Raw genomic sequence first — 115,343 nt, forward strand, 5'->3', positions numbered from 1 at the left:
ACGCAACAATGCTTGGCAGCGCGCCATCAGGCTGTAATGCGTGTAGGGCAGAGAAAATACCGGAAGAAACGTGAAGGTCATGCCGCAGCTTCTGCAGCGGCCCCGTCGAATCCTGATCCAGTCGTGATGCTCGTCGTGCGCCTGCTTGCGCCGCCGCCCATGACCAACAATCGAATCCTGTTCACAGACCGGGCATCGGCGTAAGATGAACTCGTCCGAGTCTTCGGCCCAGCAGGCAGCAAGCCGCTCCAGCGGGGCCGACACTGGGAAAAAGAGGATCGTAACCTCACACGGGTTCCGCTTCCTGCTCCGATCCGCCAAGATGCTGGCAGGAAGCGGGGCTCCGCCTCCTGAAGAAATCCAACTGAAAGAGAATATAGCTTCTTACTGCCAACTACGATTGCGTGGCTTGGTTCGGCTTATTGGCCGGTTATCTCCGCCAATGCGCTCATCTTTAAGGAAGTTGGTCAAGCTAAGAATATCAGTCTTGTGAAACGCCCTAGCGTCGAGGTAAGTGTCGCGGGTGTGCGAAGCATTGGCACAAAGACTTAGAGGTACTTACCATCGCTTTCTGTCTGCTTCAGCACTTTTGTGCAAATGGAAACGGATGCCTAGAACTTTGGTCGCTTCTCGTCAAGGAAACTGAGCAATTCCTTTACGTTCCCCGGCTTACTTACTTCTTTGGCGGGCCGGGAACCGGTAGAGCACGTCGTTGCTCTGTGACTGCGGCTCTGCAGGAACAAAGCAACTCACATTACTATCTCTTTATCTTTCTGCATGTTTCTTCGGGAGAGGATGAAAGCTTTCACTGAAATTTGACAGCGGTATCTCCTTAACCTTACTATCCGATGCCGTTGAGGAAAGTAACAATCGTATTGCTCAAGGTTTGACGGGCAAATCACTGCAAGAATTGAAAGAACCCATCATGGGCCAAATCGAATGCTGTGGAGTGTTTGTCAAATGTATATGCCTTGAAACGATTCAATATTGAGAACTGTTGTCGTCGCAGAAGAGTACCGGCAGGTTTATGAACTTCCCTTACTGCCTGTATCTCCATGAATGAGTCCTGAAGCGAATGCTTCGACATGGATGCGATGAGAGAGTCTCATCCTGCCAACCCGTTGATTCCCCAGTGATCTAGAGCAATGGTGCGCAAAACAACAAGTAAAAAAGCGTGGAGGCGAAGACATGAGCAAGGCCCTATCTATTTGGAAGGTCGTGACAGCGTCGTTTCTGCTTTTCGTTAGTTTGTCGTCCGGACTTGCACAGACCGGCGCCGGAAGAATTCAGGGGACTGTAACAGACGCGAACGGTGGGGTTATTCCCCAGGCGGACGTTCATATCGTTAAGACAAGCACGAACGAATCCTTTGATACCCTAACTAACTCCGTTGGTTTCTACAGTGTGCCGTCCTTATTTGTTGGAGACTACAGTATCGGTGTTACGGCGAATGGCATGAGTCGCTGGCAGACTACGCTTACACTGCAGGCTGGCCAGATTGCTGTGGTCGATGTGCATATGGCCGTAGGCAGCGTGACTAGCCAAGTAACCGTTGTTGGTGACCAGACTACTGCTATCAATACAGAGAACTCGACACAGGACACTACTGTTGGGCGTCAGCAGATTGAACAGATACCCCAGAATGGCAGAGCGATAACAGGAGTCCTCGGCAATACTGTGCCGGGATATATCGATTACGGTAATCAGCCTCGCGTGAATGGCTTGGTCTGGGGAGCATTCTCCTGGTCTCAGGATGGTGCCCCTATGGAAGCCCGCGATGGTGGAGGCCTGGATAATATTCCGCCCGGTCCGGATACGGTTCAGGAAGTTCGGGTAGAGACGGCTAACTCAACGGCTGAATCGGATCGTCCAGCCTATGCAGTCTGGTCCACTAAGTCAGGAACTAACTCGTTGCATGGAAGTGCTTTTGAAACCAATCGCGATAACTCTTATGGTATCGCCCACAATCGCCAGGATTCCACGAGCCAGGCCGCACCGAAGTACATTCGTAATGAGTATGGCGTGTCTATGGGGGGGCCGATTTATCTGCCGAAGCTTTACGACGGCAGGGATAAGTCCTTTTTCTTTGGGGCTTGGGAAGCGATGGCCTTCCGTCAAGCCAAGTATTCTTTTTACTATGTGCCTACGACTGCGATGAGGCAGGGTAACTTCTCTGGAGCCGTTGCTCCTAACGGTACTTTATATTCGATTTACGATCCTCAAACGACCACTCCGGGTACTGTTGTCGATCCGAAGACGGTGACAGGATGGCAGCGAACAGCGTTTGTCGGTAATCAGATTCCGTACAACCGCATCAGCCCTCTCGCCAAAGCTCTTTATGCCGTTACTCCGGCACCTACAAATGCCGATAATCCGTACACCTCGCCGACTGGAAACTGGCAAGGTCCTCAGGTTGTTTATCAGCAGCTATATACCTATACGATGCGTTTCGATCACCACTTTTCGGATAGAAACACGGTGTTCGTCCGCTATAGCCTGGGACATAAGAATCAATACTCTCTCGGCTCGCAAGAAGGTGCGCAGACAACGGATCTCACCTGGAATGGTCAATACGAGCCTGTAGATTCACAGAGCGGTGTATTGTCCTGGACTCATACTTCCAGCCCTACCTTCTATCAGACTATTGTTGCCTCGATGGATTACCAATCCTGGAAGCAGTCTGGTGAACCACCTGCCTTGATACGGCAGAATGTATCGGCGCAATTAGGATTGCAGAATACGTTCGGGAATTTAGGCATTCCCCAGATTCAAGGCACCAATTCCAACGGCAGGAGTTCGACCGAGCAAAACTCACTACTGCAGTCTTACGATAAGGGTTCCAATCCCTGGCGAGACAGCAACTATGCCAATATCTTTGCGGACAACCTTACCTGGATCCGTAATCAACATCAATTTCAATTTGGAGTGTCGTATCGTCATGATCAGTTGCGGATTCTGCCGGATCAGCCCCGGCCGGTGACGCTACGCTTTGGGGGATTGGGAACGGCAAATCTAGACCCAACCTCAGGAACATCATTTAGCGCCTTGCCCTATACCGGGTTGGCATCGGCAGATTTCTTTCTTGGGAATGCTCAGGTATATCAGGTCGCATTAGCTGCAAGATATTTATACATGCGCGATCAGGAGATCAGCGCCTATTTTCAAGACAACTATCACGTTACTCCGAATCTGACACTGAATCTTGGCTTGCGCTATGAAGCGCTTCCAGCTCTCCATGAAAAGTACAATCAGTTCACCAGCTTCGACTACGCGAATGCTGCAATTGTAACTGGCCAATCTGTAGATCGGCTACTCCAGGAAGGGCGTACCAACTCTCAATTGGTGAATGGATTAGCCGGTCTCGGTGTGAAGTTCGAAACTCCGAAACAGGCAGGTATGCCTGACGGCGTATTTAAGAACTACAACCTGAACTTTCTTCCTCGTGTCGGTGTGGCTTGGAGACCGATGGGGGATCGGTCGGGTCTCGTTCTTCGTGGCGGGTATGGAGTTTATGCGTATAAGACTCCAGCGCGTAACATTTACGGCGGATTCAATCAGGGCATTCCTTATGCCTATAACTTTGCGCAGGACTTTTCCAATGCAGCGCAGAACGATGGCTATTCCAACTACATTCTCCGTTCGCCGCAGACCGTTGTGGCTGGGCAGAACAGTACGAATGTGATCAATTTCAGTAATCTGAGTACGCTTTGCCCTGGATGCTTCGGCTTCAACACCTTGTCTCCAGACCAGAAGCCGGAAGGGTACCGGCAATGGAACGTTACTCTTCAGAAGGATTTGCGTAACCGCACCTCCTTTAGCATCGCGTATGTAGGGAATCATGGTTACAACCTGGAGCAGTACTGGTACACAAACACCGCTCCTAGTTCGTATGTTTGGTATAGGACCACAGGAACACCACTCCCCACCGGCTATTACTCCAGAACCGCTACCCGTATCTACAACAAGACGACCTACGGAGAGATTCAACAGCTTAGAAAGACCGGATGGTCGAATGCGAATATGTTACAGATCAGCGTCAGGCGTCTATATCACAAGGGGTTTGAATTCGCAGTCTCCTATGTCTATGGGATGTATTTCAGGACTGGCGGTAATGGCGGCAGGGATTCAGCTGTTTTTCTTCCTCAGGTTTTCTTACCTGGCTCTGTGCCGACCGATCTTGAGAAGTCGAACCACTTCCAGACCTATGTGCAGGATTCGGCTACGCCCAGGAACTGGATCAAATACGATTGGGTTCTCGATCTTCCGGTGGGAAGAGGGAAGTGGCTCCTGCCCAATTCCGGCCGTCTCCTGAATGCTCTTGCTGGTGGATGGCAACTATCTGGCACGGGAAGACTGACCCAGTTCCTTTATCAGCCAAGTGCAGGTGACTATGGTTCGTTCGCTCCATTACATAACTATGGAAGAAGGATCAAAATCACCGATTGCAGAGGCGGTACTTGCCACCCCGCGTATCTGGGATACAACGGATATATTCCGGCTACGCAGAGGAATGCTTCTAATGGTGTGCGAGGACTCCCGGCGGATTATGTTCCTCAGCATCAGCCTTTGAATATCGGTCAGAACAATCAGAACCTTCCTCCCATCACACTTTCTAATGGAGCGGTAGTCACGAATGTGGCATACGCTCCCGGACCGACGCAGCCGAATAATGGAAGAGGACCTCTCAATCCCAATTACCGGCTGTTCTTTCCCAATCCTCCTAATTTCACCACCGATGCCTCACTGTTTAAGGTCTTTCACATTACGGAGAGATTAGGCCTGAAGGTCAATGGTGACTTCTTTAATATCTTTAATCAGCAAGGAACAAATGCTGTTGACGGAGCCAGTGGAATCATTACGACAACCACCTCCGCAAATACGGCGAGGATCATTCAGTTGGGAGCGCGCCTTAGCTGGTAGGGTGTGTTGACCATAGAGTAAAGAACGTTTGTCTGCAAAGGCGGCATCTCCCGATTCGTTGCTGACTCGACGCCTCTGCGAAAGAAAATAGCCGAAGTGCGGAGGGAGGTGGCGGTTTCTGACCGCCACCTGCTTCGCAGGTTGTTCCTCTTTGCCATGCCCAAATGACAAATGAAGAGACTCGAGATGCAGGTTTTCCGTAAAGTAACCGAGAATGCTTCGATGTGATCCAGGTTCCAGAGCCAAGTTCATACGACTGGTATGCTGAAGTGTGCTTGCCAGTCCAGATACACATACTGAGACTCCGAGTGGGAAGAAGTCTCTCCGAGTCTATATTCGATGGTTTGCTATTGGAATAGCGGCAGCTTGGATGCTTGCCGCGCTGACACTTCTGATGGCCCGATGGATTGATCCGCCAACAACTGCGGTACACATCCAGCGCCGCTTGCAGGCCATGATTCATCAGACGCCATATCACGAGCGTTACAGATTTGTTCCGCTGAGTCAGATCTCACCCGATCTGCAGCATTCTGTGATTGCTTCGGAAGATGCCCGCTTTTATAAGCATCATGGATTCGACTGGCATCAGATCGAACTTGCCGCCGAAGACGATCTAGATGGCGGTCGCAGCCGTGGAGCCTCCACGATTACGCAGCAGCTTGTAAAAAATCTGCTCTTCGGTACAGGCCGCTCTGTCCTTCGGAAGGGCGTAGAGTTCACGCTCGTCCCAGTAGCTGAGTTGGTTCTCGGCAAGCAACGGATTCTGGAGATCTACCTCAACGTGGTGGAGTGGGGACCGGGTGTTTATGGCGCAGATGCCGCGTGTCAGTACTACTACAAGACATCGGCACGAAATATCGGCCGTCAGCAGTCAGCACGGCTGGCTGTGATTCTGCCTGCTCCCTTGAAGCGGAAACCCGAGCGGATGAACCGTTCCAGTGCGCGCATCGTTGAACGCGTGCGCCAGATGGGTTGGTAGTCGGCACGGACGCTCTTGCGGAAACTGTATAGGGGGGCACCACAGAGGGCGGATTTATGTACGCTAACGAGCTGTCTGTCACGTAGAATAAGGGGTTTATTTTAACGGAGGCACGTTGGCATGAAGAAAGCAGAACAGCTTTGTGAGCGTCTGGGTGCGATATCTGGTTATAGTTGCGAAACCCAGAAAAAATTCGATGAACAAGTATGGAGATTCTATTTCTATGAGAAAGAGTCTTCTCCAGGGCGGCAGTACTGTCTAGATGTGGATTGTGTCGCGATCAGCGAACAAAGCGTCGATAGACTTGTTCAAACGCTTGTTCAAGAGCAGTGGCAGAAGAAGGTATTGCAAGCTTATTCCGGCAATCAAGTACCCAGGTTTGATGGCCAAAAGATTTCTACCTAAAACGTAGTGGTTCCAGTGGCAAAGCACAATAACGGAGCTCGGCGAATGGTCGGATTCATGCTGTTTTGCTGAGAGGTGGAGCGACTAGAATGGCGCCCGATTGTTTTCATATGCTCTATTACAGATATTGAGAGAATCAAACGCTTTCAACATTCCTCTACAGCACTGAAGTCAGTCTCGGGTCTCTGCTTGGCTGGGAACACGTCTGCCTGACCGGTGGCGATTACATCTCGCATACAAAGAGGAGGGTGGTCAAGGGCAGTTCTGGCCTCTCCGAAAAGCCGGAAACGGCATCTCTACGCCTTGGCGTAAATAAAATTCCCTTACTGGAGGTAACCCGGTGTACCTCATTCAATCTCTGATTATCTGGAAGATAGAGCCTTTTGAAATCGGAGTTCTGTGCCAGAGTTATGACAAACTCTGGCACAGAACTTGCTCATTGAAGTAGCAATGTAGAATCCTGGCTACTTATATTTGGGAGATTCCTTCATAAAGCGTTTGACCGATTTATGAATGTTCTTCCAGCGTCGCTTTTCATCAAGATCCCCCATCGGATCCTCTCTTCGATCCAACCAGGCAAGTTCACGCTGCAACTTGTGCAGGCTGGACAAGCGTTCTGGACTGAGAGCTCCGGTATTCACCGCTTCAAGCACTGCACAGCCGGGTTCGCCTTGATGTCTACAATCGCGATAACGGCAATTACGAGCCAGAGTCTCGATTTCGTCAAAGGTTACTTGCAGCCCTTCGTCGTTGTCCCATAGCTGTAATTCCCTCATCCCTGGAGTATCGATCACCATGCCGCCCCTTGGGGAAAAGAGAAGTTCTCGACGGGTTGTGGTGTGCCGTCCCCGGCCATCTTCAAGAACAGGTTGTGTTCTTTGGTTGTGATTCTCCAGCAGGCAGTTGATCAGAGTCGATTTGCCAACACCGGAAGAGCCGAGTAAGGCTATAGTTTTGCCCGGCAGACAGTATTGAACAAGCTCCTCGAGTCCGTCTCCATATAGAGCGCTTACCGTATGGATTGCGGTGCCAAGAGCGACTTCTTCGACTGCATGAATTCGGGATGCGGGATCTGTGCAGAGATCGAGCTTGTTTAGGACTACCACCGGCATGGCTCCGCTGTTCCACGCCGCAGCCAGATAACGTTCAATCCGTCGAGGGCTGAAGTCGTTATCCAAGCCGGTTACCAGAAACGCAAAGTCCAGGTTGGCTGCTACGATCTGCTCGTATTCACCCTTCCCTGCAGCTCGACGGGAGAAGTAAGTAGTCCGTGGCAAAACCGCCATGATCTGTGCTGTTCCGTGGTCGGACGGGATGCGAAGAGCAATCCAATCTCCGGTTACAGGCAATTGCTGTGGTTGAGCCTCGTAGCGCAGACGGCCACTGATTTGGGCGCGTATTCGCCGTCTTCAGTGGCAACAGTGTAAAGGTGGTTGAATTGTTGAACGATACGCCCGGGAATCAGGCCGGTAGAAGCATAACTAGCAAAAGCGGCTGCGAACCTTTGGTTCCAGCCCAGCAGGGTAAGCTGCATCTCTAATCTCCGTAATGTTACAGACAGAGGTCATGCGCGCACTACACCCCTCTAGAAAGGGATGCTTTCGTAACGCGCAACGAAACGGGATTAGAGACGGACAATCATCAAGTGCTCAGTTTAGATCTGGCGCAATTGGGACGTCAAATTTGATGTCTATCTTCATGTGGATATCGAATCGCGTCCTCTGCTCTTCCTGCGAAGGGCTTTATGCGGATCACAGAGCCGTAATTGAATTGAGAACTTCCTCTGTAGCTACGATTGCGCTTGCATAGTTGGGCATATTGATATCGAGAGCAGCGTGCATCATCTCTTCCGAGTAGTCTGCGGTTGCATCTTTCACCACCGTGACCTCATAGCCCAACTCGGCAGCATATCGGACAGTGGCCTCTACACAAGTGTGAGCGATGAGCCCGATGACGATGAGCTTGTGCACGCCATGTTTTTTAAGCATCAGATCCAGATCTGTATTGGCGAAGCCACTGGAGCACCAATGCTCCTGAGCTACAAACTCTCCGGGATGAGGGATGAATTCAGTGCGAACCTCGCCACCCCACGTACCATTTTCGAAGGTCTTTCTCTCCCAGGCTGCTTTCTGGATGGGCGCGATATACTTCCATGTCTCATAGTCTCCTGGTCGATATCGATGATGTAGCGCATAGAAAACGCGCAGTTGTGCCTTCCGTGCAGCAGTCAAGACTTGAAGCATGTGGGAAACGCACTGATTTGCCTCTGCGACTGTCTTCAGGCGGTCCCATACCTTACCTCCCTCAGAGATGAAGTCGTTGTAAGGGTCGATTACCAGAAGTGCGGTAATCTCTCTTTCATAAGTCAGATTGGCCATATCCACTCCAATTTGTTCGATACCGGGCTGGACGCCGAGTCAGATGAGCGATGCTACTTATACGCAGCCTAGATGCCGACAAATCATCGTTCTCTTAGAGCATGTCGTTCAATACTTTGAGCGAATAGAGGCGTTTCCTGTCTGTTGTGAGCCTCTGAAATCGGCTTGCGTGCAATTTTAAAGACCTCCCAGGGAATACCTTGTTTGGCGAGGAGGTCCATGAGCTCCGGGGTTGCAGTACTATGAACCATATTGGTGAATTCACAGGAGCGATCGTCGATCTTTTTGACACTTAGGTCCCAGATCACGCCGACTTTGATCCGTCCCGTAGGCGTAAAAACATCTGAATTCGATACAAGTCTCAGGTGATCAGGTTCACTAATTTCCTCCAGATAATGTTGAACCATAGGGCTTCCACCGAGTATCTCAACATTGATTGACATACGTTTGCCGTCTGGAGCCGTGGTTACGCCTGCGGAACAGTGGGCTGGAGAGCAAGATTGGTATTCCGCTTCCGGCAAGCTGAAACACCATGCCGGGATATCAATCTTCTCTATGGGTGCGTTGATAACGGCTGAAAAGCTCGATTCAACTAGCGTGTTGTCCTCCATCTTCCCTCCTTGGCGTGGTGAAGCTCTGCCATGACATTGATGATTAGGCCAGAATAAAGATCTCATTCACACTAGACGAAAGTATCGGTTTATACCTTTGTATTGTCTGGAATTGGAGTTGTGCTCGAATGGATAGTGAGCGGTCCGCTAGCAGAAGAGCGTATATGCAGGGGAACGCGGGGTTATGCCTCGATTGTGCAGTTTTAGGTTCTGCGAGGGCTATGAATGTATAGGAGATGTTGCGGTATCGGTAACCGGACATAGCTGAATTTCAAAGTATCGCTCGGTTACCGATATGGAAGTCGCAGTTGGCCTTAGAGCAGAATCAGGGTAGATGTATCCGCAAGCCACAGAGAAAAGTTGCTCTTAGCCCCTTGCCGGATCGGACACAGTAACCCTGATTCCGCTCTAGTATGCTCTGTTTTACTTTGCGGCAAAGCCGGAGTAGGGATATGTCATCCGAAGTTTTTTTCTACTGCAGGGCTACACCGCTGTAGCCGTACGCACTTGTTGCATCTTTTGTATCAAGGCCAGGGGCATACGGGAGAGATGTAACACTGAATCTACTGCTCCCAATGCTATCGCTTCCTTGGGCATACCAAAGATGACACAACTAGCTTCGTCTTGTGCGAGGGTATAGGCCTTTGCACGTCTCATCTCCAACATACCTCTGGCACCGTCGGCTCCCATGCCAGTTAGGATGACTCCGATAGCGTCACTCTTGAGGTTGCGTGCACAGGAGGCGAAGAGAACATCGGCCGATGGGGCGTGGCGATTCACCCGCTCCCCCTCGTAAACCCGTACCAGATTGATTCCATCCCGGCGAGTAACTTCCATTTGCTTGCCTCCCGGAGCCAGCAGGACAAGACCGGGAACAACCTGATCTCCATCCCGAGCTTCTCTTACTCTCATTGCACACAGAGAGTCGAGGCGTTCGGCAAACTTGCTCGTGTAGGTTTCAGGCATGTGCTGCACGATCACAATACCGGGGAAGTTTGCAGGAAGAGGCGTTAGCAATTCGCGAAGAGCCTCTGTGCCTCCGGTTGAAGCACCGATAGCCACAACCTTACGAGGGAAAGGGAAGGGGCACTGTACTGCAGAGCTTGGACGGAAGGATCTTTCTTTCTCCTGATGGTTCGTTACAAGGTGGGCTTTTGCCGCAGCCTTTACCCTGGCGATGATTTCGTCTGAGCGCGCGATGGTTTTGTTTGCAATGTCGAGCGTCGGTTTCGAGATGTAATCAACGGCCCCAAGGCTGAGGGCTTTGAGTGTGGTCTCCGCACCTTTGTTGGTGAGTGATGAAATCATCACAACAGGCATGGGATGGGCGCGCATCAACTTCTCAAGAAAGGTGAGTCCGTCCATGCGTGGCATCTCAACATCGAGTGTCAGGACATCGGGATGCAGTGTCTTGATCTTTTCTCTTGCAACGTAGGGATCTCCTGCCATACCTACAATTTCAATATCCGGGTCAGAAGAGAAAATCTGGGCCAGGATCTGCCGCATGAGTGCTGAATCATCAACGATAAGAAGCTTGCACCGCTGTTGCATACCGGTCCCTCGTCCATGTCATATCAGGAATAATTTGTGCTGTACCCGTGTCTTGTCGCTCGTCTGCTTGCGCAGGTAGTTGATAGGTGGTCCGATCAACAGGAATCAGAATCTCCTGAAGCCATGGCATGTGTTCCGAATGTCCAAGGAAGAGATGTCCACCGGGGCGAAGATAACGGATCAACCGTCGGATGACATTTTCCTGCATCTGCTGGTCGAAGTAGATCAAGCAGTTTCTACAGAAGATGGCATCGAATTGTTCTTCGATAGCCCAGGTTGCATCTTTGAAATTCAGGCGCTTGAACTCTGCTCTCTGACGAAGTTCCGGCTTCACCCGCATCATGCCTTCCATCCTGCCGGTCCCACGTAGAAAATATTTTCTTTGCAGTAAGGCGGGGATGGAATCTGTGTTGTCCCCGTCATAGATACCGGCTTTGGCGCGGTCTAGAACGTCTGTATCGATATCTGTTGCTAGTACTCGCAGGTCCCACAGCGGCAAGTTATGCAATAGGGGACGATTATGACTTGCAGGATCAGGCATCGAAATCAGGCTCGGTCCGGTAGGCGAATTTGCGGCCAGAATAGCTTCCATCATTGTCATCAAAATCGAATAGGGCTCTTCCCCAGTTGAGCAGGCAGCACTCCAAACCTTGAATTGCCCTATGGTTCCGTGATTCCGGGAGTGCCGGAATCTTTCGTGGATAAGTTGCTCAAGGAATTTGAAGTGATGAGACTCGCGAAAGAAGGAGGTCTTGTTGGTAGTGATGCAGTTGATCAGTGCGAGCAGTTCTGTCTTTTTCGTGTCCTGGGTTTGGAGATATTCGTAGTATTGATGAAAGGTGGTAATTCCATGGTGCCGTAGTCGGCGTGCCAATCGTGAACACAGCATCAGCTGTTTGGAATCCCTCAACCAAATTCCTGTTTCCCGATGAATGAGCTGCTGGAAAAGCTGGAAGTCTTTCGGGTGAATCGTTTCATTAACGGTGCAGCAAGAAAACATATGGTTCCCCTAAGTAGTACTGTGTGGCAGTCCGGCTTGTAATCCCCGGACTGCTCTTAAAGCTTTCAATTAACAACCGGAGCGGAAGCCAGTTCCCCTTCGGAGAGTAATTGTTCGAGATTCAGAGCTACAGCCAAGTGGTCGTGCGTCTCGAAAACTCCACTGATAAAGCGCGTATCCACTGTGCTGCCGAAATCCGGAGCAGGCCGAATCTGTTGCGGAGAGACCATCAGCACATCCGATACGGCATCGACTAATAGTCCGACCATCTTCCCTGCAACGGTGATGATGACAATAACTGTGAACTTGGTGTACTCCACCTCCGGAAGATTGAACTTCATACGAAGATCAATCACCGGAAGAACCGTTCCACGCAGATTCATAACTCCACGAACATGAACCGGGACATTCGGAATAGGCGTTATCGGCGAAAATCCACGAATCTCCTGGATATTCAAGAGCTCGACACCGTATTCCTGCTTTTCGAGCAGAAATGTCAGGAATTGCTGCGGCTCTTGAGGCGGCACATCGGGTACTTGTGTTTGACTCACTTCAACATTCATCATGGCGATCATTCCTCAGGCGTTGCATTCCTAAAACTGCTCAAAATCATCGTCTGTTGCTTCCATAACTGCTGTGGAAGCGAGTGAGTGCTCGCCCTTCTTTAATCCGTTTCCATTCCGGAATCCGATTTTCATCGATGCAGAGGTCGAAGAGCGCCGCGGCGTCAGTGCGCTGGAGCTTGTGCTGCGCTTAGGTGTTCCGGCCTGTGTTGCGGGCAGATGATGTCCGAGTCTGGAACCTGAGTTCTCTCTGATCGTGAACTTCTGAACCAGAGTTAACAAACGCGTTGACTGTTCTGAGAGTGACTGCGCTGTGGAGGACAATTCTTCCGTCTGCGTAGAGTTGGACTGTGTGACCCTGTCCATCTGCGACATCGCTGTGTTGACCTGGTCGATACCGGCACTCTGTTCTGCGGAAGCTGCGGCGATCTCTCCGACGATATCGGTAACGTGTTTGACTGAGGTCACGATTCCTTGGAGAGTTTCTCCCGAACGGTTGACTAAGTCCGACCCGCGTTCGACCTTCCTTAATGAGTCCTGGATCAGGAGCTTGATCTCTTTGGCGGCACCTGCGCTACGTTGTGCCAGGTTACGAACCTCGGAGGCAACTACCGCAAATCCACGGCCTTGTTCGCCCGCGCGTGCTGCTTCTACAGCTGCATTCACGGCTAGAAGATTAGTCTGGAAGGCAATCTCATCAATAGTTGTAATAATGTCCGAGATCTTCGCTGAAGCAGAGTTGATTTCCGACATTGCCGAGATAGCGGTAGCAACTACAGCTCCGCCTTGTTCTGCTGCGTCGCGGGAGTTGGCGGCAAGAACATTGGCTTCCTTCGCGTTGTCGGCGTTCTGGCGAACGGCAGCAGTAATCTCCTCCAGACTGGCCGAGGTTTCTTCCAGACTGGCAGCTTGTTCCTGCGATCCGGCCGCGAAGTTTTCCGCAGTGGCTGCGAGTTCCTGTGCTGCTGAGCTTACGTGTGTTGAGCTTGTGTTGACCTCATCGAGCAGCTGGCGCAGGTGCTCCAATGCTTCGTTGAGTGCATCGGCCATCTGTCCGACTTCTTCCTTCGTCTCGATCTCGAGATGCGAGGTAAGATCTCCGGCAGCCATTTTCCGAAGTACCGTTACTGTCTGAGAGAGAGGACGAGAGAACTGACGGGCAATCCATATCGCCAAAATCACTCCTAGTAATACGCTGCCAGTCAACATCAAGAGCATATTGACGCGGGTGCGTTGATAGGACTGCAACGCTTCTTCCCAGCTCTTCTCCGTCACTTGCACTTTCAAATCGACAATGCGCTGCGCTGCTGTATCGATGCGCAGGGATGCTTCTTCATTTGCATCCAAGGCTGCTATGGCGCCCCTGGTATTGCCTTGTTTGAGGTTTGCAAGTACGTTGCGATTGCCCTGGGCCCACTGCGGGAGCAGACTGCGGATGAGCTCAAGCTGTGCTTGTCCCTCTTGCGTTACTAGCAGCTTGCTGGCCGCATCGAGATGTGTATTGAGTTCGGAGAAAAAGGATTCAACGCGTTGTTCGCTTTGTGCCACTTTGGCCTGATCTCCAGAGTTGATGATGGCATCGCGGATGTAACGTCCACAGGCAAGCTTGCATTTACGTAAGCTGGCTGTTTCGCTGAGACCTATAACGTGCTTCCGGTAGAGTTCGTCAATCCTTGCATTGGATTCGCTCAAACGCATCATAGCCTGAAATCCAATTACCCCAGAGATTGCCAAAAGTAGTCCAAAACTTAGAATTAGCTTTGGCATAGCATGTAAATTTTTAAACCATTGCATGATGCGTACTCCTAATTAGCTTCATTTCTAACGAATGAGGTTTTTTGTGTATTGATTGCTCCTGGCCTGAGCGCAAAGAGAGAGGAGGAGGCCAGTCCTCCGATATCCATGATTGGTGCAACACAGCCGTCTCCCAGGATGGTGGCGCCCATCAGCCCGTCAACCTTGCGGAAATGACGGTCCAGAGATTTGATAACGACCTGTTGCTGACCTAACAGTTCATCAATCGCCAAAGCGATTTTCCGTCTGCCGTGCTCTACGATGACAATCAGATTGCGTTGGTTCGCGGGTGTGTCTTCCGTGCGCTGCTGAGAAGAGACTTCGGTATCTGAAGTTTTCAGGGAGGCGTTGTCTAGAACCCCCATGTACCTTCTCATCCTTAGCAGCGGAATAGCTTCTTCGCGAAGGATAACCACCTCGCCTTGCCCTGCAACCGTAATGACCTGTTCCGGGCGAGGAGAGATGGATTCAAGAACGGAGAGCAACGGAAGTACAAGTGTCCTGTCGGCGACGCGAACAAGTAAGCCTTCCAGAATTGCCAACGTAAGAGGAAGGGCGAGACGTATCGTCGATCCTTTCCCTGTAGTGCTGTCGATGGCAATGGAGCCATTCAGCGCTTGCACGTTTTTCTTTACGACGTCCATTCCGACGCCTCTGCCGGAGAGGTCGCTAACCTTGTCGCAGGTAGAAAAGCCGGGTTCGAAGATCAGCATCCTCAACTGGTCTTCCGATAATTGCGCATCGGCGGAGATAAGCCCTGAGCAGATGGCTTTCTGGCGGATCTTCTCCGTGTTCATTCCTCTGCCATCGTCGCTGACTTCAAGGATCACCTTTCCACCTTGATGAAAGGCCTGCAAGGAAATCGTTCCATTGGCAGGTTTGCCTTGTTCCGTGCGTTCTTCCGGAGGCTCGATTCCGTGATCGGCTGCATTGCGAATCAGGTGGGTGAGCGGATCTCCCAGCTGTTCCAGAATGCTCTTGTCTACCTCGGTATCTTCTCCATGCGTCTGGAGTGTGATCTGCTTTCCGGTGTTCCGTCCGATGTCGTGTATGGTGCGCGAGTAGCGCTGGAAGAGAGTTCCCATCGGCAGCATGCGGATTGACATAGCCCGCTCGTGCAACTCGCGAGTGTGGCGTTCAAGCGACTTCACCAACTCCCTCAGATGCGGAAGGTTTTCGGGGGTAAAATGCTCCAGCATCTGCGATGTTATCGAATGCGAAATTGCCAGCTCGCCAACAAGGTCAATCAGGCGGTCTATCTTTTCCGTGGCTACACGAATAGATCCCGATTCCGCTGGAGATTTCGATTGCTTCTGGCCGCACGGGGTAGATGGCTTGTTTGCTTCCTTTGCCGTCTCCGCTTTCTGTGCCTCGGCTACAATTTCAGGTCCCGGCGTGGAATTGAGTTCTTCGATGCAAATCTCTGCCTGATCTTCAACAAATTCGAAGATCTCCCGAATATCTTGCTCTGTTCCGGTGGTTACGAGTTCGACAGTCCACGAGAGATAGCACTGTGCAGGATCTACTTCTGCCAGCCTGGGCAACTTTTGCGTATCTATTTCGCACTGGCGGACTTCTCCGATATCTCTCAAATTTCTCAAGAGCAGGATCGGATTGGTTCCAGAGTCGAAGATATTAGGAGCCGGGCGGAAGTGGATTCGGAAGGTGCGCAGACTGATGCCTGTATCTTTTGCTGACGGAACGGGAAGAGGCGCAGCTTTTGTGGCGGTGAAGGGAAGCAATCGGGAGAGAACATGTTCCGCTGTCTCCGGGAGGGGGCCTTCAGCTCCAGCGCTAAAGAATCCCTGCAGGACATCGACGGATTCCAGCAACAGATTGACCAGATCGTCTGTTACTGAAATCTCGAAGTCCCTCAATCGATCCAGAAGCTCTTCCAACGTGTGGGTGAAACGAACAACTTCCGTTAATCCAAAAGATCCTGCTCCTCCTTTGATGGAGTGAGCTGCACGAAAGATCGAATGGAGCAGATCTGCATTCTCTCTCTCAAGCCGAAGCTTGAGCAGGGAGGATTCCATTGATTCCAGGTGCTCTGCGCTTTCCTGCAGATAGAGCTGACGAAATTGTCCAAGATCAATTTGCATATAGAGCGTGCTTAGGGCAATACTCTGGCGACTGTCTGAAGGAGCTTTTGCGGGTCAAAAGGTTTAACGATCCACCCAGTAGCTCCTGCAGCCTTTCCTTGTTCTTTCTTTGAGTTCAGACCTTCTGTTGTCAACATCAGGATGGGCATATGCTTCCATTCCTGTTTTTGCCGAACCGACTGTATAAAAGTGATTCCGTCCATGATCGGCATATTGAGGTCGGTGATGATTAGCTGGACCTTTTGGGTGCCGAGTTTGCTAAGGGCATCCTGTCCATTTTCGGCTTCTACGACGCTAAATCCACCCTGCTTAAGGGTGAAGCTGACCATTTGGCGCATAGAAATAGAGTCATCGACGATCAGAATATTGTGTGGCATATCTTTTCCTGTTGCCTTACTTGCGTGAACGGGCTACTTAAAACAGTTCAATCTCCCCTGGTTGTGCGCTATCGTTTATTCCTGCCGCCTGTCTTTCTTCATGCATCGTGTAGCAATGAAGCATGTCATTGGCGATGTCAATGTGTGCGGCGGTTTCTCCCCGGCTAGCTTGCTCCAACCTCTGCTGCAACGTTTCGAGTCCGCTTCGGACATGTGCGATGCGTTGACTGGCTCTGTCCTGAAATTGCAGTCCGCGTATGGCCGAGGCGATGTCGTTTGCCAATAGCTCTCCTTCACTTCCCATCTCTGCAAGCATGGATTGCATACGCGAGTGCATCTCCTGGAATCCGTTGAGGGCGGTTGTAACCTGATGTCGGCTTTCAACTGCGCTCTTCTTGTCGCGTTGATCCATTTTCTCTAGGTCTTTTACCGCTGTTTTTGCAGCGGTACGAAGCTCACTCGATAGCTCGGAGACTTTCTGAATGACTTCACGCGACTTCTGCGCCTGGGTGTTGACTTCATTGGCGACGATACTGAATCCTGCTCCGGCCTCTCCCGCGTGTGCAGCTTCGATACGGGCGTTGATTGCCAGGATCTTGTTGCCTTCGGCAATGCCGTCCAGTTGCTTGAGCGAGGCGCTGATCTTTTGCGAGTAGCTGTCTATCATCCGCATCTGGTCGACAGCCTTACGGGATACTTCGCCCGCGTGCTCGATCGTATTCAGCAGCGTCTCCATGGTAGCCTGGCATTCCTGAATGAGCTCTTCTACGGACGCCTTCTCTTGAGAGCTGTTGCTGTTGCTAGCCAAAAATGCAGTGGTCTTGGCTACGCTCTCCCGCGCGCGGCTGGATATCCCTTCAAAGCTTGTACAAACATCGATCACAGCTTGTTCAATTTGACTGGCAGTCTCTTTCAGCTGTGTGTCCATGATGGCGATTGCGGGGATATAAGAAGTAAGTGCGCTGCTTATCTTTTCCGCATGCAAGAATTGCGGCGGTTCGACAGGGATAGCCGGGGCGCTTCTCTGTAGTGGGAACCAGCGATTCTCGAATTTGCGTACTCTCAATTCCATTGGGACGAAGTCCTTTCCATAGGGGTAGTGGTAAGGAAAAGGTCTTGCGCTCCTGAGTATTCAAACCAACGGAGGAGCGCTGACGAAGCGCCTGTTACGGTAAGGCGAAGGTTCTTTCTTTCCTGTTCCTGTTCGAGCGCAAGTAGGATCTGCAGTGTTCCGATATCGAGTGTTTCGAGCCCGGACAGATCCACTGTTAGATCGATATTGCTTTCCAATAGTTCCAAAGCATGCAATCGCAGATGCTCTGCCGGAACCAACTCTGTCTCGTTCGCTACTCTCAGTCTTGCAGTCTGCTCTTGAATCGCTTCAGCGGAGGGTAATGTGCTATCCATGCAGGTGCCCTTTACCGATTGGCCGACATACATTGCACTGCGAGCGGCTTGCCTGTTCGGATCGGTTAATTGTTTCCTTGTTTACATCTCCCTCTTCGGCAAGGCTTATTCGGAACATTAGAGATAAACGCACGAAAGTAACATAGGTTGTGGAAGAAAGTTTCGGGAGTGGAAACTGTAGTCGCCCTTATTGGGAATGGCAAAATTCCCCAATAAAATCGCGGTTATTCACGCAAGGTACTCATTCTTAGATAGATAGGAAGATATCGGTGAAACCGGTAAGATGAGCGTCTTCGATCTGTTTTACCAGCGCTTGTCAATAGGGGATCACATCTTAAGAATGTGCCGTATTGAAGTGCTGCTTTTGGTGACCACCGGGGGAGTTATTGGTGAGTTATATGTGGTGAGACTAAGTCTAATGATGGTTAATGCCGGTGCTGCTATTGGAAGATACGGAGTTCTTTGAAATCAATTACCTGAGTGGTAGAAGGTGTATTCCCGCACCGTTTCCCCTTGGTTGAAACGATCACACTTTGTTGGTTTCAACTGCGTTGCTCGTAACACAGTGCTGACGGCCAGCCAGGATTTTTGACGAATCTGAAAGTGCAGAGAGGGAAGATGTAGCGGGTTATGGAAGGTATGCCGAGATTGCGGTATCGCTAGCGAGAAATACTTTCCCTTACTGAGAACAGGGATGCCTTATCTTCACGAGCGAAGCGAATTAGAGCAAAACCAGCGTTACTGTGTCCTTCCCGAATACGGTGATGTGCAGGTTTTCGGAAAACCTGCGCAAGGATTTGTGGCTCGGGATACATCTACGCTGGTTTTGCTCTAAATGGGACGATTGTCGGGAGGGGCTATGTAAGTGATTTGTTTGCAGCACAAATAGCAAACCCCTCCGCAGGGGAGGGGTTTGCTCGAATTTCAAATGCTTTAATTGAAAGCTGAGGTGCGCAGAGGAGCCGATTTTGCCTCATCTGTAGCTGCGGAAATGCCAGACGAAGACTGGAAGCCCATAGAGGGAGCTGTTGCTTCTGCACCGCCGTGGTGATTTGGACCAAGGCCGAGCTTAATTAGGGCACGGGAATCAGGTATCAACTTGGTCTGCCATCCGTGGTCGGCCTGGTAGCGCTGCATTGCCGCCTCGGTTGCTGAATCCCACTGTCCAGTGGGTTCACCTGTGAGATATTTCTCGCGGATCAGGGCTGTTTGGATCTCTCTAGCCCGGTCAGGATCAATGCCGCGCTGCCCACGAATTACCTTTTTGGCTTTAGGGGCTGCTACTGCCTTTGATTTCCGGGAGCTAGATCTGGCGTGTCCGCTGGTGGGGGCGCGATGTGCACGTGCCGCAAGTATGGGGGAAGCCGAGAGTGTCGCAAGTAGAACCGCGACTAAGCCTGCTCGAACAAAAAGCATGCAAGAAACCTCAACAAATCAGATTGGAGTTCAATCTCCCTAGGAGACTAATCAAGACCGATTGTGCTTGGCAAGGGAAAGAAGAACGTCACCCCGGATTTTTCCCGGGGTGACGTTTCGCTTCTGGTTTATTCCCAAATTTAATATATCAGGAATTTATGGGAGGGTTCCGGCGAAGTAGTTGACGCCACTCTGGGGTGCCTTGGGGTCGACGACCTCGAAAACGACATCCTGACCCGATTTCACCTTGCTGATGACGGCATCGAATTCCTGCCGGTTGTGGACGGCTTGCTTGTTGACATGGGTAACAACGCCGCCTTCAGGTAGGCCTATTTCGAAGGCAAAGGAGCCTGCACGGACATTCTGGATCAGCACACCGCTGAGGCCAGTCTTGTCCGCTAGGGCACTCGGCAGGTCACGAGCAACAATGCCGATCTTTCCTTCGCCAGCTCCTGCGCCACCGCTTGGGTTATTGTCTTCTTCTGCAGCAGCTTGTGGGGCTGCAGAAAAGACCTTTGCGCGGTCGCCAACAGTAACGCTGGTCGTCATTTCCTTGCCATTCCGCAGGTAACCGAGGCGCATAGAAGAACCTGGTTTGCGGCTGGCCACTTCATTGACCAGATCGTCTCCATCCTTAATCTGGCGACCGTCGATCGAGACGATAATATCGTTCACCTTGATTCCGGCCTTATCGGCTGGACCACCTGCGGTGACGCTCTGGACCAATACCCCATTCTTGAAGCCGTAAACGCGACCTACAGCGGCCGGGAGATTCGGACGGAAGCTGATTCCGATCGAACCACGGGTGACCTTGTGTGTCGGGCTGATCAGGTCGTTGTAGACCTGGATCACGGTATTGGACGGCATGGCGAAGCCAATGCCCTGGTAGCCCATCGACTGGGTGAAGATGGCGGTGTTGACACCGACAACTTCGCCGTTCATATTCACGAGCGGACCACCGGAGTTGCCGGGGTTGATGGCGGCATCGGTCTGGATGAAGTGCTGGAATTGGCCCTTCGGTCCCGGCTCAATCGTGCGGTTCTTGGCCGAAACGATACCTGCGGTTACGGTCTGGGAGAGGCTAAAGGGGCTGCCAATAGCGATGACCCAATCACCAACCATGGCCGCATCGGAATTGCCCATCTTGACGGTAGGAAGGGGTTCTTTTGTTTCGATCTTGATGACCGCAATGTCTGTATCGGGGTCGGTACCAATGATCCTGGCAGGACGGCCCTGGTCAGAGGTATCCGGGTCGCTGGCCAGCTTTACATAGATTTTGTCAGCCTTTTCGACCACATGGTTGTTGGTAATGATGTATCCCTTGGCGTCGACGATGAATCCGGAGCCGAGAGATTGGCGTACCTGGCCATCAGGCCCGGCGCCGTCCTCATCGGGACCTTGTCCGAAGAAACGCTTGAAGAAGTCAGGGATACCCTGATCCTGATCCTGGTCCTGATCTTCGTCATCGGGGTTGGGCGATTGACGAAGCCGTGGACCCTTACGACGCCCTTGTTGCTGTTCCTTGGGCAAGGTTTCTGTGTTGATGTTCACAACCGCCGGCCCTACCTGTTTCGCTATCTGGCTGAAGGCGTTTGGAGCCACCGAGGATTTAGGAACCTTAAGGGGAGTGGCGTCCGAGCTGTCGGTCTGAGTCTCTTGTCCCTTTACGCCATGCGCAACGACTGAACCAACCAGAATTCCAGTGGATAACGTTGCGAGGAGGACGAAAATTGAAGCGAGACGGCGGGCACGCAGCCGTTCGACGAGAGATTTCATTCGGGTCTAACCTCGTTATTGGAGAACAGTTGGCGTCCATTCCAGGACGCTTGGTTTCCAGACTCACAGTATAGTCATTTGGCGATTTCCCGACTCTTGTCGGATTTCCTGATGACCGTATCTTCTATTAGACGCGATTTCCCGTAGTCATGTCACGAGCTGGCACTGTGAGCACCTCTTCATCAGATTCCGACAATTCGTGCGCGGTTACAGGATGTGCTGAAGGCAGCAATTCGGTAATGGCGATTCCAGACAGAATAAGGATCGCCCCGGCACCGGATCTGAGCCCGATGCGTTCCTTTAGGAAGAGAAATGAGGTAATCCAGGCGAAGACCGGTTCCAGGGTCAGCAAAAGGGCCGTGTGCGTGGCCGGCAGGATCGATTGCGCCCAGCTTTGGATACTGAAAGCTGCAGCGGTAGCCAAAAGGGCGGCAATAGCTAAAGCACTGAAAAGACGTAAGCTAGGGTGCAGAAACGAGTCTTCCAGAAATGGTGTGGTCGCCGCCATGAATAACGAACAGAAGCCAACTTGCAAGAGAGCCAGCTGCCTGAAGGAGACATGGGGGGCGGTGTGCGACAACGCCAGGCAGTGAAAGGCGAATCCGAGAGCACAGAATAAGGAGAGGATGTCGCCCAATCCCATTGCCGTAAGCTTCAGTCCGGAGCCAGAGGGGGTTGTCAGGAGCACGATGCCGAAAAAGGCGGCTACCGCGCCCACCCAGGCATTCCAACCGGAGGCATGAGCACCCTTTGCCCGCAACCAGGGAAATATCGACAAGAGCGGGACCAGCACTACAAGGAGCCCTGTCAGGAAGGCGGAGTTTGAGGGGCTTGTCCGTGCCAGTCCCGCAGTCTGGAACTGGTAACCCATTGCCAGGAAAAGCCCAACTACCGCGCCACTAACCCACGCTCTTCGTGTCAGATGCTTCCAATGCCTTCTGTAGGCCAATGCCATCGCCGCGAAGGCGAGGATCATACGCAACAGGTTGAAGAGCAGGGGAGAGATGTCCTGTAACGCATTCTTTATCAGGACAAACGTGCTTCCCCAGACCATTACCACAAAGAGCATCAACAGGTGGGCACGGAGTCGCAATCCTTTATGCGAATCAGGCAATCGGGTATTCCTCCTTTTCGTGTCCGAAGAAATCGCTATTGCGGGGTGGGCTCTTCGTCTGGCGACAGATCTGCTTCTTTCTTTAAAGATAGCTGAACCATATGGATAGGCAATTCATTTTTGCCCTTCTGCCTCCAGCCTGCGCGAATTCCTCAAAGTGCCTCTTCCCTTGACCGCTGGTTTCGGATGAAGCCGTGTGCCTGTTGCTTTGCACAGGTCAGATATGAAGCAGTTATTGAGGGCTTGTATCCGTATAAGTGACAGATAATTCTGAGGATAGTTCCAGAGTCAGATACGGCGCAGATCTGTTATATGCATTCACGCGACAGACGGAATGTAGTAGATAGATATTTTGTGTCAGAGATTACATCGATAAGAATAGAAAAAGTGATAAAAGGTTTTGGTCTAAACACGCTAAGGAAAGGTGACTGGAAAGACAACTCGGGTACAGATCGAATCGCCCCTGGTGTCAGGCCGTAACTTGTATCGAGCAGCCGCTGCTCATCCTGGTTTCGCTTCCTGTGTGCAGTTTGTTTAGTCATTGTCACGCAAGCAGAGTTGAGGTTTGCGTGAAAGAAATGGCGTGCTGTGCTGCGAGAGCGGGAAAATTCGCGTAACTATCGTCTCTGCCTGAAGCTCGGACTTATTCTTCGCAATATCTTGCGCTCGGGACAGTTTTTTGCCGATGAGGGAACAGGTGAAGTTGCAACTGCACATTCGTCTTACTTTGGGATAACGCCTCTTTCGAATTCTTTCAGGAACTATAAGATTTTTGACTGGTGCGCCGATCACCGGATCATGAAGCCCAGGATCTGCGCCTTACGGCAAGTCTGGATTGCCATCCTCAGTCTGTTATGTCTGCTAGCTATTTCGAAATCGGGTATAGCTCAGGAGACAGGCGTTCAAGATCTGACTTCCTTGTCCATCGAAGAACTGATGCAGGTAAAAATCGTAACTGCATCACGCCATCTGGAGGACCCCAGAAAGGCTCCGTCGCCAGTAACCATTATTACCAGGGATGAGATTGTGCGTTATGGCTGGCGTACCCTGGCAGAGGTTCTTCGCAGTGCGCGTGGATTCTATACCGCGAATGACCGTAACTACTCCTATCTGGGCGTACGTGGCTTTCTTCAGAGTGGTGATTTCAATGCCCGGTATCTTCTGCTGATCAATGGCCATCGAGTCAATGAAAATGTGTATGACAGCGCTCAGATCGGTACAGAATTCCCTCTAGATCTGGACCTGATCGAGCGCGTAGAGATTGTGTGCGGACCCAGTTCTTCCATGTTTGGAACGAATGCGGTTTTGGCCGTTATCAACGTCATTACCCGATCGCCCAGCAAACCATCGTCTATTGAGATTGCCGGTAGTACAGGATCTTTCTTGAGCAGGAACGGTCGTATCACCGCCATCTTCAAGAATGGGGGTTATTCGGGACTCGTGTCCGGCACTATGTACCGGAGTCAAGGCGTTTCCCGTCTTTACTATCCCGAATTCGATGCTCCGGATTCGAATAACGGAATTGCCCAGAATTTGGATGGAGACAGCTACACCCAGAGCTTTATCGATCTGCAACGAGGACAGCTACGAGTTCAAGGGGTATATTCCAGACGGCTGAAGGTTGTGCCGACGGCGCCTTATGGGACTATATTTAACGATCCCGCAAACCGCTCGCTCGATACGCGTGGGTTACTCGATGCCAGCTATCACTGGCACCTTTCTCCGAAGACCGATGTGGACGTCAGAGGGTATTACGATGCTTACCGCTTCTGGGCGAGCTATCCATATGGCACAGGCAATTTGTCGGATCGCACTGTAGAGATCGATGAGGCAACCGCAGATTGGAGTGGGGGTGAAGTAGCAGTAGGACACAAGTTTGGACGCCACCGGTTTGTGGTTGGCTTGAATGCGGAGTATAACTTCCGTGTCGATCAGAAGAACTACGATATCCCTGGGGCGACGATACTCAACGATCACAGGAAACCTTGGTTGATAGCCGAATTCGGTGAGCTAGAGCTGAATTTGCCTCATCATTTGACTGTGAACGCGGGCGGGCGTATAGATCATTACAATTTATTCGGTACGGCCATAAGTCCTCGAATCGCGTTCATCTATCTCCCTAATTCCAAGACTTCTCTGAAGTATATCTTTGGGCATTCCTTCAGGGCTCCGAATGCCTATGACTCTTATTATCTTGACAAAATCGACGTCGCTGCACCGAGTGCAGATCTTGATCCGGAAGATTTCGAATCCCATGTATTGGTTTTGGATCGCAGGCTAACGCCATGGCTGGCCTTAACTGTCGATGGATTTTTCAATGATCTGGACGATGCGATTGTAGACCAGATGGATCCCGACACCGGACAAAGGCATTTTGTAAACGGCAACGGCCTTCGGGGCAGAGGTGTAGATATCGAGCTCGATGCCGCGACGAAATCCGGATGGGCTGCACGGACTAGCTACACCTATGTAACGGGACATGAACGGATTACAGATCGGAATCTGATTAACTCTCCATCGCATTTAGCTAAATTCAACGGCACTTTGCCTATTTCAAGCTATGGAGCTTTAGGCCTGGAGATCCTGTACACCGGAGCACAGAAGAACTATCTTGGCTCGAACACATCTTCTTCTCTATTAACGAATGCCACACTATCGACACAGCCCCTATGGGGAGGATGGCAGTTTTCTTTCAGCTCATATAATCTCTTCGACCGGAAATGGTATACCCCTATTGGCCCTGAATTAGTCCAACCCGCGGTACAGCAGGATGGAAGAGCCTATCGTTTCAAGGTTTCCTATCGACTGCCACTGCACTCTGTATGGAGCAAGAAATGAACGATCGTGGAGCGGCAAGACGAGCAGCTTTCGTGAGATGGAGATCTATTCTATCGATTCTGTTCACGCTCCTCGTTGTCTTTTCGGCGTCATCCGCAAGGGCTCAGCACGAAGAGAATTCCGTCCGCGCTGCATTTGTCTTCAATCTCACGAAGTATGTGGAATGGCCTCATCTCCGCAAGGAACTCGTTGTCGGATACCTAGGAGATGGAGATATGGGAGATATCCTCCAAAAGGTTATTACTGGAAAGAATAGCGGTGCACGGACGATTCGTGTGGTAATTGCTCCTACCGACGATCAGCTGTCGCAATGCGACATCGTCTATATTGCCTACTCCTCTCCCAAGAAGACTCACTCGGTACTGGACAAAGTAAGAAATAAGAACATTCTCAGCGTGGGCGAGACCGACAGTTTTGCCCGCGATGGCGGAATGGTTGGGCTTGTCCTCGTCGGAGACCATATCCAAATTGAAGTCAACCTGGAGTCAGTGCAATCCGGGGGGCTCAAGATCAGTTCACGCCTGCTGAATCTGGCAGAGATCGTGCGCGCAGGGAAGCGAGGCTAGGGATGAGCATCTTCCACTCCAATAGCTTTGCCTCGAAGATCACAATGGTGGTCCTTGTTGCCAGCAGTGTGTCGCTGATAAGTCTGGTCATAGCTCTGGCCAGCTTCGACTGGGTAAGTTCGACATCGCTTCTCCAAAGCCGTCTCTCTACCCTGGCCGATGTGGTCGGTCAGAATTCAACCGCGGCTCTCTCCTTTAACGATCAGACCGCAGCGGTGGAGGTTCTCGAAGCATTACGAAAAGAGCCGCCCATTGTATCCGCATGTCTTTACGATATGACGGACAACTTATTTGCGGAGTACCGCAGAAACTCCGACACACCAAGTTGTCCGAAAAATCGGGCTCAGGTTTTGGCCCCTCGATGCAAATACTGCAATGTCATCCGTCCTGTGCGGCAGCAGGATGAATTTCTTGGAACTCTTTCTGTTACCTCCGACTCGCTGGATCTGGAGAAGAGAAGAAATAAGCTGTTGCTCGTTGCCAGCCTTCTGGCTGTTGGCGCACTCCTATTTGGAGGTGTTTCAGGACTGCTACTGCAGCGCAAAATTTCGAAGCCAATTCTGGATCTCTCTCAAGCGATGCGAGAGGTGACCGAGAGCCAGAATTTTGCGGCTCGTGTTGAAATCCCCGGAACAGACGAAATTGCACATCTGGGGACTGGTTTTAACAGCATGCTTTCCGAATTGGAGCGGCGTGCTCTCGAGAAGAAGAAAGCTGAGGAAGAGCTGCAGCGCGAAGCCTATACCGATGCCTTGACCGGATTACCGAATCGCAGATTCTTCGGAGAGCGGCTGACGCAGGCATTGATGGCGGCGCAACAGGATGGTCAGACGGTAGGGCTGCTCTATATCGATCTCGATGGCTTCAAGCTGGTGAACGACAGTCTCGGTCATTCGCTTGGCGATCTGCTGCTGATCGAAGTAGGTGTTCGTTTGCAGTCCAGGGTGAATCCACCGAATACAATGGCCCGGGTTGGCGGAGATGAGTTTACCGTGATTCTGCCCGCTTTGACGTCGAGGGACGAGGCTGCCAGTGTTGCACATCACTTACTCGATTGCTTCGCTCAGTCATTTCTGATTGAAGGCCATGAAATTACGATCGGAGCCAGCATCGGAATCAGTATGTTGTCCGACGACGATTTTGAGGGCTTCGACCTGCTGCGCCAGGCTGACAATGCCATGTACGCAGCGAAGCGAACTGGGAGAAATCAGGCCGTATTCTTCCGTCCCGAACTCGGCATGTTGGCGCGCGAGCGGTTGAATTTGGAGAATCAGCTACGCGGAGCCATTAGTCGTGGCGAGCTCACCAATCATTATCAGCCCGAGTTCGAGGTGCGGTCGGGGAGACTGATTCGCTTCGAAGCATTGGCGCGCTGGTTCCATCCCACCTTAGGTGCGATCGTTCCTTCTAAGTTCATTCCGATTGCGGAAGAGAGTGGACTTATCAACACTCTGGGTCCCTACCTTATGGAGATGGCCTGTGCGGAAGCCTGCAAGTGGCAGGCTTTGGCTCCATATCCCATACAGGTAGCAGTGAATATTTCAAGTGTGCAATTCAATCGCGACGATATTGTCGAAGAGATAGCCTCAATACTCGACAGAACTGGACTTCGTCCGGACCTGCTGCAATTGGAACTGACAGAAACTGTCATGGTGGGCTCCTTGCAGCGCACCGCCGAAAAGATGAGACGATTGCGTGAGCTAGGAGTCGATCTCGCCATCGACGATTTTGGCACCGGCTATTCCTGCTTGAGCTATCTCTCCTGCCTGCCTTTCCATGCTCTGAAGATAGACCGTTCTTTCGTGCGGGAGATGGATTCAAAGCAGGAAGTTATTGCTATGGTTCGCTCGCTGATAGGACTGGCGCATAACATGAATATGCGCGTAATCGTGGAGGGAATCGAGGAAGCCTCGCAGCTGGATCTGATTCGTCAACTTGCAGCCGACGAGGTACAGGGCTTCCTTTTAGGCCGCCCTTCCGCCCATCCGATGGCGCGTTTGAAGCAGCTCTTTCCTGAGAAAGAGGTGGCCTCGGAAGAGAGAGGCGACCTGGTGGCTTCCGATCAGTTGTCGGATACCTCGATCACATAACTGTTCGAGATCGGTGGAGGCATTGGGTGCTCCACTTACGCTCTTTTTTGCTATTTCTCCAGTTATTTCGCGCTTTCTGGGCCCTTGGCACAGAGGTTGAGCCCCTCAATTCTTGTGGCGCGATTTGCTGCCAATCTTCGACCCAATTCCTAAGAGAGCAATCGATGCTTTAAAATGTCAGCCCTACAGGAGAACTCATGCTCTCTCGCCGCGAATTTTCCAAGGGCCTTGCCGCGACTACGGCAGGTCTTGCCATTGCCAGCACCGCAAAAAGTTATTCTCAGATTGTCGGCTCAAACGAGCGTCTCAACTTTGCTGTGATTGGTCTGAACGGTCGCGCCTATGCTCATCTTTCGTCGATCAAGGCGAACCAGAACTCCGCGCGCATTACTCATGTTGTCGATGTCGATTCCACTATCCTCAGTAAATTTGCTGCTGCTACCGAGAGAGATATGGGGGCAGCGCCGAAGACAGACAAGGATTTTCGAAAAACGCTCGAATCGAAGGATATCGATGTCATTACGATTGCGACTCCGGAGCATTGGCATACGCCGATGACTATTGCGGCGTTGCAGGCCGGGAAACACGTTTATGTCGAGAAGCCCTGCAGCCATAACCCGCGTGAGTGCGAACTTATCGTTGCGGCGCAGAAGAAGTATGGAAAGCTGGTGCAGATGGGGAACCAGCAGCGGTCTTCTCCGCACACCATCGAGATCGTTCAGAAAATACACTCCGGCCTGATTGGACGCGCTTACTTCGGAAAAGCCTGGTACAGCAATATTCGCAAGTCGATTGGCGTGGGGAAGGTTGTACCTGTTCCAGCCAATCTCGATTGGGATCTGTGGCAGGGTCCTGCGCCCCGTCGTCCCTATAAGGACAACATCCATCCCTACAATTGGCACTGGCTCAAGATCTATGGCACGGGCGAGACGCTCAATAATGGCACTCACGAAGTGGACGTTTGCCGCTGGGCTCTGGATGTTAAGTGGCCCGAACGGATCACCTCTTCCGGTGGCCGATACCACTACAAAGACGATTGGGAGTTCTACGATACCCTGGTTACCAGCTTTGAATATCCCGACAAGCTCATCTCCTGGGAGGATATGAGCTGCAACGGAATGCCCCTCTATGATCGCGATCGTGGCGCCGCCATTCACGGCACCGAGGGCACAGTCATCGTAGATCGTGATGGCTATGAAGTCCGCGATCTCAAGGGCAAGATGATCGATCAGTATCGCGTTCCAAAGGAAGGCAAAACCTCAAGTGCCGATCTCGTTGGACGCGATTCCATGACCGACCTCCATTTCAAGAACCTCATCGACGGAATACGGAACGGAGCGAAGCTCGATTCACCTATCGATGAAGCCAGTATTTCAGTAGCGATCCTGTTAATGTCCAACATCGCTTGGGAGCTACATCGGGAGCTCAAGCTTGATACAAATACGGGATCATTCATCGGAGACGCGGAAGCAACCAAGATGAGAACCCGAGCCTATGAGAAAGGTTGGGAACCGAAAATATAGGCATATTGAGGTATCGTACCCGGAAGGCTTGTGTTCACAACGGACTTCCGGGTTCTAGAGCAAAACCAGCGTTACTATGTCTTATCCAAATTCGGCGATGTGCAGGTTTTCTCGACGGAAAACCTGCGTAGGGAGTTGTGGTTCGGGATACACCTACGCTGGTTTTGCTCTATAAAGGCGGACATCAAGAGAATGACTCTCTCTGCCCGCCTTATTCTTTCTCTTGACATTCCTTTCCTGCACCATCTTGTCACTAAACGATGTTTTTAACTTTCCTGTGGCCATACCACAGCAAACTGTGCGATATTTATGTGGCACGGCCACAGGAGAAGAAAATGGCTGAATCGAAACTGGATCTGTTACAGGGCACCCTGGATCTCATGGTTCTGCAAACGCTGGCCGCTATGGGCTCGCTGCATGGCTACGGGATCGCCCGGCGCATCGAGCAGGTAAGCGGAAACGAAGTTCTGCTGAATCAGGGCACAATCTATGCCTCCCTGGTTCGCTTGCAGCAGCGCGGCTGGATCTCCTCCAAGTGGGGAACCTCCGACAATAACCGCAAGGCCAAGTTCTACTCCATCACCAGGGTTGGGCAGAAACAGCTCGCCAAGGATACTGCTTATTGGCAGCGGCTGGCGGACGTAATGGGCCGTGTCCTTACCATGCAGGCTGAAGGCGGTGAGCAATGACTCATGCTCCCAGAGAATGGTTCAATCGTCTCCGCTCCTTTTTCCGTAAAGAGCCGCTCGATGGCGAACTGGCGGATGAGATCGCCTCTCATTTGGAAATGGCCATTGAGGAAAACATCCATCGTGGCCTGTCTCCGGAAGAAGCCAAGCGGCAGGCTTTGGTTCGCTTCGGAGGTGTCCAGCAGGCATGCGAACGTCAGCGAGAGGCGCGCGGGCTTCCCTGGCTCGATGTTCTCCTCCAGGACCTGCGTTTTACGTTTCGTACCTTGCGGCGCGACCGCAGCTTCACCCTTGTCGCGATACTGATTCTTGGCCTCGGCATCGGCGCCAACATCGCCGTCTTCAGCGTAGTGAATACGATTCTGCTGCGGCCGCTGCCCTTTCCCGAGCCGCAGCGGCTGGTCAGGATTGTGCAGAAAAACGCAAAGACCGGCGAGTCCAGCAAAACCTACTCAGCAGATGCCACCCAGGACTTCCAGCAGCAGAACCGCTCCTTTCAATCCGTAAGCGGCTACTTCGCCTTCACCGGACCCGATAACTTCAAGCTTGTGGGCCGTGACCAGCCAAAGCCGGTTACCGGCATTCTGGTGGCAGAAAGCTTCTTTGAGACGCTCGGCCTCCAGCCTGCCGCAGGACGCCTCTTCCGATCCGAAGAGTATCTGAAACATGCCGCACCAGTAACACTGCTAAGTTATGCCTTCTGGAAACGGCAGCTTGGAGGGAATCGCAATATCGTCGGCCAGACAATCAATCTCGACAACACGCTTGTAACCGTGGTCGGCGTCTTGCCGGAGAGCTTCGATTTCGGCTCGGTCTTTTCGCCGGGAGCCAAAATCGATCTCTTCGTTCCCTACATCATGGATAACTTCCGCGAAGACGGAAACGATCTGGCTCTGGTCGGCAGGCTGAAGCCCGGAGCCTCTCTGGCTCAGGCGCAGAATGAAGCGGATCTTCTCTTTCCGCAACTCTTGTTCTCACATAAACACCCGGAGTATGGAAAAGGCTATACCGGGCAGCTCTCAGGATTGAAAGAGTACATCAGTGGCAAGCTACGGCGGTCATTGATTGTATTGTGGTGTGCCGTAGGGATGATCCTGTTGATTGTCTGCGTGAATCTCTCCAATCTGCTGCTGGCCCGCGTGGCGTCGCGCAGCAAGGAATTCGCCATGCGTAGTGCCCTGGGAGCAAAACGCAGCCGGTTGATCGGCCAATTACTTACCGAAAGTCTGGCGCTCTCGGCAGCGGGTGCAGCTCTCGGTCTGGGAATTGCATTTGCAGTTACGTCTTATCTTGCCCATCAGCAATCCATTGCGCTACCGCTGCTCAACAGCGTCCGAATCGATAACAGCGTACTTAGCTGGACATTGTTGGTCACCCTGGCAGCTACACTGCTTTTCGGATTGGCTCCGGGACTAAGGATCTCTCGAAAGGATTTGCAGGAAGCACTCAAAGACAGCGGGCATGGAAGCAGTCAGGGCAAAAAACATGAACGTATGCGCTCAGTACTCGTAATTTCGGAATTGGCACTTGCCTGCGTTTTGCTAGTAGGCGCAGGCTTGCTGCTGCGCAGCTTTTTGCGGGTAATGGATGTGGATCTAGGTTTTGAACCAAGTCATGCGGCCGCCATCAGCGTGGACTCGAACGATGGAGGAGATTCTGCCAAGCGAACGGCCATCTGGCAGGAAGTCGTGCAAGGGGCCTCCATGATTCCTGGGGTTGAAGTGGCCGGCATCACCGACAATCTGCCGATGAGTCGTAACCGGAGCTGGGGAATCGCGGCTAAGGGAAAAGAATCCCCCAAAGACGGCGATTTCACCGGAGTATTCGTCTACCTCGTTTCGCCAGGTTATCTGAAAGCGATGGGTATGCACCTGGTGCGAGGTCGAGACGTCCGTTGGGAAGATCTCGCCAACAACGAGAAAGTAATAATCATCAACGAGACAGTTGCAAAAAAGCTATGGCCGGGGCAGGATCCGATCGATCGCATAGCATATGCCGGGGGCAGAGAATCTCGTGTAATCGGTGTCATCGCCGATGTGCATGAGACGAATGCCGAAGACAATGCCGGGGCACAGATGTATGTTCCGGCAAACAAGAATTTCGGACCGGAGGGCACATTATTAGTCGTACGCTCCAAGATGCCTCCTTCCGCACTGGCCTTGAGCGTGATGAGCATGCTGCGGCAGATCAATCCGGGACAACCTGCAACGGAGTTCAAACCGATTCAGAATCTGGTCGATCATGCAACCTCGCCGCGACGTTTCTTCGTGCTGCTGGTCTCGATTTTTGCAGGATTAGGCCTGCTCCTGGCTTCGCTTGGAATCTATGGAGTTATCTCCTACTCCGTTACGCGCAAGACGCAGGAGATCGGTATCCGCATGGCGCTCGGTGCAACACAAACGCGCGTACAACTCGGCGTGATAGGGGAAACGGTGCAGCTGGCATTACTCGGCATCGTCATTGGAGTGATTGCGTCTTTTGGAGTAGCGCACCTGATTGCTTCCTTGCTCTTTGGGACCGCTCCTACCGACGCACTAACCTTTACCGCAATGGTGCTCCTGTTGGGAACAATCGCACTGCTGGCGGGCTATCTCCCGGCACGAAAGGCTTCGAAGGTAGATCCCATGGTTGCGCTACGAACGAACTAGGCATCGCTATTACTGAAGTATTTTGAGGTACAAGGGATATCCGGGCAACCGAACAGAATGAAGCCTTAAAAGTATCGCTCGGTTACCGTATTGAGTCCTCAATACGTAACCGAACTTAGCTGGTGCTTCACTTTCACTTCTCCACCCCGGCAGGTCGGCATCGGATCTGCCGGGGACCTTGGATCGTGACTGCTTACTTCAATGCGTACAGATAGCCATCTGTGCTTCCGACGTAAACCACGTTGTCTGCGACTACAGGCGAAGAGAGAATTGTTCCAAGCGTAAATAGCTTGCTTATTCCCACCACCATATCGTCATAGAAGTTCTGCGTCATGGCAGCTTCAAACTTCAACGTCCCATCCGGGTTGATCAGAGTGGGTGCGTTCTGTTTGGCTGCATCAGTTTGAAAGACCCATGCCGGTTTCTGTGCTTTTAGATCGACGGCGGTAAGCTTGCCATCGAATGTCCCCAGATAGAGAACATCGCCGGCTACTGCCATAGAAGAGAAGACCGGAACTTTGGTCTCCAGTGAGAATACTGTCTTTCCGGTCTTTGCATCGACTGCATGCATGAGTCCCGGCAGGGATGTTCCGAAGAAGAGCTTGCCATCGTACACCACGGGAGAGTTGTTGACCCAGGAGCCGTTGGTTGAGAAGAACCATTGCTGCTTGCCCGTCTGCACATCGACTGCGTAGACATTACTATCGCGGCATCCGAAATAGACCAGCCCATCGGCTACGACAGGAGAAGATTGAATTCCGACATGGTTGTGGATGTTCGGATCTTCGCCGGTTTTGAACTTCCATATCTCTTTCCCCGTCGAAGCATCCAGCTTGTATAGGTAGCTGTCCCAACTACCTATATACAACGAGCCGTCGGCGATGGCAGGAGAGGAGTGGACTACATCTCCTGTTTGAAACTTCCATTTCAATTTGCCGGAGGTCGCTTCCAGAGCATAGACGTTTCCGTCTCCACTACCGAAGTAAACGGTGTTGTTCCATATCGACGGTGAAGATAGAAAGAAGTCCCAGGGGTCGGGCATAGCTTCTGCTTCCGGTTGCAGTCCGTGAAGGTGCTTACCCGTGAAACGCTTCTCACCTCCTGTCTGGAACTTCCAGCGAAGTTTACCTCCGTCAGTATCGAGAGCATAGAAGTAACCGTCATAGCTGCCGAAGTAGACTGTTCCATCCTTCACCGCAGGAGAAGAGGTAATAGCGCTTTCCGTGGCGAACTTCCATTTTTGCGTTCCCGATTGAACGTCGATGGCATAGAGATTTTTGTCCGTGCTCCCAAGATAGGCTGTGCCATTGACGATTGCCGGAGAGGAGATAACGCGGCCTCCGGTTTGAAACTTCCATTGAATGCCGTTGAAATGTGTTACGCCCGCAGCTTTATAGACTCCGGTATGTTGGAGATTTCCGCGGAACATTCCTGCATCTTGACCGAACATAGGCAGGGAAAAAGATAGAGCAACAACAAAAGGAAGAATCTTCATGCGCGGCATGCTAATCGGAGAATGTCGGTTTTGTCTGTGATAAGAGAAAGAAGGAATGATCTTAGTTAACCGAGCTGGCTGTGCTCCCTCAAACGTTTTACCTCTTAGTTAACTCAATGCTCTTCTTGCGAGCGCATCGCAGGAACAACCTATGGAATGCTAACCCTGACTGCTGGAGCCTCGTACGTGATCTTTCCACGGTGTCCGTACGGAATAACAGGGAATTGCGGTAACGCTCTCTTTTCTGCTTACCAGGAGTTTTCTTTGGAGTAACCATCCAACCGCAGCTTGCGCGGAACTTTTCGATATTCCTACTGCTTCGGCCAGTTCCTGATAGCTCACTTGCACCTCTGCCTTCCTGCGCATCTGTTCCGCTGAGAGCCACAGGTAAATGAGAAAGCTCACTGGGCGGCGGTCGTGTCCGACCAGGTCCCGCATCAGCACATCAATTACGTAGTCATCGAAATTGGGCATGCTATACCGATCATTAATATAGCAATAAATGGGTGATTGCAGGGGCAAGTGGATGCAGGTATGCTCCCGGTATTCTCTGGAGGCAAAGATGGTGAGAGGAATCAAGTTCGTCGGTATTCCCGTTCGCGACCAAGATATCTCTTTGAGGTTTTATACCGAAGCTATGGGCTTTAGAGTTGCTACGGATCAGCCACTTACGGAGACACAGAGATGGATTGAATTGCTCATTCCCGGAGCAGAATCTGGTTTAGCCCTCTTTACCCCGGAGGGGCATGAACGGCGCATCGGAGAGTTCCAGTCCATTTCCTTCTGGTGTGACGATGTCTTTGCGACGGCCAATCAGCTGAAGTCGAGAGGAGTTGTCTTTACGCAGGAACCGAGAAACGAGACCTGGGGATCTGTGGCAATCTTCCAAGATCCTGATGGCAATCAGTTTGTTCTTTCAAGTAAGGGAAGGCGGCGATGAACATCAGTCCTATTGCCAAGAAGCTGGGGATTAAGCCTGCCATGCATGCTCTCATCCTGGGGGCTCCTGCTGGCTATCAGAAATTACTATCGCCGCTGCCGGAGGGTGCAAGGGTCTCGACGGAGATGAAAGCTGAGAATTCATTCCTTCAAGCCTTCATTACGCGGCAGGCCGATATCAAGCGTACTATTTTGCCCTTGCTGGATCGGGCGATATCCGGTGCGCTGGTATGGATTACTTACCCAAAGAAGACCTCCGGAGTGGAAAGCGATTTGAATCGCGACATCATTTGCGAGGCGTTGAAAGGAACCGGGTGGAGAGCCGTTTCGATTGTTGCAATTGACGAGGTGTGGGCAGCCTTGCGCATCCGTCCTGAAAAAGATGTGCGCAGGTGAGTACCGCCGGACTCCAGGCCTGCTGTACCGAGGGCGTCTCGCCCTCGTTCCGGGAAGTATAGCGTAGTGGCTCTTCCTCTATAAGAGGAACAACAGAGCGAGTTTTTCTTTGCATCGCCTGTTGACGTTGCAAGCATCGCAGCGCGGGGGCCTGGAGTCCCCCGGGACAGCCGGCCTGGAGTCCGGCGGTACTCTTGAAGTCTCATCTGGACAGATTTTTCAGTATGTGGTCCGCTGATACTGGAGGTCCGATGAGCAGAACCCAAAATTTGACCCTTAAACCGGTCAATTCTCCCCGTCAAGTCCTGTTCGCGAGTCTGATTGGCACGACCATTGAATTCTTCGATTTCTATATCTATGCAACGGCGGCCGTGCTCGTCTTCCCCAAGCTGTTTTTCCCAGCATCCGATCCCGCTTCGGCCACCCTGGCATCGTTAGCGACCTTCGGTATCGCTTTTCTTGCAAGGCCGATTGGTTCGGCGCTCTTCGGTCATTTCGGCGACCGGGTCGGACGCAAAACTACTCTTGTGATTGCTCTTTCGACGATGGGGCTTTCCACCTTTGTCATTGGAGCTCTACCCACTTATCAGACGATAGGTTTTGCAGCTCCCTTGCTCCTGGCCCTCTGCCGCTTCGGGCAGGGAATTGGCCTGGGCGGAGAGTGGGGCGGCGCCGTGCTGCTGGCTATTGAAAATGCGCCTCCACGAAAGCGAGCCTGGTATGGAATGTTTCCGCAGTTGGGAGCTCCGGTAGGCTTCTTCCTCTCCGGAGGCGTTTTCCTGCTGCTCTCCCGCTGGCTTACCGATAAGCAGTTCTTTGCTTATGGTTGGCGTTTACCTTTTCTCTCCAGTGCCATCCTGGTATTCCTCGGATTGTATGTGCGACTGACGATTACAGAAACACCTGTTTTTCAAAAGTCCCACAGCCGGGGGGAACAGGTTCGTTTGCCGATGCTGGTAGTCGTGCGTAAGTACACCAGAGAACTGATTGCCGGTACAGCCTCATGCCTCGCAACTTTTGTTCTGTTCTATCTGATGACAGTCTTCGCTCTTTCGTGGGGAACGAATGCCCTCGGTTACGGGCGCGGACAGTTCCTTCGTATGCAGTTATTGGATATCTCGTTTTTTGCTCTGATGATACCTATCTCTGCAGTACTGGCCGAACGTGGACGCCGTCGTGTGATGCTTTGGATAACGGTGATGATTGGTGCCTTCGGGCTGATTCTCGCTCCGCTTTTTGCTGCGGGTACAACCGGAGCGATGATCATGATGGCTATCGGTCTGGCCTTGATGGGGCTTACCTACGGACCTCTTGGCACCGTTATCTCGGAGCTTTTCCCGACTTCGGTCCGCTATACGGGCAGCTCATTGGCTTTTAACTTTGCTGGAATTCTTGGAGCATCGTTGGCCCCGTATATCGCTACCTGGCTGGCGAAGACCTATGGACTTCAGTATGTCGGCCTTTATCTCACGGCTGCGGCCTTTTTAACCTTGCTCGGTTTGCTTTCAATTCGAGAAACAAAGGATGAAGATCTCGCGGCCCCTGAGCCGATCAGCATCTCCAGCTCGATACCAGGAGAGATGCTGGTGGATGAGGAAGGATCTGGAAGCTAGAGCAAAACCAGCGTAGGTGTATCCCGAAGCACAACTCCCTACGCAGGTTTTCCGTCGAGAAAACCTGCACATCGCCAAATTGGGATGGGACATAGTAACGCTGGTTTTGCTCTAAGGTATTTTCCGTTAAAGACGACGAGAAACAGAAGGGCACAGCCGAAGCTGTGCCCTTTCTTTGATCTTCATTACTTGCTTCCGCTCTATTGTGCGTTTGGCAATTTCTCCAGATCGACGTTCACATTGATAGTGCCGCCTGTGACCTTGATCTTGCGAACCCAGGGTTGATAGCCCTTCTTTGAAATGGTGATGGTTTCCTCGCCTGGAGCCATCTCTACCGAGGAAGGAGTATTGCCCACAAAGCTTCCGTTGATGTCGATGTCTGCTCCTGCCGGATTGGAAGAGATATTCAACTTTGCCGGAGCTGTCTGTGTTGAAATTGCGGCGGCCGTCGGTCCCGCTTCCTTCATTGCAGCTTCTGCCGGAGCCGAGCTCCTGAGCTCGGAAGAATGATCTATCCAATGTCTTGTGATGGAAACGCATGCTTCCTGAACAGAGCCTCCAAGCGAAAAGGTCGATTTGCTGAAAATGGAATCTCCGGTTGAGCGTACAAATACCGCGACCTTGTTCTTGTGGGACAGAGCACTCTTTCCGCCCTCATGGTCCAGCTGAACAATATAGTCACTGACATCGCGACGATTATTAATCGTGACCTGAGGACAGCGTTCTCCGAAGGTCTTGATGATCTCGGCAGTCTGTGGACGTGCTCCGCCACTACCGCTCGCTCCAAAGGCTGAATCTGATCCTCCCGCAGAGGAGTGCACCTCCCAGGAAGTACTGTCGGTTACATAGACTCTTGGTTTATCTTGTGAGGCCGCTCCTGTCTGTGCCCATGTAACGCCGGGGGAGGAGAGGAGCAACAAACCACAACTTAACATTGCAAAAGGAGCAGAAAATGGAACAGATGTTTTCATAGCGTGCCTCAAAAAGCTAACTTGAAATCATTCGAAGTCTAGCATGTCCTGCATTTGTGCGGATATCGAACATCTCCGCTCTGTGGGAATTTGATTATTGATTCGCGAAGCAGTGTTACTGTTTGGTTATCGCAGCTCTAACTTATAGGTAGGATAGTAACCGAATGAAATTTAAAAATTTAGCTCGGTTATCGATATCGAAAATTATGGGCATCTCACCTGACTCGCGTCGAGCGAAGATGGGATATCAGTATACGTTTGTATGGGAAATTCCTCTGGAGATCGTTACCACCATATCCGCTTTCGTGACTCTGAGATTCCGAAGGCCTGTTGTCTTTCTGCCTCATTCCAGCATTCTCTTTTGCCTCTCCGCTCAAATTGTTGTTGAAACCAGCGACCAACGTCCCCTGCGAACTTCTCCGTCATGCATCACCAGCGAGAACGAATTCCTTCCAAGTTGAATCTCCTTCTTTTATGTAACTCCTTTCTTGACATTCACAGATTGTGGACTATTATTCACCTAGAATGTCTACCCGAGAAAGCGATCGCATCGAACTGTTGCAGGGGACCCTGGACCTGCTGATTCTCAGAACCCTTGTCCTTGGTCCTGCGCATGGACACGCGATTGTGAAGGCAATTGAGCGCAATTCCGACGATGTTCTTCTTGTCGAGCAAGGATCGTTGTATCCAGCTCTTCATCGCCTCATCCAGCGCGACTGGATCTCCGTCGAGGATGGAATTTCGGAAAACAATCGCCGCGCCAAGTTCTATCGGCTCACGCCGAAGGGGCGCAAGCAGTTGGTTGTTGAGACTGGGAAATGGGACAAGCTGGCCCGAGCGATTGCCCAGATTCTTCGGCCTCAGAAAGAAGAAAACTAATGAAACGGCGCGAATACCTCGAGCAGTTGGAGCAGGAGATTCATGAGCACATCGAGCTAGAGGTGCAAGAGAATCTCGATCGAGGTATGACGCCGGAGCAGGCTAGAACAGAGGCTCTAAGGAAGTTTGGCAATATTGCCGCCGTTCGCGAAGAAACGTATGCCGTCTGGAATTGTCTGTGGCTGCAGAATGCCTGGCAGGATATCCGCTATTCACTGCGCCAGCTTCGCCTGGCTCCCGTCTTTACGTTGACTGTAATGCTCACGCTGGGGCTGGGCATTGGTGCAACTACGGCAATCTTCTCGCTCGTGCATGCCGTGATGTTGAAATCACTTCCGGTTGCCGATCCATCGAGGCTATACCTGATCGGTACAGACAAGACCTGCTGTTCTTCGAATGTTTTGCAAGGGAACTGGCAAAGTTTCTCCTATTCTCTCTACAAGCAAGTTGAGAAATCTGCTCCACAGTTCGATAACGTCGCTGCCTTTCAATCGGGAGGCGGAATTCTAAGTGTCAGGGAAAGCACTTCGACGGCACAGGCGCGTGCGCTTCTTGGCGAATACGTCAGTGGAAACTACTTTGAAACCTTTGGAATTCAGCCCTATGCCGGGCGCCTCATTACGCGCACCGACGATCAGCAAAACGCAGCACCTGTTGCCGTACTTAGTTATCGTGCCTGGAAGGAGCACTACAACTCCAATCCCGCGGTGATTGGTTCCACCTTCAACATCGAGACGTATCCCTTCACAATCATCGGCATTGCGCCGCCGGGGTTCTTCGGTGAGACGCTGACCAGCACTCCGATTGAAATATGGGTCCCATTGCAGAGCGAGTATCTGATCGATGGCAAGGCCTCATTTAACTTGATTCCTTCGCAATCGTGGCTTCGATTGATTGGCCATCTTAAGCCTGGGGCAAGCATCGACGGAGTTTCGGATGAACTTTCGGCGGTTCTTCAGCATTGGCTTATCTCCGATGCGGCGCTGCCGGAACAGAGCCGTCCTCGATCTCTTCAGGAGTTAGCACGGCAGCGGATCTTGCTTGCACCTGGAGGGGCAGGCATCGGAACAATGAGGGAGTCCTATTCCGATAGCCTGCGTTTACTCTTCGAATTGTGTTTCGCCGTCCTTCTAATTGCCTGCGCCAATACTGCAAATCTGCTTCTGGCGAGAGGCGTTGCTCGCCGCGCACAGATTGCCTTACAGCTTTCACTCGGAGCTTCGCGTAAGCGCATTCTTTGGCAGGCACTAACGGAGAGTTCGGTGCTTGCGCTGCTCGGTGGTGTTGCCGGTGTCTGCATTGCATGGCTCGGGGCGAGGCTTGTGATCTCCCTGGTATTCCCTGTAGCGGATGTACCGATTTCGGTACATCCATCGCTGCCTGTGCTGGGGTTCTGCCTGATGCTTTCGTTGCTTACCGGATTGATCTTCGGAATCGTTCCCGCCTGGCTCTCTTCGCGTATCGAACCGATTGAATCTCTCCGTGGCTCTAACCGCGCAACGCACAAGAGTACGGCTCTTCCGCAGAAGATGTTAATCGTGGCGCAGGCATCGCTCTCCGTCGTATTGATTTCTATAGCGGGAATGCTGACGCACAGCATCCTCAATCTCCAGAATCAGAATCTTGGATTTGCAACGGAGAAGCGTGCAAATATTCTGATCGAGCCTCCTCTGGCCAATTACACGCTTGAGCAGTTGACCCGCCTCTATCGGGATCTCGATATGAGACTTTCGCAGATCCCCGGAGTTCATAGCGTTGGTTTCGCTGTAGCTCCTCCCAGTTGGGGCGGATGGAATGAGACAATCGTGCTGCCTGGCGAGGGTGCTTTGCGCTCCGATGGTTCCCGCAACATCACCTGGAATCGTGTAAGTCCTAAATATTTCGAGACTCTTGGAATGCCAATTCTTCAAGGCCGGGGAATTCTCGATTCCGATCAGGACAACACGCGAGGTGTCGTAGTTGTGAACGAAGCTTTCACCAAGAGATATTTCCCGAATCAGCCCGTTCTTGGCAAGCACTTCGGACTCCGCCTGCCAGCGCATTCGCTAGAGATTGTGGGCGTAGTACGAGATGCTAAGTTGGGCCATCTCCATCAGGCTCCGGCGCCCATGGTCTTTGGCTCTCTCGCGCAGCATATTCTTTATTCCGAAGAAATACTTCAGGCTGACGATAAATGGGATCATTTCATCACTGCGATACAAATCTTCTTTACTGGAGATCTGGGAGCGATGGAGCCGAGGTTTCGCGAGGCCTTTCGGCTTGTAGATCCTAACTTTGCCATCATAGAAGTTAAGCCTATGCAGCAACTGGTCGATAGACAGCTGGATCAGCAGCGGACCGTTGCACAGCTTAGCAGTCTTTTCGGCATTCTCGCGCTCGTCCTGGCCTTGATCGGTTTGTATGGCGTGACGGCCTATACCGTGAACCGTAGAACCGGAGAGATCGGTATACGAATGGCCATTGGAGCCAATCGTTTCAACATCGTGCGGCTCGTCTTTCGTGGAGCCTTCGTTCATGTTGTCATTGGTTTAGTGCTAGGCATTCCTGTTTCGTTGATTGTTGCGAAGCTCATCTCGGCCAGACTGTATCAGGTTAATGTTCTGGATCCGGTTGCACTGAGTGTGTCCGTCGGGACGCTTATCTTGGGAGCGGTCGTCGCGAGTATCTTTCCCGCCTATCGCGCAGCCTGCATCGACCCTATCCGTTCTTTGCGAGCCGAGTAGGTGAGGCTCAAAACTTCCGCCTGCTCTCGATATCCTTCAGAAGATAGCTATCGCAGGGCAATTCGGCGAGAATGCAGTTTCGGGACGGTCCAGTTTAATCTGTGAGACGCATCACATACAGTGATATATCGGCAACACAGAATCAGGGACACGCTCGGCAAATCATCCAGAGATCTAAAGCATTTTCGCTTTTAGTATGGTCCAGCGGAATTTAGTGAAGTGTTGCCGTTCTTTAGCGGAACGGCAACGCGGTCATTTATTTCTGGTCTACGGCGAAAGCGAAAATGCTCTAAGCACGGAAGGCATTGATTCCGAGAAATACCTATGTCGTTGAGGCTTAATGGCTACCTCGTTTCCTTCTGCTCGCCCGACTTTGGTTTCCTCTTCGGGAAACCGTCGATCTCCTGGTTCTATGATTATTTCCGGCTTGCTTCCAATTGGTGTTGTGCTTGCGGTAGTGGGCGGAATTTTTCTTTTGAGCACGACTCATACGCTTACGCCCTGGCAGCAGGGATATGATCCAACCGGACATTGGTGGCTCTCCACACTCTGCGCTGCTCTTCCCATTGTGGTGCTGCTGGGCGGACTTGCGATCTTCGAAATCAAAGCTCACTACTGCGCAATGCTGGGCTTGGCAACAGCCCTCACCATCGCTGTCGGCGTCTTTCATATGCCGCTTAAGTTGGGGCTTATAACTGCTGTATACGGTGCAGGTTACGGTCTTTTCCCCATTGGGTGGATCATCCTCAGCGTCATCTTCATGTATCAGCTCACGAACGAGACGGGCAAGTTCAAGGTTCTGCAGGACAGCATGATGGGCATTACGCAGGATCGTCGTTTGCAACTGCTGCTGATCGCCTTTTGTTTCGGAGCTTTCTTTGAGGGGGCTTCCGGTTTTGGAACTCCTGTGGCAGTTACCGCTGCCATCCTGATTGGATTGGGCTTTCGTCCATTGCAGGCCTCCGGGCTTGCGCTGATTGCGAATACTGCACCGGTAGCCTTTGGCGGACTAGGGATTCCTATCCTGGCACTATTCGGCGTGACGGGCATCGATATTCACATCTTGAGCGCGAATATCGCATGGATACTTACGCCCTTCTGCATCCTGATACCGTTCTGGCTGATATGGGCATTTGCCGGTTTTCGCGGCATGCTCCAGGTTTGGCCTCCTATCCTTGTAGCAGGAGTAACTTTTGCGTCTACGCAATTGTTGATGGCACTCTTTCACGGACCATGGTTAGTGGATATCGTGGCTTCCGTGCTTTCGATGGTGGTGCTAATTAGCTTCCTCAAGATTTGGAAACCGAAGCAGCTATGGACGCTGAAGGAAGAAGAGCAGCAGACAGCTGCGGTTACGGCAACTCATTCTGCTAAAGAGACAGTTTCGGCCTGGTTGCCGTGGGTGATTCTTAGTGTCGCGGTTTTCCTGTGGGGCTCGCCCAGCTTTAAGGCTTGGCTCGATCATCTGTCACTCTTTAAGTTCCCGATTTCTGCACTGCACAATATGGTGCAGAGAATGCCTCCGGTGGTATTGAAACCGACTAATGAACCGGCGGTCTTTGTCTTCAATTGGCTGTCAGCGACAGGCACGGGCATTCTGGTTGCGGCAACTCTCTCGGGCTTCTTGATGGGCTGTGGACCGGGCACGATTGCGAAGGTCTTTTGGAAGACGATAGTGCGGGTGCGCTATTCGTTGCTGACTATCTCCTGCATGCTGGCCTTGGGCTTCCTTACTCGTTATTCGGGAGTGGACGCCACCATGGGGCTGGCCTTTGCGCGGACAGGGGTGCTCTATCCCTTCTTTGGTACCATGCTTGGCTGGTTAGGTGTGGCGCTTACCGGATCGGATACTTCCTCGAATGTTCTTTTCGGCAGCTTGCAGCAGATTACCGCTCAGCAGATTCACATCGCTCCGCAGTTGATGGCCTCGGCCAACAGCGCAGGTGGCGTGATGGGGAAGATGATCGATGCTCAAAGCATTGTGGTGGCCAGTACTGCCACGCAATGGTATGGACACGAAGGCGATATTCTGCGCTTCGTTTTTGTGCATAGTTTGGTGCTGGCCTGTCTTGCAGGACTTGTGGTCTTCTGCATGGCCTATGTCTTTCCCTTTGCGCATCTGGTTGCCAAGTGAAATGTAACGAAGTTCAGCTTCCAGGCCTGACATCTTTTAGGTGCGGATGGACATTGGGGATGACAAATGCAGCGGGAGGCAGTGCGGAATAAGAGATGAGCCATTGGCTTATGTTAGAGCGATGAGTCAATCGGGCTCGGTGAGTTGGTTTCTCTCCCGGAGGGAGCCGCCGAAAATAGCCCCGGGTGAAGCGAAGCGAAACCCGGGGTAACGTACAAAATAAATATTGCCCGCCCCGGAGGTGGCGGGACGAATGCTTGCTCAATCCAGAGAAGTGAGATTCGTTCCGCCCCATACGGGGCGGAGGTCTATTTAGAATGGGGTACCCCGGGTTTCGCTTCGCTACGCCCGGGGCTAGTCTCTTGGCATCCCTACCGGGACGCTATTTGCGTGACGTCGACCGGACTAAAGTCCGATCCTGACACAATATTTCTTTTGTCCAACTCCTATCCTTGTCAGCAAACTGAGCTCCGCCTATTCATGCCGCAGTGCATCGACGGGATCGATGCGGGTAGCACGGCGCCCAGGGAAGTAGCTGGCGAGCAGAACAACGATAGTCAGAAAGAGTGCTGCTCCGGCAAAAGTGATCGGGTCAGAGGTCTTGACGCCTACCAGCATTCCGCCAACAAAGCGTGAAGCAACGAACGCCGCTGCAATTCCTACTAAGATTCCCAGCATAGTAAGCCGCAGTGCTTCTCTGAGAACCATCTGCAAGACATCCGCTGGACGTGCTCCCAGGGCCATGCGGATGCCCATCTCCTGCGTTCTCTGGTTTACGGCATAACTCATCACACTGTAGAGACCGCTGGCTGCCAGCAGCAGGCACATCAGTCCCACGACACTGAGCAGGCTAGCTGCAACTCTCTGCGGGTAGAGCGAACCGTTGGTAGCATCTTCGAGTCTTCTGCTGTTGAAGATGGCGTCCTGATTAAGGGATAGCGCCTCGCGCTGAAGGTCCGGAATCATTAACATCGGATCGCCTTGAGTTTTGACGAAAACCGAGAAGTTCAATCCAGGAGCGAACCATTGCTGGAAGGGAATGTAGAAGTACGGTGTCGCCGCTTCCATTGGCGTGTGGTATTTGCTGTCCTTAACGACTCCGATAATCGTGGCCTTGGCGTGTTCAACTCGAAGAGTATGTCCGATAGGGTCATTCCCCTGAAAGAAGCGTCGCGCAAAGGTTTCATTGACGATGATGACCAGCGGTGCCTTCTTATCGTCCAGGTCTGTGAAGTCGCGGCCCTCGCGCAAGCGAATGCCCATCAGTTGGAAATATCCGGGAGGGATAGTAGCGCGATGAACGAGCATCTGTTCGTTGGGTGCGGGAATATAGCCGTCGATATCCAGACGATGCCATGGGCTTGAACCGACAGCGGCTGTCATTGGAACTACATCGGAATAGGTGACCCCGACAACCCCAGGCAGAGATTCCACCCGGTTGCGAAGCTTGTAGCAGAAGAGCCGTTGCTCTTGTGCGGAATAACCTGCATTCGAGAGATAGAAATTCGATACCGAGACGTTGTGCATGTCGAAGCCAGGCTCAATCTGACTGGCGTTTCGGAAGCTGCGGAAGAAGAGTCCTGCCCCTACGAGTGCCACCATGGCCAACGCAACTTCGACACCAACGAGCAGTCCGCGTAGACGATGAGAGTGTGCGCCTACACTGCCGCTACGGCCACCCTCTTTCAGTGTCTCGTTCAAGTTGCCACGCGAAGAAAAGAAGGCGGGCGCAAGCCCGGAGACGAGCGTCGCCGTCATCACGATGAGCATCGTGAAAGCGATGGTGGGGATATTCAGATTTCCGCCGAAATCGAGAGGTATATCGATTGGTGGTAGCAGAGAGAGCAACGCTCTCCCCATCCATTGGACAAAGATCAGGCCGAGTATTCCTCCTGCGGCGCAGAGAAGCAATGTTTCTGTGAGCAGCTGCCGGATAAGGCGCCCGCGATATGCGCCCATCGCCATCCGGATACTGAACTCTTTCTGACGGGAGACCGAGCGGGCAAGCAGAAGGTTGGAAACATTCGCGCAGACAATCAATAAAAGCAGGGCGCAGACGGCCATTAGGATACGGAGCGGCTTCAGTAACAGTCCTTGCGCTCCAAGATGTCCGGCCCAGACCGGTGTGACGGTTGCGTCGATTCCGCGATTGGTTTCCGGATATTTCGCGGCCAGTTGTTTCGCTAAGGCTCCAATCTCGATGCGTGCCTGTTCCATGGAGACACCCGGCTTCAAACGGATCAGAGTCGAAGTCAGATCGCGGGTAGCACGGTAGTGGAGGGTTCCGTCTCCGGTGCCCATATCGGTTGCCATCGTGACCGGCATCCACACGTCATAAACTACGCCGACCATGCTGCCGTGAAAGTCTTGTGGTGCTACGCCGACGATGGTCAGATTATGCCGATTCAGACGGATAGTTTTGCCCAGTACATTAGGATCTCCGTTGTACCGGTGCTGCCACATTTTGTAACTGATGACGGCTACCGGATAGGCTCCAGGATGGTCGCCGCCTTCTTCGGGAAGAAAGGTACGTCCCAGAATGGGCCTTACTTTCAGCATGTCGAAGTAATTGGCTGAGACCAATTCCGCCCAGGCCCGCTCCGTTCTTCCATCGTCTCCTATGCTCAAGGGGGTAAAGCGAGCTACGGCTACCGAGGAAAGCTTTAGATTGTCGCGATAGTCGCGGTAATCGAGATAGGAGCTGTTGACCAGAAATTCACCGCTGGGAGTTACGGTTTCAATGAGAGCTAGTTGTTGCGGATCGCCTACACCGGGGAGGGGATGGAGAAGCACACTGCTGATCCAGCTGAAAACCGTCGAAATGACAGCAATGCCCAAGGCCAAGGTGAGTACGGCTGTAAGCGTGAATTTGGGATTGGCTAGAAATCCTCTCACCCCGAAACAGATATCTTGCCAGAGCGTTCTCCCGAAGCGATGCACAGTATTTATGAAATCTTGCACGGCGTTCCCCTCGTCAAACGGAACCTAGTAATTATTGCAATCGTGTAGCCATTGGCAGTCTATTGTTTTGCAGGGAATTCCCGCGCAGTTTGATGTTGCGAAAGCCGCTGCCTGTCCGCTTTCGGGTGCCTTTGTCCGGAAATGAACAGTTGCGAGAGTTGGGAGCAGATGGAGTGAGGAATGCTGGAAGGATTCGGGCCTGAGCCTCCATCAGTGCTTTCTATGCCGTCCCCGCCCTCAGGAATGTCGTCAATGGGCGGATGGGGAGACAAACTAATATCGATTGCAGGATGGCTATGACAACGTTATCATTGTGGGGCTGGATTGAGGTCGATCCGGAATACGCGATCCTCTGCGCAAGGACGGGAGCAAGCTCATACTAAGGGCGTCACTGCCGGAGGATCGTATTTACTTTGGTTCTTTCTGCGGCGAAACCTGCCTTTCGATGAGAGGCATATAGTTTAGAGCATTTCCCGCATAGGTATAGACTTGCCAACGATGGCGAAGAGCAGCTTTCTTTGGCGGAAAGCTGCGTATGCTTCTGTGACTCGGTCTACATCTTTGCTGGAAAGGCTCTCGTTCGCCTGGATAAATTCGAAAACTGTGTCGGTATGAGGTCCTGTTCAATATGGAAAGAAGACAATTTCTGCGCCTGGCATCCGTCGTTACCGCTTCTTTGCCGTTTTCTAAATGCTCTCGGGCCTCTTCCGGCTTATTGAACATCCAAGACGCGTTGAGTCGGGAAGATCCGATCTTTAGCCAATTCGTGAATCCGGAGAACAAGCATCGTCCCTTTGTCCGGTGGTGGTGGAACGGGGACCGGGTGATACCGCAAGAAGCTCTACGCGAATTGGACCTGATGAAGGCAAACGGCATTGGTGGTGTCGAGATCAATCCCATCAAGTGGAATCAGAATGCCGATTCGATAGGCATTCCGGAGTTGTCCTGGGGCAGTAAGGAGTGGTTGAAGGTCGTTGCCTCGACAGTGAAGGGAGCAAAAGAAAGAGGGATGATCTGCGACATGATCGTCGGCTCGGGCTGGCCTTTTGGCGGCGAGTTCGTTCCCTCCGAGCAGCAATCACAAATCATTCTTCTGGGGACAAGGAACCTGCAGGGTGGTCGGCGTCATAGCATCTCGCGGCAGGAATTGTTGGATAGTGTAACGCCTCCCAGCAACCGTCCTGGCAGCAAGCGAGAGCTCTTCCTCCTTCGTCTTGCCCCCGCCGTGGTGGATAGCTTTACTCCTGGTACAAGCCTGAATGAGCAGTTGCAAAAGGACGCCATTGTGGTCGATGTGCCTGCGGGCGACCATGTCCTGTATTACCTGGTGAAGGTAAATGGCTTTCAATCTGTGATTCAGGGTGCCTTAGGGGCGAATGGTCCTGTCATCAATCACTACGACAGAACGGCGGTTGAGCACTATCTAGATCACTTCGCCGAACTTCTGACGGCAGAGCTTGGCTCTCTGGGACAGTATTTTAGAGCCTTCTTTACCGACAGCATTGAACTCGAGGGCGCGAACTGGTGCAGCGATATGTTCGAACAGTTCCGGCAGCATCGGGGGTATGACCTGGAGCCTTATTTCCCCTACATCCTCTTCAAAGTCGGAAGCATGGGGAATCGGGTGAATGAGAGTTATGGAACAAGATTCTCAACCGCTGTGCAGGAAGTTCTGAATCGCGTTCATTACGATTTTGAAGAAACCAGGCTGGCGCTCTTCAAGGAGCGCTTCATGGGGACATTTACCAGCTGGTGCCGGAAGGTGGGCGTAAAGTCCAGGATGCAGGCCTATGGAATGGATTGCTATCCGATTGAAGACAGCATGATGCTGGATATCCCCGAGTGCGAGACCTGGATCTGGGGCCCTGAGGTAGACGAATTCAGCAGCAGTCTTGAAGGACTGAAGGGCAGAAACTACACGATGGTCAATAAGTTCGTTTCTTCTGCTGCGCATCTGGCCGGAAAGCAGTTGATCAGCTGTGAAGAGATGACGAATACCGAGCTGATCTTCGATATCACTCTGGAGCGCGTCAAACTTACAGGCGATCAGAGCAACTTATCCGGAGTGACACATTCTATTCTGCATGGCTTCAATTACAGTCCGAAGCAGGCGCCTTTTCCGGGATGGGTCCGCTATGGTTCCTTCTTTAACGAACGCAATACCTGGTGGCCATATTTCAGAATGTGGGCAGACTATAAGTCCAGGATGTCCTCGTTGTTCCAGAACTCCGTGATGCAGGCGGATATTGCGGTACTGCATCCGTTGGCTGATCTCGCTTCGAAGTATGGGTATCAGAGAGATCCCTTCCCGAATGTCTCCTATCCTTCTTATGTCCATCAGGTATGGGAGGCGATCCATCAATGCGGTAACGGCTGTGACTATGTGTCGGAGAGCATCTTGCAGCAGGCTACGAAGGGCAAAGATGGACTCGCCTATGGACCTCGCAAATATAAGGCTCTGATTCTGATCGAGGCCGAAACTCTGGAGCCCGCTACGGCTAAGGCGATTCGCGAGTTTGCAGAGAACGGAGGCAAGGTAATTTTCGTCGGCAAGACTCCACACCAGTCTTCAGGTATGACGAGTTATAGCGCAAAGAGCAAAGCAATCGCTGACGATATGCAGGCCGCCCTAAGGCATACGGGAGCGGTGGGAGTTGTCGATGCGCCGACCAGCGATGTATTGAGCTGGTATCGCAAGGTGCAGCAGCAGTTCTCGCTCACCCCTTACGTGGGGATCAGCGATCCCGTCATTCATGTAAGCCAGTTGCACTATAAATCGGGCGCCAAAGATATCTTCTATTTCACCAATTACAGCGCTCAGAAGGCGCATGCGTTTACAGCCAGTTATTCCGAAGGAGCAAAGCTCCCCTGGCTATGGGATGCTGAGACAGGCAAGCGCTATCTCTATCCTCGCGATGAAGCGGGACGGCTGCATATTTCGTTAGGTCCGTCGCAGTCAAGGGTCATCGTCTTCGAGGATGGCGGCACAGATAGGCCTGCAGCTGCGGAGACCTATCATCCCATAAGCTTGGAAGATCTTTCCGCGATGGAGTTGGAGGGACCTTGGGAGGTGGCTTTACACCCTGTGAGCGGTAATGAGCAGAAGCTTACGCTTGAAAAGCTGGTCGATCTGAAATCGAGACCCGATACTAAGGATTTCTCCGGAACCATCGTTTATAGCAAGCATTGCAAGCTGGGCAAGGCGAAGGGAAGGGCTTATTTAGATCTCGGGCACATCAACGACGTCTCGGAACTACGCATGAATGGAAAGCTTCTAGGCACACGGTGGTATGGCGACCACGTTTATGACATAACGGATGCCATTCAAAAAGGCGACAATGAGCTTCAAATCTTTGTCGTTACAACTCTCGGAGCCTACGCAAGAACTCTGAAGGATAGTCCTGCGGTGAAGGAGTGGACCCGAGATTCTGCGCCATTCGGCCCGACTGGTTTGGTGAATGCCGTGAAGGTGTTCGGAGTGTGAATTAACACTCCAGCGGATGGAGTTTTCTGGGCTTTTCGGCCATGATGTAATCATTCGAATGCTGTTGAACTTTATCCTATGGAGGTCATATGGGGAAGGTTACAGGTCTGGGTGGCGTATTCCTTCGCGCCAAGGATCCTAAGGCTCTTTATTCCTGGTACGAAAAGCATTTAGGTGTAAGCAGTTCCGCAGGTTGCTTTATTTTCCCCAAGGAGATTCAACGCGCATATGTCGTTGTCTCTTTCTTCTCCCCTGAGTCCAGCTATTACCCGGTGACACAACCCGCCATGCTCAATTTTCAAGTGGACGATTTGGATTCTGTATTGGACGGGCTTGTGACTGCAGGCGTTTCGGTTGATTCGAAGCGTGAAGACTCCGAGTATGGACGCTTCGGCTGGTTTACCGATCCGGAGGGAAACCGGGTCGAGCTTTGGCAGCCGAAGGAAGATTCCGAGCAGTCGTAACCGGGTGGCGAGTGTAGGATTAACGTAGGCTTCCATCGGTAATTGAGCGACACTTTGAAAAGTAGCTCGGTTACCGATATGGAAGCTTTTGTATTTAGACAGGGCTGTTATTAGAGCTGACATGTCCGGAATCGGACACATAAGCATCAATTGCTTTTGTAGGTTCGTCCACGCCACAACCGGATAAGAGAGAAGCACGAAGAAAGGTATCAGCAAAAGTACGAGAAATAACTGCGCAAATTGCCGCACGGGAGACTGTATTTCTATGTCTATCCGTCACGGAGCCTGTATCTGAAGCGCATATGGCTGTTGGATAAAGAATCTTTTAATATCTTCTGTAACTAATGGCGGCCTAATTGCTGTTTCCGCAGTGGGCAGCGTATCGCTCACAATTAGGAATAGATAGGGAGCATCCCCCAATGAGTTCGATTCAGGGTTACAGCAGTTCCAATCCGTTCACAACGTCATATTCTTCGTATCCGTCCTCTTCAACTTCTTCATCTTCTTCCGATATCACAGCTTCTTCCGGCACTACGGCGAGCGATTCCTCTTCTGTTACGAGCTTTTCAGATTTATACGATTTACATAACATGTCTACTGACCAAATGCGGGAGCTGTCCAGCAAATTGTATGCGGAAGGTAAGCTAGATCCCATAGAGATATCGGAGCTCTATGATAGTGGATGGTTACCGGCCGATGACAATGGAATAATCGACGGAAAAGGTACAAACTATGCAACTCCAGGACGGGTGAATACGCCAGCTCTGGCATATGGAAGCACGATTGACCTGATTGGTGTATTCCAGGACGGGATTGCAGGTGCGGAATCTCGCGGCAATTCCAAAGCTGCCGCTGAATTTGAAAGCTTCCTCGGTAAATTTGAGAGTGTCGCTGCCGAGAGCAATTCTCGTGTAAACGCTAAAGCCTAGGGCATTTCCCGAAAAGATGTAGATCGAAGCAATAGAAGTTGGCGCGGCTTTCCGCCAAAGAAAGCCGCTCTTCACCTATCTTCGAAAGTTCACAGTATTTCGGGAACCGCTCTAGTGATCCACATTTTGCGAAGCCAGGCAGTACAACGATACTGCCTGGCAGCTTCCTCAATTATTGCAACGAAAAGATACCTTCTTTAAGTCTTCCTGTTGACGATGAAGGATTGTTTGCTGCCTGACAAGTGTCGTCCTGGTTCCCTTGATTTTCTCGCGTTGCTCATGGTGTACCTGCTCATCCCCTGTAACGGCAGCTTCCTTCGTGTCGCCCGTGCATTCTTCGTGCATTCACAGGGAGGGGCTGACTGCTTCGAAAAAAGTGCACACTCCGAGCTGCGTCCTTCCCGCAGTTCTTCGCTATTTTCTAACTGGAGTGTTGTTTTAGCTGGCCATGGAGAGGGCTTCTTCGGCCCAACTGACCGCTTCGGTATAGTTGACAGCAATTTTGCTTTCCGAGACACCCATTGCGGTGCAATCTCGTGAGCACTCGGCCCAATTCCCCTGCTCGTATTGCTCCAGACAGGTGAGCAATCTTCTTTCCTGGTTGTTTTCACCCCGCAAGGCGGCAATGACCTCTGTCCGGAAGGGAAGTGAGGGAACGATATCTTCCATCTTCATGCGCAAGATGGCTGGAAAGAGCGAGAAGAGTCCTAGAAGATACTGCTCCGTTGCATCTTCTCCAATAGCCTCTGCCGTCAGCTCGCAGAAACGGGCTCTGGCCAAGGCCATGCGAAGGAGTTCTACGGTCTGCTTCTGATTGAGTTCTGCTGCAATTGAGATGCTTGCGAGTTTACGGAACTGCTCGTCGCCGATGGTCAGCAGGGCCGTCATGATGGAAGTTACTTCTTGCCGCAAGCCAAACAGTGCGGAGTTTACCAGCCGCAACAATCTGTAACAGAGGGAGGCTTCTCTTTTTACGAGGGTCTCAATCTCTTTCAAATTCAGAGGGTCCTGGTGCAGAGCTCGCAGGAGTGCCAGGTAATTGAGCCGATTGGGTGGTATCTCGCCGCTCGAAAGGATAATAGGGCGGCAGAAATAGTAACCCTGAAAGTACTCATAGCCCTCGCGGAGTGCTGCTTCAAAGTCCTCCAGCGTTTCGATTTTCTCTGCCAGCAGATGAGCTTCGCGATTGCCTATTCGCTTGCGAAGCTTCTGGCGTTCTTCGGGCGGAGAGAGCATGAAATCGATCTTGATGTAATCGGCCAGGTCGATAAGAGGCTCCATCTCGGGGCGAAAGACAAAGTCGTCCAGGGCGATTTTGTATCCCATTGCCCGCAATTCCGCGCAGGCTTTGATTACTGCCGAGTCTGGAACAACGGTTTCAAGAATCTCCAGCACTGTCGATTGCGGAGGTAGCAGGGTAACCAGCTTTTCAAGCAGAGTCTCACGGGTACAGTTCACGAAGGCCATCGACTTGCCGGTGAGTGTGTTCAGTCCGAAGAGCAGTGTGTTGTCAAGGGTGATTCGGCTTGCCTGGTCTCCGTCGCTGCCGCTAAATTCGTTTTTTGTGCCTTCCCGGTATAGCAGCTCGTAACCGTGGATTCGATTATGAACATCGAAAATAGGCTGCCGCGCGACAAAGCGAAGGCGAGATGGTGTTTCTTTCGTACTTGCCGGTGGCCGCGACATGCGGGGCCCTCCCTTTCAAACCTCGCTCAGGCACGGAGAAATAAGGCTTGAGAGTGATTAACATGTGCAGCGTAGCACAAACCCGATCCAGCTTGAACAACTTCCAGCACGTAGCGGCTTTGCATTATTTAGATTTAGGAAGATTTCCTAAATTGAGTTGTCATACCTCATTTTGCAATTTCCCCGGAGCTGCCGATAATTATTTTGTCACCGGAGATGCACTGTTTTCGTTGCTCTTCAAGCGTTCCAGCTGGGCATGGATTTTGTTCAGATCCTTATCGCTAAGTTTGTCGTCGGTAGAGGGCTTTGCGGCATAAAAGGCGGTTAAGTGCTGGACGATAATCGGCGATACCGGCCGGTTATCGCTGAGGTAATGGTCGAGGAGCTTCATATATGTTTTATCGGCGAGCCGGTATTCTCCAAAACGAATAGGGTCGCCTGTGTCCAGATTCATCTCCGGGAAGTTGATTCGCGGGGGCTTTGACATAGCAAGCATCTCGAGATTCGGCGAAGGCGCTCCGAGTCTTTCAAGTTGATGGTTGTACTCATCGACGGTATGGTTCACGCTGCGAATGTATTCGTCCTGCTGCTGTGTATTTGGTAGGACAGGTTTGAGCACTTTGAGCGGACCGATCTTTGGAGTTATGCGAACTAGAAAGGCAAGGAATCGCGTCTTCCAACTCGGATGGGAGTAGTCCTTTCCCCATTGACGTTCAAACTCCGTCCGGCGCAAGCGATAAACAAATTTGCGGTGGTTGAATCCTGGGGACTCGCGTTCGATCTGCTTGCCATAGGCGATCAACGCCACCTTTGTCATCTTAGGAATCAGCCTGGAGACTGCGCCGCGATAGGTATTAATTGCGTGTTCCTCGCTTGTAAAGATCTCAGACAAGGGGAAGCCGTAAGTTTCGAGAAATGCTTGATCGAGTATTGGCTGCGAGACGCGAAAGCCGATGAAGTCCCGATAGTTCTCCTGTGAATATCTTCCGTGAGCGACCTCCACCACGTCGAAGCCGAATTCCGTTTGGATGTGGGCGACAGGATCCTTTTCATAGGAAACCACGTCGCCGTATTTCCGTTGTAGCTTTGGGTGCTCCGAGGCCACCATCCTGTTGATGTAAGGGTGCCCGATGCTGTCGGAGGTGTAATGTGCCAGCGCTCCGAGCGCAAAGGCCAGATCATTGGCGTCGTGGGCGTTGCGAAGAAGGGCAGCGATAAAGTCGCCGGTGCGAACATAATGCAGCAGATCGGAGAAGAACTTGTTCCCGAAAGGGTAATAACCAAGATCCTGAATAAGGCAGCCGCCATAGGCATAGGAGTGAGCTTCTCGAAGCTGGTCGGCCGTGAGCCCTGGAAATCGTGCGAGCAGAAGCGGCTGGATGTGTGAAGTCCATGCCATATCGACGACCTCCTCATGTGAGAGCACGGAGTATGCTGCAGCCGTCCGGGCAAAGAAAATGCCTAAGAGAAGGAGTGCACAAAATATCGAACGTAGCATAGTTGTTTCCCGGCTCGGCCGGTGCGGTGGATGGTCGGAGTGGGAGCGGAATCTGATAATTTCTCTCCGTAAGGTGACGTGAAATGAACCGGTTCTGGTTGTCTGCAGTTTTGGGCTTTGTGCGTTGCACATGGCTTTCGGGCAGGAAAGCCGTCTCGGTAAGACTTTGCCTGAGATGAAGGTATTTGAGCAATAGGTGAGCCATTTTCGTGCTTTCAGTCCCTTCTCTACCCTTCCTGTGACTATGACAAGTCTCCACAAGAGCGGTGGCCCCGCAGCAGATCCCTTCATTGCCGATCCTTATGAAAAGGATGAGATCTATGCTTGGGCTGCTGAAGCACAGGCGCCGGACAGTACGAGGTACTCGATGAGAGAATAAAGCTATGGATTCGGTAAGAATGGACAAGTGGCTTTGGGCCGCAAGATTTTTCAAAACGCGTGCACTTGCTGCTCATGCCTGCGACCTTGGCAGGATTCAATCCAACGAGCAGCCCGCGAAGCCTGCTCGCGATGTTCGGGTGAAGGATATGTTGCGGATCAGAACCGAGGGCGGAGATTTTCAGGTTGAAGTCCTGGCCTTGAGCGATGTTCGTGGTCCGGCTTCCGTCGCTCAGACCTTGTATCGCGAAACAGAAGAGAGCAAAGTTCTACGGCAAAAGGTGGCAGAAGAACGCAAAGCCGTTTTGCATTATGAGGGTCCCGAAGGTGGCAGACCCTCCAAGCGCGATCGCCGCCAACTCAACCGGATGCGCGGACGGTATTAGAGCATTTTCCGAAAAGATGTAGACCGAAGCAATAAAAGTTGATGCGGCTTTCCTCGAAAGAAAGCCGCTCTTCACCCTACTTGAAAAGTTCACAGTATTTCGGGAAATGCTTTAGAGCATTACCTGCAATACTGCGAACAACATTTCTATCTTGTTCTGGTGGTCTGGCCGAAGCCGGGCTTTCTCTGTAATCGTGTGAAATTTCCAGTTAATCTGTCTTGTGTTCTGTTACCGATATGGACTTATGTTCTTCTTCCCAGTTCAGGAACGCCCCTCAAAGATTTTGTCTAAACCTGTTTCTTCAAGGGTTACATTCATAATCACTTATCTTTGACGAGAATTCATGCGGCATTCCGTATTCGCGCAATGAAAGTGGGCTGCTGGGTGTGATCCGGAGCACGGTGATATTGCGGTGCGGATGCGCAGAATAAAGTCGGTTGAGGAGCGTACTTAGCGCTTTGTCCTTTCCTGATCCCGTACGCTTGCGGAGGCCCCAGATGTCTGGCCTGACGCAGATCGTCATAGTTCTCCTTTGTGTGGGCTTTTCTATTTCAATTTCTGCATTCGGGCAGTCTACCGCTTCCGTCCCGGTTTTGGCGTATCACCGTTTCGATTCCCAGAAGGCCGGATCCACTACCATCAAGACCTCCACTTTTGAGGCGCAGCTTAACTGGTTGGCCGAGCATCATTATCGGGTCGTTCCGCTGCAATCGGTTCTTTCCGTGGTGAAGGGAAGTGCAACGGAAGATGCTCCTTCTGTCGCCATCACTGTCGATGACGGTCATCGTTCGGTCTATACCGAAATGTTTCCTATCATCCGGCGGCGCGGAATTCCGGTGACGCTGTTTATCTATCCATCGGCAATCAGTAACGCCGACTATGCCCTAACGTGGGAACAGCTCAAGGAGATGAAGGCCTCCGGGCTTGTTGAGATTCAATCGCACACCTATTGGCATCCGGACTTTCGCAAGGAGAAGGCAAGGCTCTCTCCCGCTGCCTATCTCACATTTGTACGCACTCAGCTGACACGCTCGAAGGATGTGCTTGAGCGGAAGTTGGGTGGCAAGGTCACTCTCCTGGCGTGGCCCTTTGGAATCATCGATACAAATCTCAAGGACATTGCTGCGCAGAGCGGATACCTCGGTGCATTTGCCTACGAGGGCGGAGTAGCGCATGTCGGCTCCGAACTCTTTTCTATTCCCCGTATTCCGATTTCGGATTGGCAAACCGGGGCCAAGTTTGGTGCTATTTTGCACCCGTCGACAAGGAAGGTTGGGCCATGAAACGCGTTATAGAACGTTTTATAGAACTTTTGCTGCTGATACTGGTTATCGCCCTCGCCTGTCCGGCGGCGGGCGCCTTGGATGCTGTTGTTACGGACGCAAAAACGGGAGCGAAGATCCCCGGCGCTATTGTGACCGTGGGGAATCGCACTTTTACAACCGATCAAGCCGGGCGCTTTAGTTTGCAGAACAATTCCGAAGGAGTCCGGTTGCGGGCACCTGGATACCTTGCCGCTGCGTATAGTGCCTCCGATATTGCGGGACGTCAGGGCGTTCTGCCTCTGACTCCCTTTGTCCCGAAGGCTGTTTACCTCTCCGTCTACGGGATAGGTTCGAAGGTTTTGCGGGACTCGGTTTTCAATCTGGCCCAGCGTGGCTTGGTTAATGCTGTTGTTGTCGACTTGAAGGGAGATCGAGGACTGATTTCATTCCAGACTTCGGTTACGGCAGCGAAGGAAACCGGCTCCCGTCAGGTGACAACCATCAGCAATCTTGCAGGACTGGTACAGACGCTACATAGCAAAGGTATTTATGCGATTGGCCGAATTGTAGTCTTCAAAGATACTCCGCTTGCTACCGCTCATCCCGATCTTGCGATTATGCGTTCGAACGGGAAGCCCTTTCTTGACCGGGAGGGTCTGCAGTGGGTAGACCCCTTCCGAAAGGAAGTTTGGAATTACAATATTGCCATTGCCGTGGAAGCTGCCCGAGCTGGGTTTGACGAGGTTCAGTTCGATTATGTTCGCTTCCCTGATTTTGCCGGTCAATTGCGTTTTTCCGATACTCCGACGGAAGCTTCCCGTAAGGCAGCTATCGCAGGATTCTTGTCGGAAGCCCGTCGCCAGCTTACGCCCTACAATACCTTTCTCGCAGCCGATATCTTCGGTTATGTTTCATGGAACACCAATGACACGGGCATTGGTCAGCAGATCGAGGACATCGCCAAAATCGTCGACTATATGTCTCCGATGCTGTATCCCTCGGGATTCCAATTCGGCATTCCGAACTATCGCAATCCTGTTGCTCACCCCTACGAGATTGTTAAGCAGACGCTTGAAAAGGCGCAGCATCGGGTCAATGTGCAGCCAAAGCGCTTCCGTCCATGGATACAGGCCTTTCGCGATTACGCCTTTGACAAGCGCACCTTCGGACCGGAGGAGGTCCGGGCACAAGTGCGCGCAGCTACGGAGTTTGGTTCCGATGGCTGGATGCTGTGGAATCCAAGAAATAGTTATGAGGCGGTCTTCGTCGAGCCTCAGACGACCGCTCGCGTTGCCTCGATCCGATAGCCTCCTAGAGAAGGAGATTGACTTAAGGTCGATCTCCTTTCCAACGAGTTTTGTCGGCGTATCAAGCCGGTTGTCGAAAGAGAATAGGATGCCAGCAATGGGGCGATAAAGCATTTCTCTTACGATGTTGACGGTTGCGAGACCGGACTCAGTACTGTTCCCAGGGACCCTTCGCGTTCCAATCCGAGCTATCTCTTTTCCTGTCTGCCTCGGAGCATAACAAGCTTTCCATCACTCACCATTCCTCCATCGGGATTACTTCTGAAGAAGGGAGATACGTATGTCCAATGCATTTGCATTGCCGGCTCTTGCCCTGCTACCGGAGCCGCTACTAACTGTCTACCTGAATACCAATCCGGCATCGCCAAGGAACTGCCGCTCGATTCCCGGATATCTTGTCTGGCTCAAGAGTGAAGCCAAGAATGTGCTTGCCAGCCTTCCGGAAGCCGATCGATCTCTCTGCCAAGTCCAACTGAGTCGGATCGAGAGAGCGCTTCAGGACAAACGTCCGGAACAGCGCGGGATTGTCTTCTTCGCCGGAAAAGATGTGTGGAAGGAGATTCCGTTGCAGCTTGAACCTCGTGATGAAGTTCACTGGGGCAAGCCCATGCTTTGGCAGCTTTGCCTGATGGCGAATGCTTATCGTCCTGCCTGCGTCGCTGTTTTCGAACTCTCCGGTGTGAGAATTTATCTTTATCAGTTCGGCACGCTGATGAAGATTGAGGCTCGCGATTTCGATGTCGATACCTCGCAATGGAAGTTGAGAAAACGCGCTCATGTCTCGAGGCAAGGTGTACGAGTTCCGCATAGCTCGCAGCTGGATATCTTCGAAAGGCGTGTAGAAGCACGCTATCAGCATCTTCTTGGCGATGTGCTGGGGACGATTACAAGATACTACGACGGTTACTCTTTGGAGCGTATCTATCTGCTAGGCGCCGACCGGCTGACGGCCTATGTAGAAAAGAAGCTTTCGCCGCGACTTAAAGGCCAGACGACAAGAATCTCGCATGTTTGTGCCGACGAACCATCGCTCAGAACCCAGGCATGCGTAGAGGAGAAGTTGAGAGAGTATGCAGCTGCGCATGACGAGCAACTGGTCACCGACCTGTTGAATCGTGACGGCGATATTGTAACTGGTGTCGAGTCGCTGCTCACCCGGCTTCAATATGGAAAACTGGCATCGGTTGTTGTCACAGAAGAATTCAATCCAACCGTATATCAGTGCTCGAAGTGCAGTATGACAGCAGCTTCCGCCGGTTTGAGCTGTCCAAGATGCCAAGTTGCCTTTTCGCCAAAGACACTTCACGAAGTTCTGCCGGAGCTTACGGTCAAGTATGATTGCCGTCTCGAGATAGTGAGAGAGCGCGCCGCAAACCGTCTCAATGCTGCCGGAGGAATTGGGGGCAGAATGCGTGGAAATGAACGCAAGATGGCTGCCGGTTCTTTCCGGCAATCCTTAGCTATAGGCAGACCTGCTTGATGTCAGGACGGGAGGAGATCAGAAATTGAATCAGGTACCCCATTCTTCCAGTCTGGTGTTGGTTGGAAGAATGGGGTTAAGAAGGCTGGCAGTACGTTATCCGCGAACAGTGGTTATTACGCTTGAGGCAAAACACGCGGAGGGATAACGTGGTCCCGTGGCTATCAGATTCTCAATCGTTTCGAGCGTCTGAATGCCGCCTCTCGCGCCGACTCCCATGCAGTTCAGCGCTGCAGCAGCACAGGCAAAGTTGAGTCGCCGTTCCATCGGCCAGTCTTGAAGAAGTCCGTAGATAAATCCGGCGTGGAAGATATCGCCTGCGCCGGTTGTGTCTACTACAGGAACTTCATAGGCTGGGGTATAGAAAAACTGGTTGCCATCCCAGGCAAGCACGCCTTCCGGACCAAGAGTTGCAGCGGTCACTTTGTTTCCGAAGCGACGGTGCATTTCGCGCAGTGAGCTTTCGAGATCGGTGTCCCTCGTCAGACGTTCCGGGATATCCCGGCTTACGATGAGGTAATCGATCTTTTCAAGCAGTCCTTCGATTCCCGGATATAGTTCGTCCAGATCGGCGATAACAGGGACTCCCGCCTCGCGAGCCCAACCGGCGGCAGTAGTGGCTGCGGCGGTGTCATATCCATCGACGTGGAGAGCCCGTGCATTGACAATCCAATCGCGATTAAGGTCGCGGGGCTGGATTGTGAGCCGTTCGTCGTGGCGCCAGAGAATGGTTCGTTCTCCTGTGCCATCGACAATGATGAAGGTTTGCTGACTGGCGCAATCCGGGACGGTGATGATCTGGGCTTCGACTCCCCGGCGAGCGAATTCGTCGCGATGGAGTTTCCCGGCAGGGTCGTCCCCCAATTTCCCTACATACCGGGTCTTCATGCCCCACTGCTGGCAAGCGACCATGGCTGTTGCAACTTGTCCGCCTGGAAGCACATTTGCCGACAGAAATTCGACTTTGGAGCCAAGTGCGGGGTAAGTGGAGAGGGGAATCAGCGTATCGGTGGCGTTCAAACCAACACCAACGATGTCAACCTTCGACGACTGCGTCATATATTAAATGTAAATGAATGGCGGACGGCTGAGAAGCTCCATAAGCATTCTCGGATTGAGATGCCAGCTCTTCGTTAAAGCGTGACTACGCGGTTGCGTCCGTGCTCTTTGGCCCGGTAGAGCCGATTATCCACTTCTTTCAGTAGCTTGGTAGAGGCGACAGGATCTTCCCCTCCGTGGCTTACGAGGCCGATACTGGCGGTAATCGAAACCATATGTTCCAACGCGGGAATGGGTTCCTCACTGAGGACCGTGCGGATGCGTTCGGCGATTGTCAAGGCCTCTTTCCGGTTCGTTTCCGGCAGAAGAATGGCAAACTCCTCGCCGCCGAAACGAGCGACCAGATCGTTCTGGCGAATGCAGGAGAGAAGTCTTTTCGTGACCGCGCATAACACGATGTCTCCCACCGGATGACCGTAGGAATCGTTGATGGATTTGAAGTGGTCCAAATCTATCAGCAGAAGAGAAAACTCCTTTTGCCGCGTATCGAGCTGGCATTCTTCTTCAAGTGCCTGGACAAAGCGTCGCCTATTGGCAATGCCTGTCAGCGGATCGGTTTCCGCTTGACGGCGTAGTTCTTCGCGAAGGCGTACCTGGGGAGTGATATTGGCAATGATTGCGGCCTGTCCCAGCAGCCTGACACTCGAGAGCAGGGAGAAGGTGCGAACTTCAAAGTACTCCTGTTCGGAGGTCCCTTCGAGGACGATCTCCTGTGAGTGTGCTTCGGTGAGCAGAGCCTGACAGAGTTCATGCTTGTCGACGAGCAGCTTGCCGATCTCCTCTCCCAAGCTCTGATTGTTGAGCAGCGGAAGGAGCCTGCGAGCAGCGGGATTGAAGTCCAATAACCGGCCTCTGGTATCGATGATCAATACGGCATCGCGCATACCTTGAAAGACATGCCCACGCGCCAGAGGGACAAGATCGAAGACACCGGCATAGAGCACAGCGCGCATAGCCAGGACCACGCTGATCGCCAGCGTGAGCGGGCTCAGATCGAGTCCGAAGGGGCTCCAGCCCAGCAGATAACTTGCAAAACCAGCCAGCGGAACAATGGAGCTGGTTACCAGCAACAATGCCTGCCGGCGATGGAGCGCCGAGGCATTCCTTAATCCGCTGAGATAGATTCCTGCGCCCAACAGGAAGGTCGCTACCAGATAGGCGACATGGAGCTGGTAGATGGGACCCCTTGGAATTTCGAGAGTCCAGAATGGAGCACGATAGGCCAGAAAGGCCGGGCCCTTGTAAAAGAGCTGGTGATAATTCGAGAAGTGGCCGGCAAATGCGATGACAGGAATGACAAAGAAAACCCAAAGGGGAGCTTTCAGTCCATTGTGACGGCAGACGGCCGCGATCCAGAAACCCGGGATCCAGGGAATTCCGAAGTATTCAAGATGAAGCCAGAAGAGTGCCGGAGCCAGAGAGGTTTGCGCTATCTCGCCTGAATAACCCAGGGCGTAGATCGCGCCACTCATGATCAGACCGGCAAAGAGAGCTGCTTCGGGACCATCCTCGCGCCGTTTCCATGTGATGTAGCTCAGAATGGCTAACAGCAACGCAACTCCGATCAAAAAGATGCGGACTGCTAGCACAATGTCTGCCACAACCATGGACGGCACCGCCCTTCCTGAGGGCCAGAAGGGATCAAGGCTCTCTCTTGAACTGGGTTGTAGCGCTTCCAGAACAGGATAACGCTATCAGAATCTTGGTCTTATCAGGATACAACAGCATTATGAATAATGATCCGGGTGAATCAATAGGAATGTCAGGCTCGTGATTTGGCCTACATCTTTGCGGGTAATGCCGTGGTGGCACGCCGAAGCCGGAACCGGAACGCGGGATTTTGGGTGCTCTGGGTGAAGAAGGTGAAGCCATGAGCGTTACATGTTCATGGCTTCATACATGTATTACGCCGGTCTTGCGTAGGAGCCCGGGTTGGTAGAGGTGGCCCGCCATTCCGGCTTACGTTCTTTGCTCGCTTCAGAGAGTGCCCGGCGCACACCCTCGACATTGAAGTCCTTGGTGTAGACAGGAGTTCCCGGTTGATGTTTCCAGGACTCATCCAGCCCTCCGTTGTCGACGGGGTCGAATCCTAATTCGTCGATCAACCTCATGACAATCTCTTTTGCGGCCTTTTGATCTCCGGAGACAGGCAGGGCAATGCGTTCCGATGGCCCTTTCGGGCGACCGAGTTCCAGCAGGTGCTTTGCGTAAATGTTGTTAAAAGCCTTGATGACGGGATGCCCAATTTGCTTCTCGACCCAGCGGCTCTCGATCATGCCTTCTTCGATTCCTTCAATAAACCCGTCTCGTTGCTGCGGGTAATAGTTGCAGGTATCGATAACGACCAGGTTATCGGCCGCTCCGGCAAATAGATTGCGTGGCAGTTTAGGGATGTTTTTCAGAGGGATGGTTACTACAACTACTTCTCCACTATGGGCCGCCTCGGTAACGGTAACGGCCTTGGCTCCGGTCTCTCTGCTTAAGTCAGCAAGGGATTCCGGACCACGTGAGTTGGCGACGAAGACCTCGTGTCCGAGGGCTCGAAAGCGACGGGTCAAGGTACCGCCAATTTGTCCGGCGCCGATGATGCCAATCTTCATAACTGCTCCTCTGCAGCTTGGAAGGCTGCCAATAAGAACAGATTCGCGTAGCAGAGGATTGGGTGCTTTATTCGGCCGGATATGGCAGAAAGGAACAAAGGGGCGCCAATCTTAACTCGTGAAGATTGGCGCCCCTTGTTATTGCTGATACTGCAGGAGTTCTTCCGGTTTTATTTCGCTGCCATTAATTCATTTACTTTGCGCATAACTTCGAAGGCGTCGGCGACATATAGCACATCGGCCTTACCCCGAGCCCATCCGCAATTGGCATCCAGATTGATGGCGCGACGTTCATGGATAAATCTCCAGCCCACCACGTGCGGCTCTTCTCCATGGCAGCAGGTTGAGAGTCCTTTGGGGTGACGAGGAGTCGAGCCGGTCTGGCCCACCTGATTCAGATGGCTCATGCATTGCAGTACGGCCTGACCTTCTCCACTGATATCGGTCAGCGATTTGGTGCTGCCCAGCGAGCCCTGACTCAAGCGCAGGAAATCCATAATCAGCTGCTCGGCCTCTTGCGGATGAGGCTGGCCATCTTTCTGTTTCTTGGTCCATCCGGCACCGGCAACGAACAGCAGCTCGGCATCGGGACGAATCGTCTGTTGGCCTTTGTCCGGAACATGCAAACCGACAGTCTGTGTACGAGCTGGGGCCAGTGCAGCTTCAATCTTCTCAGAAGTGACTTCGGTTGCCGCGCCCGTGTAGGCATCCGCGCAGCCTGAATCGACCAGCAGGAACCACGGCCGCTTGGTACGGCTTAGCACTCCTTCCATGCGCTGACGATAGAACCAGCGCGTGGTGGAGAGCTTGTCACTGTTGGCAATCGCATTAACGTGCGTGTCAATACATCCGCCCAGGCGATACGCGACTCCAGCCAGGATGCGTGCTAAACGGGAGGTGTGCGGAGCGACTACGACCGTTGCACTGGCTGCTTTGGCGAGTGCTTCCGCAGCGGCGGCGTCGCTCGAATAGCGAGGCTGCGCAAAGTCGGAACCTGCAACCGAAAGGATGCGTGCTGCACCGCAAGCGCCGATCTGTCGAACTGCTGCCGCCGTGTCTTCGCCGAAGATACCCGCAACAAAAGTTGCATTGAGGCCCGTTGCCGTTGCCTGTGCGGCAGTCAAGGCTTCCAGCGCATGACGAGAGAGTGAGCCGTCGGCTTCCGTGTGCGCGAGATAAAGAACTGTTTCCATGATTTCTTGCCTATCTTCTCTTCTGTACCGTTGTTAGTTCTTCGAGAGCCAGCCGACGATTTCCTGAGCGATTTCTGCTGCAGGCATATCCTTCACGATGCGTGTCTGTCTCTGCTGTGTCGGCAACTGTACCTTTGCATAGGCAAGTCCGTCAGTGGCCAACGGTGCAGGCTTGGCCTTTTGCAGTGCGGGCATGATGGTTCTCATATTCTTCATGCCGACTTGCGGATCGTTGCGCGGTTCTCCAAGGTTTCCGGTTGCCCAGCCCAGAAGAGCAGGTGTTCCGGCGCAGGTTGAGACCAAGTGCTTACCGCCTTCGACGCGTTCCATGACTTCGAAGGAGCCATCTTCGCGGATAGAGATTTGGTCGACGCCCTGGAATTGATCGGTGATACCCAAGCGCTCGCCTACGATCTGCATTGTGACTCCAGCACCGCGGCTCGCGGACTCCCATCCGCCGAAGAGCAGCAGCTTGGAGCGATCGAGATCCGGAATAGCTGCAATTGCCTCGGCCAGCTTGGCGGCTGTTTCATGTGCATCGGCAAAGCCATGTGCGGGACCGTCGAGAGCGACCAACTCAAAAGGAACCTTTTGCGCAATGGTCATCATCACCTGCTGAAGCTTTGCCTTCGGGCCAAGGCTCACCAGCCACAGACGGCTGCCGGGATTCTGTTTGACCAGGTTGGCGGCTTCATAGAGCGCATGTCCTGCCCAAGGGTCCAGGACGGCAGGGAGCATCATGTCATTCTTCAACGATGGACCGGTGGGAGTGGTAACCGGTTCAAGAGTCTGTAGCGGATCGGGAACGATGCTGCCACAAACGACAATATGTAATGGATTCGCCATCTTCCTCTACTTCATGTTTAGGCGGAGACTTTGGTCTCCGCGTTGGAATTTCTACTCTGCGAAAGGCATCCCGGAGGAATGCCACTAGAATAGCCCCGGATGTAGCGTAGCGAAATCCGGGGTATCCCAATCAAGAGAAGGCCTCCGCCCCGTATGGGGCGGAACGAATCACTTCGCTGAATAGGAAAAGTTTCGCCCCGCCGCCTCCGGGGCGGGCAATATGTTTGCCCCGGCTACCCAGGGTTTCGCTACGCTACACCCTGAGCTACTGTCGTAACATCCCTACGGGATGGGGTTGCAGCGTAGGAACGACGCGAAAAGACGCGGGAATTGCACTCTTCTCTCCACCGCTCCCCTCTCTTCCATGGCCACCTCTCCACTCTTCCTCTTTCTGATCTTCTTTCTGCGAGCGATCTTCTAGTTCTCCGCCGAATGCAGTCCTCCTGCTCCAGAGGCAAAGACCAGATTCGTGCGTCCTTTTTCGTCGGCCTGCGTGCAGTTCCATAAACAGGCTCCGCAGTGAACACACTTCTCGCGATCGAAGGCCGGAATTCCTTCCTCTCCGCAGTAGATCGCTTCTCCCGAACAGATCTCGACGCAAACTCTCTTGTTGCATTTGCGGCAGACTTCGGTATCGCGGAAGGTCACATGATCCTTGAATCCTGCCGGAGCCTGAACCTTTCCACCCATGAGCAATGCATCCTGAAGACTGACCAGCAACTGTCCGTCGTAAGGAATCTCCGGCCAGCCGCAACGGGTCATCACAGCATCGTGCATCGTTTGATTGTGCGAACGGCTTTCTTTGCGGATGGCTCCGATCTCTGCGGGCTTCAGCTTTCCGCTGTAGAACTCTTCCAGGCTTTTGACACGTTCGTGAGGCTTGCGGATCGGGAAGGGAAGATTGATCCATCCCTTGGTAAGCCCGCTCAAGGCCATACCCATCATGCCGGTGATAAAACCTTGCTGGAAGCCATCGCGAGCATGCTTGCCTTCGATCGACTCCTGCTCAAGCCAGCTTGCACGACGCCGCTCCACATAGACTTCCTGCAGATTTTCGCGCGTGAAGGGCCTGCCACTCTTCAGCAGGTCCAGTACTCCTTCTGCAAGCAGGACACCGGTGTACCAGGCTTCGTCTACGCCGGAGTTGGTCAACACATTCGTGCTGCCGGAGCCCTCGCCGATTCGCGCACAGCCATCCATAACCAGCAATGGTTCGCTACGTCTGCCTGACTCCTGCAGAGACTTTGCTCCCCAGGAACGCAAGCGTCCACCTTCGAGATAACGCCACAGATACGGATGCTGAATGTAGTGCTGCAGGTATCGATACGAGGTGCGTACCGGACTATCGAACCAGGAGGGAATAAAGATTCCAACCGAGACGACCCGCTCGGGATGCACATAGAAGAAGCCGAAGATCTCCGGCTCCGGAAAGCCGAGCGTATGGAAAACGGTACCTGCCGGGAGGTCAATTCCTTCGGGCAGATCGATAACCATCTTCATGCCCACAGCCCACTCGTTCTGGTGATTCCCGTACGGCATTCCAAAGGTCTCGTCAAGCTGGCGTCCGATGGGACCAACCGGGCCATCGCCAACGACGGTGAGCGCGGCTCGAATATCCATGCCCGGCATAAAGCAATCTTCCGGATTGCCGCATTTATCCGTGCCCTGATCCATCAGCCGGACGCCGACAACACGGCGCCCATCCAGCAGCGGTTCGGCAACGGGAGTTCCAGGCCATACCTGGACATTGCCGCTGGCCATCACTTGTGCGCCCACCCACTGGTTGAACTGGCCAAGAGACATCACGAAGCCATCGTCCTTGTGCAGGAAGGCCGGTGCCCACGGGATCTCCAGAGCCTGATGTTTGGCAAGATGTGAGAGCTTCAAAGCCTTGTCGGCAAGGTTCATCACCAGAGGACGACGGCTTGCCCCGACAGGATCGAGCAGATAAACCAGCTTCTCCTCTGCAACAGGAGAAGTCATTGGAATTTCTTCCGGATTTAATCCGGGGAAAGTGCCCTTGATGGCGCGTGCCCGCGTTACTACACCCGAGACTCCAAAGCCGATATCGTCGGCACGTTCATAGCAGACTACCTGCGGAGGCATGCCGGTTACAGCCGTGCTGTCGGCTATGGCAATGCCATCCTCATCTACCAGCCCACGCGAGAGCGTCGTTAAAAAGCCTCCCATCGCCGGTCCAAAGCCTACGCAGGCTATGTCCACGTCCATGGAGGGGCGCTCTGCTGCCGGTTCCATCTCTTCAGCCATCAACTCTCCTATCGCGGGTAGTCCAGTGCTTCCGGAATCATGACCTTGGTGAGTGCGCGAGCCGCACGGTCCTTGGCCATCTGTGAGCCGGTCAAGCATAGATCGAGTCTGTTGCGCAGCTCCTGGAAGCTGCTGTTTTCTCTACACTGCGCACAGGGTCCGGCTTTATCCGGATGCTCGCCGTTCTTCTGAATAATGTCTACGCCGAAGGTGCTGATTCCGGGAGCATATGCCTCCCAGGCCTCCAGCTCGTCATTCCCGAAGCATCCCTTGTGTCCAGGGTCGGTCCAGGCTGGATGGCGATTGTATCCATAGACCAGTTCCGCGCAGATGCGGCCTACTTCACCTACAGCTCGCGATGCCTGCACATGGCATAGATCGGTCATGAACTGCAGAGTCCCTTCCAGTCCTTCTGCCACTACCGGATTTTCAGGGCCTTTGGCTTCGAGTTCTATGACGTCGAGAATCTGTTGACGCGAGGCGAGCAGCCAGCAGAGCGCGTCGGCCAGCCGGAAGGTCACTCCCTGACGAGGTCCGTTGTAGAGCTTCGACCCGTCGGCATCGGCAGCCGATTGCAGATGTTCGTAGCTCCACAGCCACATCTTCATTGCTGTAGCGAGCATGCATGCACCGGTTCCCGGACGTTTCGCAGCAACGCGACGCATCTCCAGAATCCACTGCTTGAATTGGGCCAGGAAGAGATCGGTCGTCATGGTGACGATCAGGTTGCGGCGCTGTACTGCTTCCGGTCCTTCGTAGGTTGCTTCCAGCTGCGCGTCCATCCACTTGTAGGCCAGGAAGCCGGGGCAATCTTCGGTGATGCCGTAGCCGCCCATCAGGCTCAGGGCTTCGCGCATCGTGTTCGCTCCGACGCCGGTGTTCCACAACTTCGCTGCCGGGCAGAGCACAGCGGCTACCGCTTCGACAAGCGCGTATTGAACCAGCGGATCCTGCTTCAGCTCCTGATATCGGGCTTCGTTGCGATGCGCTTCCGGTGCTGCTTCCAGCTGCAGGAATTCGAGCGCTGTTTGATTAATGCTGCGGAAGTGCTTTATCTCGGCACGGCCACCGCGGATACCCAAGCCGTCGAGGATGGTGGTCTTTTCTTTTTCCAGAGGATCGAGAATATCGAAAACGCGTGCCGCAGCGAATCCCAGGGAGGCGCTGGCTTCGCCCATGGCCCAGATATCGATCAGGCGGTGCAGGGCGTCCTCGCGCTGCTGGAGTCCGAGTTCATGACGCAGCGAGCCCGGTTTGGTCTGCTCGGCTCCACGGAAGCGATTACGCTGGTAGCGGATGATCGGTTCGACGGCACTCAGCAGCTTCGCCGAGGTCATAATGGCTACGGTGACGCGAGTCCTCTTAAAGACTGCCTCGATTACTTCGCTGTGCGTGTAATTGGGAACAATGCAGCCATCTTTAATCGTGTATCCGCCAACGATGCGGCTGGCAGGAACGCGCAGGCTGAAGATTGGGTCTGTTGTCGAGGAAAGCTGATGGACCAGCTTGAGCGTCGTGCTGCCATGGTCATAGATTCCGGGATCTCCCTCCTCCAGGATGACCATGCAGCTGCCCTTGATCTTCTCGTCGGCAGTGTCGACCGCTGCGGTTACGAAATTAGCGAATCCCATGTTGGTGATGAAGCGTCCGCGCTTCTCGACCTGGAGCATGGGTTCTTCACCCTCTTTCCATTCGCCGATGCTGATCTTGCCGTTGAGCATCCCGGTGTCGACGCCAACATAAGGAATCGGTTCGGTCAGACAGAAGGCACCGCGCCAGGGCTTGCGGTCTTCTCCCGGCTGAGCTGGAGCGCAGAGACTCATATAGTGGGCCTTCTGCTCCGGAGTTCCACGTTCATGAATCGGCGACAGAGCCAGGCATCCGGCTAAGCTTCCTGTGGCAGCTCCGGCATCGACCCAGGCGAGTTCGTAGGCGATCAGGGCAAGGGCCAGATTCTTCGGACCGACAAGATAGCCACCCTCTTCAGGTTCCATAAAGGCAGCGGTGATTCCGGACTCGTCGAATGCCTGGAGCAGAGTGTTCTTTTCCGGTGTCCACTCGTGCTCACTGCGAGCTCCGGCCGCAACCAACCGTGCTACCGGTCCTCGTGCGACCTCTCGGGAGGACTGCACCACCATGTGCAGATCGTACCGGTCAGAGAAACGCCACAAGATTTGACGCACATCATCTCCGGGCAAAGTCCGGAGGACTTCTTCTTGAATAGCAGAACTAATCGTCGCCACGTGACCCTCTTGATTAACGGCCACGATTGTTAAGGTCGGAGGTCCTTAGGGTCAGTGACACTCGTCACGGACAGCTGGGAGGCAGCTTAAAGCAGGGTAGAGCACCATGGAATGAGTGCTCCGAATCTTTGTCGGGCGACCAGGGATCACGCGTGGTTCGGTGATCTGTCAAACTTGAAAATTCGATAAATCGAAATCAGAAGACTTTTGGACCCCGGGCATAAGCTTAGCTCTTCAGTTTGCGCTTTCTGGTGTTATTCAGAATGGTTTCTTTCCTGGGATAACTCTTATGACTAAAAGTTGAGACGTGGTATGAGCCCCTTCCCGGCGGAGGTCGCTGTCTTATATCCGGGAAGAGTTTCTTTGTTCGGCATATTCGTGAATAATACAGACCAGCTGATCGGTGACTTACCTAATGCGGACTATCTCCGCGGATGAGAGCACAAAGTGGACCTACTGAATCGAAGGACCTTTTTAAAGGCGGCAAGTGCTACAGCTGCAGGTTCGATGATCGGATCCTGCTTACCTATATTGGCGGAAGTTGCCGATGAGACTCCTCAACGTATTGCCTCGAACGATCATCTGCAGATTGCTCTGATCGGGGCCGGAATTCAAGGCCAGAACGACACCCGGGTCGCGCTGGAGGTTCCAGGCGTAAAGCTGATGGCGGTTGCCGATTGCTATCAGGGACGGCTGGATCGTTGCAAGGAGCTGTGGGGCAATGATGTTTTTACAACCCGCGATTACAGCCAGATTCTTACTCGTAAGGATATCGACGCAGTCATCGTCGCCACTCCGGACCATTGGCATAAGCAGGCAGCGGTCGATGCCATGCAGGCGGGCAAGGATGTCTACTGCGAGAAGCCGATGATTCATCTCTATGCCGACGGGCCGGAGATCATCGAAACGGCAGAGAAGACGAAGCGCATTATTCAAATAGGAAGCCAGCGTGTTAGTTCCATCGTCTATGCAAAGGCGAAAGAGTTACTCTCGTCAGGCGCAATCGGCCAATTGAATATGGTAACTGCCCGTTGGGATCGCAACTCTGCAATGGGCGCCTGGAGCTATACCGTTCCGCTGGATGCAAGTCCCGAGACCTGCGACTGGCCCCGATTTCTGGGAACGGCGCCGAAGATTCCCTTTAACGCCGAACACTTCTTCCAGTGGCGTAAATGGAAGGCCTATGGAACCGGGGTGGCCGGAGACCTCTTTGTTCACCTCTTCAGTGGTACGCACTTTATTACCGGAGCACTGGGGCCTACCCGGGCGATGGCTACCGGTGGGTTGCGTTTCTGGAAGGATGGACGCGACGTGCCCGATGTGATGTTAGCGCTTTTCGATTATGCGGAGGGTTTCAATCTTAGCTTGAGAGTGAACTTTGTCGACGGAGGCGAAGAGAGCGAGGGGCTCGTCTTTACCGGGTCGGAGGGGACGATGGAGACCGCAGGGAATACGGTGATCGTGAGCCGTGTCCCTCGCGAAAAAGCCCCCGGCTATACCATCAGTACCTATACGGAAGCAATGCAGAAGCGCATTCTTGAGGAGTATCGCCAGAAGTATCCTGATAATCGGCAGGCAGGAGCTACTACATTAAGGTACGAGCGCTATTCGGCCCCAACTGGTTACAGTGATAGTTACGATCACTTCAAGAACTTCTTTCAATCGGTAAGAACCCGGAAGCCTGTTGTGGAGGATGCTGTCTTTGGCTTTCGAGCCTCGGGAGCTGCGTTACTTAGCAACATCAGTTATGAGCGAGACAGCATCGTTCATTGGGACCCTGTGAAGATGAAGGTCGTGTAGAACAATGGCTGTGTTGATGGCTGGACCATGCTCAAAGCGAAAATACTCGAGATATCAGGGATATTTCTGACATTAAGAAAAATTTCAATGGTTCACGGGGCTCGCAGCCGTTACGCAACGGGCATCCTGGAGGGATGCCAAGAGAATAGCCCCGGGTGTAGCGTAGCGAAACCCGGGGAGAGCAAACCAACAAGACCTCCGCGCCGTAGGTGCGGAACGAATCTTCTTTTGCAGGATGGAGCAAGATTTCGTGCCGCACCTCCGGCGCGGCAGAACATTTTATCTTTCCGCTACCCCGGGTTTCGCTACGCTACGCCCGGGGCTACTTTCGTAGCATCCCTCCGGGATGCTCTGGCGAGGGTACGAACCGGGCAGATCTGTAGCAGAACGTACCGGGCAAATAGGTAACACTTTCGCCAAAATGCTGTGGAATTGCAATATTCCATCTTCACTAGTCTTGAGTTCCGCTTATCTTCAGATTCAGCTATTGCTTCTCCGCTTTTAGTGAGACATCGGCTGTTCCGATACGTCCGGTTGCTGTCACCCGGACCACAAACCGTGCACGGACAGCCTTAGGGTTATGGTCGAGCTTTGTTATCACATCGAGATTTCGTTCCAGTCGTCCTTCTGGAGGAACGGTTTTTGGCGCTTCGGCGTGGATACTATCGGCAATGCGCTTGAGCTCCTTACCCTTCTTATCGAAGGTTGTGGCCATCACGATGACATCGGTATGGCGAGGCTCGGTTTCGGTTGCATAGGTCCAGATCAACCCGCGTCCATCGATATGAACGGTGAAGGCATAAGGATCGGTTGAAGAGGGGGCCAGGGAGATGGGCACACCGTCATAGACCATCGTGCTGTTTTCGGCAGCGGAGAGCTCGAAGATTAGTCGTCGAGAGGGTTTTTGCGGATCTACCTTAGCCGGTGGTATTTCCAGGTAATACCCCTCACGTGTAGATATCTTAAGATCCGGATTATTCAATGTGACCTGAATCCTGTGGAACTTTTGCGGATCCGCGATGGTGTTGGCAGGACGGTAAGTCAGAGTGTAGAAGCTTGCTCCCTCTTTTATACCCGTATCGATTTCTGTATCGACATCGTTACGGCCGTATAGAGCACGGCCACCGGTTGCTTTGGCCAGGCGGCTGAACTGGTAGTTGCCTCCGAAGGGATCAACTGGCATTCCGAAGATATCGGAACCATAGGCTCCGGGATTAGTCTGAACCCCGGCGGGATCGATGGTATAGAGAGTGACGCGGGCGTCACGAAGCATATTCACGCACTGCTGCGCATAGCTGAAGACACGTTTTTCGGTATCAAGAGGTGCCTTCGTAAGATCGAAAGAAGGGAAGCCTCGGCCAATCCAGATCATGTTCTTATGTCCCGGATGGCCGATGGTAGCTTGCGCAACACGCATCAAAGTCGCAAAAGCTGTTGCATAGCGTTCCGCTACCCAGGCGTATTGGTGCGTCTGCCAGGGATATGCGACAAAGTGGTGGTCGAGAGCGGAAATAATCGCCTGCTTGTCTTGTGTGTAGTCATGCAGGACTGTGAAGTGCTGGAGGTCCACGGCGATAAGCATTGTTGGGGTGCTTAACTTGTCAGGTTGTTTCTCCAGAAACTTCTTCAGTGAGTAACGGGCAAAGGCCATATCTTCAAAACGGGTATTGAATTCGTCCAGAAGAATGATGTTCACCGGGGACTTCGGAGCCAGACGATCAAGTTCTGCCGTGGAATTGATATTGACTTCCGGAGTAACGGCATGCGCTCCCGCTGCTTCGAAATTCAGGATCGTCTGCGGTTCGTTCGATTCCGTGATGTGGAAGTCTTCCTTCTTAAGTCCGGGAATAATGTTGCCTTTTTTGTCTGTTACTAGAACGTCAAGGATAACCAGACGGGAGTAACGCCGGATGACATAGCCGCCGTTCGCATCTTTTGAGACTTGAGAGTCGTAGGGCACTCGGCCGTGCGGCGTCGGCGTGGTCTGCGTGGCCCCGGGGGAGGGCGTTGCCTGCGGAGTTGTTGCCGAATTTTGCTGTGCCGGATTTGCCGCCGCCGGGGCTGCTTCCTGGGCGAGGATACCGTGCTCCGAAACAGAGAGAGCCAGAGTGAGAAGTCCACAGACGAGTAGATGTTTCATAGGCAGAAGGAACCGTAAGTACAAACACGCCAGAGTCTATGGATGTTGCTGTCGATATTGAATTTATTCATAAACCCGTTATCTCGTCCCGGGCGTTTGGTGCCGGGGAGGATGACTACAAATCCGATAGTAATCCCGTGGGTCACCGAACCCTGCTCTTATCTTTCAGGAATCGTGTTTCTTCTTCATAAGAAAGAGATTGAGAGGAACCTTAATCGGGAGCGTGGGTTCTAAAGAAGGCATCAGATAGAATTCTTTTGTAAGGGATCTGCTTCGCCCTTCCCCAAGGAGCACACCCCATGTCTGCTACTCCGGCTAAGCCTTATCCTCCGGCTGAAGCTTCACCTCCCGTTGTACCTGCTACTGCTAAGTCTTCGCGTGGCGTGATTGCCTGGTCCAGTTTCTTTTTTGCTCTGCTCCAGAGTGTATGTACAGCTTTTGCTGCTCTCAGTGGCTTGCGGCTCGCAATCGGGGTGACCTCCCTGGCGATGTCTGCTGGAGTCGGAGCGGCATTGGATCGCTTTCACTCGAGCTGGTTACGACTTCCGATGATGGGCTTTGCACTCGTCGGGTCGGTGCTGAATCTGGTGGCCCTCATGCAGATCCGCCGTCTTCGTAAGCGTCCTGCCGCGCAATGGCGCCTTCGTCCCTTAACGCCAAAACAGATCCGAATGGACAGGGTGCAGCTGGTTTTGACCTTTGCAACGCTGGCCCTAATTGTTGTCGAAGAATATTGGCATTTTCGGTTCTGCCATACGCTTTAGCGAACTAGTTACGGCGAAGCTGTTCGGCAACAGCAATTTAGAACCTTTCCCCTTAAGTATAGTCTTGCCTATCCGCACTCCTGTGGTTGCAGAGCGCATTTCTCAGGATTATGGGTAAAGCCACGATAATTTGTAACCGTTTAGCTTTAGCCATCGCACACAAACGGGCTTGGCCGCAAGATACTCGGGGTGTTGACATGAAGTGCCAGTTGACTCTGCTCCCACACTTCTTGTTGATCGGTCACAACATGTACGTGACATACGGTGCAGTATTTTGCTGGTCTGTCGTGAGATTTGGGAGAAACAATGTTGTGGATTGTTGGAGAAAGACTCGGCGCGGAAGAAAAGATCGTGCGAAGACCAGTCGAACAAAGATTATCGGTGTATATTGGCTACGCCAAAATTAATCTTCACAAGAGGCAATTCTCTAATGGGAATGTCTTACGTAGCGCAGAAGTTCTTTAGTCAACTGGTGGTCAGTAAACAGAATAGAGTCAGAGAGGTTCATGAGAAAAAGAAGAGCGATCTATTGCGACAGTACGATATGAGGCGATCGGGGCATCGAGATATGTCGTTGTGGAAGTTGCACGAGGAGTTTATGAACGACACCGTCCTTGCTGAATTTGACGCTTATATGGAAACTTATCAGCAATACATGCTTCCTCTTTTCAGAGAGGACTGCGATCAAATCCTATCGGAACTGCGCCATTCTCTAACCGGCAAATATGGCCAGGCAATACAACAGTCAGCCCATCGTGTTGGAGATTTACGAATACCCATTAGCGTGCGTACAGAACTTCCAAACAGAATTCAACGCGCAAACTTTCCTGTTCTACGGGAAATAGCTGTGGAGCTAGAAAGAAAGAGAATGGCATTTGAACAAAGGAGGCAAGACATACTGAAGGAGCACGAAGAAGTAGCTGTTCAACTACTCAGCCATCTTGTTGCGATCTCCCCCAAACAGAAGAACAGCACAGAATTGCAGCAACAGTATGGGCAGGATCAAAGCGGCCATGATTTTCTTTTTCTTCTTGAAGCTCTATTAAGAAGAGGTTTGATAAAGGGAAAACCTCAACAAAACTTTGGCAATCTCGTCGACTTGGTAGCTATAGAAATTACAGATACGGGAAGGCAGTGGTTGATATCAAAGCGGGGACATGGCCTCCTTCCTTCGGTAAGTTCCTACTCTCAGGTTGTCTATGGCGACTATATTCACAATGAAGGTCAGGTTGGTGCAATTGGGAATAACTCCAGCGGTACTTTTAGCAACTACGAACGAGCATGGCAAAAACTTGAAGGCACTGTAGACCTGAAGCAATTGGCTGGGGAAATATCTAAGCTACGGAAGGCCTTTCGGCAACGAGCTTCATCCAGAGAAGATGATCAGCAGTTGGCAATCCTAGCCAGTGCTGAGGAAGCTGCGGAGCAAGGATTAGGATCCAGAATGGTTGAGATGTTATCCAAGACAGGGGGGACGCTTCTTTCGGTTGCCAAAGAGATCGGAGTAGAAGTTGTAGCAAAAGTCATTTTAGAGGCTTCAGGAATCTCTTCCTGATTGAGAAAGGTTATGTTTTACCCTACCACCAAGCCGCATATCTTCACCCCTTTCCATACTACAAAAGAGCTTTCCCTGATCGTTTCTCCTGATAAAGGAAGTACCCCGATCCGAAGGCGATAAGCAGCACGGATATTGCTGTTCCTGCGGCGAGTGTAACAGTCCAGTTTGAAATCAACTGCGTAGGAAGGGCCGGTGTTTGGCTATGGAGAAGCCAGGCAACGAGAGCCACGATGTAGATAAGGCTTAGGACCCGCATCACCAGCAACGGCCTTGTTGCGCGTTTGAGAGCCATCTCCTGCTTGCTACGTTGCGCCTGACGCCAGACATGACTCGCCGCTCGTGGTTGGTTGTTGGCACTCAGAGAAGCAGCGTTTTGCAGAAACAGCTGTGCCACCCGCAGACTCTCCTGGCAATCGGAGCAATTCTGCACATGGCTGCGCAACTCTGCAGAAAAAGAGTTGTTTCTGGCTGCTGCAATCACTTCGGATTCTTTTTCACAGCATCTCTGCTTCATGCGTTCTCCTTTGCCGGACGTAGCAGGCCGGCGGCTTTGTGCCTTGCTCGAAATAGTAACATTCGGACGCTGAGAGGGCGGAGCCCCATAGCCGCCGCTATCTCTTCGTGGTTCATCCCTTCGACATAGGCTAGCCACAGCAGCTCGCGTTCTCTCGTGTTAAGTGCTTGCAGCGCAACACGCAGATCGATCTGAGCTTCGACATCGACGGGCAGACCTTCTTCGGCGATCTCCGGATTGGTTTCGGGACAGGGGATATCTTCTCCCTTGCGCCAGCGATCGCGAAGCAGATTCGTTGCAATCCGAAAGAGGTATTTGCGGGTTTCGATTGCGTCCATAGCCGCAGGACGTCGCGCGAGGAAACGGCAGTATGTTTCCTGAAGCAGATCATCTGCGACATCTCTGCGCCCGGTTATGCCGAGAAGATAGGACAAGATCGGACGGGCAGTTATCTCATAGATAGATTGAAATTCCTGCTCGTCCATAGTCCCAGATCCCCCTTCCGGTAGGGAGATCGACTCGGCGATTGTATAAGCTTCGTGCATGGGCCTTTCCGGGTCTTACAAGTTCGGCTTCTGCTGTAGCAAACCCAGCGAACGTGAGATGAGATAGCATGCGACGGCGGAGATGCCAAGTCCAATTCCTAAAGCAACAGCGAGTGTGCCAAAAACGGTAAACTCCATGTCCGGCGCAATTCCTCTCGCGTGTATCAGGAGTAAGCCAATGCCAACAGCCACCAGAGTGATTCCTACCTGAGCTCCAGTGAGGATACGTCTATAAGGCGTGGTTGGTTCCATTTGTTCCACCATCAGCGATTCGATAAACTTCTTTCCTGCGTCGGTTTCGACATAGGAGAGTAGTGCTTGTCCGGAATCGATCTTCTCCAACATCTTCGCCTGTACTCCGGCTTGGAACTTGGCAATCAGGTAACGCCGGATTGAGGAAAAAATAACCCATGCAATCCATCCCAGCGTGGCGAACACGACAGGAACTACCACAATATCTTCATTCATAATGGCCTCTTCTTACTGCTTTCATCTGGTACAACGTTCGATCGCCACAAACGGTTAACAGCAAAGTGCGCAGGATTGGAAAATTTTTGCGGAAGAGGAAATAGGCAGATTCCTTTCCGGGGCGAACTTTCTCGAATGTACGGCGTTCTTTGCATATCTGAGATAGTGCTCGAAGAAAAGTTCTACTAAATCGATTAGTGCATTGCCTATTTTGTTTGGCGTGTGTACTATGGCTCTGCTTTTGTCGAGACCTTCTGAATCGGAGGGAACCCGCATGGTGCAGAAGATGTTAGGAAAGACGAGCAGGCCTGTTGCCGTTCTCGTCGGAGCATTCCTTTGGTATGCGACTTCAACTTCGGTATGGGCGCAGCAAGCGAATGCCGTCTCAGCTTACAAAGATACAAAGCTCTCTTTTGAGGATCGGGTGCGCGATCTCGTTTCGCACATGACACTTGAAGAGAAGATCTCGCAGCTTGGTCACACGGCAGATGCGGTGCCGCGCCTGGGCATCCCTGAGTACAACTGGTGGAATGAAGGTTTACACGGCGTTGCCCGGGCGGGCTATGCAACCGTCTTTCCCCAGGCCATCGGAATGGCGGCCACCTTTGACGAGCCTCTTATTCATAGAATCGCTGACACGATCAGCACGGAGTTTCGCGCCAAGTACAACGAAACAGTTGCCAAGGATGGATCGAGCGTCTGGTACAAGGGGCTGACGGTCTGGTCGCCCAACATCAACATCTTTCGCGATCCGCGCTGGGGGCGTGGCCAGGAGACTTACGGAGAAGATCCTTATCTCACGACTCGCCTGGGAGTAGCCTTCGTCAAAGGTCTACAGGGCAATGACCCTAAGTATCTGAAAACTGTCGCAACTCCAAAGCACTTTGCGGTACATAGCGGTCCGGAGTCTACACGTCATTCCGTGGATGTGAAGGCGTCTCATCACGATATGGAAGACACCTATCTTCCGGCCTTTCGGGCAACCGTGATGGAAGGAAAGGCCGATTCCGTTATGTGCGCTTATAACTCGCTGAATGGCCAACCGGCTTGCGCCAATAACGATCTTCTGCAGCAGCATTTGAAACAGGACTGGGGCTTCCAGGGATATGTTGTCTCCGATTGCGGCGCTATAGAAGATATCTATCGTCATCACCACTACTCCTCCACGATGGAAGAAGGAGTAACGGTAGCATTCAAAGCCGGTACCGATCTCGTTTGTGGTGAGCCTCCGCAAGATCGTGTCCGCTATGAGCGTACCGCGCTTCTGAATGCCGTACATCAAGGGCTGCTTTCGGAAAAGGATATAGATCAATCGCTCAACCGCCTATTTACTGCACGATTCCGCTTAGGGCTCTTCGACCCGAATGCGATGGTGCCCTGGTGGAAGATCGCTCCTGCCGAAAATGACAGTCTGGCCCATCGCAAACTTGCTCTCGGTGCGGCTCGGGAGGCTCTTGTCCTATTGAAGAACCAGGACCATTTTCTTCCGCTCAAGCAAAGTTACAAGAAGATTGCAGTGATAGGTCCTGATGCCGATAGCCTGGATGCTTTGGTCGGAAACTATAACGGCACTCCCTCAAAGCCGGTTACCGTGCTGACTGGCTTGCGTAAGCGCTTTCCTCAGACGCAGATCGATTATGTACAAGGGACAGGGCCTATCGGGACTGTCACCTTCGAGGTCCCTAGCGATGCTCTCTATACGGACAGCAGCCGTACAAAGCATGGCCTTTCAGCAGAGTACTTCGGCAATACCAAGCTCGAAGGTCCTGCTGTCTTGAGCCGCGTCGATAATATGGTGAATTTTGTCTGGGGATTCTCCGGAGTATCGCCAAAGCTAGCGAAGAACTACTCTGTCCGCTGGACGGGTGTGCTCTCTCCACAGGAAACAGGAGACTATCTGCTCGGCTTCAGTGGACAGGATGGATACCGTGTCTGGCTGGATGGGAAGCTGATTGTCGAGGATTGGACAGAGCATCGTCCTGCCAGCCGTCTGACGAAACTGGTACATCTGGAAAAAGATCATCCTTACTCGATCAAAATCGAGTATTACCAAACGGTGCGCGGTGCAGAGGCCCGTCTCATCTGGGGCGTGCCGGGGAAAGAAGAACAACGTGCCGTGGATGCGGCAGCGAAATCGGATCTCGTGATTATGGTTCTGGGTCTTTCTGCCCGCCTTGAGGGAGAAGAGATGAAGGTTGAGGCTGAGGGCTTCTCACATGGAGATCGCACCAGCCTCGATCTACCCTCGCCGCAAGAGCAGTTGTTGGAAAGGGTCTATGCCGTGGGCAAGCCGATGGTCCTTGTTCTGATGAATGGAAGCGCTCTTTCTGTGAACTGGGCAGATAGCAAGCTACCTGCAATTCTCGAAGCCTGGTATCCCGGAGGAGAAGGTGGAACAGCCGTTGCAGAGGCGTTGGCGGGCGACTTCAGCCCGGCGGGAAGACTTCCTGTGACCTTCTACAAGTCCGCAGGACAACTCCCGCCCTTTGAAGATTATTCGATGGAGAAGCGTACCTATCGATACTTCGATGGAGAGCCTCTGTATCCCTTCGGTTATGGTCTCAGTTACACCACGTTCAAGTACGACACTCCACATCCCGATCACGACAGTATTTCTGCGGAGGGAACAGTAAATATCTCCGTAAAGGTTACAAATACAGGAGCGATGGCAGGGGATGAAGTAGTCCAGCTCTATCTCTCGCACACCGATGTTCCCAAAGCACCACTGCGTGCGCTGAAGGGATTTCAGCGGATACATCTTGCTGCGGGAGAGAGCAAGACCGTTGCTTTCCTGCTAAAGGATCGCGATTTGAGCACGGTAGACGAAGCCGGAAAGCATCGCATCGTTCCTGGAACAGTTAAAGTCTGGGTCGGTGGAGGCCAGTTCGAGGTGCGCGAAGGATTGCCCAAGACGGCTGGTGCTTCTACTCAGTTTTCCATTACTTCAGCAGCAACTCTTCCTGAGTAGAGGAAGAAGGAAAGAATAACTATGCAACGCATACTGTTTCTCCTCGCCCTGGCCTTAACGCCAGGGCATCTTTTGCTCGCAGCCGATCTTGTCCTGAACGATCATGATTATCTGGAAACACAAGGGCTCAATGTTCTTGTCTACCAGAATGAATTCCATCCCGTGTTCCGCGATCAGAAGCTCGGTGGCATTGAGATGATTCTGCACGGTGAGCGCATCGCCACGGATGGTGAGGTTCGACTCTCTCCTACTCCCGAGCAGTGGGATCCAGTCCCAAAATTTGTACAGCGGAAACATGGCTCGGCTCCCAATCAGTTGATCGTTCTCTCCGGTTATCCGGACCGGTCGCTGAGTTATCGGTTGGAGGTGACGCCGGAGGGGCAGGGCATACGCGTTGCAGTTCATCTCGACCATCCTCTTCCTTCAGCGTTAGTCGGGAAGGCAGGCTTTAACCTGGACTTTCTGCCTACGGCGTACTTCGGAAAGAGCTATCTCTTCGATGGTGTGGATGGAATCTTCCCCCGTCATCCCGATGGACCGATGGAGAAAGAATCCGATGGCGAGCTTAACCCCTTGCCTCTGGCGCACGGACATCAGGTTGTTCTTTCTCCGGAAGATCCTTCTACTAAGGTATCGATTGCTTCCGACTCCGGAGAGTTGATGCTCTTTGACGCTCGCAACCGGGCTCAGAATGGCTGGTTTGTCTTACGCACCCTCCTGCCTGCGAACAAGACAGAGAATGCATTGGTATGGCATATCCGTCCCAATGTCATTCAAGGCTGGACTCGGCCTCCTGTTGTTTCCTTCAATCAAGTCGGATACACACCGGGACGCTCGAAAGTCGCGATTCTCGAACTCGATCCGCTATTCGCAGCGCCAAAGAAAATTCGACTCTTGCGGTTAACGCCGACAGGCGAGTACCAGGAAGCGCTGAGCAGCGAGATTAAGCCTTGGGGAAAGTGGCTGCGTTACCAATACGCCTCCTTTGATTTTTCCTCTGTCCACGAGCCCGGTATCTATGTCATCGAGTATGCCGGGCACACTTACGCCCCCTTCCGAATCGACAAGGATGTGTATCGGCGAAATTTATGGCAACCGTCACTCGATACCTATCTGGCCGTACAGATGGACCATATCAAGGTCCGCGAGGGATATCGGGTATGGCACGGTGTGTCTCATATGGACGATGCCAGACAGGCGCCGGTGAATTATGAACACTTCGACGGCTACTCCATGGGCGCTTCTACTGACTCGAAGTATGCTCCTGGAGAACATATCCCCGGTCTGAATATAGGAGGCTGGTTCGATGCCGGAGATTACGATATCCGCACGCAGACCCAGAGTCGCGTTATCACGGATCTCGTGCTGGCCCGAGAGGTCTTCAAGGTGAATTGGGATGAGACGTCGATTGATGAGGACGCTCGTCTGGTGGTGATTCGTAAGCCGGATGGCATTCCCGATGTATTGCAGCAGATTAAGCACGGTGTCGTGGCCCTGCTTGCTCAATACGATTCCATTGGACACGCCATCCCCGGAATTATTGAACCAACGCTGGAGGAATACACCCATTTGGGTGATGCCGCTTCAAAGACAGACGGGAAGATCTACTCGGCAAAGATGGGTAAGCTCGAAAGCGACGGAATCTTTTCCGGAATTCCCGACGACCGTTGGGCCTTTACGACTCATACAACTCCATTGAACTATGATTCGGCCTCCGCTCTTGCTGCTGCAAGCCGTGTGCTCCGTGGATATGACGATGCACTGGCAGCCAAGTGCCTGCAAACAGCAATTCGTGTCTGGAACGAGGAACAGAAGGGTCAGCCCGTAGTCTTCCGCTCCTTTAATACAACTGGAGGTCCTCTTGAGATTGAGGAAGTTAAAGCTACAGTTGAACTCCTAATCGCAACCAATGGAGATACTCTTTATAAAACGCGTTTGAAACAACTGCTGCCGGTAATCCAGAAGAACTTTGCCTGGCTGGGAGTGCTCGCAGTACGAGCGATTCCATTTATGGATGCAGGCTATAAGCAGGAAATTGCCGCAAGTGTAACTGCCGTAAAACCCAAATTGGACGCTATGCTGGCGGAGAATCCCTTTGGCGTGCCTATTACCAGGGGGAACTGGGGCGGAGCGGGTGCGGTGGCTGGCTTTGCCGCTCAGATTTATTTCCTCCATCAAGCCTTTCCAGAGATTATCGGAACTGACTACACACTGCGTGGTTTCGATTATGTGTTGGGACGGCATCCTGCTTCGAATGTATCCCTGGTATCGGCTGTAGGTACCGAGTCGAAGTTAATAGGCTACGGCAATAACCGTGCCGATTATTCCTTCATTCCCGGTGCTATGGTTCCGGGAGTGGTTATCATTCAGCCCGATTTCCCTGAGTTGAAAGAGAAATGGCCCTTCCTCTGGTATGAGAATGAATATGTAGTAGATGCCGCAACGGACTTTATTCTAGCGGCCAATGCCGCGGAGGCGATTTCACAGTAGAACATTACGATATATAAGCGATGGGCAGGCCTGAATTCCGGCCTGCCCATTTCTTGCGTTATGGAAGAGCAATCGCAATTCTGTCGAGATCGGGTGAGTAACCGTTAGGGTTGCTGAATTGAATTGTATTGACTCCCTTGTGAAGAGATACGGAGATTACCGTGTTGGCCGGAGAGTCAAAGGCACTGCCGTTCAGATCCAGTTCAGTGCTGCTTTCATCGTTCACGCTGACGAAGAAGGAGCGGGTGCCGCTGGTCATGTAATCAATCTCAAGCGGGTATATTCCGTCTGCCGGAACTGTGACGTTAGAGAAGGTTACAGTCCCGCCTGTGCCGAGGTTTCCTGCTTTGGATGCTCCGGAACAAAGCTGGCAATAGACAGCGCTTGCCGAGCCTTGCAGCGTTGCATTCTCCGCCTCATAAGTAATGGAGGAGGCCGGCGGTGCATGCCCGTCTCCGCTGATGACAATATTGTCCAGATCCGGAGGATAGCTGGTCGGATTGCCGAATTGAATGCTATTGATGCCAGCCTTCAGCTTCACCGCTACCGTTGTACTGGCGGGAAGGTTGAAACTTCCGCCGCCGACATTGATAGTCGTATAAGGTCCGCCATTTACAGAGAAGAGCAGAGCCCTCGGACCGCTGGTCATATAGTTGACCGTCATCTGGTAGGTCCCGGATTTAGCTACGCGAATACTGTTGAAGGTGAGATTGTTGTTAGCTCCGACCCCAAGATATCCAACCTTCTCTCCTCCGGAGCAGGCTGAACAATCGAAGATACTCGCAGAACCGCTTAGCGTAGCGGCTTCTGCTTCGAAGATTTGCGACGATGGCGGCGGGACATGCCCGATGGCTCTAACTTTAAAGAGACGTGCTCCGTGGCCAGGAACAACCGTGCGCCAGGATTTGATCGAACCTCCGAGATTGGTGTGACTCCACAGGTCTCGAATCTGGAGTGCTGCCATATAGCCTAAGCTGTTCCACGGAATGGTCACCGGAGAAGGGAAGGCATTCATGTTGAACACCGCCAGATAATAGTTGCCATTGCCCAGATTTGAGACCCAGACCGGGGTTGTTCCTCCGGCGATTTGTCTGGCGGGATGTCCCGATTGATCGACAGCGATTACCTCGTCGTTACTGACAAGCTGTTTGCCGTAATCATCCAACGTGGTTATTTGTCCGCCGAGATACAGTGGAGCATTTGCCACAGCCCATAAGGTCACAGCCGATTGCTGCTCTGCTTTGCTGAGCCCTCCAATAGCTCCATCACCAACATCGAGTGAGTCGAGATCGTTCCATCCGATTGTGGGCCCGGCGGCATTCTCCCATCCAACCAGGTCATAGAAGCGCTGTGCTACTCGTGGCCAATCGGTAAGAGTTGCGCATCTTCCTTCGCATTCGATGTCGTCTTCAATTCTGCGGGCGTTGGCATATTGTTGCCAGACATTCAGGTAGTCCGCGTCAAGTGCCCAGGAGACGGTCAGCCAAATCTTACGTCCACTCAGTGCAATGGCCTTTGACCAGGCTTGCACGTCGGGAAGGTTGTTAATCGATAGATCATTGTTATAGGAGCCGGGCGTAACTCCATCCAGCTTGATAAGGTCTATCCCCCAGGATGCGAAGAGATTTACAACGGAATTGATGTACTCCTGTGCGCCCGGCTTCGTGAAATCGATCTTGTTGTGATAAGGAGGATTCTGTCCTGAACTGAAGGCATTCCCGGGTACGTGCGGTACGACCAGAATGTCCTGTATGTGATAGGAGGTTCCCAGGATGGGGTAGTTGGCGTCTACTGCCGGTTGCTCGATACCTGGAATCCAGTAGATCCCAACCTTCTGACCATTTGCATGAATATGCGTTACTAATGCCTTGATGTCCGGAAAGATAGATGAATCTGGGATTGGACGGCCATTGCCGTCGAAACTTCCCATCCAACCGGAATCCATATTGATGTACTGGAAGCCATGGGCCTGCAGACCGGAGGAGAGAAGTGCATCGGATTGCGCCATCATATTGGCTTGAGTCAGGAAGTTGCTGGAAATAGTCTGCTGGCTAAAGCTACTCCAACCGAGATAAGGCTTTTGCGACAGGTCTACTGTTTGTGATCGTGCTGCAGTCGGAGACATCAAGAAAACAGTAGATGCCAAAAGTGCCATCAGCACTAATAGAAAACGTTTACATGAAAATACATTTCGCGTGGGGGATATCTTGAACATGAGTTTTCCTCGCATTTTTTGAAGAGCTCGCGGCCTGTTGCACAGCGGATAGTCTCAGGCCGCTCGCGAGGCATACTAACAGGAGACAGAAGACTTAGGCGAATAAGAGGCTATAAAAATTCGACATAAGTCGATTTCTATAACGAAACATTGAAGTTGGATTGTCTTCTTAAATTCGGCCTGCTTCCTTCAGTGCGGCGATTTCCTCATCCGTGAAGACACGAGAACGAATCAGAAAGCGAACTCCTTCCGGCCCTTCCAGTGAAAACATCCCTCCATGGCCCGGTACCACATCGAGCTTGAGTTGCGTGTGTTTCCAATACTCAAATTGGCTGCGACTCATATAGAAGGGCGTGTCTTCAACTGTTCCCAGCAGTACATCCTGATCGCCGACAAGGAACTCGCCACGTGGATAGCACATCGGAGAGCTGCCGTCGCAGCAGCCCCCCGACTGATGAAACATCAGGTCTCCATGCTTATCACGGAGCTTCCTGATCAGGTCAATCGCCGAATCGGTAGCGATGACTTGTTCCGGTATTGTTTTCGTAGCCATCGGCTTTTCTCTAGAAGAAGCCAAGCTTCTTCGGGCTGTAGCTGACGAGCAGGTTTTTGGTCTGCTGATAATGATCGAGCATCATCATGTGCGTTTCACGTCCGATGCCGGATTGCTTATATCCACCGAAGGCGGCATGGGCAGGGTAGGCATGATAGCAGTTTGTCCACACGCGTCCGGCCTGGATGCCGCGACCGACGTGGTAGCAGCGATTCGCATCGCGGCTCCACAGGCCTGCACCCAATCCGTATAAGGTGTCGTTGGCTATAGCTAAGGCCTCTTCTTCGGTTTTGAAGGTTGTAACGGAGACAACGGGTCCGAAGATCTCCTCCTGGAAGATTCGCATGCGGTTGTTGCCGTGGAAGACCGTCGGCTGAACGTAATAGCCGCCTTCCAGGTCTCCTGACAGGTGTGCGCGTTCACCACCCATCAACAGAGTTGCGCCTTCTTGCTTGCCGATATCGATGTAGCTAAGAATCTTCTCCATCTGCTCGCTGGAGGCCTGCGCTCCGATCATGGTTGTCGGATCGAGAGGATTCCCTTGCTTGATGGCGGCTACACGCTTGAGCGCTCGTTCCATGAAGCGGTCATAGATGCTCTCCTGAATCAAAGCGCGGCTGGGGCAGGTGCAGATTTCACCTTGATTCAGAGCAAACATGACGAAGCCTTCGATGGCCTTGTCAAAGAAATCGTCATCTTCGTTGCATACATCTGCGAAGAAGATGTTGGGCGATTTGCCGCCAAGTTCCAAGGTGACCGGGATCAGGTTCTGGCTTGCGTACTGCATGATCAGCCGCCCGGTAGTGGTTTCTCCAGTGAAGGCAATCTTGGAGACGCGAGGGCTGGAGGCGAGGGGCTTACCGGCTTCGACTCCATAGCCGTTGACGATGTTTATGACGCCGGGAGGAAGCAGATCGCCGACCAACTCGGCCCAGACCAGAATACTGGCGGGGGTCTGTTCTGCGGGCTTTAATACAACGCAGTTTCCAGCAGCCAGGGCTGGAGCCAACTTCCAGGTAGCCATCAGGATCGGAAAATTCCAGGGGATGATCTGGCCTACGACACCCAGCGGTTCGTGGAAGTGATATGCGACAGTGTCGCGGTCTATCTCTGAGACAGTTCCTTCCTGCGAGCGAATACATCCGGCAAAGTAGCGGAAATGGTCGATGGCTAAGGGAATATCGGCTGCGGTAGTTTCGCGGATCGGTTTGCCGTTGTCCCATGTTTCCGCCAGCGCGAGTATGTCGAGGTTATCTTCCATGCGCTGAGCGATCTGGTTAAGGATGATGGCGCGTTGCGTTGGACTGGTACGTGCCCAACCTTCTTTAGCGGCATGAGCTGCGTCCAAGGCTCGTTCGATGTCGGTGGCATTGGAGCGGGGAACTTCACAAAAGGGTTTTCCGGTGATGGGTGTGACATTCTCAAAGTAGGCGTTGGAAGCGGACTCAACCCATTGCCCGCCAATGTAGTTTCCGTAGCGCCTGCGGAAAGAGTGCCCACTACCCAAATCACTTGGCTGTATGGAGCTAATTGTTGCCATAGATTCTTGATCCCTCGTGAAAAAGCTTCTGCCGAACACGCAATGTTTGCTGTCGGTCAGAAAACTTATGGCAATTGCTTTGCCAGTTGCCAGACGTGGCGGTCCGGACGGTTCTGAATTCAGTGAAGTGTTTTAATTTGTGAGAAATAGCTTTCAGTCTTTCCTGCCATGTTCAACTCTTATCTGTAAGTCACTCCAGGCTGTTGCTCGTCAGGCGTTGCATTTTGCGACGACTACACGCGACAACTGTTGCATCGGTGTCTTACAATCCGCTTCGGTTGCTGTGTTGTGTGACTTCCCCAGCAGTTACGTCCAATACAGAAACCGTGGAGGTCCCGTGCTATCGAAGAACGATGGACTAACCCTGCCATCGCCATCCGTTATTCAGCGGTCATGGCAGCGGTGTATGGAACATGGCTTATCCCCAAGCTATCCTGCCCGGCATAACCCCTTAGCTGCAGCCGAACTCAAGCGAAGACGCGAACAGAATCAAATCCTTTTACAGCTTGCCGGAAGTGAACTGACTATTCTGCGGCGGGCGATTGCGGGTACCAGCGGCATGGTTCTGCTCTCCGGTAGCGATGGGACGATTCTCGATGCTTGTGGCGACAGCGATTTCGTCGGTCGTGCCCGACGCGTTTCCTTGCAACCGGGAGCCGATTGGAATGAGATTCGCGAGGGCACAAATGCTGTAGGTACCGCACTCGTAGAGCGGCAGTTAGTGGAGGTTCGCGGCGAGCAGCATTTCCTGGAAGACAATCAATTCCTTGTCTGTACGGCCATGCCCATCATGGAACCCTCTGGAGAATTGGCTGGCGTGATCGACATCTCCGGCGATGTGCGTCAGCCTCCGGAGCATAGTTCGATGCTGGTTCAACTTGCAGCTGCCAGGATTGAGCACTCCTGGGTGGGACGTAACAGCGACTGCGATCTCCTGGTCGGCTTTCACGTGCATCCTTCGTATCTCAAAACTCCACATGAAGGTTTGCTGGCTTTCCGAGATGAGTTGCTGGTGGGTGCCAACACAATCGCTTTGCATCTTCTAGGCCTGCATGCGGAGAATATTCATCGCCTTCGCTGGCTCGATATCTTCCGCGATGCCGCCACTTATGGAGAAAGAGAGCTGCATCCGCGAGCATATAGCGGCGTCTTCTATGGACGCGTCGAAAGGGCACAGGTAGACCATCCCCGGTTATCTGTTGTATCGTCGCGTTCTTCGGCTGCAGAGACAATCTTGAGGGACGGAGCGGTCTGGGATTCGGAATCCTTAGTGTTGCTGGCTAAGGCTACGCGGGCAGTCGACGCGGGAATTCCCATCCTGCTACAGGGAGAAACAGGAACAGGGAAGGAGATCTTTGTTCGTGCCCTGCATCGGCATTCCTCTCGTTCTGCAGCTCCCTTTGTGCCGGTGAATTGCGCGGCAATTCCGGAGGGATTGCTGGAAGCGGAGATCTTTGGTTATGAAGAAGGCGCCTTTACCGGGGCAAGACGGCGCGGCAATCTTGGCCATATTCGCAGAGCAGAGGGTGGCATTCTCTTTCTCGATGAGATTGGGGATATGCCTCTTGCGCTGCAAGCCCGCTTGTTGCGTGTGTTGCAGGATGGTGAAGTTACGCCGCTGGGTGGAAGTCCGGTTCGTGTGGATTTCCGATTAGTTACAGCGACTCATCACGATCTTCAGGCTGCGGTAGCGGCAAAGAGCTTTCGTGCGGATCTTTATTACCGGCTACGCCACATGGTTCTTACGCTGCCCCCTTTGCGCGAGCGGCAGAATCTTCCGCTGATCGTCGATACCATGCTCGAAAGTTTTGGTGCAGAGGCTCGCGGCATTCGCCTGTCGTCTGCTGCACGTCAGCATTTGCTTCACCATGCATGGCCTGGAAATCTGCGCGAACTCGCAAATCTGCTGCGGACGCTTGTTTCCTTAGCTGAGGACGATAGCGTGATTGATGTGGAGAGTTTGCCTTCCGACATCGTGGCGTCGGAACATGTCGAACCGGAAATGACGCTCTCGGATGTCACCGATGCAGCGTTACGTCGCGCACTGGAACAGCATCGGGGGAATATGACTGCTGCGGCGCGGCAATTGGGTCTGCATCGTAGCACTCTTTATCGGCGGCTGCATCATGAGGCCCGGGCTAGATAGCGGCACTTTTTGAAGAATACTCGGAGAGCGAATAACGGAAAGCAATTGCGGGTTCAGATATTGGCTCACGTTAAGGTCTTGGGGCAATCGTGTTCCGCCAATCGGTTTTCTCTCCCGGTAGGGAGAAGCCGACAATAGCCCAGGGTGAAGCGTAGCGGAACCCTGGGTTACGGATACAAACAAGAACTCCGCCCCGTATGGGGCGGAACGAATCGGATCGGAACAGATTTCGCCCCGCCACCTTCCGGGGCAGAGAATATTTTCTATGTAGCATCCATCCGAAATGCTTGCTGAAGTTTCTACATTTGTCATTGGGACATGGCAAGCTGCGAAGGGGGTGGCGGTCAGAAACCGCCACCTTCCTGCGCTGATTTCTTCTTCTTCGTTTGCTGCTTGCAAATGTAGAAACTCGAGGTAGCATCCCTCTGGGATGCTTGGGCAACGTATGAACAATGGAACCTCACCTACTCCAAAGGTTTCAGAGAACCAAGCACAGTTGGTATTAATTCCGAAACAGTCGGATGAATATGAACAGCGCGCTGTATCGTCGTGTAGGGAGCGCGTGCATACATAACGTCCAGTATGCAGTGAATTGCCTCATCGCCTCCGGTTCCCAGAATCGAGGCTCCCAGAATTTCCTTCGTTGCGGCATCGACCAGGATCTTCATGAAGCCATCGGTCTCGCCCTTCTCGACTGCGCGTCCAACCTTCGTCATGGGGCGAGTGCCGATGAGCGCGGATCTTCCAGACTTGCGTACCTGTTCTTCTGTCATACCAACGCGTCCTAACGGTGGATCGGTATAGAGTGCGTAGGCCAGAATCCTATCGCTCACGCGTCGTGGGTCGTTGTCGAGAAGATTTGCGGCCACAATCTCAAAATCGTTATAGGACGTATGGGTGAAGCCACCCTTCCCATTGCAGTCGCCCATGGCCCAGATCCCGGGTACATTGGTTCGCAGCTGATCGTCAACCTGGATGTTTCCGTGCTCGTCACAGGTAATGCCAGCAGCTTCCAGTCCTAAGTCATCAGTGTTCGGACGGCGGCCTACTGCCAACAGAACATGCGACCCCACGCTCTCTGCTGGATCGCTCTGACAATTTACTCCTACGGCAACGTCGTTTCCTCGCGGCTCCAAATGAATGCATTCGGCGTTGAGCCGGATATGGATTCCTTCCTTCTCGAGAATCTCTTTTACGTTGGAAGAAACATCTTCGTCTTCTCGTTGAATCAGTCGAGGCCCTTTTTCGACGATAGTGACTTCACTGCCAAAGCGACGATAGATTTGAGCGAATTCAAGTCCCACGTAGCTTCCACCCACCACAATGAGGTGGCGAGGCAGAACATCCAGATCCAGCAGAGAGACATTGGTGAGGTAGGGAACCCGGTCTATTCCAGGAAAGGGTGGGACGGCAGCGCGTCCTCCAACATTGATAAAGATTTTTTCCGCAGAGAGCACTTCGTCGCCAACCTTGATCTCGTGGGCTGACTGAAAGCGCGCATGGCCATTGTAGACCTTGCAGTTTTCCATCCCTCGCAGCCAGCCTTCGACGCTATTTCTGGATTTTCCGGAAACCTCGTCTTTGCGAGCCTTGACGGCTTTCATGTCGACTGTAATTGCTCCGGAGACGGTTACACCGTAGGTTTGGGCGGTGCGAACTTTGTGCGCAATGTAGGCGCTGGCAACCAGGGTTTTAGTGGGGATGCAGCCGGTGTTTACGCAAGTTCCTCCAAAGAGCTTTCGCTCGATCATGGCAACTTTGTATCCGGCTTGTGTGAGTCTTCCAGCGAGGGAGGGACCGGCTTGTCCCGCCCCGATGATGGTTGCGTCAAAAGATGTCGTCATTGGAGATGGCTCTGATTGAAACTGAATCGGAAACAGCAAGACTATATTGTTAGATGGCCTGTGAAAGCCTTGGGATCTGCTTAATCGATGCAAATTACGTCATAGAGTATGTCCGTAGAAGTATTCTAAGTTTCCGTTTCCCTCACAAATTGCGTTGCGGCGATTCCGGAGTAGCTATATCCACGAGCCGTGAAGCTCGAAGTCGCTCTCCGCTAAAGGAAGCGGCTTCTAACCGATCTTTGATCGGACATGGTAACGCCGGAATTGTTGTAGGAGATATGATCGTTTGAGTTTCAATATCCAAAGGAGAAGACGTTGCGGTGATGAAAGACTACTCGGGGCAAAGACAGAACAACTCCGCATTGGTGCGGAAATGGGCAGGCATTGCGGTTATCGGAATATTTAGTCTTGTGGGTTCGGCTTCACTATACGCACAGGCGCAGAAATCTATCCCTGAAGAGATAGAGTGGACTTGGGAAGTACGGCCACCTCATCCGGATCCTAAACTCCCAAACGTCTTGTTGGTAGGAGACTCGATCACTCGCAACTACTATCCCGGAGTAGTTGAGGGGCTTGCCGGTTCTGCAAATGTTTATCTGATGTCGTCGTCTACCTCTGTCGGCGATCCCAGGCTTCCTCAACAACTGATCGAGTTTGCAAAGATGGAAGCGGTACCCTTCAGCGTAATCCATTTCAATAACGGAATGCATGGATGGGACTATACCGAAGCCCAGTATAAAGCGGCATTTCCTGACTTTGTTAAAGCATTACACTCCATCGCACCCAAGGCAAAATTCATTTGGGCTACGATTACCCCGGTAAGAGCAGACGCAAGCAATGGAGCTTCCAATCCTCGTGTCGATGCACGAAACGAAATCGCCAATGCTGTTGTCGCTACGCAAAAGATTCCTATCGACGATCAGCATGAATTGATGATTCATCATCAGGATCTTCACGCCGATCCCATTCACTTCAACAAAGACGGTTCCACTCTTCAGGCTGAGCAGGTGCTGAAGTATCTGCGGAGTGCCTTGGCGGGGTCCGCAGGAGACGCTGCAGCGCATCCATAGGCTGATTTCGGAAGCCCTTGCTTTGAGAAGATAAAGACATTTTTCTTAGCTTGACAACACCAGGCGGATTGCATACAGTTAGCGTCGTTAACGTTAACGGTTTTCGGGGGACAATCCAACAAACTTCCTGCGTTTGTTCTCAAGAAGTAGCCGGATTTCGGAGAGTAGATAGAAGCAGATGCAGCAACAGCAGAAACACGATTGCATGAATTCCGCCGAGGAATCGGAGAAACAGGAGGCGAAGCTGGTTTTGCCTCCTGCTCCTGCTTCGGAGCAGGGATTAGTAAAGGTCTGGGAACAGGGCGTAACAATGCGCACTTACTTGCCCGCAGTGCCGGACAGAAATCCTCTGTTTCTTGAAAAGCGTGTCTATCAGGGAAGCAGCGGCCGCGTTTATCCGCTACCGGTGATAGACCGCATCGATACTGAGCCTGTGGACCGTACCTGGCAGGCCGTGCATCTGGAAAACGAGTTTTTGCGCTTCATGATTCTGCCGGAGATCGGAGGGCGCATTCACGTCGGCTATGACAAGGTGAATGGCTACGACTTCTTCTATCGTCAGAACGTGATTAAGCCCGCCTTGGTGGGGCTCGCCGGGCCCTGGATCTCAGGCGGTGTGGAGTTCAATTGGCCGCAACATCATCGTCCCGCAACCTTCATGCCGGTGGAGGTTTCTATCGAGCGCGAGCCTGACGGAGCGGTGACAGTCTGGTGTAGCGATCATGATCCGATGGCGCGCATGAAGGGCATGCATGGACTATGCCTGCGCCCGGGGAAAGCATACCTGGAGCTGAAAGTACGCTTGTATAACCGCACGCAAGATACTCAGACCTTCTTGTGGTGGGCGAATGTTGCTACCCGGGTTCACGAGAAATATCAGTCCTTCTTTCCAAAGGATGTTCGCTTTGTTGCCGATCATGCGAAGCGCGCAATTACAGAATTTCCTTTGAGCCACGGAAGCTACTACGGCGTGAACTATGAAGAGCGCTCAATTCATGGTGTTCCCAAAGAAGAGAAGCCACGATGCTTCGTTCCCGATGGGTCGTATCCTGCTAACGACTTAAGCTGGTATGCCAACATTCCTGTTCCCACCAGCTACATGATTGCGAATTCGAAGGGAGACTATTCCGGAGGATACGATCACGCGCAGCACGCCGGAGTCGTGTATTGCGCCAATCATCATATTGCTCCGGGTAAGAAGCAATGGACGTGGGGGAACCACGATTTCGGTTATGCCTGGGATCGCAGCTTAACGGATGCAGATGGTCCTTACATCGAATTGATGGCCGGTGCCTACACTGACAACCAGCCGGATTTCTCATTCCTCGCGCCGGGAGAGACCAAAACCTTTAGTCAATACTGGTATCCAATTCGCCAGCTCGGCGTGCCCGACTTTGCAAACCTCAATGCCGCAATCCATCTGGAGCGTAAGCCTGAAGAGATCTCTCTTCGTCTGCTGGCGACGCAGGCATGGCCGGATGCCTCTGTGGTCTTGAAGGCTGGGGCGCAGACGATTGCGGCGTGGCAAGGGAATCTCACTCCCGAGTCGCCCTTACAACTCAAGCTTGCTATTGCGGCAGATTGTGAGGAGTTTGAGTTGCTGGTGCTGTCGGCGGGGCAAATTCTTCTGCGTTACGCGCCGCACGAAATCACCGCTGCCGACGATCCCCAGGTAGCAACCGAACCTGCCTTACCCGATGAGGTGAGCTCCAACGATGAACTTTATCTGATTGGGCTTCATCTTGAGCAGTACCGCCATGCTACGCGCAGTCCTGAGCTTTACTGGAAAGAGGCCGTTCGCCGCGACCCGCAGGATAGCCGCGCAAATCACGCATTAGGACGCTGGCACATGCGACGCGGCGAGCTTGCTGTTGCGGAGAAATATCTTCGCACTGCAATTTCGCGGCTGATCTCGCGCAATCCGAATCCCTATGACGGTGAACCTCTTTACAATCTCGGGCTCGTTCTCACTTATCAAAAGAGACAGGCCGCAGCCTACGATGCTTTCTACAAGGCCACATGGAATGCCGCCTGGCGTGGGCCAGCCTATCATCGTTTGGCTGAAATCGATTGCAATCGTGAGCAGTGGGCCCAGGCTCTAGATCATCTGAATCGGTCTCTGCGCGCCGATACCGATAACCTGAACGCCAGAAATTTAAAGGCCATGGTACTACGTCGCCTTGGGCGAGAGGCTGAAGCTGCAGAGGTGATCCGCGAGACGAGGCAGCTAGATCTTCTCGATATCTGGAGCAGATATCTGGATAGCGGTGAGATTCCTGCGGATGGGCAGCAACGGCTTGATCTTGCGCTCGATCTAAAACGTGCCGGTTTGTATAAGGATGCTTTGCCTCTTCTCGATCATCCGCATGAGAAGGATGGAGCCTCCGCTTTGCTCCTGTATCTGCGCGCCGATCTCAATGCACTGTTGCACCAGGAAGGCGAAAGCAAGGAGTGCTACCGGCAAGCAGCGGAAGCCGACGCCTGCTATGTATTCCCGAGCCGACTGGAAGAGATGTTATTGCTTGAAATCGCAATAACGAATTCTCCTAAGGATGCTCGCGCGCGCTACTATCTCGGGAACTTCCTCTACGACCGCCGCCGGCATGAAGAGGCCATTCAAGTTTGGGAAGCGGCAGCTGAACTCGATCCCCATTTCCCCACAACGTGGCGCAATCTCGGATTTGCTTACTACAACGTCCGTCGCGACGAGGGAAAGGCTCGCGAGGCTTTTGAACGCGCCTGCGAGCTTGCGCCTGCAGATGCGCGCATTTTCTATGAACGGGATCAGCTATGGCGGCGTGTCGGGGAGTCTCCCGAACATCGTCTGGAGGTTCTGGAGCAGTCGATTGCTCTGGTGATGTCGAGAGACGACCTCAGTGTGGAACTTGCCTCGCTCTATAATCAGGTCGGCCGCCCGAAGGATGCTCTGAAAATTCTGCTGTCACGCAAATTCCAGCCCTGGGAGGGTGGCGAGGGTTTGGTGCTCTCGCAATTTGTTCGCGCCAATCTTCTCCTCGGACAAGAGTCGCTGGCCAAGAAGGATTTTGCCTCGGCAATTCAGTCCTTTGAAACAGCGTGGAATCCTCCGTTAAGTCTGAGTGAAGCCAAGCATCTGCTGATGAACCTCAGCATGATCGATTACTGGCTTGGTGTGGCTTATGCCGGTAACCGTGAAGAGGCAAAGGCTGCGGCACATTGGAAGCGGGCAGCAGAGCAGCGCGGCGACTTTCAGCAGATGCAGGTCCAGGCTGTTTCCGACACGACTTACTGGAGCGCGATGGCTCTCCGCAACTTGGGCAGGGAAGCGGATGCCCGACAGATCTTTCAAAAGATCTATGACTACTCCGTCGAGCTTGAGAAGCAGAAACCAAAAATCGAATATTTCGCAACCTCGTTGCCCGCAATGCTGCTCTTCGAAGAGGATCTGGAGCAACGCCAACGGATAAACGTAAGCTTTTTACGCGCGCAGGCGCTGCTTGGACTTGGGGAACAGGAGAAGGCGGTTACGCTACTTCGGGAGGTGCAGCTACTGGATGCGAATCATGCCGGAGCTGCTGACCTGCTTGCGCTGATGAAGGTGGAGGTCAGGTAAAAGAAATGCAGCCCGTCACCGTCTGTCGCGGAGAAGAGATTGCAAGCGTAAGTCCACAGCATACGGCGTATGTGTGGGGTATCGCGATCGTCGCAGCAATGGGCGGTCTGCTCTTTGGCTATGATTGGGTGGTAATCGGTGGGGCGAGAGAATTCTACGAAACGTATTTCGCTCTGCATTCCGAGCAGTTGGTGGGATGGGCCAACAGCTGTGCACTCATAGGCTGCTTGGTTGGTTCTCTTGCCGCAGGCTACCTGGGGGACCGTTACGGGCGAAAGAAGATACTGCTTGCCTCGGCGATTCTCTTTGGCGTTTCTTCCTGCCTGACGGGCTGGTCTTTCAACTTTACCTCTTTCATTGTTTGGCGGATTGTGGGCGGAGTTGCGATTGGGCTCAGCTCCAATATCTCTCCGTTGTATCTGGCGGAAATCAGTCCGGCATCGATTCGTGGACGACTGGTCAGCCTCAATCAGTTTGCAATTGTTGTTGGGATTCTTCTGGCTCAGATCGTCAATTGGCTGATCGCTCAGCCTGTTCCGGAGCATGCTTCGCCCGCTGTTCTGTTGCACTCCTGGAATGTGCAATATGGCTGGCGATGGATGTTTGTGGCTGTCGCTGTTCCCGCGCTGATCTTTACACTATCGTCTCTTTTCATTCCCGAGAGTCCTCGCTGGCTGATGGCTGCGAAGGCAGAGCAGAAGGCACGCGAAACTCTTGCGCGAATCGGAGGTGAGCTATATGCAGAGAACGAAGTCAAGAGCATAGCTTCTGCCTTGCGGACAGAGGCTGGCGAAAGGACTCGCTGGCGTGAACTGTTGCGACCGGGAATCCGCCGCTTGCTCCTGGTTGGAATCATCCTCGCGGTGCTACAGCAATGGACGGGAATCAACATTCTGTTCAATTATGCTGCTGAGATCTATCGGGGTGCCGGATATGGTGCTAACGATATTCTTCTGAACATTGTCATCACTGGCACGATTAATTTGATCTTTACCGTCCTTGCCATGTGTATTGTTGATCGCCTGGGGCGGCGTCCGATGATGCTGATGGGATGTATCGGAATTGGTCTTTCGCACATACTTGCAGGTTGGGCGTATCGCGCCGGATTGCATGGAAGTTCTGTGCTGGTGCTTACCTTGTGCGCAATCGCATGCTATGCGCTTACACTGGCTCCTGTTACCTGGGTTTTAATTGCAGAGATTTATCCGACACGAATTCGTTCCGCTTCCGTATCGATTGCCGTCAGTGCTCTGTGGATAGCCTCTTTTCTACTCACCTACACCTTCCCATTGCTAAATCACGCCATAGGGACCTCCAATACCTTCTGGAGCTACGGCGGAATTTGTATTCTTGGTGCATTCTTTATTCGCGCTTATGTGGCAGAGACGAAAGGTCGAAGCCTGGAAGAGATCGAGTCAAGAGCACTAGTTTCGAATAAGTAATCCATATAAGTACCGCCGGACTCCAGGCCGGCTGTCGTGTGGGCGTCCTCGCCCACACCTGGAGTTTTTACCTTTTTTGCGAAGGATAGCAACAAAGAACAACATTGGTCAGGCATCGTGTCAGGGATGGCCTTCAGGCCATCCGAAAACAGTCTTCGTTAAGAGAGAGGAAACATTTTCGGTAACACATGCGACGGGAAGAACAGAGGCATTAAACCAATATCAGTTTGAGCGTTTTGGTCATTGCTTCCAGGAGCGAAGATACTCTCAAACAGTACCTTGCAACTATTCGGCCTGCTCAGTTTCCCGCAGCATTCGTTACCGAGAATGTTAAGCCACTCTGAGGAAGACGGCTTTCGGATGGCCTGAAGGCCATCCCTGACACACGACCAAAGCCACTTCGCCTTTGGGACTCTGGTTATGCTCATAGATTTCCTGCAATTTCAGCTCGGAGAATGTAGAAACTCGAAAGCGCCGGGAGACCGGCATAGCGTAGTGAATGAAAGAGTCACGCAGTGAAGGAGTAGCAAACCACACTGGCCCCAAGTCATGCGGCGAGGCCCGAGAGGGACTGGCTGAAGCGTTAGACAGGGGAAAATGCGGGCCGGGCAATAGAGCCGCGAAATTACATTCAACTTCGGGACGCCGACGAATTGAGTTTGTTCGGAAGGCAACATCTGAGGTGCCGCTAAGCGAGGCACGGAAGAGTCCCGCGAGGTCGAAGACCCTGGCACGTATGGACGCGCTAAGCACGGGAACCGGGAGATCCCGGGTTCGCCCGAGAGAAGCAACACGGGCCGTATCTGGAAGTCCAAGGACAGAAGCAGATGATGAACGAACACGGGAAGTCGGACAGATCCAAGGTACCAGGGAAGTCTCCGAACAAAGACGGGAAACCGGCAGCGGAGGGGATGGAGGGACGGGATCTGGCCAAGGGCAATCCGCAACAGCAAAACACGTACCGGACGCAGAGCCGGGGAAACGTGCAAAGAGAGCTGGAGCGGGTACGGCAAGCGGCAAGAAAGGACAAAGAGACCAGATTTACGGCGCTGTTCCACTACGTCTATAAGCTGGAGATGCTGGAGTGGGCCTATTTACAACTGAAGAAAGAGGCCTCACCCGGCGTGGATGGGGAGACGTGGCAGCACTACGGCGAGAACTTGGGAGAAAAGCTCCAGGACTTGTCCCATAGACTGCAGCGAGGAGCGTATCGAGCGAAGCCAGTACGGAGAACGTATATCCCGAAAGCCGACGGGCGACAACGAGCGCTCGGGGTGACAGCGCTGGAGGACAAGATAGTCCAACGAGCCGTTGTAGAGGTGATGAATGCGATCTACGAACAGGACTTTGCAGAGTTCTCGTATGGATTCTGAGCAGGGCGAAGCCAACACCAAGCGTTGGATCAGCTCTATGTAGGGATCATGGAGAAACCAGTGAACTGGGTGTTAGATCTGGACATACGAGCCTTTTTCGACAGTGTGTCGAAGAACTGGCTGGTCCAGTTTATCGAGCACCGGATAGGAGACCGGCGCGTGGTGCGACTAATCCAGAAATGGTTAAACGCAGGCGTGCTGGAAGACGGAAAGCTGACGGTGAGTGAGCGGGGGACGCCACAAGGAGGCAGTGCATCGCCATTGCTGGCAAATGTCTACCTGCACTACGTCTTTGACCTTTGGATCCAGGTGTGGCGGAGGAAGATCGCACGCGGAGAAATGATGGTGGTGCGATTCGCCGACGACATAGTTGTAGGATTCGAGGAGAAGATGGAGGCCGAGCGGTTCCGGAAAGAACTGGAAGAACGGATGAAGAAGTTCAATCTAGAACTGCACCCGGGCAAAACGCGGTTGCTGGAGTTTGGACGTTATGCGGCCAGAAATCGGGAACAAAGCGGCGAAGGGAAGCCGGAGACGTTCAATTATCTGGGCTTCACGCATATCTGCGGAAAGACCAGGAAAGGAAAGTTTACGGTGTTGCGGCAGACAAACCGAAAGCGCATGCGTGCGAAGCTGAGGGCCATCAAAGAGGAACTACGGAGACGCATGCATGATCCGATGGAAACGGTAGGGCGATGGTTGCAGGCGGTAGTTAGAGGGCACATGCGCTATTACGGAGTGCCTACTAACAGTCCATCGCTGCAGGTCTTTCGCAATCAAGTTAGTCGATACTGGCACCGGATGTTATGTCGGCGCAGCCAACTCGGCTACGTGATCTGGGAACGAATGCAGCGGCTTATCCATCGCTGGCTACCTCCAGTCCGTATCTGTCACCCTTATCCTTCGTGTCGCGTGCGCGTTAGGACCTAAGGCAGGAGCCGGATGAGGGAAATCTTCACGTCCGGATCTGTGCGGGGGGTGCGAAGTAATTCGCATCCCTACCGCGACCAGATGTGGGCATCCTCTCCCACACAGGCGATGCAACGTTTGAACAGGAAACTTCGCCTCGAATATCCAGACTTCCCTTGTGGAGGGCCTGGAGACCCTCCACGACAGCCGGCCTGGAGTCCGGCGGTACAAGTTTGGATTTGGTAACTTGCTGCACCAGGCCCTTCAACTAACTTCATCGATCCCCCGATCATTTAGAAATTGTTTCTGATTTTTTGAAAACGTACACGTAACTATTGCAGATAAAATACCTTCCTGTTTCCTGCAGATTACGCCAATGTATCGGGTTACATTTTTCTTGACAGTCCTTATTCTCAAGGGGTAGCTTGATGCCCGGTAACGTACACTATTACTTCTGACGCTACAAAAATCCGCTTTCTCACCTGTAATGCTGCAAGGCATTTCCTGGCAGTATTGCGTCGTTGCGCAAGGGATTGGTCGGAAGTTTGAAAGGCAAAGTGATGCAGCATACAAGAGGAAATCTTGTTCACTTGCTGATTGCGCTATGCTTCTTCTTGCCTTTGCTGGCAGGCAAAGGAGCATTAGGACAAGTAGATCAGGGCGCAATCACAGGTGTAGTGCAGGACAACTCCGGAGCAGTAATTCCCGGAGCTCAGGTAAAGATCACAGCCACAGATACAGGCCTGGTACTGGAACGAAAGGCCAACGATAGCGGCGTCTATGTTTTCTCTCCTCTAAAAATCGGCAATTACAAAGTCACGGCTTCTGCACCGGGTTTTCAAACCACAGCTCGCGAGAATCTTCACGTTGACGCGCAGGCACGTTTGAATGTGGTGCTAGTTCTCCAACCAGGCAGTGTGTCGGAAACTGTAACCGTAAGCGATCAAGCTCCGCTACTAGAGACGCAGAACGGAGCCGTGGGTCAGGTCGTCAGCACTGAGACCATCAACAACACACCGCTGAATGGACGTAACTGGGTTTACATTGCACAGTTCAGCGCCGGAGTTGCTCCGCCCTTCGGCAACACGCGTGGGAGCGGCAGCGGAGATTTTGTCGCGAACGGACAGCGGGCCATGCAGAACAATTTCATTCTGGATGGAGTCGACAACAATACCAATCTGGTTGATTTTCTGAATGGTTCAAGTTTCGTGATGCGCCCTCCCCCGGATGCACTTGCGGAATTCAATCTACAAACCAGCAACTACAGTGCAGAGTTCGGCCACTCGGCCGGAGCTGTAATGAATGCAAGTCTTAAGTCCGGAACGAATCGTGTACACGGAAGTTTGTGGGAGTATTTCCGGAATACCAATCTCGACGCGCGGAATTGGAATGCAACTACAACGCCTCCTTATCACGAGAATCAATTCGGCGCGACGCTGGGATTTCCGATTATTCCCAACAGGCTTTTCTACTTCGGAGATCTTGAAGCCAATCGCATCTCGATCGGTCAAACCAATATCCTTACCGTTCCTACCGCTCTGATGCGGCAGGGAAATTTCTCCGAGTTACTGAATCCTTCTTTGACCGGGTCTGCTCAAGCTATCCAGCTTTACCAGCCAAACTCGGGTGGCACCACTGCTTTGTCGTGCAATGGGCAGAACAATACTTTTTGCCCGGGACAGCTTAACTCAGTAGCTAAGAACATTCTGAGCCTATATCCTGCTCCGAATGCCAATGGCGGCAAGATATACAACAATTTGATTGAAAACGTTTCCAGACATGACGATACTTTCCAGTGGGATCAGCGCCTGGATTGGAATATCAGCCAGAAGGATCAAGCTTATGCACGCTACAGCTATCTGCACCAGATCATTCTGAATTCGCTTCCTCTGGGACCGGTTCTCGATGGAAGCGGATACGGTGGAGAGCGTGATAGCAATCTGGCCGAGAATTTCATGCTGAGCGAAACGCACATCTTCACACCTAATCTCACGAATGAGTTCCGCTTGGGCTATAACTGGGGTATCTTTAAGTTCCTGCAGCCCAATGCAAATAATCACACTCTTGCCGCTTCACTTGGTTTAGGCGGGGTGCCGGACCTTGGCCTTAATCAAGGCGGACTGCCTCTGGGCTATTTCAATGGTGCGATTCAGCAGTGGGGATCGGTTGGAACCTCAAACGAATCGCAAAACGTTTATCAGATTCTCGACAACGTAACGAAGATTGTTGGCAACCACTCACTGAAGTTCGGTGTGTCGTTCCAGAGTATTCGTTTCTTCTACCGTTATGCGCCGGCATCGTTGGGACAGTACTACTACAATCCTGTTTATACCGGTGCTCCGGGCGTGAGCTTTACGGGTTCGGCTGTGGCAGATTTTCTTGCCAATCAGATGAATGGAGCCTATATCGCAAATGCTCCTAATGTTAACGATGCCCAGTGGTATAACTCAGCCTACGTTCAGGATGATTGGAAGATCACCCCAAGGCTGACGCTCAACCTCGGTGTTCGTTACGACTATTACCAGCCCTATAAAGAGAATGCCGGACAACAGGCAAACTTTATCGGCAGCAATCTGGGTATTGCTACAGGCACGGGAGTCTATCTGCTTCCGGAAAAGGCAAGGAACGTTAATCTTGGCCCGCTCTTTCTCGATACCCTGGCACGAAACAATGTAACAGTGCAGTATGTGAGCAACGAGCGCCTGGCTACGACACAGAAGATCAACTTTGCTCCTCGTTTCGGCTTTGCCTATCAGGCCTATCCGAATACAGTGGTGCGAGGTGGTTTTGGACTTTTCTACGGAGGACTGCAGAGTCAAGGAAATTCGAATCTGGGAGCTAATTTCCCCTTCTCGAATTCGGCCAGTATTCCTGCTCCCAATTGCTTCCAAGGCAATTGTCCCTCACTCGCTAGTCAAGGCGTAACACTGGAGAGCGGGCTCTCTGCAAAGACCGGTCAGGGATTGCAGAACTTTGTTTCCAATCCGGGCTTCCATGCTATCGATCCGGATATCAAGACTCCCTATACGATGAACTACAGTTTGTCGGTGCAACAGGCGTTATCGAGCAACCTTGTGGCATCGATCAGCTATGTGGGCAACGTATCGCGTCATCTTTCTCTTTACTACGATCCCAACACCGTGCGGGGACTCTTTAATCCCTCGATCAATACACAGCAATACCAGCCCTTCCCAACTTTGGGTGGCTCCGGCACCATTCATTTTGGTGGTGTGAGCACGTACAACTCTCTGCAAACCAAGATGGAGAAACGCTACTCCCATGGGCTGACCTTCCTGGCGACCTATACCTGGGCGCATTCTCTGGACGACAGTAGCGATGCCGGTGGTCTTTCAACGGCTGTTGGTAATCGCAATATGGCGCTTATTCCTTTCATTGGCGAGTACACCAACTCTCCTTATGACGTAAGAAACCGCCTCACGTTAAACGGTAATTACGAGTTGCCTTTTGGCAAAGGAAGAGCCTATCTCAACCAGTCGAAGTGGACGGATCTACTTGCAGGCGGATGGTCGACAAGCTTGACGCTTGCAGCACAAACCGGCACTCCCTTTACCGTCTCTCCTAACATCAGTACAGCAGCGGGTGGAGGTGCCAGAGCGATTATGATTCGTGATCCTTTTGCTGCGGGCGGCTCTCCGGATCCTTCCAATCCTAACGTTACGTGCGCGGTGAAGACCAAGACCAAACAAAACTGGTATAACCCATGCTCGTTTGCTAATCCCTTGCCCGGCAATCTGATTGCTCCTCCGGGCGTTATCCCTGGAGCAGGAAATTCCTATCGCTTTGCTTCAGCAGTATCCGATACTCCTACTGTTCTTGCTCTGCTTGGTGGCAAATCGAATACCATCTATGGTCCTGGCTATTATGGGGTGAATATGTCAATCTTCAAGAATTTCACCACATGGCGGGAGCAGAGCGTACAATTCCGTGCCGATGGATTTAATGTCTTGAATCATCCAACGTTAAACAATCCCTCGACGACGAATATTAATTCCAATGGTGGTGCGATTACCGGACCGAAGTTCTTCCAGAACAATACGCCCGATGCTCGTTTCTTCCAGTTGGCTTTGAAGTACACGTTTTAGCGTAGTAGTTACACAACACGAGAGGGGTAGTCGCTTCGAGAGAAGAGACCGCTCCTGGCGGTGAGCCTCGGGTGTTGGGTTTGTGAAAACACGGCACCCGGCTTTCCATTTTTGTTTCGATTCCCGGATAAGGTCAATTCGAATGATGCATCGAGCACGTCTATTCCTTTTTGCTTCTGCCCTGGTTTCTGTATTAGCCCTTGGCCGTTCTGTCATGGCCGAGACAAATGCTGCAGTTCTTTCATCACCAAACCGGCAGTTGGAACTCCACTTTTTAACTGAGCAAACAAAGACGTCGAGCGAGGGTGGCGGCAGGCTTGTTTATTCTGTGACCTTTAAGGGGAAACAAGTCCTCGACAATTCCGGTCTTGCCCTGGAATTGGATGATCAGCCTCCGCTTGGTTCCGATGTCCGAATCATCAATAGCGATGCAGGCCAGGGCATAGATGATTATGTCTTGACGAACGGCAAAACGAGTAAGGTCCATGAGGCTTACAACAGCATCGTTCTGCATGTAACGGAGAATGCCGGCAAGCATCGCAGCCTGTCGCTTGAAGCTCGAGCCTATAACGATGGAATAGCTTTTCGTTATCTTCTTCCTTCGCAGGATGCAATGAAGGAAGTGCGCCTTCGTCAAGAGAACACTGAATTCCGTCTGAGCTCCGATGCAACAGATTGGGCGCTGACTTTGCCGAATTATCGCAGCAGCTACGAGAGTGAATATGTGCAGCTGCCCACTACGGCCTTCAGCAATCAGGGCGGGGTTTCAAGCAGCTTTTTGATTGGGCTGCCTCTGCTGATGCATGAACCGGGAGCAGCCTGGTTGGCCCTCATGGAAGCCGATATCGAAGGAAGCAGTTCCATGTATGTGACTAATCCTTCCGGGAATTGGGCGGGTCATTGGTTTGTCTCAAAGCTTTCTCCTCGCTTCGATAATCCCAACGTTGCCGTGAAAGCTTCGCTGCCATATCGTTCTGCCTGGCGGGTCCTGATGGTAGCAGACGATCCGGGAAGGCTCGTGGAATCGAATCTGCTTACTAATCTCAATCCTCCAAACAGAGTTGAAGATGCTAGTTGGATACGTCCTGGCAAAGCATCCTGGAATTGGTGGGTTGGCGATGTAGGGAAGGATGGAAAGCCTGCCTTTACGACCGAGAATATGAAGTACTACGTCGATTTTGCCTCGGAGTCGGGATTCCCGTACATGATGCTCGATGCCGGATGGGCCGCAGGACGCGATATTACCAGGATGAACGGCAAAGTCGATGTGCCTGAACTCGTTAGATATGCAGCCGGCAAAAATGTGAAGGTCTGGATCTGGCTTTACTCCGAGTCGGTGATGCAGCAGATGAAAGAGGCTTTTCCCCTGTATGAGAAATGGGGCGTTGCCGGGGTGAAGATCGACTTCATTAACCGCGACGATCAGGAAGGAGTCCAGTTCTACTACGACGTAGCGAAGGAGGCTGCGGCGCATCACCTGATGGTCGATTTCCATGGCTGCAGGACTCCGTGGGGGCTGGAACGCACTTATCCCAACGTCATGAGCTACGAGAGTGTTCTCGGTATGGAGAACAATAAAGTCGGACGACGTGACAGTCCTGTAGATCGTTCGGTCTTTCCTTTTACGCGTCTGCTTGCCGGGCCAATGGACTACACGCCCGGTGGCTTTGAGAATTCCACTGAAGATGCGTTTGTTGCTCGCGACGTAAACCCGATGGTTATGGGAACTCGTGCTCAGCAGCTTGCCATGTATGTAATCTTTCAGACTCCGATTCAGATGGTCTCCGACAGCCCGCAGATTTATGCCGGACAAACAGCCTTTCAGTTCATCAAGGATGTTCCGGTGTCCTGGGATGCTACACGCGTTCTGAATGGCAGACCAGGCGAGTTTGTGACGATGGTGCGAAGACATGGGGCGGAATGGTATTTAGGAAGCATGACGAACTGGACTCCGAGGACGCTCCAGATTCCTTTGAACTTTCTCGATAAAGGGAAGTATCTTGCGGAGATCTATGCCGATGCCAACGATGCGGCAACAGAGCCCAAGCACGTGATGCTTCGTAAGCAGGAGGTAAGGAGCGGAGAGGTACTTACTCTTAATCTGGCTCCCGGCGGAGGGTGCGCCATTCGCTTTATTCCTCAGCAGGGGAAGTAGATTCGGGAATGCAAGCTTCTAATCTATTCCCCTTCAAGAGCCATCTGCATTTCGTCTTCTGTGGTATCGACAATGTGGCTGGAGAAGAGACAGAGATTGCTTCGGAAGATAACGTGAGGGGCAAGCCGGATGTTCGGTTGCGGCTTGCCTCCTTCCAGAAGGCTCTTCAGCAGATTTTCAAAGGCGAACCTTCCTTGCGTAAAGGGGCGCTGGTACATGGTGGCGAGGACCTTTCCGGATTCGATCAGCGGAACCAGATCCTGAAAGAGATCCGTAGTGATGATTTGCACGTCGCCAAGGAGTCCCAATTCATCCAATGCCTGAAGGACAGGCATGCTGTTCGCCGTGCTAAGGTACAGTCCTTCCGGCCGCGTCTTGCTTCGCATCAGAGCGAGTGCGTGTTTGTAAGCCTCCCTCGGACGTTCGTGACTCTCTATCGCGGGAAGAAGGCTCAGATGCGGAGCCTGAACCGCAAGGGTCGCAGCAAAACCGCGCAGCTTTTCCGCGTGATCGAGTGTAGAAAGCTCACCGGTAAAGATCGCAACGTTGGCCTTGCGGTTGAGCTTGTGGGTAAGCAACTCGGCGGCGATTGCTCCGCTGACCGAGGCATGGGCAGCAACCGAGCCGACGCGTTCCGTGTTCGGGGCATCGCTTCCGACGCACATCATCGCAATTCCCTCGCGGGAAAGTTTGCGAATCAGCGGGTCGAAATTGTGCGCGTTACCCGGCAGGAAGATGATGCCGTCATAATGCCGTTGTGCTACGCGCTCGAAGGCTTCAACGTCACCGACCCCAAGCCGCGGGTATTCGATGAGGTCGAGACTAATATTCACTCCAACCGTTGCCGCAGCAGCGCTGCGGATTCCGGCTCGCAGCGGATCGAAAAAATGAGAGATATGTTTAGGCAGAACCGCTGCAATGGAAAGACGGCGATTCAGTTTCAAAGCCTGGGCCGCAAGATTCGGACTATAGCCAAGCTGTTCGGCCATCTGCAGAACCTTGGCCTTAGTCTTCTCGCTGACTCCCGGACGGCCATGCAACGCGCGGTCTACGGTTCCGATGGAGATTTTCAGCGCCCGAGCGATATCTTTGATCCCTGCGGATTTTCCTGAAGTAGTCATTTCCATTCCTGACGGTTTGCTTCCGAGCGTATCGAGAGATTGGCTCAGGGTCAATGATTTTAGAGATGCACCGTTAACGAAAACGGTCAATGAAGGAGAAAGTATTCGTGGCAACAACCAGACGCGACTTCCTACAAGGTGGACTTGTTTTAGCTGCTGTCCCGCATAATGCTGTGCAGTATCTGTCGTCTCTTTCGAAGCCGCAACCCGATGAGCTTTGGTATGCGCAGCCGGCCAGGCGTTGGCTTGAGGCTCTTCCCGTTGGCAACGGCAGAGTTGGCGCCATGATCTTCGGCGGTGTGGAGACGGAGAGAATTGTACTTTCCGAGTCTACTGCCTGGTCCGGTGCTCCCAGTTCACAAGATATAAATCCTGAGGCAAGGGAACATCTCGCTGAAATTCGTCAGTTGCTATTCGCAGGAAAATATGAGGAGGCCAGCGAACTCTGCAGCAAATACCTGCTCGGCCATTTCACCTCGTTTGGCACCAATCTTCCTCTGCCGGAGTTGCAGCTGAAGTTTGCAGACGTTGACAATCCAAGTCAATATCGCCGGTCACTTGATCTGGATGAGGCCGTCGCGCATGTGAGCTTCCGGCATGGCCTGGAGCACCATTCACGGGAGATCGTCGCTTCCAATCCGGATGACGTCGTTGCCATCCACCTTACTTGCGACAAACCAGGAAAGATCAGCTTTGGCGTATCATTCGAGGCAATCACGTTTCCCGTTGAGATCGCTACAGAAGGAAACAATACGATTGTTTTACGCGGTAAAGCCGTTGAACGAATGCATAGCAATGGCCAACAAGGGGTCGATCTGCAGATTCGAGTAAAGGCGATCACTGAAGCCGGAAGCCTTAAAGCTTCAGCCCAGGGATTGCAAATCAAGAATGCAGATGCGGTGACACTGCTGATTGCAATCGCTACAAGCTTTGAGGGCCGGAATCCGGAACAGCTCTCTAATCAGATGCTGGAGCGGGCTTCGCATAAGAACTATCCGCAATTGCGGGCCGTGCACGTAGCGGATCACCGTGCGCTGTATCGTCGCGTATCGCTTGATCTGGGAAGGAGCAGCCCCGATAGCAGCCAACTACCCACCGATGTGAGGCGCAAGGCCCTGGAAGCAGGTACAAACGATCCCGAACTGCTGGCGCTCTTCTTTCAATATGGCCGTTATCTGACCATTGCGGGCTCACGATCCAATTCCCCACTGCCGCTGGCATTGCAGGGCATCTGGAACGATGGTCTGGCCAGCAGCATGGGCTGGACGGATGATTTCCATCTCGATATCAATACTCAGCAGAACTACTGGGCTGCCGAGGTCTGCAATCTGGCAGAGTGCCAGACTCCACTGTTTGGATTGATTGACGGGCTTCGTGTCTCCGGGCAGCGGACGGCGCGGGAGATGTACGGGGCACCCGGCTGGGTGTGCCATACCGTGACGAATGCCTGGGGTTATACGGCACCAGGATCCGGTCTGGGATGGGGAGTCTTCGTTACCGCAGGGATCTGGATTGCGTTGCAGCTGTGGGATCACTATAGATATGGTGCCGGTGTAGAGTTCCTTCGTACGCGCGCTTATCCGGTTTTGCGGGATGCTGCAGAGTTCTTCCTCTCGTACATGGTTCCCGAACCAAAGCATGGATGGCTGGTTACCGGGCCCTCCGAGTCGCCCGAGAACTGGTTCCTGTCGCCCTCCGGCGCTCATTGCAGCGATTCTATGGGCTGTACCGTTGATCGAGTGCTTGTTTATGCGCTGTATAGCATCTGTATCGATGCTTCGAAGGTTCTTGCCGTGGATGAGGAGCTTCGGGGAAAGCTTGAGAGCGCACGGGCCAAGCTGCCTCCCCTTCAGATTGGCCGCTATGGTCAGCTACAGGAGTGGCTGGAGGATTTTGAAGACGCCGAACCCAATCATCGGCACACCGCGCATCTGATTGCGCTCTATCCCGAACATCAGATTTCACCTCGTGCGACTCCCGCATTGGCTCGTGCAGCCGAGGTAGTGATCGAGCGTCGCATGAATTCGCCCAAATGGGAGCAGAGTGAGTGGGGGAGAGCCAATCTGGTTGTCTATTACGCTCGTCTGCTTAAAGGCGACCTTTCGCACAAGTATTTGCTGAGCCTGTTGGCTAAGTCCACTGAGGATAATCTACTTACGATTTCAAGTGCAGGTGTTGCAGGCGCAACGCAGAACATCTTTGCCATTGACGGAAATACCGCTGGAGCTGCAGGGATTGCGGAGATGCTGCTTCAGTCGCAGGGCGAAGAGATTGAGCTGCTTCCGGCCCTCCCTTCGGCCTGGCCCGACGGACATGTAAGGGGTCTCTGTGCGAGCGGAGGCTTTCAGGTAGAGATTTACTGGAGGTCTGGACGCCTAAAATCAGCAATTCTCACCAGCGTGAGAGGCGGGAACTGTACTGTTCGTTATCGGGAGATATTGAAGAAGGTTCAAGCAAAGCCTGGCGAGAGAGTACGCCTGAGCGATTTCTCGTGATCCCTGGGCCATAGGGCGTTTCCCGCAAAGATGTAGACCAAGAGACAAAAGCTTACGCAGCTTTCTATTCTTAGCGAGTCTATGCCTATGTGGGGAATGCCTCTAGAGCAAAACCAGCGTTACTATGTCCTATCCAAATTCGGCGATGTGCAGGTTTTCTTGACGAAAAACCTGCGTAGGGAGCTGTGGTTCGGGGTACACCTACGCTGGTTTTGCTCTAATATGCGCTGGAAGACAGGCATTTCAATTGCCCGCTTGCTTATAACTTGCGGATATCATCTCTGGATGGATGATAGGCAGAATTTTGGGGTAAGTATTCGAGGTTATGCGCCAAACAACCTCCCAATTATATTCCGGTATTTTGAGATATCTGTCAATTTCCCTGGCCGCTATACTGTTGTCACAAAAGGTGTATCCGCGAGAAAGAAGCTCGGCGTGGCTTTTCCGCCAAGAAAAGCCACTTATAACATTCGTTGGTCCAGACACAGTATTTGTGGAAATGGCATAAGGTATAGCGTTCGAGCACTTACAGCTGTGAAGTCCTATGTTAGAGAAAGCGACAATTTGGGCTGGAAACAGACATCCCCAGTAAAAATATCTAGATACGCGGTATAGCTGCCGGGCTTGAGCCGGTTAACGGGCTTATGGAAGAGCCATTTAAGGGATGCCAAGGGGTGGCTTCGAACCACCCTTTTACATCGCAAAAATCTATTGGATTGCAGCTGCCGGTGTGCACCTCAGAGCTGGTTCGCAGAGATAACCAGTCACAGGGTTCGATGATCGGTTTTGCTGTTTGCCGTGCAAAATCAGCTGCTACGCGGTCGTCTGGAAGATCCGCCTGTAGTCAAAGGCCGTTTCTTGCTCCTTGCTACATCGGATAAATTATTATGCCGTCGACCTTGGCTTGTTTTTTTACCTGGAGATTGCCTCTACAAGGGAGACATCACAGTTTTCCAGGGTAATGCTTATGAACGGGTACTGCGGTAATCGTGCGGTAACCAATACTTGTCGGGTTACCTGGATTTAGTTACCAGAGGTACCTGATTTAGGCCAACATCCGTACTTCTTCGATCTTGTACTCGCGAATCTTGCAGAGTAGCGTCTTGTAGCTAACCTTCAGACGGTCGGCCGCATGTTTGCGATTCCAGCCTGTGGAATTCAACGTCCTAAGGATAAGGTCGCGTTCCACCTTCATCCGCGCCTGGTAGGTTGAAGCCTTCATATCCGCCATTTCTGCTGCCACATCTTCTTCCTGATGGACTGGTACGGGTGCAGCGACGGGGGCAGGCGTGACAACGGGCTTCTGCTTGGTAACTACCGCATTCTGCAATTCGGAGAGCGCAACTTCGCGATCCCGGAAGACGGTTGTTCTTTGGATGAAGTTCATGAGTTCCCGCATATTGCCTGGCCAGTTGTAGTTGTAGGCTGCCGCGAGAATCTCTTCATCAAAGTCAAAAGCTGGCATATGGAGCTGTAGAGCAAAGCTCTGCCGGAAGTGATCGAAAAGCAGGTTCAGCTCTTCTTTCCGTTCCCGGAGAGGTGGCAGATTGAGGACAAAGGCACTGAGGCGATAGTAAAGGTCTTCGCGGAAGGTACGTTCCTGGATCGCCTTCTCCATGTCGATATTCGTTGCAGCAATAACACGAACATTGGCATGGCGTGAGGTACGTCCGCCCAGGCGGGAGTATTCGCCATCCTGAAGTACGTGCAGCAGCTTGGCCTGTAGGGCAGCGCTCATCTCGCCGATTTCATCGAGGAAGAGGGTTCCGCCATCGCAGAGCTCAAACTTGCCAGGCTTGGCTTTCATTGCGCCTGTGAACGCTCCTGCTTCATATCCGAAGAGCTCGCTCTCCAGAAGGTCGGCAGGCAACGCCGCGCAGTTAATGCGCATCATGGGACGGTTCTTGCGGGGAGATGCGGCATGAATCAGCCGGGCAATGACTTCCTTGCCTGTTCCGCTCTCGCCGAGTAGCAGGATAGGAACTTCCACTTCAGCCAGGGTCAGCACCTTTTGGTAAAGCTGCTTCATCGCTGGAGCAGAAGCCAGGAAGACATGGCCAGATCCAAGGTCATGTCGGATGGGTTGGGCCGCCTGATCGAGCATGCAGCGGCAATCGTTCGGGGGGAGATCTTTGGAGCCATGGCACGGGCACTGTCTGGGCATATTGGCCAATCCTTCGGCTTTGATCTCTTGGGCGCGGTCGCTCAACGCTACGAGCAACATCACCTTGTCTTCGGAAATACGTTTCCTTTTGAAGTGTGCCTGGGGCGCGATACGCGCCAGGGTTTTGACTAGCAGTGGGTCTACTCCGCACTTTCCATTGTGATTCGTTTCAATAACAAGGAAGTCCGGAACCGGCTGGCTGGTGCGATTGAGCAGAACCAGAGAAGCTTCTGCCTGGCTCTCCACCCATTGCACTTCTTGCAAATCCAGCGGCAGTAAACGGGATAGATCTGTCCTACCAGCGTCCAGATCAAAGGACTCAGCAATAGCAAGTACTGTATATTCGATCATCTCTCAATTCCAATAACAGATCCAACGCAGAGAAAAGCTAAAACAACAATGGCTTGCCGGATTTGTCTGGGTTTATTCCCCAGGACCGATCTGATATGTGTCTCGGGCTTTGTCAGAAGAAATTTTCGGAAAACCAGGACAAAGCAATTACTTCAAGTCGTTAAGTAAGCGAAAGCGGTACATGAGTGAGACAACAGGATGAAATATAGCGCAAATTGGAGACGATTGTGCAAGGAAATTGTTATAGAAAGAGAAAATCTTGCACATTTTTACCGCTATTCATCCGATTGGTTACTTCTGGTTACTGTGGTGAGCTCTTTGTTGATTTAGCCAAGTACTTTTGTGACGATTGATCTAAGTAATCTCTGTTACCGGAGATATTGAGATAGTACATTCCTTTGGTTTGATAACTAACTCGCAGTCAAACTAGTTACTTCGCCATATTGCTGGCAATACCATTCCGTGGTCAGTTCGAGTCCTTTCTGGAAGGAAGTGGTTGGTTCGTAGCCGAGCATTTGCTGCGCAAGAGAAATATCTGCGACAGAATTACGAATATCGCCATTTCTCTGAGGGGAAAAGCGTGGTTCTATCGTTATCTGTAAGATGCGCGATATTTCTTGAAAGAGATCCAGCACGCTATGACTTTTCCCTGTACCAATATTGAAGACTTTACCGCTAACCTTCTCAGCTGGAGCTTCTGCTGCAAGCAGGTTCGCCGCTACGACGTCCTTAATGTAGGTAAAGTCCCGCCGTTGTAAGCCGTCTCCATAAATAGTTGGAGTCTGTCCGGAGAGTAGATCCGTGGTAAATCTGGCGATAACGCCGGAATAAGGAGAATCTGCGCTCTGGTGAGGTCCGAAGATATTGAAGTAGCGAAGCATAACTGTCTCCATACCATGGAGCGTATGGAAGCATCTCATATAGTGTTCGCTGGAGAGCTTCTGGACGGCATAGGGCGATTCCGGGGCTGGCGACATCTCTTCTGTCTTAGGGAGGGCCGGGGCGCTGCCATAAACGGCTGAAGAGCTCGCAAACACTATTCTCCTGATGCCACAGTCCTTCGCAACCTTTAGTAAAGCTACCGTGGCGTTGAGATTCGCATGATTTGTGCCAATCGGATCATTGACCGAGCGAGGCACAGAGGCGATTGCCGCCTGATGAAAGACTGCGTCGATTCCGTATAGGTTCTCTCGAATGCCGTGAATGTCATTGAGGTTGAGCATGTGCCATTCGAAATTAGATCCCAGGCCACGGATGTTCTGTACGTTTCCACCGGCGAGATTATCAATGCCAATGACGGTATGACCTTGGCGGATGAGCTCTTTGGCAATAGAGGATCCGATAAAGCCGGCGGCCCCAGTGACGAGATATTTCATGGTTCTTTTCTCCATACGGATGAAACAGCGGGTTGAGATCTGCACGATCCCAACTCCGTAGCAGCAATCCGTTTGCCAACTTTGCCTTTGGATCTCTATTCCCTCTGCGACTTTGAAATAGATACTGTGTTTCCTCATCACTATTCAGAGATGAGAAGAGGATTGCACACAAAGTGAACAAAGATGTGCTATTCGTTTCTTCTCTCAAGAGGGGAACTCGTTGCATCACCTCTGTAATTTGTGTAACGCGTGTCATACGCAGAGAAGACAGCCTGCAAAAACCACGAAAAACAGGCATGCAGGTTTGTGGGAGACAAATGGAACGTCACTTGCAATAGGACTAGTCAAGAAGTGACCCCTGGGTTTAGGTAGGAAAGGCCAATGCAGCTGATGCAAGATTTAAATTCGAACTCGCGTGTTTCCGAATCGAAGGAAATTCCAGAAGAGGTGATCCTCGGGGTGACGCCTGCAATGCAGAGTGTCATCAGTAAAGTACAGAAGGTCGGCCCCACGGAGATTCCGGTTTTGATTCGTGGTGAGAGCGGTACAGGGAAAGAAGTTATCGCCCGGCTCCTCCATCGCTATTCGAGAGTACGGAGTGGTCCGTTCGTAAAGCTGAACTGCGCGGCCATCCCCAGCACCCTTCTGGAGAGCGAACTCTTCGGTTATGAGCGTGGAGCCTTTACGGGCGCACACGGTACCAAGCCCGGCAGGGTCGAAGCCGCAAACGGAGGAACTCTTTTGCTGGATGAGATCGGCGATATGGATCCCGGTCTGCAAAGCAAATTGCTCCACCTTCTACAGGATGGTAGCTTCTGCCGTATCGGCGGACGTGAAGATCGCTTCGCCCAGGTGCGGGTAATCTGCGCAACCAATGTCGATCTGGAAGCAGCGATGGAGGCGCAGAATTTCCGTCGCGACCTCTTCTACCGCATCGGGGTCGTAACGATTTCTCTCCCGCCCCTGAGAGAGAGAAAAGAAGATATCCCTGTTCTGGCCAATTATTTCTTGAATCATCTTGGAGAGCGATTCGGGAAAGAGGGACGCCCCCTCTCGGAAAACATGCTCAGCCTGATGATGGAATATGACTGGCCGGGCAACATTCGCGAACTTCAGAACTGGGTAGCGAGATACATCATTCTCGGGTTGGAGGATGTTCTCCTGCAGGAACTGGAGCGCAGAACCACAACTGTGAGTGTGAAGGTTGAAGAGCCTTCTGCAGAGATTACGGAAGCACCGGCTGTACTGCAGGAAGAAGAGCACGACCTGAAGCGTAGTTCCAGGCAGGCAGCGCAGGAACGCGAGCGTGAGCTCATCCAGCGCACGCTGGAAGCCAATCAATGGAATCGCAGGAAGACGGCTCAGCAACTGCACATTAGCTACCGTGCGCTTCTATACAAGATGCAGGACGCGGGTTTTCTTTCCAACCGTGCCAAAAAATCCTGAAGCATTTCTCGCATCGTTGTAGATCGAAGCGAGAGAAGATCGTGCAGTTTTCCGCGAAAGAAAGCTGCTCTTAACGCAGTTGGAAAGCGCACAACAAGTGCGGGAAATGCTTAACCAAATCAAGCCTTTAAGAGGGAAGAATGCAAATGAGCAAAAGCACCATGGAATCGACCATCCCAGTTCTTGACCTGAAGCCTCAATTCGAAGCGTTGCGTCAGCCAATTATCGAAGCGATTGAAGGCGTCCTTCGGGATCAG

80 protein-coding genes (2 of these 80 cut by a window edge) are annotated in these 115,343 nt (G+C 52.5%); 39 read left to right on the forward strand and 41 right to left on the reverse strand.

Features of this window, described 5'->3' with window-relative positions:
- Nucleotides 1-264, reverse strand: partial view of a DUF6431 domain-containing protein gene (locus AC6I7T_RS25740; RefSeq protein WP_497788341.1) — the 5' portion only. 252 nt of this gene lie to the left of the window's left edge; only the first 264 of its 516 coding nucleotides appear in the window; its start codon is at nucleotides 262-264; its stop codon lies off the left edge, out of view.
- A gap of 924 nt (nucleotides 265-1,188) precedes the next feature.
- Between AC6I7T_RS25740 and AC6I7T_RS25745 the strand changes: the two genes are divergently transcribed.
- From AC6I7T_RS25745 to AC6I7T_RS25755, 3 genes are all read left to right on the forward strand, one after another.
- Nucleotides 1,189-4,920: a carboxypeptidase-like regulatory domain-containing protein gene (locus tag AC6I7T_RS25745; protein ID WP_497790631.1), complete on the forward strand. Its 3,732-nt coding sequence runs from the start codon at nucleotides 1,189-1,191 to the stop codon at nucleotides 4,918-4,920.
- Between the two features lie 271 nt (nucleotides 4,921-5,191).
- Nucleotides 5,192-5,899 (forward strand): monofunctional biosynthetic peptidoglycan transglycosylase, encoded by a 708-nt coding sequence (gene mtgA, locus AC6I7T_RS25750; protein WP_497790632.1) that lies wholly within the window; start codon nucleotides 5,192-5,194, stop codon nucleotides 5,897-5,899.
- Nucleotides 5,900-6,019: 120 nt separating this feature from the next.
- A complete protein-coding gene (locus tag AC6I7T_RS25755; RefSeq protein ID WP_497790633.1) occupies nucleotides 6,020-6,304 on the forward strand; it encodes a hypothetical protein in 285 nt (94 codons plus the stop codon).
- A gap of 464 nt (nucleotides 6,305-6,768) precedes the next feature.
- On the opposite strand, the gene rsgA is transcribed toward AC6I7T_RS25755, so the two are convergent.
- The 15 genes from rsgA to AC6I7T_RS25830 form a co-directional block, all read right to left on the reverse strand.
- A complete protein-coding gene (rsgA, locus tag AC6I7T_RS25760) occupies nucleotides 6,769-7,590 on the reverse strand; it encodes a ribosome small subunit-dependent GTPase A (RefSeq protein ID WP_497790634.1) in 822 nt (273 codons plus the stop codon).
- 53 nt (nucleotides 7,591-7,643) lie between these two features.
- The gene (locus AC6I7T_RS25765; protein ID WP_497790635.1) at nucleotides 7,644-7,838 is read right to left on the reverse strand and encodes a hypothetical protein; all 195 of its coding nucleotides are present in this window, start codon (nucleotides 7,836-7,838) and stop codon (nucleotides 7,644-7,646) included.
- A 217-nt stretch (nucleotides 7,839-8,055) separates the two neighbouring features.
- On the reverse strand, nucleotides 8,056-8,682 hold the full coding sequence (locus AC6I7T_RS25770; protein ID WP_497790636.1) for a cysteine hydrolase family protein: 627 nt from the start codon (nucleotides 8,680-8,682) through the stop codon (nucleotides 8,056-8,058).
- A gap of 83 nt (nucleotides 8,683-8,765) precedes the next feature.
- Nucleotides 8,766-9,293: a hypothetical protein gene (locus AC6I7T_RS25775; RefSeq protein WP_497790637.1), complete on the reverse strand. Its 528-nt coding sequence runs from the start codon at nucleotides 9,291-9,293 to the stop codon at nucleotides 8,766-8,768.
- Between the two features lie 483 nt (nucleotides 9,294-9,776).
- Nucleotides 9,777-10,844, reverse strand: a complete 1,068-nt coding sequence (locus tag AC6I7T_RS25780) for a protein-glutamate methylesterase/protein-glutamine glutaminase (protein WP_497790638.1) — start codon at nucleotides 10,842-10,844, stop codon at nucleotides 9,777-9,779.
- A complete protein-coding gene (locus AC6I7T_RS25785) occupies nucleotides 10,813-11,844 on the reverse strand; it encodes a CheR family methyltransferase (protein ID WP_497790639.1) in 1,032 nt (343 codons plus the stop codon). The genes AC6I7T_RS25780 and AC6I7T_RS25785 overlap by 32 nt, the downstream gene beginning before the upstream one ends.
- A gap of 65 nt (nucleotides 11,845-11,909) precedes the next feature.
- Nucleotides 11,910-12,410 carry a chemotaxis protein CheW gene (locus AC6I7T_RS25790; RefSeq protein WP_497790641.1) on the reverse strand — a complete coding sequence of 167 codons (501 nt, stop codon included), beginning with the start codon at nucleotides 12,408-12,410 and terminating at the stop codon, nucleotides 11,910-11,912.
- A gap of 27 nt (nucleotides 12,411-12,437) precedes the next feature.
- On the reverse strand, nucleotides 12,438-14,201 hold the full coding sequence (locus tag AC6I7T_RS25795) for a methyl-accepting chemotaxis protein (RefSeq protein ID WP_497790643.1): 1,764 nt from the start codon (nucleotides 14,199-14,201) through the stop codon (nucleotides 12,438-12,440).
- Nucleotides 14,202-14,212: 11 nt separating this feature from the next.
- On the reverse strand, nucleotides 14,213-16,303 hold the full coding sequence (locus tag AC6I7T_RS25800; protein ID WP_497790644.1) for a chemotaxis protein CheA: 2,091 nt from the start codon (nucleotides 16,301-16,303) through the stop codon (nucleotides 14,213-14,215).
- An 11-nt stretch (nucleotides 16,304-16,314) separates the two neighbouring features.
- Nucleotides 16,315-16,680 (reverse strand): response regulator, encoded by a 366-nt coding sequence (locus tag AC6I7T_RS25805; RefSeq protein ID WP_497790645.1) that lies wholly within the window; start codon nucleotides 16,678-16,680, stop codon nucleotides 16,315-16,317.
- 37 nt (nucleotides 16,681-16,717) lie between these two features.
- Nucleotides 16,718-17,752 carry a methyl-accepting chemotaxis protein gene (locus AC6I7T_RS25810; protein ID WP_497790647.1) on the reverse strand — a complete coding sequence of 345 codons (1,035 nt, stop codon included), beginning with the start codon at nucleotides 17,750-17,752 and terminating at the stop codon, nucleotides 16,718-16,720.
- Nucleotides 17,743-18,087 (reverse strand): STAS domain-containing protein, encoded by a 345-nt coding sequence (locus tag AC6I7T_RS25815; protein WP_497790648.1) that lies wholly within the window; start codon nucleotides 18,085-18,087, stop codon nucleotides 17,743-17,745. The genes AC6I7T_RS25810 and AC6I7T_RS25815 overlap by 10 nt, the downstream gene beginning before the upstream one ends.
- 933 nt (nucleotides 18,088-19,020) lie before the next feature.
- Nucleotides 19,021-19,503 (reverse strand): peptidoglycan-binding domain-containing protein, encoded by a 483-nt coding sequence (locus AC6I7T_RS25820; RefSeq protein WP_497790649.1) that lies wholly within the window; start codon nucleotides 19,501-19,503, stop codon nucleotides 19,021-19,023.
- 156 nt (nucleotides 19,504-19,659) lie between these two features.
- The gene (locus AC6I7T_RS25825) at nucleotides 19,660-21,279 is read right to left on the reverse strand and encodes a Do family serine endopeptidase (protein ID WP_497790651.1); all 1,620 of its coding nucleotides are present in this window, start codon (nucleotides 21,277-21,279) and stop codon (nucleotides 19,660-19,662) included.
- 127 nt (nucleotides 21,280-21,406) lie between these two features.
- On the reverse strand, nucleotides 21,407-22,393 hold the full coding sequence (locus AC6I7T_RS25830; protein WP_497790652.1) for a DMT family transporter: 987 nt from the start codon (nucleotides 22,391-22,393) through the stop codon (nucleotides 21,407-21,409).
- 588 nt (nucleotides 22,394-22,981) lie between these two features.
- Between AC6I7T_RS25830 and AC6I7T_RS25835 the strand changes: the two genes are divergently transcribed.
- The 6 genes from AC6I7T_RS25835 (at nucleotide 22,982) to AC6I7T_RS25860 (ending at nucleotide 32,747) form a co-directional block, all read left to right on the forward strand.
- Nucleotides 22,982-25,231, forward strand: coding sequence for a TonB-dependent receptor plug domain-containing protein (locus AC6I7T_RS25835; RefSeq protein WP_497790653.1), 2,250 nt, complete (start codon nucleotides 22,982-22,984; stop codon nucleotides 25,229-25,231).
- Nucleotides 25,228-25,797 (forward strand): YfiR family protein, encoded by a 570-nt coding sequence (locus tag AC6I7T_RS25840; protein WP_497790654.1) that lies wholly within the window; start codon nucleotides 25,228-25,230, stop codon nucleotides 25,795-25,797. Before AC6I7T_RS25835 ends, AC6I7T_RS25840 begins: the two co-directional genes overlap by 4 nt.
- A gap of 2 nt (nucleotides 25,798-25,799) precedes the next feature.
- Nucleotides 25,800-27,887 (forward strand): bifunctional diguanylate cyclase/phosphodiesterase, encoded by a 2,088-nt coding sequence (locus AC6I7T_RS25845; RefSeq protein WP_497790656.1) that lies wholly within the window; start codon nucleotides 25,800-25,802, stop codon nucleotides 27,885-27,887.
- 197 nt (nucleotides 27,888-28,084) lie between these two features.
- Nucleotides 28,085-29,410, forward strand: coding sequence for a Gfo/Idh/MocA family oxidoreductase (locus tag AC6I7T_RS25850; RefSeq protein ID WP_497790658.1), 1,326 nt, complete (start codon nucleotides 28,085-28,087; stop codon nucleotides 29,408-29,410).
- Between the two features lie 335 nt (nucleotides 29,411-29,745).
- Nucleotides 29,746-30,099, forward strand: a complete 354-nt coding sequence (locus tag AC6I7T_RS25855; RefSeq protein WP_497790659.1) for a PadR family transcriptional regulator — start codon at nucleotides 29,746-29,748, stop codon at nucleotides 30,097-30,099.
- Nucleotides 30,096-32,747 carry an ABC transporter permease gene (locus tag AC6I7T_RS25860; protein WP_497790660.1) on the forward strand — a complete coding sequence of 884 codons (2,652 nt, stop codon included), beginning with the start codon at nucleotides 30,096-30,098 and terminating at the stop codon, nucleotides 32,745-32,747. Before AC6I7T_RS25855 ends, AC6I7T_RS25860 begins: the two co-directional genes overlap by 4 nt.
- Nucleotides 32,748-32,940: 193 nt before the next feature.
- Here AC6I7T_RS25860 and AC6I7T_RS25865 read toward each other — a convergent pair whose 3' ends face one another.
- Entirely contained in the window at nucleotides 32,941-34,242 is a 1,302-nt protein-coding gene (locus tag AC6I7T_RS25865) for an outer membrane protein assembly factor BamB family protein (RefSeq protein ID WP_497790661.1), read from the reverse strand.
- A 159-nt stretch (nucleotides 34,243-34,401) separates the two neighbouring features.
- The gene (locus AC6I7T_RS25870) at nucleotides 34,402-34,716 is read right to left on the reverse strand and encodes a helix-turn-helix domain-containing protein (protein ID WP_497790662.1); all 315 of its coding nucleotides are present in this window, start codon (nucleotides 34,714-34,716) and stop codon (nucleotides 34,402-34,404) included.
- Nucleotides 34,717-34,804: 88 nt separating this feature from the next.
- On the opposite strand from AC6I7T_RS25870, the gene AC6I7T_RS25875 reads away from it, so the two are divergent.
- The 3 genes from AC6I7T_RS25875 (at nucleotide 34,805) to AC6I7T_RS25885 (ending at nucleotide 37,190) form a co-directional block, all read left to right on the forward strand.
- Nucleotides 34,805-35,182, forward strand: coding sequence for a VOC family protein (locus tag AC6I7T_RS25875; RefSeq protein WP_497790663.1), 378 nt, complete (start codon nucleotides 34,805-34,807; stop codon nucleotides 35,180-35,182).
- The gene (locus AC6I7T_RS25880; RefSeq protein ID WP_497790665.1) at nucleotides 35,179-35,577 is read left to right on the forward strand and encodes a hypothetical protein; all 399 of its coding nucleotides are present in this window, start codon (nucleotides 35,179-35,181) and stop codon (nucleotides 35,575-35,577) included. Before AC6I7T_RS25875 ends, AC6I7T_RS25880 begins: the two co-directional genes overlap by 4 nt.
- Nucleotides 35,578-35,828: 251 nt before the next feature.
- Nucleotides 35,829-37,190, forward strand: coding sequence for an MFS transporter (locus AC6I7T_RS25885; RefSeq protein ID WP_497790666.1), 1,362 nt, complete (start codon nucleotides 35,829-35,831; stop codon nucleotides 37,188-37,190).
- A gap of 200 nt (nucleotides 37,191-37,390) precedes the next feature.
- Here AC6I7T_RS25885 and AC6I7T_RS25890 read toward each other — a convergent pair whose 3' ends face one another.
- A complete protein-coding gene (locus tag AC6I7T_RS25890) occupies nucleotides 37,391-38,161 on the reverse strand; it encodes a PEGA domain-containing protein (protein WP_497790668.1) in 771 nt (256 codons plus the stop codon).
- A gap of 525 nt (nucleotides 38,162-38,686) precedes the next feature.
- On the opposite strand from AC6I7T_RS25890, the gene AC6I7T_RS25895 reads away from it, so the two are divergent.
- The 3 genes from AC6I7T_RS25895 (at nucleotide 38,687) to AC6I7T_RS25905 (ending at nucleotide 43,897) form a co-directional block, all read left to right on the forward strand.
- Complete coding sequence (locus AC6I7T_RS25895; protein ID WP_497790669.1) at nucleotides 38,687-39,040, forward strand: PadR family transcriptional regulator; 354 nt, start codon at nucleotides 38,687-38,689, stop codon at nucleotides 39,038-39,040.
- The gene (locus AC6I7T_RS25900; protein ID WP_497790670.1) at nucleotides 39,040-41,763 is read left to right on the forward strand and encodes an ABC transporter permease; all 2,724 of its coding nucleotides are present in this window, start codon (nucleotides 39,040-39,042) and stop codon (nucleotides 41,761-41,763) included. Before AC6I7T_RS25895 ends, AC6I7T_RS25900 begins: the two co-directional genes overlap by 1 nt.
- Nucleotides 41,764-42,103: 340 nt before the next feature.
- Nucleotides 42,104-43,897 carry an L-lactate permease gene (locus tag AC6I7T_RS25905; RefSeq protein WP_497790672.1) on the forward strand — a complete coding sequence of 598 codons (1,794 nt, stop codon included), beginning with the start codon at nucleotides 42,104-42,106 and terminating at the stop codon, nucleotides 43,895-43,897.
- 474 nt (nucleotides 43,898-44,371) lie between these two features.
- On the opposite strand, the gene AC6I7T_RS25910 is transcribed toward AC6I7T_RS25905, so the two are convergent.
- On the reverse strand, nucleotides 44,372-46,858 hold the full coding sequence (locus tag AC6I7T_RS25910) for an ABC transporter permease (protein WP_497790674.1): 2,487 nt from the start codon (nucleotides 46,856-46,858) through the stop codon (nucleotides 44,372-44,374).
- 628 nt (nucleotides 46,859-47,486) lie between these two features.
- Here AC6I7T_RS25910 and AC6I7T_RS25915 point away from each other — a divergent pair.
- From AC6I7T_RS25915 to AC6I7T_RS25925, 3 genes are all read left to right on the forward strand, one after another.
- Nucleotides 47,487-50,342 (forward strand): glycosyl hydrolase, encoded by a 2,856-nt coding sequence (locus tag AC6I7T_RS25915; RefSeq protein WP_497790675.1) that lies wholly within the window; start codon nucleotides 47,487-47,489, stop codon nucleotides 50,340-50,342.
- A gap of 89 nt (nucleotides 50,343-50,431) precedes the next feature.
- Nucleotides 50,432-50,806, forward strand: coding sequence for a VOC family protein (locus AC6I7T_RS25920; RefSeq protein ID WP_497790677.1), 375 nt, complete (start codon nucleotides 50,432-50,434; stop codon nucleotides 50,804-50,806).
- 419 nt (nucleotides 50,807-51,225) lie between these two features.
- Entirely contained in the window at nucleotides 51,226-51,735 is a 510-nt protein-coding gene (locus tag AC6I7T_RS25925; protein WP_497790678.1) for a hypothetical protein, read from the forward strand.
- A gap of 438 nt (nucleotides 51,736-52,173) precedes the next feature.
- On the opposite strand, the gene AC6I7T_RS25930 is transcribed toward AC6I7T_RS25925, so the two are convergent.
- Both AC6I7T_RS25930 and AC6I7T_RS25935 read right to left on the reverse strand, forming a co-directional pair.
- Nucleotides 52,174-53,421, reverse strand: coding sequence for an EAL and HDOD domain-containing protein (locus tag AC6I7T_RS25930; protein WP_497790679.1), 1,248 nt, complete (start codon nucleotides 53,419-53,421; stop codon nucleotides 52,174-52,176).
- Between the two features lie 199 nt (nucleotides 53,422-53,620).
- Nucleotides 53,621-54,820, reverse strand: a complete 1,200-nt coding sequence (locus AC6I7T_RS25935; protein ID WP_497790680.1) for a zinc dependent phospholipase C family protein — start codon at nucleotides 54,818-54,820, stop codon at nucleotides 53,621-53,623.
- A 295-nt stretch (nucleotides 54,821-55,115) separates the two neighbouring features.
- On the opposite strand from AC6I7T_RS25935, the gene AC6I7T_RS25940 reads away from it, so the two are divergent.
- The 5 genes from AC6I7T_RS25940 to AC6I7T_RS25960 all read left to right on the forward strand — a co-directional run bounded on the left by AC6I7T_RS25940 (nucleotide 55,116) and on the right by AC6I7T_RS25960 (nucleotide 59,735).
- Entirely contained in the window at nucleotides 55,116-55,298 is a 183-nt protein-coding gene (locus AC6I7T_RS25940; protein ID WP_497790682.1) for a hypothetical protein, read from the forward strand.
- Between the two features lie 4 nt (nucleotides 55,299-55,302).
- Nucleotides 55,303-55,683, forward strand: a complete 381-nt coding sequence (locus AC6I7T_RS25945) for an RNA-binding S4 domain-containing protein (protein WP_497790683.1) — start codon at nucleotides 55,303-55,305, stop codon at nucleotides 55,681-55,683.
- Nucleotides 55,684-56,180: 497 nt separating this feature from the next.
- Nucleotides 56,181-56,966 carry a polysaccharide deacetylase family protein gene (locus AC6I7T_RS25950; RefSeq protein WP_497790684.1) on the forward strand — a complete coding sequence of 262 codons (786 nt, stop codon included), beginning with the start codon at nucleotides 56,181-56,183 and terminating at the stop codon, nucleotides 56,964-56,966.
- Nucleotides 56,963-58,255 (forward strand): putative glycoside hydrolase, encoded by a 1,293-nt coding sequence (locus AC6I7T_RS25955; protein ID WP_497790685.1) that lies wholly within the window; start codon nucleotides 56,963-56,965, stop codon nucleotides 58,253-58,255. Before AC6I7T_RS25950 ends, AC6I7T_RS25955 begins: the two co-directional genes overlap by 4 nt.
- A gap of 280 nt (nucleotides 58,256-58,535) precedes the next feature.
- A complete protein-coding gene (locus tag AC6I7T_RS25960; protein WP_497790686.1) occupies nucleotides 58,536-59,735 on the forward strand; it encodes a VLRF1 family aeRF1-type release factor in 1,200 nt (399 codons plus the stop codon).
- A gap of 96 nt (nucleotides 59,736-59,831) precedes the next feature.
- Here the strand turns inward: AC6I7T_RS25960 and AC6I7T_RS25965 are convergent, their stop codons facing one another.
- The 7 genes from AC6I7T_RS25965 to AC6I7T_RS25995 all read right to left on the reverse strand — a co-directional run bounded on the left by AC6I7T_RS25965 (nucleotide 59,832) and on the right by AC6I7T_RS25995 (nucleotide 69,944).
- Nucleotides 59,832-60,794: a carbohydrate kinase family protein gene (locus AC6I7T_RS25965; protein WP_497790687.1), complete on the reverse strand. Its 963-nt coding sequence runs from the start codon at nucleotides 60,792-60,794 to the stop codon at nucleotides 59,832-59,834.
- 74 nt (nucleotides 60,795-60,868) lie between these two features.
- Entirely contained in the window at nucleotides 60,869-62,401 is a 1,533-nt protein-coding gene (locus tag AC6I7T_RS25970; RefSeq protein ID WP_497794650.1) for a histidine kinase N-terminal 7TM domain-containing diguanylate cyclase, read from the reverse strand.
- A gap of 297 nt (nucleotides 62,402-62,698) precedes the next feature.
- Nucleotides 62,699-63,394, reverse strand: coding sequence for an NADPH-dependent F420 reductase (locus AC6I7T_RS25975; RefSeq protein WP_497790688.1), 696 nt, complete (start codon nucleotides 63,392-63,394; stop codon nucleotides 62,699-62,701).
- Between the two features lie 170 nt (nucleotides 63,395-63,564).
- Nucleotides 63,565-64,587, reverse strand: a complete 1,023-nt coding sequence (locus AC6I7T_RS25980; protein WP_497790689.1) for a hypothetical protein — start codon at nucleotides 64,585-64,587, stop codon at nucleotides 63,565-63,567.
- Between the two features lie 33 nt (nucleotides 64,588-64,620).
- Nucleotides 64,621-65,433, reverse strand: a complete 813-nt coding sequence (locus tag AC6I7T_RS25985; protein ID WP_497790690.1) for a hypothetical protein — start codon at nucleotides 65,431-65,433, stop codon at nucleotides 64,621-64,623.
- 417 nt (nucleotides 65,434-65,850) lie between these two features.
- Nucleotides 65,851-67,701 (reverse strand): hypothetical protein, encoded by a 1,851-nt coding sequence (locus AC6I7T_RS25990; RefSeq protein WP_497790691.1) that lies wholly within the window; start codon nucleotides 67,699-67,701, stop codon nucleotides 65,851-65,853.
- Between the two features lie 8 nt (nucleotides 67,702-67,709).
- Entirely contained in the window at nucleotides 67,710-69,944 is a 2,235-nt protein-coding gene (locus AC6I7T_RS25995; RefSeq protein ID WP_497790692.1) for an acyl-CoA dehydrogenase family protein, read from the reverse strand.
- A 447-nt stretch (nucleotides 69,945-70,391) separates the two neighbouring features.
- Between AC6I7T_RS25995 and AC6I7T_RS26000 the strand changes: the two genes are divergently transcribed.
- Entirely contained in the window at nucleotides 70,392-71,744 is a 1,353-nt protein-coding gene (locus AC6I7T_RS26000; RefSeq protein ID WP_497790693.1) for a Gfo/Idh/MocA family oxidoreductase, read from the forward strand.
- A 484-nt stretch (nucleotides 71,745-72,228) separates the two neighbouring features.
- Here AC6I7T_RS26000 and AC6I7T_RS26005 read toward each other — a convergent pair whose 3' ends face one another.
- Entirely contained in the window at nucleotides 72,229-73,884 is a 1,656-nt protein-coding gene (locus AC6I7T_RS26005; RefSeq protein WP_497790694.1) for a VWA domain-containing protein, read from the reverse strand.
- A 299-nt stretch (nucleotides 73,885-74,183) separates the two neighbouring features.
- On the opposite strand from AC6I7T_RS26005, the gene AC6I7T_RS26010 reads away from it, so the two are divergent.
- On the forward strand, nucleotides 74,184-74,648 hold the full coding sequence (locus tag AC6I7T_RS26010) for a hypothetical protein (RefSeq protein WP_497790695.1): 465 nt from the start codon (nucleotides 74,184-74,186) through the stop codon (nucleotides 74,646-74,648).
- Between the two features lie 430 nt (nucleotides 74,649-75,078).
- A complete protein-coding gene (locus AC6I7T_RS26015) occupies nucleotides 75,079-76,203 on the forward strand; it encodes a hypothetical protein (RefSeq protein ID WP_497790696.1) in 1,125 nt (374 codons plus the stop codon).
- 58 nt (nucleotides 76,204-76,261) lie between these two features.
- Here AC6I7T_RS26015 and AC6I7T_RS26020 read toward each other — a convergent pair whose 3' ends face one another.
- Genes AC6I7T_RS26020 through AC6I7T_RS26030 form a run of 3 tightly spaced genes read right to left on the reverse strand, consistent with a single transcriptional unit; the run spans nucleotide 76,262 to nucleotide 77,733 of the window.
- Entirely contained in the window at nucleotides 76,262-76,720 is a 459-nt protein-coding gene (locus AC6I7T_RS26020) for a hypothetical protein (RefSeq protein ID WP_497790697.1), read from the reverse strand.
- A complete protein-coding gene (locus AC6I7T_RS26025) occupies nucleotides 76,717-77,265 on the reverse strand; it encodes an RNA polymerase sigma factor (RefSeq protein WP_497790698.1) in 549 nt (182 codons plus the stop codon). The genes AC6I7T_RS26020 and AC6I7T_RS26025 overlap by 4 nt, the downstream gene beginning before the upstream one ends.
- 15 nt (nucleotides 77,266-77,280) lie before the next feature.
- On the reverse strand, nucleotides 77,281-77,733 hold the full coding sequence (locus AC6I7T_RS26030; RefSeq protein WP_497790699.1) for a hypothetical protein: 453 nt from the start codon (nucleotides 77,731-77,733) through the stop codon (nucleotides 77,281-77,283).
- 274 nt (nucleotides 77,734-78,007) lie between these two features.
- Between AC6I7T_RS26030 and AC6I7T_RS26035 the strand changes: the two genes are divergently transcribed.
- Entirely contained in the window at nucleotides 78,008-80,701 is a 2,694-nt protein-coding gene (locus tag AC6I7T_RS26035) for a glycoside hydrolase family 3 protein (RefSeq protein WP_497790700.1), read from the forward strand.
- Nucleotides 80,702-80,722: 21 nt separating this feature from the next.
- Nucleotides 80,723-83,191 carry a glycoside hydrolase family 9 protein gene (locus tag AC6I7T_RS26040; protein WP_497790701.1) on the forward strand — a complete coding sequence of 823 codons (2,469 nt, stop codon included), beginning with the start codon at nucleotides 80,723-80,725 and terminating at the stop codon, nucleotides 83,189-83,191.
- A gap of 58 nt (nucleotides 83,192-83,249) precedes the next feature.
- On the opposite strand, the gene AC6I7T_RS26045 is transcribed toward AC6I7T_RS26040, so the two are convergent.
- The 3 genes from AC6I7T_RS26045 to adh all read right to left on the reverse strand — a co-directional run bounded on the left by AC6I7T_RS26045 (nucleotide 83,250) and on the right by adh (nucleotide 87,499).
- The gene (locus AC6I7T_RS26045; protein ID WP_497790702.1) at nucleotides 83,250-85,406 is read right to left on the reverse strand and encodes an alpha-galactosidase D; all 2,157 of its coding nucleotides are present in this window, start codon (nucleotides 85,404-85,406) and stop codon (nucleotides 83,250-83,252) included.
- Between the two features lie 169 nt (nucleotides 85,407-85,575).
- Complete coding sequence (locus AC6I7T_RS26050; RefSeq protein ID WP_497790703.1) at nucleotides 85,576-85,959, reverse strand: DUF779 domain-containing protein; 384 nt, start codon at nucleotides 85,957-85,959, stop codon at nucleotides 85,576-85,578.
- A 10-nt stretch (nucleotides 85,960-85,969) separates the two neighbouring features.
- On the reverse strand, nucleotides 85,970-87,499 hold the full coding sequence (gene adh / locus AC6I7T_RS26055) for an aldehyde dehydrogenase (RefSeq protein WP_497790704.1): 1,530 nt from the start codon (nucleotides 87,497-87,499) through the stop codon (nucleotides 85,970-85,972).
- Nucleotides 87,500-87,836: 337 nt separating this feature from the next.
- Here adh and AC6I7T_RS26060 point away from each other — a divergent pair, with 337 nt between their 5' ends.
- Nucleotides 87,837-89,645, forward strand: coding sequence for a sigma-54-dependent Fis family transcriptional regulator (locus AC6I7T_RS26060; protein ID WP_497790706.1), 1,809 nt, complete (start codon nucleotides 87,837-87,839; stop codon nucleotides 89,643-89,645).
- 464 nt (nucleotides 89,646-90,109) lie between these two features.
- Here AC6I7T_RS26060 and AC6I7T_RS26065 read toward each other — a convergent pair whose 3' ends face one another.
- Entirely contained in the window at nucleotides 90,110-91,489 is a 1,380-nt protein-coding gene (locus AC6I7T_RS26065) for an FAD-containing oxidoreductase (RefSeq protein ID WP_497790707.1), read from the reverse strand.
- A gap of 323 nt (nucleotides 91,490-91,812) precedes the next feature.
- On the opposite strand from AC6I7T_RS26065, the gene AC6I7T_RS26070 reads away from it, so the two are divergent.
- The 3 genes from AC6I7T_RS26070 to AC6I7T_RS26080 all read left to right on the forward strand — a co-directional run bounded on the left by AC6I7T_RS26070 (nucleotide 91,813) and on the right by AC6I7T_RS26080 (nucleotide 97,593).
- Nucleotides 91,813-92,559, forward strand: coding sequence for an SGNH/GDSL hydrolase family protein (locus AC6I7T_RS26070; protein ID WP_497790709.1), 747 nt, complete (start codon nucleotides 91,813-91,815; stop codon nucleotides 92,557-92,559).
- A gap of 178 nt (nucleotides 92,560-92,737) precedes the next feature.
- Nucleotides 92,738-96,151, forward strand: a complete 3,414-nt coding sequence (locus AC6I7T_RS26075; protein ID WP_497790710.1) for a DUF5107 domain-containing protein — start codon at nucleotides 92,738-92,740, stop codon at nucleotides 96,149-96,151.
- A gap of 5 nt (nucleotides 96,152-96,156) precedes the next feature.
- The gene (locus AC6I7T_RS26080) at nucleotides 96,157-97,593 is read left to right on the forward strand and encodes a sugar porter family MFS transporter (RefSeq protein WP_497790712.1); all 1,437 of its coding nucleotides are present in this window, start codon (nucleotides 96,157-96,159) and stop codon (nucleotides 97,591-97,593) included.
- A gap of 330 nt (nucleotides 97,594-97,923) precedes the next feature.
- On the opposite strand, the gene AC6I7T_RS26085 is transcribed toward AC6I7T_RS26080, so the two are convergent.
- Complete coding sequence (locus AC6I7T_RS26085) at nucleotides 97,924-98,346, reverse strand: hypothetical protein (protein ID WP_497790714.1); 423 nt, start codon at nucleotides 98,344-98,346, stop codon at nucleotides 97,924-97,926.
- 74 nt (nucleotides 98,347-98,420) lie between these two features.
- Between AC6I7T_RS26085 and AC6I7T_RS26090 the strand changes: the two genes are divergently transcribed.
- The 4 genes from AC6I7T_RS26090 to AC6I7T_RS26105 all read left to right on the forward strand — a co-directional run bounded on the left by AC6I7T_RS26090 (nucleotide 98,421) and on the right by AC6I7T_RS26105 (nucleotide 106,133).
- Nucleotides 98,421-98,966 carry a hypothetical protein gene (locus tag AC6I7T_RS26090; protein WP_497790715.1) on the forward strand — a complete coding sequence of 182 codons (546 nt, stop codon included), beginning with the start codon at nucleotides 98,421-98,423 and terminating at the stop codon, nucleotides 98,964-98,966.
- A gap of 60 nt (nucleotides 98,967-99,026) precedes the next feature.
- Complete coding sequence (locus AC6I7T_RS26095) at nucleotides 99,027-99,896, forward strand: reverse transcriptase domain-containing protein (RefSeq protein WP_497790716.1); 870 nt, start codon at nucleotides 99,027-99,029, stop codon at nucleotides 99,894-99,896.
- Nucleotides 99,897-100,435: 539 nt separating this feature from the next.
- Entirely contained in the window at nucleotides 100,436-103,978 is a 3,543-nt protein-coding gene (locus AC6I7T_RS26100) for a carboxypeptidase-like regulatory domain-containing protein (protein ID WP_497790717.1), read from the forward strand.
- A gap of 142 nt (nucleotides 103,979-104,120) precedes the next feature.
- Nucleotides 104,121-106,133, forward strand: a complete 2,013-nt coding sequence (locus AC6I7T_RS26105) for a glycoside hydrolase family 97 protein (RefSeq protein WP_497790718.1) — start codon at nucleotides 104,121-104,123, stop codon at nucleotides 106,131-106,133.
- A 23-nt stretch (nucleotides 106,134-106,156) separates the two neighbouring features.
- Here the strand turns inward: AC6I7T_RS26105 and AC6I7T_RS26110 are convergent, their stop codons facing one another.
- Entirely contained in the window at nucleotides 106,157-107,260 is a 1,104-nt protein-coding gene (locus tag AC6I7T_RS26110; RefSeq protein ID WP_497790720.1) for a LacI family DNA-binding transcriptional regulator, read from the reverse strand.
- Nucleotides 107,261-107,361: 101 nt separating this feature from the next.
- Here AC6I7T_RS26110 and AC6I7T_RS26115 point away from each other — a divergent pair, with 101 nt between their 5' ends.
- Nucleotides 107,362-109,749 (forward strand): glycoside hydrolase family 95 protein, encoded by a 2,388-nt coding sequence (locus AC6I7T_RS26115; RefSeq protein WP_497790722.1) that lies wholly within the window; start codon nucleotides 107,362-107,364, stop codon nucleotides 109,747-109,749.
- 1,045 nt (nucleotides 109,750-110,794) lie between these two features.
- On the opposite strand, the gene AC6I7T_RS26120 is transcribed toward AC6I7T_RS26115, so the two are convergent.
- A complete protein-coding gene (locus AC6I7T_RS26120; RefSeq protein ID WP_497790723.1) occupies nucleotides 110,795-112,264 on the reverse strand; it encodes a sigma-54 interaction domain-containing protein in 1,470 nt (489 codons plus the stop codon).
- Between the two features lie 410 nt (nucleotides 112,265-112,674).
- Nucleotides 112,675-113,640, reverse strand: coding sequence for an NAD-dependent epimerase/dehydratase family protein (locus tag AC6I7T_RS26125; protein WP_497790724.1), 966 nt, complete (start codon nucleotides 113,638-113,640; stop codon nucleotides 112,675-112,677).
- A 381-nt stretch (nucleotides 113,641-114,021) separates the two neighbouring features.
- Here AC6I7T_RS26125 and AC6I7T_RS26130 point away from each other — a divergent pair, with 381 nt between their 5' ends.
- Together AC6I7T_RS26130 and AC6I7T_RS26135 are read left to right on the forward strand one after the other, a co-directional pair.
- Nucleotides 114,022-115,086, forward strand: a complete 1,065-nt coding sequence (locus AC6I7T_RS26130) for a sigma-54 interaction domain-containing protein (RefSeq protein ID WP_497790725.1) — start codon at nucleotides 114,022-114,024, stop codon at nucleotides 115,084-115,086.
- Nucleotides 115,087-115,232: 146 nt separating this feature from the next.
- Nucleotides 115,233-115,343, forward strand: the 5' portion of a protein-coding gene (locus tag AC6I7T_RS26135) for a DegT/DnrJ/EryC1/StrS family aminotransferase (RefSeq protein WP_497790727.1). Its footprint extends 1,041 nt past the window's final position; only the first 111 of its 1,152 coding nucleotides appear in the window; it begins with the start codon at nucleotides 115,233-115,235; its stop codon lies off the right edge, out of view.

Source organism: Humiphilus diazotrophicus (genome assembly GCF_059726315.1).

Excerpts from the sequence above, each read along its gene's own strand:
- AC6I7T_RS25745 (WP_497790631.1), top strand. The coding sequence starts at position 1,189 with ATGAGCAAGGCCCTATCTATTTGGAAGGTCGTGACAGCGTCGTTTCTG.
- AC6I7T_RS25755 (WP_497790633.1), top strand. The coding sequence starts at position 6,020 with ATGAAGAAAGCAGAACAGCTTTGTGAGCGTCTGGGTGCGATATCTGGT.
- rsgA (WP_497790634.1), bottom strand. The coding sequence starts at position 7,590 with ATGGCGGTTTTGCCACGGACTACTTACTTCTCCCGTCGAGCTGCAGGG.
- AC6I7T_RS25765 (WP_497790635.1), bottom strand. The coding sequence starts at position 7,838 with ATGCAGCTTACCCTGCTGGGCTGGAACCAAAGGTTCGCAGCCGCTTTT.
- AC6I7T_RS25770 (WP_497790636.1), bottom strand. The coding sequence starts at position 8,682 with ATGGCCAATCTGACTTATGAAAGAGAGATTACCGCACTTCTGGTAATC.
- AC6I7T_RS25775 (WP_497790637.1), bottom strand. The coding sequence starts at position 9,293 with ATGGAGGACAACACGCTAGTTGAATCGAGCTTTTCAGCCGTTATCAAC.
- AC6I7T_RS25780 (WP_497790638.1), bottom strand. The coding sequence starts at position 10,844 with ATGCAACAGCGGTGCAAGCTTCTTATCGTTGATGATTCAGCACTCATG.
- AC6I7T_RS25785 (WP_497790639.1), bottom strand. The coding sequence starts at position 11,844 with ATGTTTTCTTGCTGCACCGTTAATGAAACGATTCACCCGAAAGACTTC.
- AC6I7T_RS25790 (WP_497790641.1), bottom strand. The coding sequence starts at position 12,410 with ATGATGAATGTTGAAGTGAGTCAAACACAAGTACCCGATGTGCCGCCT.
- AC6I7T_RS25795 (WP_497790643.1), bottom strand. The coding sequence starts at position 14,201 with ATGCAATGGTTTAAAAATTTACATGCTATGCCAAAGCTAATTCTAAGT.
- AC6I7T_RS25800 (WP_497790644.1), bottom strand. The coding sequence starts at position 16,303 with ATGCAAATTGATCTTGGACAATTTCGTCAGCTCTATCTGCAGGAAAGC.
- AC6I7T_RS25805 (WP_497790645.1), bottom strand. The coding sequence starts at position 16,680 with ATGCCACACAATATTCTGATCGTCGATGACTCTATTTCTATGCGCCAA.
- AC6I7T_RS25810 (WP_497790647.1), bottom strand. The coding sequence starts at position 17,752 with ATGGAATTGAGAGTACGCAAATTCGAGAATCGCTGGTTCCCACTACAG.
- AC6I7T_RS25815 (WP_497790648.1), bottom strand. The coding sequence starts at position 18,087 with ATGGATAGCACATTACCCTCCGCTGAAGCGATTCAAGAGCAGACTGCA.
- AC6I7T_RS25820 (WP_497790649.1), bottom strand. The coding sequence starts at position 19,503 with ATGCTTTTTGTTCGAGCAGGCTTAGTCGCGGTTCTACTTGCGACACTC.
- AC6I7T_RS25825 (WP_497790651.1), bottom strand. The coding sequence starts at position 21,279 with ATGAAATCTCTCGTCGAACGGCTGCGTGCCCGCCGTCTCGCTTCAATT.
- AC6I7T_RS25840 (WP_497790654.1), top strand. The coding sequence starts at position 25,228 with ATGAACGATCGTGGAGCGGCAAGACGAGCAGCTTTCGTGAGATGGAGA.
- AC6I7T_RS25845 (WP_497790656.1), top strand. The coding sequence starts at position 25,800 with ATGAGCATCTTCCACTCCAATAGCTTTGCCTCGAAGATCACAATGGTG.
- AC6I7T_RS25850 (WP_497790658.1), top strand. The coding sequence starts at position 28,085 with ATGCTCTCTCGCCGCGAATTTTCCAAGGGCCTTGCCGCGACTACGGCA.
- AC6I7T_RS25855 (WP_497790659.1), top strand. The coding sequence starts at position 29,746 with ATGGCTGAATCGAAACTGGATCTGTTACAGGGCACCCTGGATCTCATG.
- AC6I7T_RS25860 (WP_497790660.1), top strand. The coding sequence starts at position 30,096 with ATGACTCATGCTCCCAGAGAATGGTTCAATCGTCTCCGCTCCTTTTTC.
- AC6I7T_RS25865 (WP_497790661.1), bottom strand. The coding sequence starts at position 34,242 with ATGAAGATTCTTCCTTTTGTTGTTGCTCTATCTTTTTCCCTGCCTATG.
- AC6I7T_RS25870 (WP_497790662.1), bottom strand. The coding sequence starts at position 34,716 with ATGCCCAATTTCGATGACTACGTAATTGATGTGCTGATGCGGGACCTG.
- AC6I7T_RS25875 (WP_497790663.1), top strand. The coding sequence starts at position 34,805 with ATGGTGAGAGGAATCAAGTTCGTCGGTATTCCCGTTCGCGACCAAGAT.
- AC6I7T_RS25880 (WP_497790665.1), top strand. The coding sequence starts at position 35,179 with ATGAACATCAGTCCTATTGCCAAGAAGCTGGGGATTAAGCCTGCCATG.
- AC6I7T_RS25885 (WP_497790666.1), top strand. The coding sequence starts at position 35,829 with ATGAGCAGAACCCAAAATTTGACCCTTAAACCGGTCAATTCTCCCCGT.
- AC6I7T_RS25890 (WP_497790668.1), bottom strand. The coding sequence starts at position 38,161 with ATGAAAACATCTGTTCCATTTTCTGCTCCTTTTGCAATGTTAAGTTGT.
- AC6I7T_RS25895 (WP_497790669.1), top strand. The coding sequence starts at position 38,687 with ATGTCTACCCGAGAAAGCGATCGCATCGAACTGTTGCAGGGGACCCTG.
- AC6I7T_RS25900 (WP_497790670.1), top strand. The coding sequence starts at position 39,040 with ATGAAACGGCGCGAATACCTCGAGCAGTTGGAGCAGGAGATTCATGAG.
- AC6I7T_RS25905 (WP_497790672.1), top strand. The coding sequence starts at position 42,104 with ATGGCTACCTCGTTTCCTTCTGCTCGCCCGACTTTGGTTTCCTCTTCG.
- AC6I7T_RS25915 (WP_497790675.1), top strand. The coding sequence starts at position 47,487 with ATGGAAAGAAGACAATTTCTGCGCCTGGCATCCGTCGTTACCGCTTCT.
- AC6I7T_RS25920 (WP_497790677.1), top strand. The coding sequence starts at position 50,432 with ATGGGGAAGGTTACAGGTCTGGGTGGCGTATTCCTTCGCGCCAAGGAT.
- AC6I7T_RS25925 (WP_497790678.1), top strand. The coding sequence starts at position 51,226 with ATGAGTTCGATTCAGGGTTACAGCAGTTCCAATCCGTTCACAACGTCA.
- AC6I7T_RS25930 (WP_497790679.1), bottom strand. The coding sequence starts at position 53,421 with ATGTCGCGGCCACCGGCAAGTACGAAAGAAACACCATCTCGCCTTCGC.
- AC6I7T_RS25935 (WP_497790680.1), bottom strand. The coding sequence starts at position 54,820 with ATGGCATGGACTTCACACATCCAGCCGCTTCTGCTCGCACGATTTCCA.
- AC6I7T_RS25945 (WP_497790683.1), top strand. The coding sequence starts at position 55,303 with ATGGATTCGGTAAGAATGGACAAGTGGCTTTGGGCCGCAAGATTTTTC.
- AC6I7T_RS25950 (WP_497790684.1), top strand. The coding sequence starts at position 56,181 with ATGTCTGGCCTGACGCAGATCGTCATAGTTCTCCTTTGTGTGGGCTTT.
- AC6I7T_RS25955 (WP_497790685.1), top strand. The coding sequence starts at position 56,963 with ATGAAACGCGTTATAGAACGTTTTATAGAACTTTTGCTGCTGATACTG.
- AC6I7T_RS25960 (WP_497790686.1), top strand. The coding sequence starts at position 58,536 with ATGTCCAATGCATTTGCATTGCCGGCTCTTGCCCTGCTACCGGAGCCG.
- AC6I7T_RS25965 (WP_497790687.1), bottom strand. The coding sequence starts at position 60,794 with ATGACGCAGTCGTCGAAGGTTGACATCGTTGGTGTTGGTTTGAACGCC.
- AC6I7T_RS25970 (WP_497794650.1), bottom strand. The coding sequence starts at position 62,401 with ATGGTTGTGGCAGACATTGTGCTAGCAGTCCGCATCTTTTTGATCGGA.
- AC6I7T_RS25975 (WP_497790688.1), bottom strand. The coding sequence starts at position 63,394 with ATGAAGATTGGCATCATCGGCGCCGGACAAATTGGCGGTACCTTGACC.
- AC6I7T_RS25980 (WP_497790689.1), bottom strand. The coding sequence starts at position 64,587 with ATGGAAACAGTTCTTTATCTCGCGCACACGGAAGCCGACGGCTCACTC.
- AC6I7T_RS25985 (WP_497790690.1), bottom strand. The coding sequence starts at position 65,433 with ATGGCGAATCCATTACATATTGTCGTTTGTGGCAGCATCGTTCCCGAT.
- AC6I7T_RS25990 (WP_497790691.1), bottom strand. The coding sequence starts at position 67,701 with ATGGCTGAAGAGATGGAACCGGCAGCAGAGCGCCCCTCCATGGACGTG.
- AC6I7T_RS26005 (WP_497790694.1), bottom strand. The coding sequence starts at position 73,884 with ATGAAACATCTACTCGTCTGTGGACTTCTCACTCTGGCTCTCTCTGTT.
- AC6I7T_RS26010 (WP_497790695.1), top strand. The coding sequence starts at position 74,184 with ATGTCTGCTACTCCGGCTAAGCCTTATCCTCCGGCTGAAGCTTCACCT.
- AC6I7T_RS26015 (WP_497790696.1), top strand. The coding sequence starts at position 75,079 with ATGGGAATGTCTTACGTAGCGCAGAAGTTCTTTAGTCAACTGGTGGTC.
- AC6I7T_RS26020 (WP_497790697.1), bottom strand. The coding sequence starts at position 76,720 with ATGAAGCAGAGATGCTGTGAAAAAGAATCCGAAGTGATTGCAGCAGCC.
- AC6I7T_RS26025 (WP_497790698.1), bottom strand. The coding sequence starts at position 77,265 with ATGCACGAAGCTTATACAATCGCCGAGTCGATCTCCCTACCGGAAGGG.
- AC6I7T_RS26030 (WP_497790699.1), bottom strand. The coding sequence starts at position 77,733 with ATGAATGAAGATATTGTGGTAGTTCCTGTCGTGTTCGCCACGCTGGGA.
- AC6I7T_RS26035 (WP_497790700.1), top strand. The coding sequence starts at position 78,008 with ATGGTGCAGAAGATGTTAGGAAAGACGAGCAGGCCTGTTGCCGTTCTC.
- AC6I7T_RS26040 (WP_497790701.1), top strand. The coding sequence starts at position 80,723 with ATGCAACGCATACTGTTTCTCCTCGCCCTGGCCTTAACGCCAGGGCAT.
- AC6I7T_RS26045 (WP_497790702.1), bottom strand. The coding sequence starts at position 85,406 with ATGTTCAAGATATCCCCCACGCGAAATGTATTTTCATGTAAACGTTTT.
- AC6I7T_RS26050 (WP_497790703.1), bottom strand. The coding sequence starts at position 85,959 with ATGGCTACGAAAACAATACCGGAACAAGTCATCGCTACCGATTCGGCG.
- adh (WP_497790704.1), bottom strand. The coding sequence starts at position 87,499 with ATGGCAACAATTAGCTCCATACAGCCAAGTGATTTGGGTAGTGGGCAC.
- AC6I7T_RS26065 (WP_497790707.1), bottom strand. The coding sequence starts at position 91,489 with ATGACGACATCTTTTGACGCAACCATCATCGGGGCGGGACAAGCCGGT.
- AC6I7T_RS26070 (WP_497790709.1), top strand. The coding sequence starts at position 91,813 with ATGAAAGACTACTCGGGGCAAAGACAGAACAACTCCGCATTGGTGCGG.
- AC6I7T_RS26075 (WP_497790710.1), top strand. The coding sequence starts at position 92,738 with ATGCAGCAACAGCAGAAACACGATTGCATGAATTCCGCCGAGGAATCG.
- AC6I7T_RS26080 (WP_497790712.1), top strand. The coding sequence starts at position 96,157 with ATGCAGCCCGTCACCGTCTGTCGCGGAGAAGAGATTGCAAGCGTAAGT.
- AC6I7T_RS26090 (WP_497790715.1), top strand. The coding sequence starts at position 98,421 with ATGATGAACGAACACGGGAAGTCGGACAGATCCAAGGTACCAGGGAAG.
- AC6I7T_RS26100 (WP_497790717.1), top strand. The coding sequence starts at position 100,436 with ATGCAGCATACAAGAGGAAATCTTGTTCACTTGCTGATTGCGCTATGC.
- AC6I7T_RS26105 (WP_497790718.1), top strand. The coding sequence starts at position 104,121 with ATGATGCATCGAGCACGTCTATTCCTTTTTGCTTCTGCCCTGGTTTCT.
- AC6I7T_RS26110 (WP_497790720.1), bottom strand. The coding sequence starts at position 107,260 with ATGGAAATGACTACTTCAGGAAAATCCGCAGGGATCAAAGATATCGCT.
- AC6I7T_RS26120 (WP_497790723.1), bottom strand. The coding sequence starts at position 112,264 with ATGATCGAATATACAGTACTTGCTATTGCTGAGTCCTTTGATCTGGAC.
- AC6I7T_RS26125 (WP_497790724.1), bottom strand. The coding sequence starts at position 113,640 with ATGAAATATCTCGTCACTGGGGCCGCCGGCTTTATCGGATCCTCTATT.
- AC6I7T_RS26130 (WP_497790725.1), top strand. The coding sequence starts at position 114,022 with ATGCAGCTGATGCAAGATTTAAATTCGAACTCGCGTGTTTCCGAATCG.